Source organism: Clostridium sp. FP1 (assembly GCF_011065975.2).
Taxonomy (GTDB): Bacteria; Bacillota; Clostridia; order Clostridiales; family Clostridiaceae; genus Clostridium_AD; species Clostridium_AD tagluense.
In genome coordinates, this window is sequence record NZ_JAAMNJ020000002.1 from 115,343 (window position 1) to 203,636 (window position 88,294).

Below are 88,294 nucleotides of genomic sequence, written 5' to 3' on the forward strand. Positions count from 1 at the left end.
GCCTTTAATCCATCAGTATATTTTATAGATCCTTTATTAATAATTTCTTCAGAACTGTAGGTCTTACCATTTTTTATGATGCTTTCACATTTTTGCTCTACTTTCCGTTCATAATCTTTGAGGAGATAATCAGAAATTAATAAATTTCTACTGGTTAGCTGCAAATCTCCAACTTTTATAATTAAGGGAGACTCACTATGAACCTGACCTAATTGAATTGATGGAGGATTATAGGATGCTCCATTATCTTTTATAATATTTATTAATGTACTATAAGGATTTTTCTTTGAGCTCACACTATCACTCCTTTATATCCATTTTATTCTGTGCACATATATTTAACTGAGTTGTATACTTTCCACTTCCAATATCCCAGCTATGGCTATCACTTTCTATATACCATATTGTATTATCTAACAGATCTATATATGGAATTTTTATATTAATTCCATATCCGGTTCTTAACTTTAAATCTCCCAGCACCTCTATTGAAATTTGATAATCTACTCCATGAAGCATATTTCTGGCAACACCCTTAGGGTCCTTCCCCTCTTCTTTTGTATATGAGTCTTGTAGAACTCCAAATTTCTTTGTCCAACCTTCATTTTCAGCTTTTCCTATATAGTTACCCTTATCATCATATATTTTAACTGTGGTTACCATACTGTCCATGTTATCACTATAGGAGGTACTTAAAACATTCTTACCAGTTTCTATAGACATATCAGCTATTATTCCACCTTTTTCAATGATGTCTAACTGCTTATTTCTCATTATCGGTATATATTTTTTCCCATTTTGTTTAGAAACTTCAGTATATACCGACATGAGGATATCATATAAAGATTGATCTTGAAATAATCTGCTTATAGGTGTACTTACTTTAGGTATATATCCTTTTTTTAGATTAACCTCTCTGCATACTTGGCTCACGATATCTCCTGCAGTGATATTGTGAAAATTATAACTTGCCTTTGACTTTAATAAATATATTAAAAAATCATAAGCTGCAAATGTTACTTGCTCTGATGATGATAAGTCTCTGCTAAAAACAATACCGCTGAATATTTCCTCATCACCATCTAATACCCATACCAATGTGCCTGGACTTATCTGAGTATGACTGTGATTCTTATCAAAAATAGAATAAGTTAGAGTAACATCTAGCTTTCTGGAACACTGTTGCACATCTCCTGAAATTTGAAGACTATTACAATAGGAAGTAATATCTGTTTTAATTTTATTATCATATAGCGTATATATCCTAATCATAATTTTAAAACCTGGCCTGGATTAATTAAACTTGGATCGCTACCTATAACATTTTTGTTTTTCTTATATATTGATTCCCAAAGGTTTGAATTACCGACACACATTTTAGCTATTAACATAAGCGTGTCTCCTTCTTTTACAGTATAGGTAGAAGGTTTTTTCTTACTACCAATACGATTACCAGCACTGTTTTCATTATAAGTTTCAGTATTAAGTATTTTATATTCTTTTAAATCTATTGTGAAATATACATCACCAGTGCCGTCTTTTTCTCCATAAGTAAAATTTTCTATTGTGCACAACATATTAATATTGGTTTCAGATATCATAAAACCTATAGGTTTTTTGCTTTCAATCCAGGCTTCAATAAGTTCCACACATGCGTATGGATGACGTATATTCTTGGTCTGACAAAAGCTATACTGCTGTGCTGGGAAAAAACTACTTATACTAATAGGTGCTAATTTTTTACCTCCTATTAAAGCTATTTCACCAAAATCTTCTACATTTACAGTACTATTACTTCTTCCTTTTTGTATAGAAAATTCCGGTGGAGGAACAGGAAGCCATAAATAATCATTCTCCTGCATTAACCAAAATTGCATTATTTCTCTCCCTCCTATGCCATATTAAATGCTGCATTTTGAAGCTTATTAACAAGTGCATTAGATATTCTGTCAATATCCGCTTCCTCTCTTACAACTATAGTATCCGCCAGTTTAGCTATAGAAACCCCGCCAAATCCTGATGAGGAATTTGCCTCTTGTTTAGTAAGAACTCTTTCACCTTGATGTAACAGAGCTGGATAATTGTCGTAGGGTACTCTAGCAAGTCCAAAGGCATAAGATTTACCACTACCTCCGCTTTTACCTACCTTACTTGGATTATCGCCACCTCCAAGGAGACCAGCTACTGTATCAGCTACCCATCCTGCAACTTTTGCTATGCCACCTAATGCATCTTTGATTAAGTTCAAAAATGGCTTTATAAATTCCCATACGCCTTGTACCGCTTTACTTATTCCTGGCCATGCGGCTACAAATATATCTACTATAACTTGAGCAAGACTTTTAAAAATTGAAAAAATAGGTTCAATAATACCCCAGGCTATTTCCAATATAGTGGATATAGCAGGCCACATCTCTTTCCAAGCCTTGCCCAAAAATTTAACAACATTTATAACTACATTAAATATAGGAGGCAATTTTTGTATCACGGCTACTATAACTGAAAATACTTTTTCCAGTACTGGCTGCATACCTTGAATTATATTAGGAATTGCCTTAAATACTTTTGTAAATGTTGGCAATAGCTTTTCAACAGTCTTAGAAAGCTGAACAAAGAATTTCCCTATAATAGGCGTTATAACACTCATAACTATTTTTATTTTCCCAGAAATTCCCTGTATAAATTTATCTATTCTAGGTTGGTATTTTTCTAACCAATTTGCTATAGGTTTTAATACTCCAGCAATTACAGGCATAAAAACTTTTCCTAGACTTGCCTTCATACCATCCATACTTTTTTTTACTCTTTCAATCTGTTTTGCTGCATCCACTGCTGAAGGATCTTTATCATTGGCTAAAGCAGGTTTTACAAAATTCTTAGCTATAAAGCTTATTGGAGAACTAAGAAGTTTCATTTTATCTTTTACAGCACTAAAAACATTTTTAGTCTTATCAACTGCCGATATAGCCACTGAGAATTTTTTCTTACAGCTTTCCCCTATTTTTTTCATTGCTTGTGATGTACGTGCTATCATAGACACAACAACTTTTCTTGGCTTACTAACAATACTTTTAATCTTATCTTTAGCCATATCTTTTAATGCTAAAGTAAGGTAATATTTTTGTGAAACAAATTCTTTTAATGAATGGCTCGTAAGTTTAATACCAGCCTCTAGTGAAGCCCTAGCTATTGCCACATCCAATGTTCTTTTTGCTTTCTTGTCTTCCATTTTTTGGTTATTATATCTAATAATAGCCTCCTGAGTTGCTTGTACTTCTTCTCTAAGTTTTACAAAGTGCTTATGTTGATTAGTATTAACAGGAGGAGGGGGTGGAAGCATAGCTTGAAATGCTATTTTTATTTCGTTTATTATCTCTTTTGTTGAATTTAAACTTTCACTTATGGTATCTGTACTTCCCTCAAATGATTCTTTTATCTCATCTATAGTTTGTTGCAGTGTATCTGTAGATATAGCTATATTAACGGAAGTCGAAACATTGTTTTTAATATTTATATTACCCATCATTTTTTGTATATCATTCTTAGGTAAATCTAATACAGCTTTTATACTGATTTTCTTTTCTTTTAAATCTTCTATAAATTTATGAAAATATTTACTTTGATCTCCTATAGATTCTTTAACTCCACTTCCTTTAGCTATTCCTTTAAAAGAAGACTGTACCTCGTTTGACTTAGATTTAACCATTTCCATACTAGTAGCTATTGACTGTGAAAAGGATTGGCTTATTTTTATAGATGATGCTGATTCATGTAATACCTTCAGCTGCTCATTTAATTTGATTGTATTTTTTATTGAGTTATTAACATCAATTTCTATTCCCATACATCTCACCTCCTATGCAAAATAAAAAATATTATTAAAAACTTCCTAACAAGGGGCACATATTACCATTAGTATCTTTCTCTTTAATCTCATGCTCATAAAAAGCTCTTATCACAGTTTTTTCCCCTTGAGGCATATTATAAAAAACCGATGGCCTTACTCCTTTTCTGCTCCAGTAATAGTACATCATTTCTACAAAGCCATCAGTCTTTATTAGTTTTTTATTTCTACCACGGTATCTTTATTAAATCCTGAAAGCTCACTTATTATGTTATAAAGGTTAGAGATTTCTCCTGGAAGTAACAGTTTTTTAATTAATTCTTTAGGAGTTACAGCTCCGAATTTCTCTAATAGATCCTTACTTTTTAAACTTGGTTCTTTAACGCCTTCTAGTATAGTAAAAATCTGCATTTCACCGGTATTTATATTTTCAAACTCACCTTTTTCATTTATGTGAAGCGCATTTTCCTGAATTTCGTTAAATCTTTCAGCATCTAATGCTTCACATTTAAAAATCACTGTATCCCCTAATATTTCAGATAACCTTTTAAGTTCGACTTCTTTTGTTGGTCTTTGAATTTTAGTTAAATCTGATTTTAATAATAAATCTAAAGTACTTTTGCTCATCATAATTTATTCCTCCAATTTTATATTTTTTTAATAACATTTAGATAAACAACTCCAAATTTGAATATTGAAGTTGTTTATCTATAAAAAAAACAGCTCAAGCTGTTAAAATTTTAGTTATTATTTAATCTCTATCATGTCTAAATATTCATAGTCAGAGAAAGTAAATGGAACTTCTATATCTCCATTTTTTCCTGCTTCCCAGTTCATTAGTGTTAAGTCATCAAAGCTTACACCCTTAAGTACAATTTTTTCTGAACCAAATGAGTCTGGATCTGCTAATTTACTTATAATTGTAAAACGTGCATCCTTACCTTGTCTAACATCATCACCTATTTTTTTAGCCATTCTTGAATTCACTTTGTAAAGCTTCATTGAACCTTTACATTTAAATGAAACAGTTTTAGTATCATCACCCATGGACCCACAAATTTTAATGTCCTCTTTCTTAAATTCAACCTTTGCTTGAATACCATGACATTCTGCCACCTTATCCGTATCTAACCAACATTCTCCCCATGTACCACTTATAATTCTTCTAGCTTCCATAATATTTATACCTCCTACATGTTTATATTTAAATTAATATCTTCCATTGCATCTACTATCTTTATTGAACTTATTAAGAATACCTTGTCCCTTGTATTAGCCCATTTTATCTCTTGCTCTTTCATATCTTGAACATTTTGCCCCATAGCTTTTAAAAATCTCTTTTGAGCTTCTATATCTATATCTATAACATTGTGTCCTTTATCTAAAAGTTGTTCATTTTCTAGCTCCTCATAATATCCTTTGATAGATGTAATAAGCAAGCTCTTATTATCATATGTGTTTGGAACTTTACCTATATAGGTATCTTCTGACATATTTTTAATATCATTGTGAATCATGTCCATTGTTTCTACTATCTTTATTTTCTTAAAGTCTTCCCCTTTATCTGCTGTAGTTGTAACAAGTGAGTTTACACCTCTTGCGATTTTTACTTTTTCACCATCATTTATTAATACTAACTTTCCATCATCAACTGCCTTATCAAAATCTGATTTACTTAAATGAGGAACATCAGTTATTTCTCTTAGCACTTGATAAGTAGAACTAATATTTAATGGTAGGCCTGCTAATACCCCTGCTATTCTTGAGCAATAATCCTTTGCTGCAAATTTCTCAGTTCCAACCATAATATCTTCAGTTGCAAAGTTTATAACTCCTTCACTATCAGTTGCGCAATTAGGCAGTATTGCTTTTACCTTAAACCCCTTTGACATTCTCAAGTTTTTAATCCATTGTGCTATATTGTCAGCGGCAACCTTATCTACACCTGGTACTGCTAAATAATCAAATTTTGCAGTCTCTAGATAATTCTTTGCTTCTGAAAAGTCCTCAGCAATACCCTGCACAAACGCAATAACCTTGCTTGGTGGATTAACTGTTCCCATTAGAGCCAGTTGTATTTGATTTTTGTTATATGGCGATAATGTATCTGGTATATCATCCATTGTTTCAATGTTTAATACGGCCTTACAGTTTTCATCCTTTAAAATTAATGCCACTGTTCCTCTGTTTCCACGCTTTATAAAGGTACCAGCTGCCTCTTTAAAAATTATATTAATATTTGGTAATCCCATATTCTTAAACCTCCTGTAATTTAAATTCTATACTCTTTGATGTTTCATTATTGTCACCATAATTAAGCTGTTCTTCTCTACATTCAGGCACATCCAGATAAAGTTTTATAAATATTTCTCTGTATCCTGTTTCTCCAATTAACTCCTTTATGAAATAATCATTGTTGCCACCAGTAATCTTATTTATCTTGATGTTTCTATCCTTTACTGTTATAAATCCCTGAGCAAATAATTTATTTAACTTATCATAAACAGAATACTGCTCCATGGCATCAGGCACATTATTATTCAAAGGTGCAAAGTATATAATCTGAATAATCATATTGTCTCTGTATGTCCATAAATTTAAGGCTTCAATTGTACTTTCTTTATAGCTAACAAGAAAACTAGGTCTCTTAATGTTCTTTTCTGTATTGCCAACATATACTGTGCAATTGGTAAAATTTAATGTAATAGTCTCTACTACATCATTAATGATTTCTTTTAGCATAGGTAATCACCTACCCTTTTATATTTATTAATTAAAGAAGAAGTGATAAATTCATTATCACTTCTTCCGCTTAGCCACTATAGCTAAAACTACACCACCTCCTTAAGGAAAAAATGAAATATACAAATCCTTACACCATATTGAGGCTAACATAAAAGGTCATCCTTACATTATAAAATGTGATGATGACCTTTTGTGAAATAAAAAATACCTATACAAATTGTATAAGTACTGTCTTTTAATTTACACTATTTTATTATATATAATCAAAAATCCTATAGACATCTAATTTATTATTTGCTTCTATCTATTCCGATTATGTATTTATAAAACAAAAGCTCAATTCTATGCTGGGGGAACTTTTTTACAATTTTCCTTATACACATTATATAACAGAAGGTTTCATTAAGTCTATGAAAGCGTCCCCATTTTGTTCCCTAGTTGGTTAGCTTTCTTATAATTGGTGTTATTACTTAATAGTTTTCTATTCCACCGTAGAGATATTTTGTTCTTATTCTTATTTAACATAAGCCATGCTTACCCATCCTATGGAATCACCAAAACTAAGTTTACCCCAGGTTTTATCTGAATTAAAATCTACAATAGTTAATTTGTCATTTAACTTGTAAGTCTTGATTATATCCCCGTTTACGGGATTGACCCTACAATTTAATATACTTGCAGTAACAACACATTCTTTTCTAAATTTAATTTGAGTTTCAGTAGCATTGTTGGAATTTAATACTAATTTTTTAATTTCACGTAATGGATAATTAATACCTGGACAATCGGTTGGATAGGGTACTTCTTTATGGCCTTTAATATCTTTAAATCCATATCTTCTACATATGTCTTTACATAAATTAATTATTGCTTGTTTCTGTATTTCATTCATTTTTTCTGTCATAAAATCCCCTTCAGCACTTATTGATATGCTACATCTATTTACCCCAAGACAATGTGAACCTTGTGCCTTTTCAGGTCTTCCTCTAAATATTTTTCCGTTTTTTTTAACATAATAATGATATCCTATTCCACACCAACCGTTGCTTACATGCCAATCATGAATGTCTGTTACTTCTGCCTGTTTAGCCTCTGCGTGATGAAGCACTATCATTTTCGGGGTATTATTATACGTTAAATTACCATTCCATTTAAAATTCGTTTCTATTATATTCATTAATAAACCTTCTTTCTTTTTTATAGTTTTTATATTTAAAAAGCTCCCTTTATTTAAAAGGGAACTTCTCTATTCTATGTATCCAAGTGCTCTGGCAAAAAATTCAAAAGCTCTGTTTCTTAAATTATAATACTGCTTTTTACTAAGCTGCGTATTCGCTAATATTTCTTCTCTTTTGTAATCTTCAAAATATCTTTGCTCAATAATATCTTTTGTTTTACCTCTTAATCTATTAGCAACCTTTTCTATTGCATATACTTTTCTCTCCACCTCCATTTGAATCTCTACCTGCTTTTCTACTGAACTAGAAAAATTGCTGGTACCCGTTCCTCCAATATAAGCTTTTCCACCTACTCTTCCAAAACCGTCACATTCTAATTTTATTAACCAATCTGGATAAGCTTTTAAATCTTTCTCTACCTTTTTTATAACCTCATTCACTAAACTCAAATTTATTCCCCCTCTAAAGATACATACTATTTTGATGTAATTTAATACTCCTTTTAACTAACCATGTCAGTTTTATTTATAGGTTTGTCCCACTATTTTTATAGCTTGGTTACATGGAATCCCACAAAAGTATAGTTCCAAAATTTTTTCTACCATTTCCTTTAAAATATCTGTTATCATACTCACTCCTTTGAATACTTTATAATTTACAGTTTTGTAATTTTTTCATTTTGAATATCATCAAGGATGCCAATTGAATCAATATTAAGCTTTTTCATAATCTTAATCATGTTACTTTGTCCTGGAAATCTTAAACCTTGTTCAATTGATTCATAAGTTCGTTTGCTTATACCCAATTCACTTGCAAATTCTTTCTGAGTATATCCAAGATTTTTTCTAAGCTCTTTTAATTTTACTCTCATAATATCAACCTCATTTTGGAACATACTTTTTATATTGATAAAGCTACTTTTTATATAATGAATAATTTTACAACTACAAAAAGTATTATTAACTATAGAATAATATACTTTTTGTATATTATCAAGAGCAAATAACTATTTTTTAATTATATTTTTAGTGTTCGTATTTCTGTTCCCTAGAAATTATATTTAATCTATACTACAATATGTAGTATAGATTAAATATAATTTCTATGTGAAAATACTTTCTGGAGGAATGAAAACAACATGCTAATAAAAATAGGTTCCAAACTTGCTGCTCTTAGAAAAAAATCTAATCTCACTCAAAAGGAACTAGCTGATATATTAGGAGTAAAAGCAGCCACCATAGGTCATTGGGAAAAAGCTAGAAATGAACCATCTTATGAAATGCTTCAAAAACTTACATCGATATATGATATAAGTATTTCAGAATTATTTGGTGAAGAAACAGACAACTTATTACTTAATGATAATTTAAAGAATTCTTTAATATATAAAATAATCGATATGTTATTAGAGGAAGGTGATCTAGATAAATCCAATCCTATCACCTTTGATTCATTAGATGAGCCAAGTAAAAAAATGATAAAGGGTGCACTAGATAAAATAATTTCAGAAACATACAAAAATAAAAACTCCCGAAATTAACTACTTTCAGGAGTTTTTATTTTTTTAAATATTCCTTTTAAAATATCATAAACATTTTCAATATCATTTTCTGTCATTTTTATATCCTTCAATTCAGAAATTATATAATCCGTTAAGGGTAAATTATTATTACTATCCATAAGAAACCACCTCATTAATACCATTATATTGCTTATACAATATGTTTTCAACGTAAAAAAATGTCGATAATGTGAATAATAAAAGGATATTTTTTTCACATTATAATCAGTATTACCTTTATAGAGGAACTACTGATTATAATGTTTAAATTAGTCTATATTTTAAATGTGATTATACAAGTGTTTTTATAAGCACATTCTTTTAAAAAAAGATTATTTATATTTTATAATTTTTTTTCTTCGCAATTTTTAACTATACTTAAACACTTTTGAAATATACTTGTAAGAATGCTTTGTTCTTTTATTTGGGTATATACTTTCAAAAAAACATGTACCACTTTGCTGCTTACAATGAATCCTTTACAAGATAGCTCTTCTAAAATATTAGCCAATTTTAATATGCACAAGTAACTATTACTCTCAATATAGTGATTTGACATATAATCAATAACATTTACTTGAATATGTTCCTTGTGACATAGAAAGGATTTTTTTATACATATCTCTAAAAGCTCTTCTGCTTTTTTAATATGGTTCATTTCAGTATATATGTATACTGAATACTCATATATTTTAGCCTCAATATAAGGTTCCTTCATATTTTTAATATTTAAAGCTAAATCAATATATTTTTTTGCTTCTTTTAAATTTTTTAAAATATAATTTATTAAAGCTAAATTCATAAGAGCTGATATTACTACATGTGAACATGGATTATCATCATAGTCATATAATATTTGCAGATATATTGAATTTGCATTGGCGTAATCTTTTACTTTAAAATAATAATCTGCTTCTAATGCCTTTATTTCTATACTTTCATTGTTATCTAACCCATTTTTTTCTTTAAGCATTCTTATAATTGCTAAAGCTTCTTCTATTTTATTACTATGAATATATGCTGATGCCAATTTTAAATATAAGTTTATTATTGTTTCACTTTTGTTTTTGCACACATATTTTAAGTATCTTTTTATATATTTATAAATCTTTATTACGTTATCATATTTTTCAACTTTGAAATATAAATCTGTTAAAAATATAATAAAATCTAGAAGTCTATCATATTCCTTTTCTTCTACTGCGGTTAATATATATTGAACCACATATTCCTGACTTTTTTCATAATTATCCATAAAAAAAAACCGTACAAATTTTATATAATTCATACTTTTTTATGCTACTAACATTATATTTTTCTATGATTTTCTCAGTTTCCTCTAAAACTTTTAGGAAATCATTACTACAATTGCTACATTTATTTATCAAATTTAAATAGTGTATATTTTTACTGACTATATTTTCAGCCTGTTGTAATTCACTTTCCAATAATATGCTTGAATTAATTAACTGATAATCAATACTATTTTTCACGATAAATTTATTTATATTATCTGCAATAAATCCAGCTACTTTTCTGCTGATTTGCCCTTTTACCTTGTCATTTTCTATTTTACTTATATAGCTTCTATCTACATTATGACAGCAAATATCCTTTTGAGTAGCATTGATAGATTTTCTGATTTTTTTTATCTTTTTTCCTAATGTAAGTACCTCTAATTGTCTCATGTTAATCCTCCTAAATTATTATTATAAGATTTTTAATATAGTCACTATAAATATAAAAATTTAAATACAAATTTTTATATATTGTGGCTATATAAGGCATTATCTTCCGTCTCTAATTGTAACCTTACCTCCTTCCAGTTTCTAATGCTGTTCATTATCTTAATTCCTAACAAGTACTTAATGTAAAAACAGGTACTTGCTGTGCTTGCGTGTCTCCTATATGTGTTTGAAGCATGATGATATGCAATCCCAGCATCTTCTCTACAAAGGTCAATCATTGTATCATCACAACATTAATCTTATTGTTACACCCTAATTCTGGTAGATGACATTAATTATACCTTTAATAACCTTATCCCGTCTGTTCGCTGTAATTAGGTCTCTGTTGCAATGAAATAAAAGCGACAATAGTTGAAAAGGCAAAAAATGGAGACAGAAAATCTTTGATGGATATTATTGAAAGGGATAACTTTTTAATAATTAAGTTAGCCTCAAATTAGCATATACCCTCCTATGAATTTGAGGACCTTGTCCATTCTTACTTATATTGTTTGCTAATTCCATATAGAAAGTGATAATTTATGTACTTCCATACAACTGGAGAAATGTGATTCAGCACATCTGACTCTTTACCCTTTTTATTTCATATACTTATTATGTATAATTTGTAATAAATGTTAAATATTTTTAAAGCTAAGGTTAAATCATCACCTGCGGTGCTGCAATATAACGACTTCAGAAGGAGATTTAGAATCCCACTGAAGTTTTCTTTTTGTTGTAGCATGTAATTCCCACTTATAGAAGTAGGAGACTTTCCTTCTGAAATGTAGTTAAACAAATAACAATACATAAAAAATACCTTCTAAAAAATAATTCCAAATAATGAAATTACATATATTACAAATATAATAATCACTTGTAATATGCTGGCAATCTGACACAAGTGGCTTGTGTCAGATGATAAATGGCTCAAACACTAGTGTTGTAAAAAAATGTAAATTACCAATTACCTCTAATATGACATATTGATTGTTTTTCATATATTATGTAATATAAAAACTGGTAATTCTAATCTGCCACAAAGTATGGTATAAATTACCTTGAAATCCTAACATAAACTACTATATTTAACAAATTTATATATCGATTCTATATTAGTAAATTTATAACAAATAATTGGCACCACAGATGATAATTTACGTAATACCATAAAAAGGAAAATGTAATCATAACAAAAAAGAAAACCCCGAAAACAAAAAAGTTTTATATAAGCTCCATAGTAAGTAAATTAATTGAAGGCTACGCGGATAGTTTATATTCAGAGTAATTTGAGATAGATGGTTTGCATTTTTGCAAGACTAAACTTTTGTCATGACAAATAAAATAAATCCTTCATATTTAAAGTGAAGGATTTATTTTTAATAATATCATTTTTTCTTAAAAAGTCCGTTTATATCATGCATATATAGTCTAGATTTCAGCTAACGCAAATAATTATGTTAGTATTATTTACCATGCTTTAATTTATGTGCTAGAGTTGTCAAATTATCTAGTGGACCCATAAATATTCTATTAATTTCATATGGGTTATCTTCGTTTGAAGTAAGTCCTGCGTCTGTAGTTACTCCTAAATTACACCCTGCTGCTTTTGCTGCTTTTATTGCACTAGAATTGTATGCACCATAGGGATAGGCCAAATAAACAACTTTTCTGCCTAATAGTTTTTCTAGTACTTGCTTTGTTTTAGTTATTGTAGCTAATTGATTTGCATAGGATAAAGTTGGTAAATTTTCGTGCTTATTGGTATGATTTTCTACCCTAAATCCGTTAGCATCCATTTCTTTTAACTGTTTTGAAGTCATAGAATCTGGATTTTTATCTATATCCTTTGATATCATAAATACTGTAGCCTTTTGTTTATTTGCCTTTAGTATCGGATATGCTAATGTATAATTATTTGCATATCCATCGTCAAATGTTATTAATACAGGTTTATTAGGTAAGACAGTTCCCTTAGATAAGTTATCATAGAACTGGTCTAATGATATTGTATTATAACCCTGGGTTTTTAAATAGTTCATCTGTGATCTAAATGCTGATTGTAATACTATTAGACCATCTTGTTTAGCACTAATAGTTGTTAATTTATGATACATTAACACTGGTATTTTCTGAACCTTTGTTGCTATTTTAGTATAAGAACTTTCTATATATCCTATTTTTCCGTTGTAATTTATCTTGTAAAAACCATTTGAAGTTCCAAAAGTGTTTACCTTTGAATTCTTTGGTAGTGAACCTATAATGGAAGCGCTGGATGAAGCAGTACTTCTTACATCTAGCGAAGGTGATCTAGTTACTACTGCTATGGCTGCAAATACTATTTGACAGCTTAAAGTTACTAATAATGCTACTATAAACGCTATTTTATTTTTCATGATTTATCTCCTTATAAACCTTTTACTTTTATTATGTCCTCATTTCACGGTATTCATTAAATTGTATCGCATACTTAATCTATAGCTGGTCCACTTTCTCCAAAGCATTAACCTTTACCTTATCTATCTTTTTATGGTATCTCCCCTTAAACACCTTTTTAAGCTCCTCATATATGTCTAATCTTTCATCAGTAAATTTATGCTTTACCAGCAGTCCCCACAACATATGAAACATAAAAATATTTTACCATATTTTGGTATTATTTTCAATATTATTGATAAGATTTATATAGAAACACAGTACTACTTTGCATCTTTAAAATAAACTAATTTTCCTTTTGTGCCTGTAACAATGCTTTTCTTTTAAAGTCCGTATATCTAAAATATTCATAAGACTCAATACAAAACATAGTTCTTAATGCTTTGTGCTATGCCTAAAATCTTTAAAACTTGTTGTATGTAAAACTATTAAAACAACAACAGCCATACTGAAATGAAGTTAAGAAAAAGCATAAAAAAACATTCAGCTCTAAGACAGAAGATTTTTCTGGGTGAAATAGTAGTATCAAACGTCTTATTAAAAATTTTTAGCCTAAAGTATGAAATATAATTTTTCTGCTTTAGGCTTTTGCTATATCTTGTGGAGTAGATTTAGACGAAACAAGGCTATGCGAGTCTATTACTTGTTTGCCTAATATTATTAAAAGACAGTAAAATTGGCTATAATAATGTATAATGAAATTAAAACTGGTAGCAGAGAGAAGGTGCATTAAATGAAAAAAAGTATACAAATAGGAACATCTGACTTTAAGTGTTAAACGTCAAATTATAACTAATTGAAACGTCATTTTATTTCTATTATTAGTAGGTGATTTACGTCAGATTATCCCTATAAAATCACTTTATCAGTAAGAAAAAAGCATTTTATTAATATAATTTCTTTTAGCCGGCAGGCTACTTTTATATAAAAAATGAGTAGCAATAATAGCTACCCAAGTATGTTAGTTTAAATTAATATGTTCGGCCATAGCTTGTAAGGCATGAGCCACTGTTATCGCATCTACTTTGTTCATAATTTCACATAAGCGTTCAGAGTTCCAAAATAAATCGTTTAAGGTAGAAAGATGACAGCCTACATCATAATCAGGGATACAAGCAAAATTTCCATAATTTGTTTTGCCTATAACTACAATAAAGCCACTTCTACTTTCAATCTTAAGCTCATAATGACTTCCAAATTCAGTTAATTTAGTTATCATCCCAGACCAATTTTCTATTTTTTTGCCCGTTTTCATTGTACACTCAAATTTAATTAGCATAGACAATCCTCCTAAAAACTAATCTACGATTACCGAAGCGATAATTCATTGGCGGCAGCCATTATTGTGTCAGTGTCAATCACTGTTTTTTCGTGCTGTGCACCTATTATTAAAGCCTTTGTTAATATCATATTTAGACGTCTTATAGAACCAGTACAGCTTCTGTATGCAGCTAAAATGGCATTATTATCAATAATTTCAGAAGAAGCACTTGCCAATGATAGTCTCGAATGAATGTATTCTACAGCCTCAGTCTCTGAAAACCCTTCAAAATCATAATTTATTATGATCCTTTGCTTTAATGCTTCATGTATCTGTTTTTCTAAGATATTATTAAGTATAGGTTGACCTATTAAAACCAGTGAAAAACAGTCCTTTGAGTCCATAGAAAAATTCATGAGTAATTTTAAATCTTTCAATATATCATTACTTAAATACTGTGCTTCATCCCATACAAGTATGTAATGGACACCCTTATCACTGCTCATGTTTTCCATATAGTCTTTTATATTTTTAAACATGTCTGACTTGCGAGAGCAAGGTTCGAGTCCTAGTGAGATACAAAACTGCCGATAAAACTCAGCAGTAGTTACGGTAGTAAAGCAAAGATAAATAACCTTTGTTAAATTTGGATTAACTTTTTTCGCGAAACATCTTAGAGCAAAAGTTTTTCCTGATCCAGGCGAAGCCGTAAATAATCCAATGCCTCTAGTTTCATTAAGATAATCAAGTCTTGATATCATTTCTTTTAAATCCCTTGAGATATATGCATCTTTTTCTTTAATACCTTTTTCAAAAGGGTTTAAGGTCATACCATAAAACTGCTTAAACATATTTAACACCATCCTTTGAATAATCTATATTAAGTGGGTTTTTACGTTTGGTTTTACCATTTTCAACCTTGTTTGTTTTTCTAATGCTATATTTAATCTTTTCATAATAGATATAAGCACTGTCCATGTCATCAGGTAGATACCGCACTTCAACCTTCTGTTTTATAAATTGCATAGGTACATCATAAGATATTTTATCAATGCTTATAGTTGCATCATTATTTACTTTCCGTTGTACGCGATTCATAAAACAATTATCTAGCCATTCACTGTCAGATGCTACTTTTACATGAGCTAAATCGCTCTTATATCTATCAATAGGACGCTGCTTTGTAGATGAATGAATAGTTATGTTATGCTTATTAATATAAGTGAATAATTCATCATTTAGCTCCGCTAAGGAGGAAATAGATTCTACATCTAAAGTGTTTAGCCATCTGCTTTTTAATGTCCTGAAATTTCTTTCTACCTTTCCTTTAGATGCTCCGTCCCTTACCATTGTATGGAGCTCTACTATTCCAAGAGAGCCGCATATAAGACTTAATTGCTCATTTCTGTACGGAGAGCCATTATCCAAATAAATTTTTTTTGGAATTCCATACCTGGCTACAGCCTCTTTAAGTACCTTTTGAAAGTTATAAGAATTATCATTGTAAAAGAATCTACCGCCTACTATTAATCTAGATTTATCATCTATTAACATAATTACGTACGTCCGCTTGCGCTCACCATTTTCAGTTATAAATGGACCGTAACAGGTGTCGCCTTGAAACATTCCAGTTGCAAATTCTTCTTCAAAAGCTTTTCTATCTTTCATGTTGATACATCTAGCAGATCTAATATCGTTATTTTTTATAAACCGTTGAACAGTTGAAATTGACACATCCTTTTCTTTAATAAAGCCATCTTCGATGAGTTTATAATATATAAGCGTAGCATTAATTTTAGGAAAGTTGTTTTTTAAAGTGTATATCTGCTCTATAGCTACATTACTTAGTTTTCTGGTTTGACCTATATCGCTACGCGTCTTCGGAAGAAGGGAATCAAAACCAAATCTATTATATTCTGATTCCCAATTAGAAAGTGTTCCTGGGCTATACAAAACTGAATTGCCGTTAGGTAATTTTACAGGGTTAATAGAAACACGTCTATAATAAGCAATTTTAGATTGCTCAGTAAAAGTATTATTTATAGCAGGGGCTATTAGTGCTAATCTAATAGATGCTATTTCGATTATTTCTTTGTTATTCATTTATTATCACCTCTAGAAAAATGTTATCATATAGGTATTTCAATGACCATTATCGTATTAAGTGGTCTGCCTAAATTAAAATTAAAAATATATGCTTATAGCTAAACTATGACGTTCCTTGAAAAAACGATGAACCATTTTGCTTGAAAAATTGTATTATGAAGTCCTCAAGTTTATCAAAGGAACTATTTATGATATGCTGCACAAAAGTTAAGTTTGAAATGAGCTTGTCCTCTAAAAGTCCAAGCCACATCTGTTTATGTTCTTTAAACTTCTTTAAAATTCGATAGAATGTAGATATAGCAATGCCATAATGTTCGCACATAGCTTCCACAGAGTGATATTTATGTACAAGATAGTCATGGATGAGGTAAACAGTGAATTTAAAACTAAATGACATATACGGCACAATTACAGAAGGTAGAAGGGCATGAGTACGTTTACATGATGAACAAATATATCTAGAAATGATGATTATATTATCTTGAGCAGTATTATTATTATAAGTCACAAGATGGCGTTTGTAAGACGCAAATGGAGATAGCGCATGTTTAGCGCCACAAAATGGACATACTAAAGTCTCTATATTAACAGAGCTTACATATTTATTAAAGGCAGTTATCTCATTTTCAAAAGAAATTTGCTTAAAACACTTGCATAATTGTAAATTTAATCTTATCATAATAGTAGTTTTATAAGAGTATTAACTCTAATAAAGGGAGAACATTGCTTTGGACGGCTGGGGTTCTCCCTTTTCCTTTCTCTAGTTTTAATAATAAGCATAAATTAAGCTCCTAATGATGTCAAGTCATTAGGAGCTTTGTTATAGGAATAATCTGCTTAGTAAAAAAGCAAATAACCACTAGATAATTATTAGTATTATAGTTATAATTTGACTTAGGAATGCAGTTCCATAAAGCTATATTTTGACGTACTACATTTAAGAAACTAATAGAAGAAAATAATTATTTTGTAGATAAAAGTATGCTCATAAAAGAATTTATGGAGAATGGTGCAGACATAATATTAACGCCTAGACCAAGAAGATTTGGTAAAACATTAAATTTAAGTATGCTTAGATATTTCTTTGACATAAGAACTAAAGCAGATACAAAAGATTTGTTTAAAAGTTTAAAAATAGAAAATGAAAAAGAAATAATGAACCTTCAAGGAGAATATCCTATTGTCTATGTTACTTTCAAGGGAGTCAAATATAATAATTTTGAAAATGCAATAAGTGCAATTGAAATGCTTATGTCAGAAGTGTATAAAGAGTATAGATATTTAATGGAAAGTGAAATTTTTAAAGAAGATGAAAAGAGAGATTTTAATAAAATTATAAATAGAGAAGCTGATTTAATTCTATTAACAATTTCTATAAAAAATCTTACTAATTATTTATATAAATATTACAATAAGAAGGTAATTTTGCTTATCGATGAATATGATGTACCAATTCAAGAAAGTTATATGAGAGACTATTACGATAACATGATTTCATTAATAAGAAATATGCTAAGTGATGCACTTAAAGATAATATATATTTAGAAAAAGCAATGATAACAGGAATCCTTAGAGTTGCAAAGGAAAGTATTTTTTCAGGACTTAATAATTTGCAAGTAAATACTATACTTGGATTAAAGTTTAAAGATAAATTTGGATTTACAGAACAAGAATTAAAAGAATTATTAAATTATTATGATTTGCAAGATAAAAGTGATGATATAAAGAAATGGTATAATGGCTATATTTTTGGCGGGAAAACAATATATAATCCATGGTCAGTTTTAAATTATATTGATAATAATGAAATGGGTTTTATGCCTTATTGGATTAATAGTAGTAGCAATGATTTAATAAAGAATTTGTTACTAAAAGGTGACACAAATATGAAACTAGAACTCGAAGAGCTTATATCTGGAAACTCAATAAGTAAAGCAATTGATGATAGCATTGTAATGTCAGAGGTTGAAGATTCTAATGAAAATATTTGGAGCTTTTTACTTATGTGTGGATATTTAAAGGCTATAAAAACAGAAAATATAGAAGGAATATTGCAGTGTGAACTTAAAATTCCTAATAAAGAAGTGCTTATTTTCTATAATAACTTGATTGAAAAATGGTTTAAAGAATCAACGACAAACCCAAAATATGAATTGATGTTAAAAACTCTAATAACTGGTGATATAGAGATTTTTGCAGGATTATTCAAAGAATTTGTAATAAATAATATAAGTTACTTTGATGTATCAGGAAAAGAACCAGAAAGGGTTTATCATGCATTTGTACTGGGAATGCTTATTTCACTTTCAAAAGGTTATGAGGTTAAGTCAAATAAAGAAAGTGGATATGGGAGATATGATGTTATGATAATTCCTAAAGATGTTTCTAAGATAGGACTTATTATTGAATTTAAGAAAATTGATGATTTTTTATCTTATACAATAGAAGAAGGAACAGCAAAAGCATTAAAGCAAATAGAAGATAAGAAATATGAAACAGAGTTATTAGAAAAAGGAATAAAAGATATAGTAAAACTTGCTATTGTGTTTAAAGGAAAGGAAATTAAGGTTACTCAAGGAAATATAGTGTGATAGTCCCCCTCAGCGAAAAATGGTAAAGATAAAATTTTAAGCTTAAAGTATGAAATATAATATTTCAGCTTTAGGCTTTTGCTATATATTGTGAAGTAGATTTAGATCAAACAAAGCTATGCAAGTCTGTTATTTTCTGTGCCTAATATTATTAAAACACAGTTAAATTGGCTATAATAATGTATAATGAAATTAAAACTGGTAGCAGAGAGAAGGTGCATTAAATGAAAAAAAGTATACAAATAGGAACATCTGACTTTAAGAAATTAATAGAAGAAAATAATTATTTTGTAGATAAAAGTATGCTCATAAAAGAATTTATGGAGAATGGTGCAGACATAATATTAACGCCTAGACCAAGGAGATTTGGTAAAACATTAAATTTAAGTATGCTTAGATATTTCTTTGACATAAGAACTAAAGCAGATACAAAAGATTTGTTTAAAAGTTTAAAAATAGAAAATGAAAAAGAAATAATGAAACTTCAAGGGGAATATCCTGTTATTTTTGTAAGTTTTAAAAATCAAAAGCACTTGTCATATGAAGATTTTAAAGATGGAATTAAATTATTACTATCTAATTTATATAGAGATCATCAATATTTACTTGATAGTGATAAATTATCAGAAATAGATAAAGAAATTTATAGAGATATGTTAAGAGGAAGTGCATCTATTGCATATATCTCAGAAGGAATTAGTATTCTTATGAATTTTATGCATAACTATTACGGGAAAAGGGTAATGTTATTCATAGATGAATATGATGTACCAATTCAAGAAGCCTATATGCGTGGATATTATGATGAAATGATTTCTTTAATAAGAAATATATTAACCTGCGCACTTAAAGATAATATATATTTAGAAAAAGCAATGATAACAGGTATCCTTAGAGTTGCAAAGGAAAGTATTTTTTCAGGACTTAATAATTTGCAAGTAAATACTATACTTGGATTAAAGTTTAAAGATAAATTTGGATTTACAGAACAAGAATTAAAAGAATTATTAACTTATTATGATTTGCAAGATAAAAGTGATGATATAAAGAAATGGTATAATGGCTATGTTTTTGGTGGAAAAACAATATACAATCCATGGTCAGTTTTAAATTATATTGATAATAATGAAATGGGTTTTATGCCTTATTGGATTAATAGTAGTAGCAATGATTTAATAAAGAAATTATTACTTAAAGGTGACACAAATATGAAATTAGAACTCGAAGAGCTTATAGCTGGAAACTCAATAAGTAAAGCAATTGATGATAGCATTGTAATGTCAGAGGTTGAAGATTCTAATGAAAATATTTGGAGCTTTTTACTTATGTGTGGATATTTAAAGGCTATAAAAACAGAAAATATAGAAGGAATATTGCAGTGTGAACTTAAAATTCCTAATAAAGAAGTGCTTATTTTCTATAATAACTTGATTGAAAAATGGTTCAAAGAATCAACGACAAATCAAAAATATGAATTGATGTTAAAAACTCTAATAACTGGTGATATAGAGATTTTCGCAGGATTATTCAAAGAATTTGTAATAAATAATATAAGTTACTTTGATGTATCAGGAAAAGAACCAGAAAGAGTTTATCATGCATTTGTACTGGGAATGCTTATTTCACTTTCAAAAGGTTATGAGGTTAAGTCAAATAAAGAAAGTGGATATGGACGGTACGATGTTATGATAATTCCTAAAGATGTTTCTAAGCTAGGAATTATTATTGAATTTAAGAAAATTGATGATTTTTTATCTTATACAATAGAAGAAGGAACAGCGAAAGCACTAAAGCAAATAGAAGATAAGAAATATGAAACAGAATTATTAGAAAAAGGAATAAAAGATATAGTAAAACTTGCTATTGTGTTTAAAGGAAAAGAAATTAAGGTTACTCAAGGAAATATAGTGTGATAGTCCCCCTCAGCGAGAAATGGCAAAGATAAAATTTTAACGACATTTCAGAAGGAAAGTCTCCTACTTCTATAAGTGGGAGTTACATGCTACAACAAAAATAAAACTTCAGTGGAGGGATAACAATTGAGAATTGTTATCTTCTCCAGAGGTCTACAAGGGGGTAAATCTCCTTCTGAAGTCGTTAATATTGCAGCTTCGAAGAAGATAAACAGCTGCGCAGGTGATGATTTAAGCTTAAAGTATGAAATATAATATTTCTGCTTTAGGCTTTTGTTATCATATCCTTTGCAAAATTTCACATTTAAACTGTCACAAAAGTACCTATTTTATATTTTCTTGATATTCATAAGATAATATAGTAAGATTATAATGCATTTATATTGATAATGAGAATTAATATCAATATTTGCTTTGATATATCATTTAACGAAGGAGGAATATAATTGGAACCTATTAGGTCAATGTTTTATTTTATATTAGCAGGAGTATTTGAAATAGGCGGTGGTTACCTTATATGGCTATGGGTGCGTGAAGGAAAAAGTATATTGTACGGAGTTATTGGCGCAATAGCATTAATTTTATATGGCATTATTCCTACATTACAACCACCAAGTGCTAATTTTGGTAGAGTATATGCAACTTATGGTGGTATCTTTATTGTATTATCTATCTTGTGGGGTTGGAAAATTGATAATATGCTCCCTGATAAATTTGATTTAATTGGTGGGGTAATAGCGCTAGTTGGAGTTATTATAATTATGTATGCTCCTAGAGGATAATCCGTAGCTAAGAGCATGAGTATGATGAAACTAATGGTGGTTCATTCTATACACTATTTTTTGTATTAGATCTATATAAACTTTAAATCTTATTGAAAAAAGCCAGGAGCAATCCTAGCTTATTTTTACATACTGTGAACTTATATAGCCTGTTTTACCATTGTAAGTTATCTTGTAAAAATTATTTATCTTTCCAGTTATACTAATTTTAGTCCCACTTTTCATGCTTCCCAATATAGAATAGTTTGTTCCTGCTCCACTTCTTACACTCAAACTGCTTGCTGTTGTTACACCCTGCTGTGTTTCGGGCACTACCACTGCCGCTTTAGCTACAACAACTGGCTTAGCTGTTATTTTTACATACTGAGCACTTACATACCCCGTTTTACTACCGTAAGTTACCTTGTAAAAATTATTCGTCTTTCCGGTTATACTAATTTGGGTTCCACTTTTCATACTTCCCAATATAGAATAGTTTGTTCCTGCTCCACTTCTTACACTCAAATTACTTCCTGTTGTTACCCCTTGCTGTGTTTCGTATGGCACTACCACGGCTGCTTTAGCTACAACAACTGGCTTAGCTGTTATTTTTACATACTGAGTACTTACATACCCTGTTTTACCACCGTAAGTTATCTTGTAAAAATTATTCGTCTTTCCGGTTATACTAATTTGGGTTCCAATTTTCATACTTCCCAATATAGAATAGTTTGTTCCTGCTCCACTTCTTACACTCAAATTACTTCCTGTTGTTACTCCCTGCTGTGTTTCGTATACACTACCAAAGACCTGTATATATTTATTCACACTATTTGTACTACTATTATAATTTACATTGTTGATACCTCCCACAGATACCAAGGCAATACCCATAATAGTAGTAGCTATAACTACCTTTGTTTTTTGTTTAAATTGTGTTAAAATCTTAATATTTTTCAATCTAATTCCCCCTTAAAGCATAATATCATATACTATTGCTTTATTTCTTATCTAAAGTATAGGGGTACTCAAGGCAAAATAGGTTACAAAGAAGGTACAGTTTTTGAAGATATTCATAGTTACTTTAGTTACATTCATATTAATGCCACTTAACCTTCCTTAAATCATCTTCTTCGAAGCTGTGACATTAATGTAACACATTATATTTACTTGTTATCTTGTATGTATTATAAATATAATACTGAGAGGTATAGAGACAGTGCATCATAAATAGCCCTATTATGCATACTGTACCTACCAAAGGCTTCTGGGGCTTTTCTTGTATCACACTTAATCTCACTCTCTTAAAAAGCCCATGGTGGTCTTTTAAACGGTAGTAAGCTTTTTGGCAAAGAAAAAAATAAACAGCTGCTCCGGTGATGATTTAACACAACTAAAAATCAATGAATATAATTCAATTAAAATTGTGTTACATTAAATAATCACCTAGGTCTCTGTAATTAACCACTTCATAAGGAGATTTACATTCTTGTAAACTTCAGTGGGAGGATAATAATTATCAATTGTTATCCTCCCACTGAAGTTTTTTCTTGTTATATAGGAAACAGCTTGCGGAAGCCGCTGTGGATAACATTCTAGCTAAAAGATATATAGAAAAAATCAGATAAATATGAGATGATTAAATCATGAGAAAAAATAAGATTACCATAAAACAAATATTTGAAGATAATTATTCAAAGTTTTGGAAATTGAATAAAGAAAAGTATCCTGAAAAGATGAGAGAACATATGAATATCGAAGTAATGAAAATGATAGGATGTGGAGATATTTCATTAGGTTTTGTTGCGTACATATGTTTAAAATGTCTGGAAGTATTTAAAATAGGATTTACATGTAAAAGTAGGTTTTGTAGTAAATGTGGTAAAAAATACATAAGCGAATGGGTAGAGAAACAAGTAAGTAAAATCTTGGATGTTCCACATAGGCATTGTGTTTTTACGATACCGACTGAGTACAGAAAATATTTTTTTTGGAATAGAGAGAGTCTGAAAGACCTGCAAGACATGGTATATGAGGTTATAAATGAGTTTGCAAATGGTGTAAACTATAAAAATAGAGAAGAATATAAAAAGAAGAAAAGAAGCAAAAAAGGTGGAGTGCTTTGGCAAAGTGGAATGATTGGCGTAGTGCATACTTTTGGAAGGAATATAGGGTTTAACCCACATGTGCATGCATTGGTTCCAGAAATAAAAACAAGGGATAATGAAGTTAAGGATATGGAATTCTTTGACTATAAATATTTTAGAAAAGTTTGGCAGTACAAATTAATAAATTATATGGTTAGTAAAAACCCAGATAAAAAAGCAGAGTACTTAAAAATGTTCAAAGATTATCCTAACGGATTTTACATAAATGCCAAATCAAGAATGAAAAGTGCAAGAGGTGCAGCAAGATATATCGGTAGATATTTAGCAAGACCTGCGATAGCAGAATATAGAATACTTAGCTATGATGGGAAAAATGTAACGTTTTGGTATAAGAGTCATGAAACTAATGAGAGAGTAGAAGAAACAGTTACGGCACAAGTGTTTATAGGCAGGTTACTAATGCATATATCGCCTAAATATTTTAAAATGGTTAGATTATATGGAGTATATGCTGGAAGTATAAGTATAAAGATTAGAAAATGTTTTGGTTTATTGCAATACATAAAAAGTGGGCTTAAAGCAATTCAGTACACATTAAAAATAAATTGGAAAAAGGAAATAAGAAAAATGAAGTATAGAGAATTAATGATTATTAATTTTTCTAAAGATCCAGGGAAATGTTCAAAATGCGGTCAGCTAATGGAGTTATTCCAAATTTGGCACAGAAAGTATGGGTATATTTATGATATGGGAACGTATTAAAAGGATTTTTAAAATTAAAATGGATGAAAGGGAGATACCATTTCAAACAGAGGGGCCCGATAAGATGATACTTTTTAAATGTAAGAAATGTGGGTATGAAGAAGAGGTACCAGAATTTGTTGCGTTTGAATGTTATACACCTGAGGAATTTGACAAGAAGAGTGGTAGTCCTATTGTTCTATGCCCAGAATGTGATGCAAATATGATAATTAAAGGACGATGAAATTATCATATTTGCTTGGCATAAGGGTTTTTACTCGACCGTAGGGAGATTTTGTTCTTGTAGTATGTAATCACCACTTATAGAAATTGGAGACTTTCCTTCTAAAATATCGTTAGAAAAATATAGCAAATCATTTTATAAAAAAGAAAGGTGAGTAAATGACCGTTAAATCAGCAGCAGTTGTTGTATAGTAACAAGTATAGTAACAGTATAGTATGTATAGTAGGGGTGCCTCAACATAGCTTGTACCAACGGCTGCAGGCGACGAAAGGTGAGTAAATGACTGTAGAAAGGTGAGAGATTGACCGTTCTAGGGTGAGTAAATGACTGTAGAGGGGTGAGAGATTGACCGTTAAAAGGTGAGTAAATGACTGTTAAGGTGAGAAAATGACCGTTGTTTTTAAGGTGAATTAAGTGTTTGCAATTCACCTTCGTATTTGGTAAAATATAGTTAGTTAGCTTGTACAGGGGGAATACCATATGAATAAAAAAGGTGAACTAATAGCAGTAAGGCCTGAGAAGGTTATAGAAGCTAGATTTGCTTTAACATCACGTCAAAATGATATATTAGATATGCTTTTTACCCAAATTCAGGATGATCATAATGTAGAATATAGTATTGATATTAATAAATATAAAAAGCTATATAATATTAAAGATAAAAACAATATTTACGGTGACTTAAAAAAAGCAGTAAAATCCTTTGAGGGTAAAGGGTTTTTAATAGTAGATAAAGGAAAGAATGAAGAAATATATTATCCATGGTTTTCTAAAATACATTACAAAAACAAGGAAGGAAAGATCATACTAAAAATTGATAGTGAACTTAAAACAATGTTTCTTGAAGTTAAAAAGAGAATTTACTATCATATCAAATATACATTAAATTTTAGTTGTATTTACAGTAAAAGATTTTATTATTATTTAAAGAGTTATGAGGATACTGGGTGGAGGATAGATAATCTTGATGCACTTAGGGAAAAACTTCAATGTCCTAAAAGTTATAAAAAATACTCTGATTTTAGACGATTTGCATTAGAGCCAGCATATGTAGAGATAAATAGTAATTCTGATATTAAGTTTAAATATGAGGAAGTTAAGACTGGTAATAAAGTTACTGCTCTTAAATTTTCAATTAAGTCATCAATATGCGCTGAACTAGCTATAAGTGCTGATGAAGATTCAGAGATTATAGCGGTACAAAACATATTTTCAAATGATATTACACCAATAGAGGCAAGAAGAATTTTGGATGTCGCTAGTGGTGACATAAATTTAATAAAAGAAAAATACAAAATTTCAAATAGCCAAGGTAAAATAAATAATATAGTAGGATGGGTAATTAAAGCTATTAAAGATGATTATTCTCCCCAAATAAAACAGTCTGGATTCAATGACTACCCGCAGAGGGCTTATGACTTTGATGATTTAGAAAAAAAACTTTTAGGATGGGAATAAAACTACAGAAAAAATCTGTAGTTTTTTTATTGCAATCAGTTATTTTTGGATAGTCATATGGTATTAAATATTAGTATTAAATATTAATATTATAAATTAGTATTAGTACATAAAATTTATATTAACTGTTATAGTATTGTGAGAACTCTACATTCTTTTTCCGTCGTAGCTTTTTATAAAAAAAACATTATATACATAAATTTCAGTAATTAAGAGACATTATATTTATTCATATTCGAAGAGTGAGAGTATAATTCAGAAACAGCAATATACATTGATTTCTGTTGTAACATTTTTACATCTTTTGCATATGCACTTATTCCACCTATTTTAAACAGTTCATCAATTGAATTTGTTGCTGACGAATACTCTTTTATAAACTTATTATATACAATTGATTTTTCATCATTTACTTTTTCTATAACTTTTTGTACTGGGTTTAATATTCTTTCTTTAATTATAGAAGGGTTTTCTAGCAAAGTTTTTACACTGACATTGCTAGCAAAGTGTTTATCATCATCTGCTTTACTTTTATTATTTAGCTTAACGTCGTCCAATTTACCAAAATCCAGCGTTATATCAATACCCTTAGACAATATAATACTCGTTTCACCGTCAGAACCATTCAGCTTAATTATCTTATCGCCTACAATGTCATTTTTGTTGATTAGGTTTCCTAAATTCTTTACTAACTCTCCTGCTTTTTTTTCAATTTCTAACTTATCATTTTCACTCAAATCAGATTTTTTATATTGTGTAGCTAATTCTTTAAGTTGGTTTCCTACATCATTTATATTGTCTAAACCACTCTCTTTTTTTTGTAAGATTGTCATTCCACTCTGAATTTGTTGTTCTGAATTTTGAATGACTGTTAATTGAGTATTCATAATCATTACTTTCTGCCTTATAAGGTCTTTTGGGGTTTGGTTAGCCCCTTTTTTATTAATATTAGCAATTTTATTGTTGCTATTGAGTACCTTTTGAAGTTGTTTGTAGTTACTATTGTTCATATATGGATTTTTTGCATAAGAATTTACATTTCCAATAATCATTTTCTATTTCCCCTCTCAAATAAGGGTAGTACTCGCAAATCGTAAATTTACAATGCTAAGCCAATTATTTACACTTTGCGGTTACTACCTCAATAAAGTCTCAAAGAATAATACATAATTATTATAGTTATCGAGATTAAAATGTAAAACTTTAGTTATTTATAAAAATTGTATTTTTTAAGATAAAAATACATAAAAAACATTTTTTATAAAATAGTATAGCTATAGCTTATTACTATTATTTCACTTTTAATTAACATAAATCACCACAATAATAATTTAGTTACATTCACTTTGAGGCTATTCCACAAAATTTATAAGAATTGAATGTAAGCTTTAACTTAAAATCATACATTCGTTTTTCAACCTAATTTAAGGTAATAATGGTATAATTAAATAAATCATTTGTGTCGTAAGGGTAGAATTATACAGCTTAATGGTTCAACTTAAATAAGTTATAAATAAGGAGTGGTAATTTTGATTTTATATAAAATCTATTCTTCCAATTTGAAAAATTTAGAAATAGGAGAAGGCTTTTTTAAAGATTGGCCAAACCCTCCTAGTAAAGAAAATCATAGGAAAATATTAGAAGAGTTATATGATTTTTATATGGTTGATTTATGCTGTGATGAAAGCCTACAATCTTTTTATAAGAAATTAGGCATGATAAAATCTCAAGGAATGATATGTAGAAATTATAAATATCAATGTTCAACAAATTTATAGAATATAAATATTAAGACACATTTTTAGACATTGAGTCACAACTGTACTTTGTTATGAAATAATGGTAGAAAAACACAAATTATTTATATAATGAGGTTCAGAATGTTTTTGTAATTTTTGAAAACATCTTAAAATATCAGGGGGGCCGATATGAACAGTTATAATGTAAAAAGTGTATTATGTCAGTTAGATATACCACAAAAAATTAGTGAATATAATGTTATAGACCGTTCAAGAGAAAATGAAGACCGATTTATTTGTATAGTTAAAACAGATGATAACCAATCTTATGTAGTAAAATTTTATAAAAATAACTATGATACTATAGAAAAAGTAAATGGATGGGCAAAACTAGCTATAATATATAAACAGCAGCAAATTAACGTTCCAGAGTTCAAAAAATTTTCAGATGGCAATTATGCTATTTTAAAGGAATTTGAAGGAAAAGAATATTTAATTTGGGTAGAGGATTATTTATCAGGTAAAACATTAGATGATTTAAATCTAGGTGAGCATATAAGTGAAAAGCTATTTGGGCAATTAGGAAAGTACCTTGGCAGAATGCATACAGCAGCTAAAGATAAAAATTTCAAATTTAATTGGAATAGTGCTTGGGTATTATTTGATAAATTCTGTAAAGAAGATGAATTTGATGAAAATTATTTAAATGCATATACCTTATATACGGAATTGAAAAAAATGTCTGTTAATCATGATTTATTAGAAAAAATCTGGAAAAATTACAATGAAATAAGAGAAAGAATTAAGATAGGTTACGATATCTTGCCAAATGGTGCTATTCAAGGTGATTTATCAACAAATAATATTTTGGTGGATACTAATCATTCCTTGTGTGGGATTATTGATTTTAATATTGGTGGGAATGATGTTTTTGTCAATCACATGCTACAAGAAGGTATTTTTCTTGCCTATTGGAGTGATGATTTTTGGAACACCAAAGAAGAATTACTTGAAATGGAAGGTAAATTATCAAAATTTTTGGAAGGCTACTGTGAAAATTATAAGTTGAGTCCTGAAGAAAAGGAAAAAATGAATGATTTATATCAGATTATTAGACCATTTAGAATGGAAAAAGTGTATCCAACAATAAGGATTGCAGGTGAGGGTAGCATCCAGGAGGTTAACAAAAGACTTGATTGGATTTATTCAGAAATGCAAAAGCCATTTACAATTAAATCATCATCTGCGCTGCTGTAATTAACTACTTCAGAAGTAGACATAGACGACTTTCCCCCTTAAATCTTGCGGTAATAATTATACAAGCACCATAATGGGATACATCAAACATTCATGCAAAAACTCTACCTTTGGTGTTGGTTTACATAAAGTAATGGTATAATACTCCTTTTCTAAATAGATAATAAATTATAAATATGTAGTTTATATGAATAATAATTAATAGCTATTTAGTAATAAAGATTATATAATATAAGCTAATTAGGTTAATGAGGAGGAAGTAAACAATGAACACAAGCGATGAAGAATTTTTTGAGGCATTAAAAACAGTATATAGCATTTTACCAACCTTATTCGCATCAGATGTATCTATGTCAATTACAGATAAGGGAAAGTATGTATTTGTTAAGCAAGCAGAAACATTTAAATTAAATATTAACGAGGGTATGCAAGTAGTAGCGGGCGGGGTTTCTGAAATTGCCATAAAAACAGGACATAGGCAATCGATACATTACTCAAAAGAAACTTTTGGTTTTCCAATTACTGCCTATGGGATACCAGTAATTAATCCAAGTACCAAAAATGTAGTTGGCACAATAACCTATGCAATTTCTTTGCAAAAAGAAATTGAACTAAATGAAATGGCCAATGAATTACAGGCATTTTCAGAAGAGTTGGCGGCATCTTCTGAGGAACTAGCTGCTTCTACGCAGGAATTAGCTACAAATAGTCAAAATGTTAGCCATTTAGTAGCTGAAACTCAAAGCAGCATTACAAGTATGGATGGTATAATTTCATATATAAAAAGTATAGCAGACACTACAAATCTATTAGGTCTTAATGCTGCAATTGAAGCAGCAAGAGCTGGTGAGCATGGGATAGGATTTAATGTTGTAGCTGGTGAAATAAGAAAGCTTGCTACTAATAGTAAAAACTCTACAGGTCAGGTTAGTGAAGCACTAGCAAAGATTAAAATAAATACAAATGCCATAATGGATGTCTTAAGCAAATTTTCTGTTACAAGTGAATCACAGGCTGCACAAGCAGAACAAATTGCATCTGGCAGTCAAAGATTAAGCGAAGTATCAGGTAACCTATTGAACCTATCTGAAAATATGAATAAATAAGATTGAGTCTTAGAGATGTTGCGGTAACGTAACATCTCTAAGCGTAGACAGAAAGTTAGCGAGGCATAAAGAATAATATTCTTTATGTGCCCAAAAGGAGTGCATAAGGGAAGAATTGACTGGGTGGTAACCTAGCAGTGAATGGTTGCCGTGCCCAAAATAATGAGGTGACAAAATTATTTTAAAGTAAGTTTTAAAAGTCTATTATATTCTTTAAAGTATTTATTTTTTGTTTTTTCTGAACTAAATATTTGTTCGTAATGACTATATTCATTATAATACTTAAAAGGTTTAACCAGAAAGTCCTTTTCACTAATTACAGCAAAATCCTCGGGTTTATATTTTAATGGAAACTTCCCAAAGAAAGGGGTTGTATACATAAATATGTTTTTTTTACCCTTAGTAAAAATATTATAATATTTTTTATCTAAATCACATAAACAAAAAATATATTCCTTATTATATTTTATAAAATTGTATCCCTCAAACGTAGATAACATCGATACTTTAGCAATAGATATATCTATTGGCTCATAAATATAAATATATTTACTATTTATAGATCCTTGCAATACATTATTAACTTCGATTTCTGTAAGTACTGCACCTTTTAAAATCTCTCTATGTCCTGTTGCTTTGCCTTTTACTATATATTTATAAAGTGTGCTAGTATCTTTCGTTGCGCGTACATCCTTAAAGGAGCCACTAAATTCAATTTCTACATATGGGTAATAAATAATTTTACTTGCTAACCTAGGAATATCAGGATATTCAAATTTTGAAATGGATAACCTAACTACGATAGCCGCAATTAAAGATATTGATATAGAAATAGTTATTATAAAAAGAAATAATTTATTTGTAATTTTCATGTCTACACCTCTTTGACCTTACCAGCATCTATTTTAAAAATTTTATCGCTTAATTCTTCAATATCTGTTTTATTATGACTAGAAAGTAATATAGTTGCGCCTCTTTCTCTTTCTTTTCTTAGAATATCTCTTAAAATAAAAACGCTTTCTTCATCTAGAGAATTTGTTGGTTCGTCTAAAATGATTAAATCCGGTGATTCCATAAGAGCTTGTACTAAAGCTAACTTTTGTTTCATTCCTAATGAATATTTTTTAAAGATTTTTTTGTCTTTTGGGTCCAATCCTAATTTAAGCATCCACTGAGATATTATATCTTTATTAATAATTGATTTTATACTTGCTATATTTTTTAAACACTCTAAGCCTGTTTGATTATCCCAAAATCCTGGTGTCTCTAAAACTGCCCCGCAGGAATCAGGAAAATCTATATCTTTTGAAATAATTTTTCCGTCTATAGTAACATCTCCAGTAGTAGGCCTTATTAGCCCACATATGGCCCTAAACAGCATAGTCTTCCCTGAACCATTCCTACCTATAAATCCATATATTTTCCCATTACTCAAGTTAATATTTATATTGTCTAATACCTTATTTCCCTTTATAGTTTTAGTAAGATTTTTAATTTCTATATAACTCATATTTCCTCCTAATAAAATTCATGTTTTTCTATTATTTTTCTTCCAATTAATATTAAAGTAATTATAATTATAATATCGTAAATTACGGCCTGAGTAAAATTATACCCAGCAATAAAATTAGAGAGATACCTTATATCTCTATTAACTAATATATTTTCTTGAATAGATAAAATATATTGAGTAAAAGGTAAATATTTCACTAATGTTTGTTTTTTAAAGTAAAACAAATGAAAAATTAGTATGTTAATTAAAAATATAAAATTACAGATAATATATCCATAGATATTATTTGTTTTTAATGTCACTAAACTAGCTATTATTATAAGAATATACTGAGTTAATATGGTTAATATAAACAGTTCTATAATAACTACTAGTGATGATTTTAGATCATTTATTCTATACCCTAACGCACTAAAATACATAAATGATATACTAAATTGGATTAATTGAATTTTTATAAGACTAATAAAAATATGTATAAACTTATAAGTAATCCACTTTTTACGTTTTATTGATCTAGTAAATATATAAGTTGCATTTTTCTCTAGCTCAACCGATACCTCATCTGCAAATATAGAAATCACTATTATAATAGGAAATGCCGAAGTGAGTATATTTATTATGGTGATTTTTTCTCCTAAAAATGTATGCGAATAATAGTATATAAAAATATCTTTAATATCAAGAGTAATTCCATGTAAGTCTCCAGATAATATTGTTGCTATGAGCATCATTGTGAATATATTTAATAAAATTAGATTTAGTTTGTTATATCTACTTTTCATATAATTCTATGCCTTTACTTTTTTTGTTTATGAAATACAATAAAAATATAAAATGTATACTTAGCATATTTCTAATCATATTCATTATTTCAATTTGATTAGCTTTTATAGGTAATATAAAATATAAGCATATCTTGTAACTACTCATAGTAGCTATCATATAAATAATAAAAGTTGGAATAAGAGATTTTTTTACGCTGTATGTTTTAAAAAATATAACTAAATAAATAAACCCTAAAATTAAGAATGACAGAAACTGTATTAAGATTGTAAATAAAATGTATTTTAAATCTTTAAAAATTAAAATGTTTTTATAATTCAATTTTACTCCTATGAGCAGAATTATGTTAAAACCTATTACGAATATTAATGTTAAAAATATAATGTTTATTATTACAACTTTCATTAATTCTGAAATATTCAAATATCGTATAATTGTATAATTACTCCTAAAGTAATTCATATAAATGCTTATAAATAGTAAATATTCTATAATTACTATGCCGTAACTAAATAAGCAATCAGAATTAATATAAATAGACAAATTGTTATCGCCTAGATTTTCTTTTATTTTAAATAAAACTAATATTACTACTATCAGTAGAATCCATAGTAGAATAGCTTGTTTACTTAAAATCGTCTTCTTTAAGTAAATGTATTTATTCATAACTATATTCTAGTCTCCTTCCATATACCAATTGTTCCGCTTATGATACATATCACTATCCACCCAATTAATGCAATAATAAAATCGCTAAGCTTGCCTGGAGAAGATTGTATATAATTATATATTTGAAACCTATTTGGTAAAACAAATGACGTTAAGTGAACTCCTAGAAACATATAAATAAGCAAGTTGATTTTTTTCATTTGAAACAGTAGAGATAGATTAAACCCTATAACAGCTACTAATGCTCCAAAAAATGATGTTATTAAAATTAATAGATAATTATATAAATAAGGATGATTATTGTAGATACTTTGTAAAAAAAATTCACTTATATTAGCTTTCAATTGATATACAGTAATGCCATATCCATGATTTATTCCTATATTGGGTATAGCTAAAAACGTTAATAGTTCATTTATACTTAGTGGCAATAATATAGTAAAAAAAACTATAATAAAAATCGAAAATATTTTAGATGTAAAATATTTTCGTTTATTAGTTCTTGTTAAATAATATACACATATGTTATTATCTCTTTCATATATAAATGAATCAGAATAAATACCACATGCAATTAAAGGAATAGCTAATAATATAAAATGAAATACTGAACGTACCTTAGTTCCTAACATTATTCCCATTTTATTTGTAAAATCTAATTGTAATGAGTTGCTCATAAAGGAATCTGTACAAACAGCTAAAAATGAAAATAGACAAATACCTAACAAAGATAAGAAACATATTTTAAATTTTTCGTTTTTTATGCAATTTTTTAAATCTAGTTTAATTAAAGTTATCATATCATTTCCCTCTTTTTCAAACTACTCACCTACTTAAGCAGGCGGATTAAAGGTATAACTACCAAAGACTGAAAGTATTACCTATTCAAATATTAATATTTCTAAAGAATTGTTTGCTTAAATAAAACTGAAATTATTGAAAGTATTTTCTTTCAATATCATTTAATATGTTATTATACGTATCCACGTAGGATTTTTTATTTAAAAAAACTGGTAAATCAGCTATATCATTAAAATGAATTTCATCTTTATCAGGGTCATGTTCTACTAATTTGGCTTGGTGATTTATTTCGTATTTGCCAAATCTAGGAGTTGTAAATATATATCCATTACGCAATTCTGGTTTCTCTACTTTATCAGAGTTTTCAATTTTATTGAGAAAAACAATATATTTTTCATCTTTTTTCATATTAATGTAGCCTTCATTACAAAAATAATTCCAACTATGATAAAAATAACTATTTTCATATAAATAAATTGTATTTTCAGTTAGTTTTCCCTTAAAAGTATTTATTACTTTACACTTTCTTAAAAGAGAGTAAGCAGCAAGTGTTCCATCGTCTACTGGCTCAACTTCTAATATTAAATCAGAGGCAGTTTCAATGTCTGTAAGATCATTGATATCAAGTGTAAAATATGGATATGAACTTCTAAAGGATTCATCGTCGTGCCACGAGTATGCAACAGACGGATTTATTTTCTTCTCCTCTTTAAGTGTAGGACTTGGCAAAAAAGAATTTTTAACTTTAAAAGCTGTAAAGAATGAAGATCCAATTACAATAGTTATACAGATAATCCATAGGAATTTTTTATTCATATTAATACTCCTTATTGGTAATTAACTTCTTCTAATATACCATTAGACAAAATTAATTTTTTATCACAAATTTGCTCAATGTCATCCATAACATGACTTACTATTAAAATAGTAGTTCCACGTGCTTTTTCTTCAAGCATTATTTTTTGAAAAATTTCTACACCATCAACGTCTAAACTGTTTGTAGGTTCATCCAAGAGTAGAATTTTTGGTTTTTCAACTATAGCTTGGGCTATTGCTAAGCGTTGCTTCATGCCTAAGGAGTACTTTCTTATTCTTGCATTTTTTACATCTCTTAACCCAACTTTATTTAAAGCCTCAATGCATTCTTCTTTTTTAACATTTCCCTTTATAGATGTCAGAAATTCAAGGGTCTCTAAACCTGTTTTATCCTTCCAAAATATAGGCGTTTCAATTATTACGCCAAGAGAAGGTAATATAGAAAAATCTTTATTTAAAATTTTACCCTCATATTCAATTGTTCCACTTGTCACTTTTGTAAGACCACAAATGGATTTAAGAAATACGGTTTTCCCAGAACCATTTTTACCTTGAATACAATATATTGTACCTGCTTTAAAAGTATAATTTATGTTTTTAAGTACATCATTATGTTTAAAGCTTTTGCATAGATTATTTATTTTAAGCATTAACTCTCCTCCTTTTTTCTTAAAAGAATGTTATAAAGGATATATACTATAACTATTAAGGCTATATTAATTACAATACTTTTGGATGAAATAAGCATATGATTTTTAGAAGGTTTATTATGGAAAAACAATATACTACTCATTAAGGGATTAGTAATTAAAAAATTATTCAGCTGAAAGTACTCGAAAAACACGCCTATCACAAGTAAACTTATTTCTATTAAATAAGTAAAAGCTATGGAAATAGAAAAGGAGTGATGAATTCTAAAAATAAGAGTGATTAAAACTAAAAAGAGTACAGTTGAATAATTTATTGTAAATGAGAAAAGTATTACGCCTATATTTCCAATAGAATATTTACCCAACAAGTAAAGAAATAGCATAGTAAATATGTAAGTAGATAGAATTAAACAAAATGTTTCAAATATAGCTTTAATACAGAGCTTACTTTTAAAAACCTTTTGTCCACCTAATCTAGTTACTAAAAATATATAATTTTCATAAAAGCTATTGCAGCTAATAGTTATAATTAAAGTCCAAAGAGCGATGGGAATAGCATATATGGAAATACTATAAACATCTATAAGATACCTATAATCAAAGCTATTATAAATAAATATTACAGCAGTACTTATATCACTAGCAGTATCAAGTATATTGTATTTTAATGCTATAAACATAATTGCTAGTAACATATAAAAAATCAGTCTTTTTACCTTAGCTATATTCATAGCTGCCTCCCTTTAACTTATTGTTAATCAGGTAAACGCTATATGAAATTATATTTAATACAAAGAAATAAATAATAGATAAAAAGATATTAGTATTTTTTATTTGTCTCAAATCATAGAGTGTTATTAAGAATCTAAATATTGGAATGTTCGTCATGGACAGTAAAAGAAGAATAACAGCTGTGATAATACTACGTCTATAGCTAAGCTGCAAAATAATAAGCACAACACCCAGTAGAGATAAAAATAAAAAATATTGTAAAAATAAAGCACCAATTAAATTTGTATTAGCAGGTATATTTGAAATAAATACATTATCTATAGACAATATTAAAGCACCAATGATTGAATATTCCCCAATTATTAAAAGTAGCTTTTTTTGCCAGCTAAAAAAAGCTGAAAATCGTGTAATTGAATAATATGAATAGTAATTTCTTAAGTTATCATAAAGAAGCCATAAATAGATTGGAGTAAAAAATACGAATAAACGGTAGCTATCATAAAAACTTTTTGTTAAATACAATATTATAAAAAGCGAAGAAATCATAAAGAGTTCTTTTTTTAATGTCATTTAATTCACCTCTATTTCGTTATTTACTCCTATTAGATACATTACAAATATAATTGCTATTAAAATTATAGTGATTTTAATAAAACCACCAATTCCCGCATTGACAGACAATATGTTAATATAACTAGAAAATTTGTATTTTTCTAAGTGAAGCTTGTCTAAAATAATACCTAAGCCAATATAAAGTCCATAAGATACAAAACAACAAAGGTATTTATTAGCTTTTATTATCATTGATAAACAATAAGTTATGCAGGCAAAAAGAGCAAAAATTATTGAAGGAGTAAGAATGTAAAACATATTATAAGCCAAAGGATGAAGAATCCTTAAATATTCAATATAATTACCTTTAGGTAAATTGATTACAAATGAAGGCGTAAAGGTTCCGTTATCTAAACCTTCTAAAGGATATGTAAACAAACATAATGCAAGATTAATTAATAAAGGAATTAGCATAATGATAAATGATAATATAAAAACTGCTAAAAGGTTATTTCTATGATATTTCTTCTTATTTTCTCTTGTTAATATAAGAGAAACACAATTACTTTCTAAATCATCAAAATATATATCACCAAATGCAAAAGAAATAATCAATGGACCCACTATAGCAATGATAAGCATTATAAACCTAATACCAAGTGCGGTAAACAGAGTATTTTCATAAGCAGAACGCAAAAAAATAGCTGGATGTCCAAAATCAAAGCTAGCTTGTATATAAAAAGCAAATATTGAAATGAAGAAAATAAACAGAAAGACCGAAATAGTTTTGGTTCTATTAAGACCTCTTTTGATTGTAGCAAATAAACTCATAAACTCACTTCCTTAATATATCTAGCGTTAAGAGACATTAAGCCCTTACACCATCTCATTTTTACTTTTAATACACATACTTCTTTCTAAATATATTTTCTTGACCAAGATGCTAGTATATTAACAGGGGGTCGTGTAGTAATGGAACAGAAAACCGGTATAAGCATAGAAAATAATGATATTCATAAATTTAAACTCAAATTAAGTACTATATATTCGTCCTAAGTGATTTCAATATACCTCACAGTATCACTAATACCACAAAATTTGAAATTTTGTGAATCATTTCGATCATCACATCTTTTATCCACTTAACATCTTTTATCCACTGTCAAGCATTTTTGAAAATGTCCTCAAATATTTAAAACATTAGCACCAGTTTTTCTGGTGCTTTTATTAATTTGGGTTACTTAATGAATGTTGCACAAAGTGGCTATAAGATTATTTAATTACTTTGAAATTTTCCTAAAATCTTTTCTAAATATCTTTTAGCCGTAGGCTTATAATTGGGGGTCCATTAAAGCTTAAAGGTCATTTTTGAAAATGTGTATGAATCCTTCTATTTATATTAGCGTAGCTAATGGATGAGAATCCATTTCTTTTTATTAATTTGATTTTATTATTTATGACTTCCATTGGTCAGTTTCTTAATCTATTATCAAAGTATATTTTGGGTTCACTTAATAAACCTTTGAAGATTGTCTTTTTCAAAGATCTAAAATGAACAGATTTTTAGTGTTTCTATGCTACATTATTGTTCCGGTGAGCCTGTTTCTTTAGATACCGCTCAAACGAATCTTGTTTCCAAGGGTGATTCATTGGTGGTATGTAGCGTTTGCTAGGTTGGGTATTGGGAACTGCTAAATCAAAGTTTTTGGAGGAGAGTTCATGTCCAGGTAATAAATCTAGCGCATAAACTTTCTCATCTACACACAAGAAAATCTCGCCATTAAATGATTGAATTACCGTTCCAACTGTTCCTTTGCGATAATGTACAGGATATCCATTGCAATCAACAGGCAAATAATAATTCTTTTTAAATTTGATACAACTTCCGTTATCCACCTTCCTACTGGTCAATACGGCAAGAGTTAAGTTGATTTTTTCAATATCTGGTTGCATTTCAAAGACAGATTTGATATTATCAACAGGTAATGCAAACTGAGCATTGAATTCTTTTATGTAGGAGTTTAAGAATTCGTTTGCTTGCTCAATTGTGTTTATACCACTTATCCGCATTTCCAAGGGGAGGCGTGATTGTAACGTCTGAAACATTCTTTCTACGCGTCCCTTGGCTTGTGGAACACTACTGGTTTTAATTTCAATACCTAATTGTTTGCATGCATAGCTAAATTGTGTAAATGTGTCCTCTTCAACTGAAGGGGAATTTTTTTGTTTATATTCAAAGACCGTACGCCTATCAGTGAATAACATGTAGGGAATACCATAGTTAGTAAGTACTTGGTGTAGTACATGATAGTACCCATTTAAAGTTTCTTGCGGATCGAAATAAGCACCCACAATAGCACCAGTAGCATCATCTACTGCGATATGCAACTGACTTTTATCGTTACCGAACCAAAGATGTACCGAAGCATCCATTTGAAGCATTTCGCCTGCATAAGCACATCTTGGACGTCTAGGATGTGCATCCTCGGCAGCAATTATGGAACTTTGAATTTTAGCAATTTCTTTTATAGAATTAGTTGCTTTTTGCAGTTCTTTTAATTCAGCCTTAATCCTTTTTCTTGTAGCACGCTTCGCCTTAGGGGACAGGATGAAATCTTGCATAAGGATAGAACGAATGGTGCTAGTAGAAACCGTTATATTCTCGTGCTTTTTTAGCAATTCGCAAAAATGGGTAATATTAGCTTCAGGGTATTTGGTGCAATATAAATCTAGGATTAACTGCTTGGTATTAGCATCAAGAGCATGTGCGGGCTTTCGCCCTCGATTACCATGAATAAAGAATTCCTTTCCACTTTCTTTATACCCCTTAATCATTCTGTTAATATGCCTAACCGAACAATTGAGAGCAATAGCTGCTCGCTTTTTATTGGCATCTGTTTCTATTAATTTTTTTATAGTAGAGTACTTATCCATTTCTTCCATAGTTAAATTCACCTTTCTTATTATCAGCACCTCATTTCTAGTCATGAGGTTTATTATACAATGTTTTCATATTTGGGACATAATCAAATGTGGTATAGTAAGACATTATCATAAACGGATCATATTTATCCACTTAACATCTTTTATCCACTTAACATTGTTAGTAAAATATGATAAAATTTTATATTATATGAGATATAACCATAATACTTGTATTTTATTGTCATAGGATTTTTAAAACAGTTATACATCAAGTGTTTTAAAGAATTTAGTAGACTATTTATTACGTTAGATTGCCAAAATATAATTTAGGAGTAGATAATGCCTGTTGAATTTTTAACAAAAGAACAAATAAATAGATATGGAAATTTTATTGATGACCCTACAAATGAGCAATTAGCAGTGTATTTTTTACTTGATGATACCGACAAAAAAGCTGTGCATAGTCATAGGGGCAATTATAATAGAATTGGTTTTGCAATACAGCTTGGGACAGTAAGGTTCCTTGGTACTTTTTTGCCAAATCCACTAAAAATACCTTCTAATATTATTCACTATATTTCTCAACAGCTAGAATTAAGTGAGAATAATCTGGAGAAATATAGTTATAGTGAAAGCAGATGGGATCATACACGAGAAATACGTCAAGCATACGGTTACCATGATTTTACAGAACAACCTTTCCACTTGAGTTTAGTCCGTTGGCTATATAATCACTTTTGGTTAGCACCCGAACGCCCAAGTGTTGTTTTTGACCTTACTGTGGCCAGGCTAATAGAACAAAAAATATTATTGCCTGGTGCTACAGTTTTAGAAAGGCTTATATCTCAAATTCGTGAACGTGCAACCTCAAGGTTATGGCATAAACTAGCTTCTCTTCCGGATGCGAATCAACGAGAAATGCTTGAAAATTTGCTTATAGTAGATGCTAAAAATAAAACCGGTTTAGAAATGCTTAGACAGGCTGTAACACATGAGTCTCCTATTGGATTTTTAAAAGCAATTGAACGATTTAAAACAATTTATTCAATAGGATCTTATCAATGGAACATATCCAGAATACCTATAGGAAGGATATCAGTCTTATCCAGGTATGCTTCAATTGCTAGAGCTCAAACCATTGAAAGGATGCCAGATGAACGTCGCATAGCAACATTAGTTGCGTTCGCTATAACATATACTACCAGTTCCCAAGATGATATCATCGAATATATGGAACGATATTTTTCAACTTTATTCAATGGTGCAAACAGAAAAGGAGAAAAAGAAAGACTACGCTCTTTGAAAGATCTGGACAGCTCAGCACGGGAACTCAGTAGAGCTTGTTTGCTGTTGTTGGATGAAAAGGTACCTGATGAAACAATACGAAAAACCATATTTTCAAGCATACCCAAAGAACAGTTAAAATTGGCCATTGGAATGATAGATACGCTTACGAGACCCCTAGATCAGACTGTTGAATACAAAGAACTCTTTAGGTATTATACTTCCATTCGTAGATTTCTTCCATCACTTTTAGCCACTATTAAATTTAGGGCATCAGCAGCAGGACAACCTGCTCTTGCTGCATGGGATTTTCTTTTGAAAGTTGAGTCAAAGACTGGAAAAAATAAATTTGCGGATGCACCTACTGAGGGAATTTCAGCAAGTTGGAAAAGAGTTGTTTTTAAAGGGGAGATGATAAGTTCTTGTCCTTATACTTTCTGGGCAATAGAAAAAATGCTTGAAGGTATTAAAAATTATGATATCTATCTAGAAAAAAGTGATAGATACAATGATCCAAGAAGCAAACTTTTACAGGGATCAGCTTGGGAAAGTGTTAAAAGTAAGGTATTAAGCACATTAGGTTGGCCTTCGAATGCGGAAGAATCATTGAATCCATTAAAGAAAAACTTGGATATTGCATTCAAGAATACAATTAAAAATTGGGATGATAATCCAGACGTTCGAGTTGATATGGTTAAGGGTAAGGAAAAGATTGTTCTCTCTCACATTAACCGACTTGAAGAGCCAAAGTCTTTAGTATTGTTGAGAAAGCAGGTTGAATCTCTGATTCCTCATACAGATTTACCAGGATTATTAATGGAGATAACTGCATTAACCAGATTTACAGACCAGTTTACCCATATAAGCCAAGGTAATTCTAGAATCAAAGATTTGTCTGTTAGCATATGTGCTATTTTCATAGCCAAGGCATGTAATATCGGACTTAAACCAGTGGTTCAGCCAGACATACCTGCACTGGAATATGACAGATTAACATGGGTTGAACAAAATTATTTTCGCAGCGAGACAATTACACAAGCAAATGCTGTCCTTGCTGATCATATATCTAAGATGACTTTAGCTAAATCATGGGGTGGAGGGGATGTTGCGTCTGCAGATGGAATTAGATTTGTTGTACCACCAAAAACTATTTATGCAGGTCCCAACCCACGATATTTCGGTATTGGACGTGGCATAACAAGTTATGATCTTATCAGTGACCAATTTGTTGGACTAAATAAACTTGTTATTACAGGAACTATCCGTGATTCCTTATATTTACTTGAATTGGTTTTAGGTCAACAGACAACGTCTAAACCTCGTGAAATAATGACAGATACCGCCGGATACAGTGATATTATATTTGGATTATTTGCATTATTGGGTTATCGCTTTAGCCCACGTCTTGCTGATATAGGAGGTACAAGGCTCTGGCGATTTGATCCAAATGCAGACTATGGTGTCTTGAATAGTCTATCTAAAAACAAATTACGTGAAGACCTTATAATTAAGTCCTGGGATGATATGCTTAGGGTTGCTGGTTCACTTAAACTTGGAACCATAAATCCTACAAGTCTTGTAAAAATGTTACAAAGAGGCGGGAAGCCAACTATGCTTGGTCGTGCAATGGGCGAATTCGGACGAATTTTTAAGACCACTTACGAACTGTCATTTTTGGATGACAAGAATTATCGCAGGCGTATTTTGACACAGCTAAATCGTGGAGAAGCGGAAAATGGTCTTAAAAGAATTGTTGTATACGGGAAAAAAGGAGAGATTCATCAACCACACCGTGAAGGTCAGGAAGATCAATTAAATACATTAGGGTTAGTTACAAACGCTATTATACTCTGGAATACAGTCTATATGGAAAAAGCATTAGATGCTATTCGAAATGCAGGATATATCGTGAATCCAGATGACGTAAAACGACTTTCTCCTCTTGGCTATGATCATATAAATATTGTAGGGCATTATTCATTTGACTCAGCAAAAGAAATATTATCTGGAAAGCTGAGACCATTGCAACCAATGGATAAAAAATTATTTGGTAAGAAACGGTAATTCTATTGCCATTTCTGTCCCATTACTACACAAACCACTATATCAACGTTTTATATAGTATCACAAGTTTATAAAATGTTCTATAAATACCATATGAGACAATAAGTTAGATAAATCTAAACCTATAAGGAGCTTATCGGTAGTGGTATAATATTCCTTGATATTAAGACGCATCTGTAATTTATGACGAACTAATTTTTTAGGGGGAATTAACTTGAAAGAAAAAGATTTTATACGGTGGACTAAATATCGTGAAAAAGGGAAATTTAAGTACACCTTATTTTGGTGCATATATTTTATTATATTGATTAATGTTGTAGTATCAGTTAGTGCTATCTTTAGGCATAAATTTATATTTGATATTGAAAATATTTTAATATCAACAATAATATCTGGGGCAAATGGTATTTTTTTTGGTGCAATGTCGTGGAAAAATTATGAAATGAAATACACCAGTTATATCAATAGTAAGAATATAGTTTAATTCGTAATCTTCTTTTATTGCGCAACATCAAGAGCAGAAATTTCTGCTCTTTTTATTTTTAATATTAAATAGTGGCTATAACTCTAATGTATAAGAAAATGTATAGAATCTCAATGTCATAACTTAACAGTATTGACACTGATAAAACACTTACGTATAATCAAGGATTGGGCGGTGTCAAAACTTACAGTCAAAACAATATGCTAAAAAGGGGTTATGAATTGTGATAATAGGTTATGCACGGGTAAGTACAAAAGGACAATTAAAAGAAGGTCATTCCATAGAGGTTCAGACGAGGGCTATACTATATAGATATGATGGTGCCGAAATTAGAGTAGAGCAGTATACAGGAACTTCAATGGATAGACCTATATTCAATAAATTGATAGGGGATTTAAAACAGGGGGATACCTTAGTAGTTACGAAACTAGACAGATTGGCTAGAAATACTGTAGAAGGCATTAGCATAGTTCAAGAGCTATTTGATAAAGGAATATCTGTCCATGTAATTAATATTGGACTGCTAGAGAATACAAGTATGGGTAAATTTTTTTTAACTACACTATTAGCAGTTGCCGAGATGGAGCGTAACACAATTATTGAACGTACCCAAACAGGTAAAGCAATTGCAAAAACTAAAGAAGGTTTTAAAGAGGGTAGACCTAAGATATATACATCAAAACAAATAAATAATGCGATTGAGATGCTGAAAAATAATTCATATACAGAAGTTACAGAGATAACTGGAATAAGTAAGTCAACACTAATTCGAGAAGTTAGGAAAAGAAAAGTTAAATAAGTACATTGTGTAATATTGGAGATTTTAAATTCGAAAAATATGGATATCATTATTTTCTGTTCTTATACCGGTTTTCTGTTCCATTACTACACAACCCCCTAACATAGCACTTTCAAGGTGTCAATTAAAGTAAAAAAATCATATAATATCATTCATATACTTTTATTGGTTATATTGATTAAGGGATCTCTCCAACATTTTTCTGGCTTACATAAGCAGTAGCTAAAATTATTACCTATCATAGTTGTAGTTCTTTATATAATAAAAGTCCTTCATCCGACTATGTAAGGCATAGCTTTTTAGTGTTGCATGAATAATCCGTGTAAAAGGTTATATAAAAAATTAAAAAAATGGCCACTCTCTTAAGGAGAATGGCCACTAACTATCGCATACTTCATTCGTACACTATATAATATAATATGCATAACACATTAGAAAAATTCCATAAAAAGCTATATATTTATTCTAATGATTAATAGCATCATTTCCAACTACAAATTTTCCGAATCTCTTAAATGGATATGTAACAAACTGTGCCTTTCCTTTTATATCACTACTATCTATATAGGGATTTTCCCATTTTCTAGCATCCAAGGACCTAGCTCTATTATCTCCGAAAAACAAATATTTATTTTCGGGAACCTTAAATTGTTTACCTAAATCCTCCTTGTATACTACATATGGTTCTTCAGATTTCTTTCCATTAATAAAAACTTCTCCATTACCTTTTACATCAACTACATCTCCTGGTAGGCCTATCAGTCTTTTTATTAATTTCTCTTTTAATTCATATGAATAAAAGACTACTATGTCGCTTCTTTTTAATTTAGTTTTATCATAAACTTTTGTAACTACAATTCTATCTCCTATCTTAATTGTAGGATACATAGACTCTGATGGAACTCTGACTTGGTAAAATAGAAATCCTCTTATTAAAGCTGCCAAAATTATTGCTGCAAGTATTGGTGGTACCCACCCTTTTATAAAATTTTTTAATAGTTTCACTTAACTCTCCTCCTCGTAAAAATTACCATGCAATAATGGGGGTGAAAATGGTCATATATATACATATTAAAAGCCATAATTGAATTATAAATTTCAAAATTTTTTCTAAAATCAAAGAAACACAAGGTAAATAACAACAACCCAGTTGATTTGAGTCATAAAGAACCTTTTGATATATTCTTTCTTTAGTTCCCTCTGGCGGTTCAATTTCTACATCTATGAATTTAAACATTTCTTTTAAGATTTCATCCTCTTTTATCATATAATTCATCTCCTGATATCTTGATAAATTCTTTTTTGAAACTGTTCTTTGATCTTTGTAATATACCATCAATAGCCTTTGGCGTTTTACATAAACATTTTGCAATGCCCTTTACACTATAATCATCTATATATTTGAGAATAAGGACATACTTATAAATAGGCTTTAAATTATTTAAAGTTTCTAAGATTACCTTTCTAGTTTCTAAATTGATAAGCATAAGTTCAATATCTTGATTATCCTCTAAATAATCCAGTTCTTCTATGCAGGCAAAACCCTCCTTACGAATATTATCTCTATAATAATTTAATATTTTATTTTTTGCTATTCCACAGAGCCAAGTTTTACAGGAACTTGCAGCTTTATAGCTTATAAGTCCTTTCATTGCACTGATAAAAGTCTCCTGAACTATATCTTCGGTGGCTTCTTTGTTTGCTCCTAATCTTAAAAATACAAAAGAATAAACATAGTTAAAATTTGTATCATATATTTCCTTGAAATTTTCTTTGTTCATATTAAAAATATTTTTTATCATCTATCTCCACCTAACCATTTGTAGTCCTAATTTATAATATCTAGAATCATTCTTAATTTACCATATTTTCAAGGCCTTTCATATATTTAGTAACAAATAAGGAAGAAATCCCCCGAAAAAATTTAAAATATAATAAAAAAATATTAAGCTTTCCTATTTTGATATCCTCATTTATAAAAGTACCTAACCAATAGCATGATATATATTACAATACGTATATTAAAACGCAAAAACAACATAAATAGTTTGGAAAAAATGTTGCATTTGCAATAAATTAATTTATACTAATTATAGAATATTAAAACATTTAAAGAAAATAATTGAATTTATTTTTAGGCGGAGAACCTATTAATATTATTAAATAAGTGGCATTGAAAATAATGATATTTGGAGGTAATGGATTATGGAGTTATTGAAAACAGAGTATTTACAAAAAATCTATGGCACAGGTGAGGCATCTGTTAAAGCATTAAAATCCACAGACTTAGTTATTGAAAAAGGTGAATTTACTGCAATAGTAGGGCCAAGTGGTTCAGGAAAAAGTACACTTCTACATTTATTAGCTGGTCTTGATAAGCCATCGTCAGGACATGTGTATATTAATGGAGCCGATATTTATTCTATGAGTGAAAAGGAATTATCTAGATTTAGAAGAAGAAACATAGGATTTATATTTCAATTTTTTAATTTAATTCCCATATTATCCGTTGAAGAAAATATTAAACTTCCAATTTTAATGGATGGAAAAAAAGTGGACAACGATTATATAAATGAACTTATGGAAATTTTAGATATAAAAAATAGAAAAAATCACTTGCCAGGAGAAATATCAGGAGGGCAGCAGCAAAGGGTATCTATAGCAAGAGCACTATCTACTAAACCCTCAATTATATTTGCGGACGAGCCTACTGGGAACTTAGATAGTAAAAATAGTAAGGAGGTTTTGGAGCTCCTTACCATGTCTATAAAAAAATATAATCAAACTCTTGTTATGATTACCCATGACCCTAATGTTGCGGCCTGTGCAGATAGGGTTATAACTATATCCGATGGAGAAATTATCGAGGACACGAGGATGAGGCAGTGAAGAGTTTTTGGGGTCTTATACCAAGGAGTTTGATAAAAAATAAAAAGAGAACCTTATTTATATCCATAAGCATATTACTTTCGGCCATGTTAATTACAAGTCTAAGTTTAACATTATCAAATTATAAGGAGCAAAAAATAGAAAACGGTAAAAAACAAAGTGGAGGTCATTATTATGCTTCTTGCACGGAAGCAGGAAATTTTGAAAGTATAAAAACACTAAAAAGTGAACCCTTAATAGATAAGTTTGGAACTACTATACTAATGGGTTATGCTAAAACTTTTGACACTGATAATAAAATTGAATTAAATGGTTATGACAAGATAGATAGAGAACTTTTGGATTTTAGGTTGGAACAAGGAAGATTTCCAGAGAAAGATTCAGAAGTCGCACTAGAAAAATGGGTGCTTAATAAATTTAAAGATAAACTTAAAATAGGTGACAAGGTAAATCTTAACTATATATTCAATTATATAAAGTTTAAAGGTGATAAGGAGTTACCGGGGGTTAAAATTGGAGAAAAACAATTTATTTTAACTGGTATATTGGAAAACAGATTGGATTCAATGAGAGACAAAAAAGCTAAAGGGTATTTGACTATAGATAGTGTGAAAAATACACTTACACAGGATGAATATAGATATATACATCATTTCACACTTAAGCCATCTGCTGATATAAAAGAAACATTGACAAGCATGGGTAAAATACAAGGAGTTTCTATTAGTGAGAACTATAGCTACATAAGTACTTTAAATTCTGCGCAAAAAGCAAATATGATTTTTTTTTCCTTAGGTATCATAATAATAATTTCGGCTATATCTGTAATTTATAATATATATAGTATTTCAGTAGTAGAAAGAATACACGAATTTGGAATTTTAAGAGCCATTGGTGCAGATACAAAGCAAATTAAAAAATTAATGTTTGGAGAGGGCATCATATTAGGCTGTATATTTATACCACTTGGGATTTTATTAAGCCTCATTTCTATGAATCAAATAAATAAATTATTTAACTTTAGTACTAATTTGAAAAGTAGTTCAGGAGTACCTTTTAGTGGAATTCTGATATCGTTTATAGTATGTTTTATAGCTATATTTATATCTATATATTTTCCAACAAAAAAAGCAGCAAAAGTATCTCCAATGGAAGCAATAAATAATACCTCTATTCAAGGAGAACAATTAGAAAATCCAATGGGTAAGAAAAAAATTAGAGTGTTTGGTAAATTCACAACAGGCATGGCATATACAAACTTAACAAGGAATAAAAAAAGATTTTTAGCAACAGTTATATCCTTAAGTATAAGTATAGTACTTTTTATTACAGTGACAAGCTTTTGTGTATGGGTTGATCCCGTAAAAAACGTAGATGCAGATATAAATTCTGATTATATTTTAACTGCCAGCGATAGTGAAAAAAATGCAGGTTACGATAGGAATGTTGTATGTGAAATATTAGATATACAAGGTATAACCTCTGTTAATAAAAGTTTATATTTTAGAGCATCATTGGACATTCTTGGAGATAAAATTACAGAAGCATACAAAGAAAAATTGAATAAAGTATCTTTACAGAATAATAGGGATGATTCCAATACAAAAAGTAATATTTATAATGTTCCAATAGAATTATATGGATGTAATGATGAAGAATTGAAAAAAATGAGCAAATATTTAGATGATGGAAAGCTAGATATAGAAGATATGAAGAATACTAGTAAAGTAGTTTTAGTTCAAAACTTTTCAAATAACAAAAGTACAAATTTAATAATAAGCGATGAACTTAATATAAAGAGTGCTATGAAAGAGAATGGTACGTGGAACCAATATAATAAAAAAGTTTCAATAGGTGCAGTATTAAACAAGCTACCCTTTCCAACAATGGATCGTGGAATTAATATTGTGGTTATTATTCATGAGGATGTTTTAAAGAATTGGTTAAAAGAAGATAAGTATAAAGTATTAAGAATAAATACAAAAAAGGATTTAGATGAGAATTATGTAAAAAAACGGCTTAATGAGTATGCAAAAGATCAAAAAGAAGGAAAGCTAATATCCTATAAGGATCAACTAGAATTTTATAAGGATGCTCAGAGAAGCATATCTGTAATACTATATAGCTTTGTAATTATCATAGCTATTATAGGAATAATAAATATAATAAATACAATAAGCATGAATATTATACTGCGCAGACAAGAGTTTGGAATGATTCGAGCTATAGGCATGGGAAAAGATGAAATAAGCAGTATGATTTTAAAAGAGGGCTTACTATATGGCGTCTTTAGTTCTATACTGGGAAGTATAATGGGATTCGTTCTCCATGTCATTTTGTATAATGCAATAAAATATGATATGGCTGTACAATGGTTTTTTCCTTGGAAAAGTATTTTAGAGGTATTTTTAGCTTCTATGTTTATGTGTGTACTGGCATCTATTGGACCGCTTAAAAGATTACTTTCCACTAGTATAATTGATTCAATCAGAAATGTAGATTAAGAATTGTATTATTAATTATAATTCGAAGATTCAAAAACATTGTGCAGAATGGTAATTAAGAAGAGGTAAAAATAACTGTAAATTTTCCCCTGGGGATAGTAGCAAAATAATTTTTGTTGACAGTATCCCCTTTAAGATTGATGTAACACTTATAAAATAGTAAATAGCCACATAATGGATATTAATTCCATCATGTGGCTATTTTTACACTTATGTGTCAGCTGTACACAATAAACTGAAACTCCCACACATAAATGAATGGGGTTCTTGAATACTAAATAACTTCTTTTATACTCTCATTTATAATAAAAACTATAAATTACAACATATAAAAACTAATTATTTTCTTCAAGAATTTCACTATCAAGCATCACAATTGACACATTAACGATAGTATATGGCTCGTTTCAAAACCTAAGTATATTATATCGTACTAAAATAACCATGTCTAATGGTATATTTTAGTAGTGCTATCCATCCCACACCTAAAGAGAGTGGGCTTTCCGCACAAATTCTTTGTAAACTGCTCTTTATCTGGACATTATTTTAATAACGTCACTCATCCAATTTCCATCTTCCCTTGAGACTTCAATTTTCTCCATATTTTAATATTTGAAGCTTTTTTAAGTTGCCCTCTTTAAACCACTTTAAACCACACTGTATTCAATTTAAAAATTAATATGTGTTTCTCTATGCAATTCATTACAAACACTCTTAAAATAGCTTGTACACCTGTTAAAATATCATTTCTATATTAGCTTTACTCCCAACCTAGTAATTTTTTCTCCAAGTCATCAAAGTTGTACTCTCTTTGCTCATAGTCATTAAAGGTACTTACCTTTCTTTTGTTTGTAGTTGTCCAATTCTCTTTTAATGCTGTTATCATAGCCCCTACTAAATTATTTACTTTGCCAAGTTGACTTATAATATTATATTTTTCTTTTATTTTTTCAATATCTAAATTGGCAGCATCAAGTATTCTATGAACTTCTAAATCTGTAAGCTCCTGATTTACTACTTGCCTAACTAAATCCATATTTCTGTCATTAAAAAAAACGGGAACAAGTGAGGTTTCTGAAATTTCGCTTTGAGCCTTGTCTTTTTTTCTAATTGAAAATTGAATACTTACAATTTTTCTAACTTCTTTTATCTCATTGTAATCAATAACCAAATCAGTGTTTACATTTATTTCTTTTACCGCTACATTAATTACTTTTTGCTTTAAATTAGCATACTTTGGATACTGATCTTTGTTAATATTTAACGAATCTCTAAGTCCATCTACAGTTAATATTCTATGGCCTATACCCTCGTATTGTTTAAAAAGTTCATATAACCTAAAAGAATATGTGCTCTTAAATTGCATTATATTTCTTAACTGATATTTCGTATAGCAATCCAGGCCTAAATAAAATGGTTTTAAATCTTTATTTATTTTAAGCTTTAATATGCCGTTTACATATTTAGCCGTATCTACCCAATGATATTTTATAAATTCAGAAGTATTTACATTTCTTATTTTAATAATTCTTTGCATAAGTAAATCTGTGATATTATCAATATCCCTATAGAATCTGCTATCACTTGTGTTTAATACCTTAATTAATTCCTTAGTCTTAAACTCATATTCTTTAATATCATCATCATCTTTATGTATCATACTTGCAAGTAACCTTATTAATTTTTGTTCTACCACAGTTAAAGTGTAAGATGATTCAACAAGTCTATTACTTTGGTATACCCAATTGCTATTTACATTTTGTAGTTCATTTGCCATTTTAGCACCCCCACATAAGAATATAACTCTTTTTTTAAAAGTTATCAATAACTTTTAAAAAAAAGAGTTATACTTCACTATCATTTGGTTATCCTTCACTATCTTTAGGTTATCCTTCACTATCATTTGGTTATAGTTAAATGCCATTTCACTATCATTTGGTTACCTTTCACTATCATTTGGTTATAGTTGGGGTGCTTAACCCTAGTTATATCAAGGCCTAGACACCTGCGTAAAAGTATTTAAAACTGTTGTTATTAAATATATATAAAACAACAACAAAATAAGGTTGATGTTTTTTAGATTTTTAATCACTAATTTTAACAAATTAATCGGATTAATTTTCTGTATTTATAAAATACACTATCTTTTTGTTATAGTTCATATTAACAAATGAACCAAGTCACTATCAAAAGGTTATACTTACATAATTTCTATAGAAACACAGGGTTTGACTACATTTTAGGAGTAAAGTCTCCCATTTCTATAAGTGTGGGGATAAAAATTGAGAATTATTATCTCCACAAAGGAATACAAGAGGGACCTATACTAGAAGAAAGAAAAGCTTCACTAGGCAGTCTAAATATCCTTCTGAAGTCGTTAATATTGAAAATTCGAAGAATATGGACATTGGCGTAAGTGACGATTTAACTGCATTTCAGAAGGGTTCTAACATCATAAATTTAAATATAACCTTTTGATAGTATAATCACCATATTCATAATTTATAAAAATAAGTACATCCACAAAGATCCCCCCAGAAGATTACCTACTATTCTTCTAATTTTAAATTATTTATACAATACTCCACCATAACATTTACTAATTCATTTCTGCTATACCCGGATTTCTTACAAGCTTTATCAAGTTCTTTTAACTTATCAGATTCCATATATACATTAAATACTTTCTTGCCTTTTTTATCATCGATCTTCTTTTTTAATACAAACATACTATCTGCACTATCGATAGCAATACTAGTATCTTCTACTACTGGTTTATTATCATTCGTAATATTAATATTTGATTTTAAATTATTTTTAAAATTATTAGACATTCTAAACACTCCTTATATATAAGTATTTAATATTAATATATGTATTAATATATATATTAATATTATATGTTAATACTATATGTTAATACTATGCGCTAATATTATATAATAATATTATAACTTAGTATTTAACATAAATATATTATTTAATACGCTTTAATATTTCATAATATAAATCAGTATAAGCTTTAGCGTGCTTATCACTGTATTCTTGAATAGTTTTATTCATTGCTGTAGCTTCTTTATACTTAACACTATCAAGTATTATTGTATTGAATAAATCGCCCTTTAAAACTTCCTCAGTTACCTCCGTAAATTGTCTAGTAAATACGGTTCTTTTCTCAAATCTATTTCTAAGTATTCCTATCAATTTCAAACTATTTATCAATCTATTTTCTTCGAGTTCATTTACAATTTTATTTACCATGTTAAGTCCTTGTAATGCACTTGGACTATTATCAATTATCTCCATATAGTAATCACTCATACATAAACTATTTTGCACCATAATACCTAAAAATGGAGAATTGTCTATAATAACAAAATCATAATCATGTGTGAAAATACTATACTTAAATTTCAAAATATGTTCCGGGCATTTCTTATTATAAAGTTGTCTTTCCAATACACTACTTTCTATAGTGTTAGGAATAACATGAATATATTCATTATATTTTACTATGCAATCGCTAAAGCCTACCTTATAGTTAGAGTACAAATCATACATATTAAATTTATTTTTAATATTTAGAATCTGAGATAAACTGCTTTGACTATCATTATCTATAAGCAGTACTTTATGTTTTTGATATGCTATCGCTCCAGCTAAGTTTATTGCTGTGGCTGTTTTACCTACACCACCTTTAACATTAATTAATGAAATTACCGCCATATCATCACCCCTTTAATTTGTACTTATAACTAATATTTACATGTAAATGAAATATATGTAATTATCACACTATTATATCACACTATAATAGTGTGATAATACTTAATACTATTATTTAATACCATTTACTAATACTAATTCATGATATTAATACTTAATACTAATATATTCGTTTTTTAAACTTAATTTAAGGTAATGATGGTATAATAAGGAAAACTAAGGGAACTCAACGAAGTTCCCTTAAAAAATGTTATATTATCAACATCAGTCTTTAACGACATTTCAGAAGGAAAGTCTCCAACTTCTATAAGTGGGAGTTACAAGCTATAACAAATAGAAAACTTCAGTGGGGGGATAACAATTGAGAATTGTTATCTGCGCCAGAGGTGTACAAGGGGGTAAATCTCCTTCTGAAGTCGTTAATATTGCAGCTTCGAAGGAGATGAACAGCCGCGCAGATGATGATTTAACATAGCCTAAAATAATAAAAATATGACTTTAGTCATAAAGAAATAGTGACTTTTAGTACTAAAAGTAGAATCACTATTTTTTTATAATATAAATATAGAGAAAGGAGATGTATAAAGAAGTGTATATAAAAATGAAAATAGTAAAATTTCAAGGTTTAGTAAAAAAAATCGGTGATTTAGCTGCTGTCGATAAAATAAATCTTAATCATAAGGATAAGGTTAGAAAGTTTATATAAATTTTAAGGGCGGTAGCTTCATTAATAATTTAAGAAAAAAGGAACGATCCTAAATAGAGTGTTGTTAAGAAACAGTAAATAGACTATCAGAGAACTATAAAGGAAAAATATGGTTTAAAACATGTAAATAGGGAGTGAAAATATGAAAAAAATTATTATACCCCTAATATGTATGCTATTAATTTTTAATGTGGCTGAAGAGGCTTATGCATGCACTAGCTTTGCTGTTTATGCCAATAATAAGTTTTATGGAATGAACTTTGATTGGAGTGATACAGATGTTAACATGTCAATAAAGAAAGTAAATGGTATAAAGATTTTCTATTTTAATGTACTAATGGGGGGGCAAAGTTCACAAATTTGTGCAATGAACAGTGAGGGATTATTTGTATCTATTCAGGCAATGTACCCAGAAGCAAATGTTGAAAATACTTCGGGTAAGAATGAAATAGTTACACCTGAGCTAATAGGAGTAGTGAAAGATAAGGGTAAAGTTAAAGAGGTTAAGGAGTATTTAAATAATGTAAGGTTAACTAACTGGCATTTTAGTTTGCACGATTTTATTGCAGATAAATATGGGGATTCAATAATAGTCGAGCCAGGAAATAAAAAAAATGAAATTATTCCTACCAATAATAAATTTAATGTTATGACAAACTTTCAAAATGCTATGTTTGTTGGAAAAACATATAAGGAAGCATATGGCACAGGAGATGACAGATATAGAAGTGCCTATGAATATCTTTTAGAGAATAAGGATAAATTTAATTTGGAAAATGGGTTTCAGATTCTAGAGAAAACTATGCAAACATCAGGAGAATATAAAACTCAAGCTTCAATGTTATTTGACCCAGAAAAGAGAGAAATATATATCATATTGAAAAGGGACTTTAATAAGGTATGGAAAGTATCCTTAGATGGCGAAACAATAGAAACTTATAAAGGATTTGATAAACACATAAAATATAAGTTGAATGAAAATGGAATGGCGGGATTGAATTTAAAAAATCCAACACAACCTGTAAACAGTACCGTTAGAAATTCAAAAAATACTTCAAATCATCATTCTAACCTTTGGCAGTATGCTATTATAATAACTTTAGCCATAGGGGTTATGTTTGTATTCTTCCGGTGCCTTAACAGAAGAAAAAAGGCTTAACAGAGCGCTATGATAATGTTACTGAATTTGAATTTAATATAGTTAATTCGCTTTATTCATATCCCCTACCTCATAAATAAATGTATGAGGTATAGATTTGAGGTAAGTTCATTCTAAAAAAAGACACCTAGGTGTCTTTTTTTAGAATGATTTTATAAATGTTTATTTAACTTTTTCTTCATATAATTTCTTAATTGCCTCATCCACTATTTCATTAAAGGTTATGTTGATGTTATCATACATAGGTTTTAGTGTTTGAAGTTTTCTTACTGTTGATGGTCTTAGCGAGAAGCTTCTCTTTATGGATAACGTATCTTCTTCATTATTTTCAGAAGAATTTATATTCTTAACTTCTAAAGAACTTTCATTCTTAACTTCTAAAGAATTAATATTCCTAAGCCCACTTAAAATTCCTTTGCTTCCACTGTTGCTTTTTTTACTCATAATTTAAAATCTCCTTACTTAAGCTCATATAATCATCGAAAGCATTACATTTATTATTAAAATAAATTACTGGTTCCTGAGCATCTTGACTGTACTCTATTTTACTATCAACTCTAATTATGCTGTCGAATACCTTAGCTCCAAACACTTCTATAAGACTTTCTTTGATGTTTTTAGCAATGGTTTTTCTACTAGTAAACATAGTTATTAGTACTCCCATAATTTCAATATTCTCGTTTAAATTGTCCTTTACTAAATTAAAAGTATTCATTAAGTGCTTAATACCTTTAACGGAAAAATATGAAGTGTTGACTGGTATAATAAGTTTATCACTGGCCACAAGACTATTTACACTAAGTAGTCCTAAACTTGGTGGGGAATCAATTAAAATATAGTCATAATCATTTTTTATTTTATCAATAATCTTCTTTAAAATAGTTTCACGGCTCATAGCACTAGCAAGTTCTATTTCTGCATTTGACAGTTGTATATCTGAAGGTAAACATTCTAAATTTTCGTAAGTAGTTTTTTTAATAACTTCTTTTATGTTTTCATAGGTGATTTTTTTAGAAATTAAAAGATCATAGATAGTTACCTCTAATTCTTCATCATCAATTCCAACTCCATTAGTGGTATTTGCTTGTGCATCCATGTCAACTACTAGAACTTTCATGCCTTGCGAGGCTAGTGCGGCACCTAAGTTTATAGTTGTAGTAGATTTACCACAGCCACCCTTTTGATTAAATATACTTATTATCATAAAATATCTCCTTAAGGAATCAGATTTGTAGTTACAAATATATATTATATTCTTAAATTCTTAAATTGTAAACTTCTTAAATTTAAAAATTCTTAACTTCTTAGGAATTTATATTCTTTATTAAACTATCTCGTTCATGTCCAAACATTATGACGTTTTGCTTCGGGTGCTATTTTAAATATGTTCAGAGAGCTTTGTAAACTTAGTAAAACTTTACTGACTGCTCATTCCTAATTCGAAACTCCCACGCCTAAAAGCTTGGGTTTCTTAGGTACTAAATAACGCCTTCAATACTATCACTATAAGACTTATATCCACGATTAAAAGACGTAGGCTTTCCGTAGGTTAATCTAATCTTTTGGATAAAATCGTACATTTATTTCTTTAATTCTAATTTGGACAATAATGGTATAATAAATAAATGTTTTATGTAATAATGGTAGATTATAATCTAATAAAAATGAATAAGCCATTTTGGAAAAAACATTTATAATTATTCTTTGCATTGTGTTGATTTAAATTTATACTTATAATTTTATTGTGAGTTAAATTAGATTAGTTAGACAAGACAAAGTAAAGATTATTTATGTTTTGTAAAGGATAAATATAATGAATATATCAATTAGATTTGAAGAAGAAAATGATTTTAGAAATGTAGAATATATGACAAGGGAAGCATTCTGGGATGTATACAAACCAGGATGTATTGAACATCTTCTTGTACATAAAATAAGAAAAGTCCCTGCATTTATAAAAGAATTGAATTTTGTTGCATGTGATAAAGATAAAATTGTCGGCAATGTAATCTATTCAAAATCAAAAATAGTTAATGAGGAGAATAAGGAATTTGAAGTTTTGTGCATGGGGCCACTTGGGGTATTGCCATCTTATCAAAGACAAGGCATTGGTTCTTTGTTAATGAAGCATTCTATTGAAAAAGCAAAACAGTTAGGCTATAAAGCTATAATTATTTTTGGAAAACCAAATTATTATCATCGCTTTGGTTTTTCAAACGCCAAAGAATATGGTATACAAACATCTTGGGGTGATAATTTCGAGGAATTTATGGCATTAGAACTATATGGTGGCAGTCTTAATGGTATTTCAGGAAAATATTATGAAGATTCAGTTTTTGAAATAGAAAAGGAGGAATTGGATATTTTTGAAAAAGAATTTCCTTATAAAGAGAAGCATGTTACGAATACTCAATTAAAATAGATATTAAGAAGATTATTTTTATAACAAAAGTGGTGAAATTAATGCATTAATATGATTTTCATAAATAATTTATGAGAACAGAAAAGGAGAAAAAATATGATTAAACAGTTAGAAAATTTTGAAATGGAAGAAGTTATGGACATATGGTTAAAGACTAATATTACTGCTCACAGTTTCATACCAGAAAAATATTGGATTGATAATTATACCATTGTTAAAAATGAATACATGCCCAATTCTACAACTTTTATTTACAAAGAAGATAATATAATTAAGGCATTTATAAGCATTATGAACAATTCATTTATTGGTGCATTATTTGTTTTACAAGATTATCAAGGTCAAGGTATAGGCCGAAGACTATTGGAATACTGTAAAGTTTTATATTCAAGTTTGGAATTGGGAGTTTATATAGAAAACATAAGTGCAGTTAAGGTTTATAAGCATTGTGGTTTTGTGGTTAAAACAGAGCAACTCAATGAAGATTCTGGACTTTTGGAATATACAATGTTTTGGACAAAACAAGAATAATCTTAAGTCACATCTTTAATGACATTTCAGAAGGAAAGACCCCCACATCTATAAGTGGGGGTCACATACTATAACAAAAATAAAACTTCAGTGGGAATCTAAATCTCCTTCTGAAGTCGTTAATTACAGCTCCGTAGGAGATGATTTAATGACATTTTAGAAGGAAGGTCTCTAACTTATACAAGTGGTGAGGATAATAATTGAGACTTGTTATCTGTCCTAGAGGAATACAAGGGGGCAAGATGTGCAGGTGGATGATGAGAATGTAGCTAGATTTGTGTAAACAAATCTAGCTACATTCTCAAATTTTAGTGAAGCCTTTGGTCTGCATTTTTTCTGCATTAAGAAATAATGCCATTCCTGTTTTCATTTTTCTAAAGTTCAACTTTTCATAAAAGTTTTCTTTGTCTGGTGAAGCATATAATATAAAATTACATTGAGGAATGCATTTTAAAATGCTATTAACAATTGTTGCACCTACCTTTTTACCTTGATATTCAGGTAGAACTGCTATATCATAAATTGCGGCTTGGTAAGTCCCGTCTGAAATTGCACGACCAAAACCAATTAACTTATTATCGTCAAAAGCAAATACAACAGTATGACTATTTTCAAAGGCCTTCTTATGCACCTCTCCTTCAAAATAAGCCATTTCAACTTTTTTCAATATTTCAGATACATTATCCCAATTAATATTTAAACAATTGCATTGAATTTTCAGATTCATCGCTTCTCCTCCTTTAAGTATTAATATAAATTTAATGCCATAAAGTAAGTATAAATGATTACGTTACGTAGGGTGCAAGTGAAATTTGTAAAAATTCATAACTTCCTATAATTCTACAGTTGCACCGCAAAGTAAGAAAAATATTTCTTAAGTAAAACTAAAGATTATATTCATTTTTTGATATGTGCATTTCTAAATTTTCTAAATACTTCACCAGAGACCAAAACAAACACTATTAACATGGTAGTGCCAGCAAAATAGTGCCTAGATTTATATTCATTATCCCCACTACAAGTGAAAGAATAGCAGATATAATAATTGATATTTTACCTTCATCTTCTTTTTTCATAATAAATTTTACTACATTTTTAAAATACTTCATAATATATTAACATCCATAAAATTTTAGATATTTTTCAATATTTGATTGTATATATTCAACACTATGATTACCGGGGGATACATGATTTTGAGAATTTACGCCTTTTTGTTTCAGTATTTTATGTAAAATTGAACAACCTTCATAAAATTTACCTTCATCCCTATCTCCAGCATCAAGATAGACATCAATATCAGAAGAAATATTATTGTTTCTTGAAATATATATTGGATCATATTTTTCCCATACACCCATATTTTTATAATATGGTTTATCTTCTTCTTCAAGCTCCAGTTCCAAAGCAGGCATATGTCCTCCTACTTTTGAAAACATATGCTGATGCCTTAGTGTATTGTGAAGAGCTGCATAACCACCAGATATCCCTCCTATATATCTTCCTTTTCTATCTTTTATAGTGTTGAAAGTTTTATCTGTTAAAGGTACTATCTCTTTCATAAAGTAATCTTCATACATTCCTAAATTTATGATTCTATTATTATCTCCAGGGTCAGGCACCTCGCTGCAGATTAAGGATGAATTCAACCCCCGGCTATATTCTTTATTAAATTACCTCGTGCATGGCCAATATATCATGACCTTCTTCTTCGGATGTTATTTAAAATAAGTTCAGAGGGTATTCTATAAGTGGTATTATTATTTTTGCTTTGGACAAATTTACTTACAAGGGTAGGTCTATTTTACCTCATTCTTAATTTTTACTTAAAAAGCCCCCCAAGTTAATTACATGCTGTTCATAAATTCCAAAGCCTATTTTACATTTTTCATTGAAAGCTTCTACATTATAACGAAGCTTTCTGCCTTCAATTGCAATCAATGTTGCTTTTACGGTAACCATCATGTTAAAAGGTGTTGAATTTATATGTTCAACATTAATTTTGGTTCCAACAACTCTATAATTTTCAGGCATTTTATCAATTACTATATGTGTAGCTGTATCTTCCATAAATCCAATCATACTAGGTGTAGATAGCACAGTGACACCTTTATTTCCAATAAAGTCTGCTGTATCTTCTGGTTTCACTATATATTCATTAACTAAGGTTTCTCCAACCTTAAAAAGAGCATTAAAGTCCATCCATAATCATCCTTCCTCTATATACTTTCTTTTGTGCTATTAAGTTTTTATATCAAAGCTTATGAATTATTATAACATCTCTTTAATGATTATAACAAAAATTATTAAACCTATACAATTTAAAGGAAACTACTTTTCAGTACATGACACAGATGCTGGCACTAAAGCATTTAACATAATATACAGAAAAAACTTAAAAATACATTTGCTTTATGATATAATAAGTCAATAAAAAAATGTAAAGGATGTAGTTATATGAAAATTATAGCTTTTGTTATATTTTATGCGATAATTGGTATTATAATTGCAAAATTAGCAGTATTAGTAAGTTCAAAAGTCAAATTTTCAGATATCTATAAATTTTTTCTAAAACTTTAAAAAAAACAGGAGATAAATAGGGGGTATAAAAATGGAAATTACAAAATTTTATGATGTTAAAATCACAATACTAAAAAAATTAAAAGTTGAGGATATTCATAAAGATTATGCGAAAAGTAACCTCCCTGTAGTTTGTGTAAAGGGACAAGAAGGGGATGAATACATATCAAAAAATTGTAAGATGCCAGAAAAATTCTGTAGTGGTGCTTGGGAAGGCTTAGAAAGTAAAGTTTCTTTTTTAGCGTCAGGTAGCAACAGTCCTTATGTAAAACAAAATGGAATATCAATAAATTCATGTAACGATGGACTTCATCCAGTTATTTTTAAATTGGAAAGAGTAGAAGCTTAGTTTAGAAAATATGATGTACTAAATGACCAGAATTTTTGGTCATTATATAGAAAGGAATTCTTCAGCTAATATTGAATATTGATAAGCATCATGCCACATTGGTTTTCCCAAAGAAGGCTGGTTTTCTAAAATGTCCTTCCCTTCTCATCAAAAGTCGTTCCAATAATCTCCATGAGGGAGTATTTTCAGGGTTACACTTACCAATAACTCGATTTAAGGTTAATAGCCTCGAGATTAAAGCTAATTTCAAAAAGATGTGGAAGATTGAATCTACATAGTATTGTAAACGCGGCATCGTTTTATATCTTGTTTCAGAAATTGAGCAAGTTTAGTGGCTATCACCATTTAAGTATATAATTATGGTGGTAGTTTTTATCGGCTCAACATCTGAATCCAAACCTATTCAAATTGCGTATTATTTTTGCCTTTTAACCACATAAAATATTTTATATGCCTTATCATCAATTGGTGATAAGTTAAAATCTTTATATCTATTCATTATTTCAAATCCAGATTTTAAAAGAAACTTATCCATTTCATCAACGGAATAAGCCTTTTGGATATGAGTTTCTGATTCATTGTTACCAAAATCAAAAATAGTTTTGCCTATTTTATGCTCCTTATCATAGTCTAATATCTGTTTAAATTTTATTTCATCAAATGACCTATCAATTATTCCAAAATGTCTTTCCTCATATAAAGTTGGGGTATTTATATCAAAAATAAAAACACCATTATCATCTAAATGTAATAAAATATTTCTGAGTGTTTTTTCCATCTTTACATCACATGTCAAATAATTAATTGAATCAAATGCACAAGTTATCATTTGAAACCTTTTATCAAAGGTAAAATCTGAAATATCAGCAACTTGAAAATCGATTCCCTTTGTATTTTTTCTTGCTACATTAATCATATCCTCCGAAATATCAATTCCACTAACTTCAAAGTTTCTACTATATAATTCTGAAGCAAGTATTCCTGTCCCACAGGCAACATCTAATATAGAATGGACATTTAAATTATAAGTCTCAATAACATTAGAAATCAAATCTGTATATTTAGAACTGGATTTCCCCCAATCTTTATCATAAAATTTTGATAATCTTTCATATGGTTTCATATTTAAGTTCCCCCTTTTTACTGAACAATATCCTACTAGGTTGACACAAAATAAGAATTTATATTCTTAACTTCTAAAGAACTTTAATTTTTAAATTCTTAAGAATTAATATTCTTAAGCCACTTAAAACTCCGTTGCTTCAACTTTTGTTATTTTTATTCATAATTTAAAATGGCATTACTATTTTGTGGCTGTTATGCCATGAAATATGGATAGTACATCTTATGGTTTATAATCTTCAACCATAAACATCACGAATTTTTCTTAATATAAATCCTTAACGTTTTAATTAACAAATAGATTATATATACTGGGCGCAATAAACATTTCTAACTCCATGTCTTCCAACCTTTTGTCCAAAATTAATAAGCTTAGCATTAATATCTAATAATATTTTTGAAAATTCTTCCCTGTCTTTATAATATATCTTTTCGTCTGTATATCCCGTATTACAATCTTGGGTTTCTTGTATTCTTTTGCTCACATAAGTTATTCCAATTGATAATGGTGGAGAGTTATTTAAGAAAATTGCGTACTACTGTCATATTATTAAATATAACGCATAACTTTAAATCATCATATCATTATAATTCCATAATCCTAGATGTCCCTTTACTTCTAGCGGTTTATTAATTAAGTGTATATTATCTAATATCCAAGCATATCTACCTGGTGTATAGTCACCAAATATTAATTCATTTCCCTCAACCTTCATTCCATTTTCAAGTATAGCATAATCTTCATATAACTCTTTCATTTGTACGCAAGCAATTAAATCACCAATTGCTATAATATTTCCAAAATTAAAATTATATTGTATTTTGTTATTTCCATTTATAAGTATATATTTGTCCTCCAAAACTTTCATAAACTCGTGCTTTAAACAACTTTCTTTTCCTTCTTTATTAATATTCTTTGAAGCATGAATCGCAATTTTACCTCTATAATTTGTTTTCCACGATCTAGTTTCTATTTTTTTCTCTTGAATAGCAATTAATGTTGCAAATGGTTCAATTATTGATAAACATTTCATTTTTTCCTCCTAAAATATATTTAGAATGCAGACAAACCAAAGAAGTAAAAGCATTTTAGAACTACGATATTTCCGAAAATGGAGTCGGGAATACTTTCCTATAGATAATATGTCTCAATAATTTACAAGTGTGGGATAAAATATTTACTTAATTATACCATTATTACCATAAATTTTGTATAGAAGGTTAAAGGTTCTGAATGTGAATTAATTACTATTGTGTTATATTCAGAAATTTAACGACATTTCAGAAGGAAGTCTCCCACTTCTATAAGTGGGGGTCACACACTACAATAAAAAGAAAACTTCAGTGGGGGGATAACAATTGAGAATTGTTATCTGCTCCAGAGGTCTACAAGGGGGTAAATCTCCGTCAGAAGTCGTTAAGTTATCTTCTTCGAAGCTATTACAGCGACCCAGGAGATGATTTAAGTATATATTAATAAAGTAACCCCCATATCTAATGATATGAGGGTTACTTGCGACGAAATATAAGAATATTCCGAAGTAATTAATAAAATTAAGCGGTTCCATTTTGACAAATTAAAAATTATTATACGTCTCTTCTCCAGTTCTTCTAATAGTGATTTATTTTTGAAGTGTTATTATCTAAAGTTAAATTTATTAATCAACAAATTTAAATAATTCTTCAACTGTCGTATTGAATACCTTGGCTATATCCATAGCTAATTTTAAGGATGGATTATATCTCCCATTTTCTAAATGTACTATAGTTTCTCGTCTAACCTTCACTAATTTCGCAAGTTCAAATTGCTTCATTAATGCTTTCTCTCTATATTCTTTAATGTTTGTATTTAGAATTGACACTTATTCACAAATCCCCTTTCTATCATAATATATAAAGGATAATAATCTTATTATAGTAAATATAAATAGGATTAACAGTAACCAGATTCCTATTGCAACCTTTGAAATAACAAAATCCTTATAAATTGGGGATATAAGTAGGACGCCGAATATAGCAATTGAAATCACTAAGAAATTCATACCAATCTTATTTACTTTAGATAATATACTAATTACTAATTCATCAGTTATACCACTTAATCTTTTTCCATTCAAGATAATTATGGCCCACATTATAAACCAAATAACATTTGTAATAGTTATGAAATTGTCAGAATTCATTAGATTTAGTTTACTCAGTAATACAGTAATTAATAGATATAATACTGTTACTAATTCCATAGCAAGCTTTAATTTAATATTCATTTTTGTATTCATAAAAGAAACCTCCCTAAAGTTATATATTTATAACTTGTATGTTATAAATATATAACTTTAGGGAGATTTTGTCAATATAATAGTTTAACATTCCCTCTCAGAAATTTTGCACTTACCAACACTAAATTTGTATTCACATAAGACTTCCGCTTAGTTCAGATTTGATTACAAGTTCGACACAAATACTTAAGTAAACACAGGCGTTACCGCCCATGCTCCTCTACAAAACCGTACGTGCCCTATTAAGGCATACGGCTTTTCACATCATATTTTAGTAACCTCCATGAGGGAGTATTTTCAGGGTTACACTTACCAATAACTCGATGAGCTCCTAATTGTTCAAAACTCTTTTACACTCCTCTGTGGCATAGCCATTTCCATAATATTCAGGATTAAGCACATAACCGATTTCCCATGTTAAGAATTCTTTAGGCTCCTGCTGTTGAAAATAAACATTGCCAATTAACTTATTGTTTTCTTTCGCTCTCATAGTCTTCTTCTCTTATAATTTTAGTGGACTAATTACATCCTTAATAACTACTAACACCATCAATGCCATTAAAAACACAAATCCAATATAATTTACAGTTCCAACTTTATTTTCATCTAATTTTTTACCTGATATTATTTCAAATAACAGCATAAAAATCCATCCTCCATCCAAAGCTGGGAAAGGTATTATGTTGAGTATCCCTAACTGTACACTTATAAATGCAGTAAGGAACATTAAGTTTGTAAATCCAGCTTGTGCTGCCTTTTCTGAAATTCGTATTATGCTTATTGGTCCTCCCACCTCATTTGAAGAAACTTGCCCTTTAAATAGACTTCCGAAAAATGTAAAAATTTGTTTTGCTGAGTTAATAGTTTGATTAAATCCATAACTTACAGTTTCGCCGAAGTTCATTTTCTTTTGTAAACCAGCGATTCCTATCATGAATTTATTTTCTTTTACATTTTTAAGAGGGGTAAGAGAGATTTCTTTCACTTTTGAATCTCTAAGTATTTCAATATCCATACTTTTACCTTTATTATTAGAAAATTCAGTCAAGGCTTGCTCCCATTTATCTATATTAACTTTATTAACCTTAGTAATTTTGTCTCCGACTTTTAGTCCAGCATGCAGGGCTGGACTATTAGGGACTACTCCCCCTATTATTGGTAATATGTATCCTTCTGCAGCACCTACAATAGCAAATAAAACCACTGCTAACATTAAATTCATAATTGCACCAGCAGAAACTATGCTTAGTTTTTGCCATGGAGTTTTATTGTTGAAAGCCCTGGGATCATCACTTACTGAGTCTTCCCCTTCCATCTTAACATAGCCACCAATTGGAAATGCTTTAATCAAATACTCTGTCTCTTTTCCTTTAATTCCAAAAATTTTCGGACCCATTCCTAGTGAAAATTCATATACTTTTACTCCATTTAGCTTACACATGGTAAAATGACCTAATTCATGTATTATAATCAAAAGACTAAATGCTAATAGAGCCATAATAATATATGGTATATTTACTATAATACTTGTGAATATACTACTCATAACAATTCCCCTCCCTATTTCTTATGATAATTATTTTTTACATATTTAATTTGTTTAAGTAAATTTATGGAATATGTTCTAAAGTCTATGGTTTTATTAATCTTTATATTTTTAGATTCATTTATAAGTTTAAACTATATAAGAAATATGAGACCTAATTATATATAAAAATCCTGTTCATAACATTTATCTTAGCGGAGGATATTTTATTTTTAATATTATCTTCACTTATTCCTTGAAGTGATATATACTTTTCAAAAAAATTTTCTGTTAAACATTTTTAAATAGGATAAAAATAAAAATAATCCTTAGTACACACTATTTTGCAATTATTTACTAAATTGTAGTCTGTATATACACTAATAATAACATAAATTTCAAGTATAAGGGATTAAATTATTTAAAAATTGGTTTTATGCCCTTATAAGTAGCAATTCTGTATCTACAAAGTTAGTTGCGCTATGAACTATAATATTTTTGCTTTTTATTATGTCTTTATCATCTTTGAAACATTGTAACCACTTGAACCAATGGAGATAATTTGCCAAAAATTTAGTTGATACTCCATTAAATTTATTCATCCATTTTTTAAACTGGCTGTGCAAACTATTTACATGATTGATATGATAAATACAATTTCAAGAATGATATTGTTATTTCTATCTATGGCTGTAGCTACACATATCTTCTCATTGCTTATACCACGTTTTTTTATTCCTTCACCTATTTTACGATAACTTCTTGGCATTAAAAACCATTTTTTTTATGATTTCCTTTGAGCTATTATGATAGAAAGATTTGCATCTCACTCGGATACAAAATTAAAGGACTTTAAAATCATGGAAGCAATATATACATAGTTATGTTAAATTTTTTGAATAATTATATGGATATGATATATAATTGAATAAGGACAAAATGGTTGTGAATATGACCAAGTAATAGCATATATTTAGGACTTCTCTTAAGAATTGTAATAATATCGATATATTTCTTAAACATAAGCGACTTAGACTTTTTTCAATAATGATTTTGGAATTTTAGGTTTTTCTAAAGCATATCCAATACAAAATTGGGAAGATGTATGCGCAATTTAACTAGTTGTCAATAGAATTGTATTGAATGACATAAAAACGGTATTGAATTACATATATACCTATTAATATAGATAATAATACAATTATTCTGCTCAGGCTGCATTCGCTTTTGGCCTGTTAATCCAGTGGATGAATTGTCCTAATATATTATGATATTAATGGGAGGGATACATATGAGTGAAAAAGACCTTTGGGCATAACATTAATTGAATATTCTTATATTGTTGGACAATTGTAGAAAGATACGACGTAAGAATTGTTTATATTCTGCGAATTAAATCTATTATTTTTAGGAGGTAAGCTATGATAGAAGAAGAAAAAATATTTGCAGGTAGGCTGTTTGATGCACGTACGAAAGACCTTCGAGATATTAAGCATAAGGCGCATATTCTATGTCAGAAATTCAATTTGCTTAATGAGTATGATGAAAGCCGTCTGCCAATCATCAAAGAATTTGTGGGAAAAATCGGAGAAAAATACTATTTTCAAGGCCCTATACAATTTAATTATGGGTGCCATACATTCATAGGTGAGAACTTCTTTGCGAACTTTAATACCACGATTTTAGATGATGGTAAAATTTACATTGGTGATAATGTCATGTTTGGGCCTAACGTTTCCATCATGGCAACCTCACATCCACTCATTTCGGAAGAGAGAATTGCCATGAAATATGAGGATGGCCATGTGTCTATGTCCGAATACGCAAAGGAAATACATATTGGAAATAATGTTTGGATTGCTTGCAATGTTGTGGTTTGTGGCGGTGTTCATATTGGAAATAACGCAGTTATCGGCGCCGGTAGTATTGTTACAAAAGATATACCGGATAACTATCTTGCATGCGGTAATCCCTGCAAACCAATAAGATTAATCACAGAAAAAGACTCAAAGTTAGACTTACTGTAATTATTTATAACATAATTGTTTGCTTACTACTGAAACGGCATCACACTTTGCCGAACGATAGCTATGAATATTAAAAAAAATTTAGACGCAAAAAAGCCCGACTGAAAAAACTCCAGGCGGGCATAGAGGAAAATGATTTTTATATATGTAGAGGAAGAATTACGGACACAATACTCCCGTGGAAAGCAAGAACTTTTTTTGATCGGTCACAAAGCGTCATATTTTGTCGATGTTGTTTTTGCATAGCGGCATCCTCCTTATGCCGCCGTTCAGCTATGCTCTATGTAATTTTAGCATAAGAAATCCTCTGCCAAAACTGCGGTTTTTTTTATTACCGCTTGGAAATTGGTTTTCAAATATTAATGTTAGGTTGAATTTTCAGTCTATATTATTCCTTAACATAGGAATCAGTAATTTTCTTACAAAGCTGTACAAAACAATCTAGCTCTTTTTCGGAAAGAGTATTTTCAATTAAATCCATAATTTCATTTCTGAACTTTTCTGATCTTGCAAGAAAATCCTTGCCATCCGAAGTAATTAGAATATCATAGGCTCTGCGGTCTGATACCCGCCGCTTTTGAATAATGTATTTTTTCTCTAACAATCTTTTGGTCAGTTTAGACATTCCAGCCTGAGTAATCCCCCTGATTTCTGCCAGCTCCTTTGTAGTCTTAGAGCCTTGCTTATCTAAAATATCCAATACATTATATTGTGCTGTTGTCACTCCCTCGATATTAAAGCGATTGATATTGTTGATAATCATACACTGAAAAGGGATATAGCAATTTTCTAATTCTTTTTTAGCCATGAGAATTCTCCCTATTTAATATATTTTTTTAGGTATTGTCCTGTAATGGAAGAGGTACAATTTATTAAATCCTTCGGTGTTCCCTCAAACATGATATTGCCACCATTTTGCCCAGCAAGAGGGCCTAAGTCTATAATCCAATCCGCTTGACTGATCACATCTAAATTATGTTCTATTACAATTACAGTGCTGCCTTGTTCAACCAAGCGATTCAAAACTTTAAGCAACTGTGATATGTCGGACATATGAAGTCCTGTTGTAGGCTCGTCCAGCACATAAATATTTCCTCTGTTTTCCAACTCTGATGCAAGTTTTACTCTTTGCAATTCACCGCCGGACAAAGTATTTAATGGTTGTCCAAGCGTAATATAAGTGATTCCTACATCTGCTAATCTTTTCAAGGTAGATACTATTTCTTTTTCATAGAAGAAATCTAAGGCTTCGTCAACGGTCATATTTAAAACGTCACTGATACTTTTACCGCGCAATTGATAGCTTAATACTTCGTCTGTAAATCGCCTTCCTTGGCAGACCTCGCACACAGTAACGACTGTGTCCATAAACGCCAAGTCTGTATGGGTTACGCCCAAGCCCTTACAGTTGGGGCAAGCTCCTTGTGAATTAAAGCTGAACAAAGCAGGCTTGACATGATTTGCTTTTGAAAATAGTTCTCTAATATCATCAAAAATTCCTGTAAAAGTAGCAATATTAGATCTCTTTGAGGTTTGTATTGGCTTCTGGTCAATAAAAATTGTATCAGGATAAACTTTAGGTAAAACCTGATTGATTAACGTACTTTTACCTGAACCAGCGACACCCGTCACGACTGTCATAACACCTTTCGGAATATCTACACTAATATTTTTAAGATTGTGCAACTGAGCTTTTTCTAAAGACAAATGTCCAGTGGAAGTTCTAATATTCTCTTTTAACCGGGGTTGGCTACACAAAGTTTTGCCTGTCAGCGTATCTGAATGTACAAGACCATCTAATGAACCCTGATAAGTTATTTTACCGCCGCTGATACCGGCTTTCGGCCCCATGTCAATGACATAATCTGCAATTTTAATAACATCCGGATCATGCTCAACAATCAAGACGGTATTTCCTTTGTCTCGTAAAAGTTTTAAAAGCGTATTGATTTTATTTACATCATGTGGGTGTAAACCAATGCTTGGTTCATCAAAGATGTACGTAAGACCAGTTAAGCTGCTGCCTAATTGCCGAACCATTTTTATCCGCTGCGATTCACCCCCGGAAAGCGTGGATGTTTCTCTGTTTAGGCTTAAATAACCGAGACCGATTGAGACTAAATGTTCCAGTCGATTAGTTATAGCCATGACCATAGTTGCAGCTTTAGGGTCTTTAATGGTGCGGATGAAATCCACCAAATCTGTAATTTGCATTGTAACACAGTCCGCAATATTTTTATTGTTTATTTTACATTGCAAAACAGATTGTGATAATCTAGCGCCCCCACAGTCAGGGCACGTTTCTTTACTAACGATCTTAGCTATATCTTTTTTGTATTTGGTAGCTTCGCCATCTTCCTTTTTGAGAAAACTTCGCTCAATTCTAGGAATCAGTCCTTCATAAAGAGACGTCTTAGGCCATTCGGGATCGGAAGTGATTACTTTAATATCTGACTTATATAAAAGTAACTCTAATTCTTCCTCTGTAAAGTCTTTTATTTTTTTCTCATTATCGAAAAAGCCTGAGTGAATATATCGTTTTAACCTCCATCCTCCCGGCTCAAAGGTTGGAAATAAAATTGCACCCTCATTTAATGACTTATTTCTATTTAACAGGCGGTCAATATTTATCATATCGATTTTTCCAAGCCCCTCACACTTAGGGCACATTCCTTGTGGATTATTAAATGAAAAAACATCAGAATAACCCACAAAGGGTTTTCCTATACGAGAAAACAATAATCTCAGTAAAGAATATATATCGGTAATTGTCCCAACCGTTGACCTCGCATTTCCGCCAATACGCTTTTGATTAATGATAATTGCTACAGATAAATTTTCAATGGCATCTACATTGGGCTGCCCATAATGTGGTAAACGATGGCGAATAAAACTTGAATATGTCTCATTTAGCTGCCGTTGTGATTCTGCCGCTATTGTATCAAATACCAAAGATGATTTCCCCGAGCCAGAAACACCAGTAAAGACAGTTATCCTTTTCTTGGGAATTTTTACATCTATATTTTTAAGATTTTTTTCTCTTGCTCCAACCACGTGTATGAATTCTTCTATATTTTCTTTCTCCATAAAATCACCTTTCAAGCATTTAAATAGATTACATTACCGTGTAAATATATAACTGGGTTAATTATATTTTACTACTTTTATTTTTAGATTGCAATAGTTGCTTAAAATTAATAATAGAAGAGTAACGTAACAATCAGAATTCACTCAAGAAAGCATTATGACTTGAATAAAAATACAGAATCATCGGTTAATCCATTCGATTTAAATGATGAAAAGAGTGATCCTCAGGCTGCATTTGCTTTTGGGCCTGTTAATCCAGTGGATGAATTGTCCTATACTGGAGTACCCCTTCAGCAAGAATATTTCTAGGACAATGTAGGTGGTGTGTGGTTATTCTGAAGAATGGATTGATAACAAAGAAGATATAGAGAACCTTCAGAAAAAATTTAAATAGAATAAATTCTTTAACCATTTTCATATATTATGATATTAATGGGAGGGATACATATGAGTGAAAAAAGACCTTTAGGCATAACATTAATTGAATATTCTTATATTGTTGGACAATTGTAGAAAGATACGATGTAAGGATTGTTTATATTCTGCGAATTAAATCTATTATTTCTAGGAGGTAAACTATGATAGAAGAAGAAAAAATATTTGCAGGTAGGCTGTTTGATGCATGTACGAAAGAACTTCGAGATATTAAGCATAAAGCACATATTCTCTGTCAGAAATTCAATTTGCTTAATGAGTATGATGAAAGCCGTCTGCCAATCATCAAAGAATTTGTGGGAAAAATCGGAGAAAAATACTATTTCCAAGGCCCTATACAATTTAATTATGGGTGCCATACGTTCATAGGTGAGAACTTCTTTGCGAACTTTAATACCACGATTTTAGATGATGGTAAAATTTACATTGGTGATAATGTCATGTTTGGGCCTAACGTTTCCATCATGGCAACCTCACATCCACTCATTTCGGAAGAGAGAATTGCCATGAAATATGAGGATGGCCATGTGTCTATGTCCGAATACGCAAAGGAAATACATATTGGAAATAATGTTTGGATTGCTTGCAATGTTGTGGTTTGTGGCGGTGTTCATATTGGAAATAACGCAGTTATCGGCGCCGGTAGTATTGTTACAAAAGATATACCGGATAACTATCTTGCATGCGGTAATCCCTGCAAACCAATAAGATTAATCACAGAAAAAGACTCAAAGTTAGACTTACTGTAATTATTTATAACATAATTGTTTGCTACCAAAAGAGATAGTGTAATTAATTAAATCCATCAAAATATAATTACTTATGAAGAGAAGAAGAAATTTATTTTGATTAGTTTAAGCAATATATGAAAAGCATTCAAGATAATTTTTATATATTGAACGCTATATATATTGCTTAAAAAAGTATACATTTACGGTGGACAATTCGTTTTAATATATCAACATTGATAAATGTAAATATTAAGTTTTTTTAGAATTCAACCTTGTATTACGAGGTATGTAGTGATAAACTTATTTTAAGTAGTATTACGAGGTATGGGGGTGGATTTATGGATAAAGAGATAATGAAAGGTAGCATTGATATTCTTATACTTTCTATAATTAACAAACAAGATAACTATGGGTATGAGATTGCTAAATGTATTAAAGAAAAAAGTGATGGGATATATGCTATGGGTGAAGGAACGTTATATCCTGCATTAAAGAGGCTTGAAAAAAAGGAACTAATCCAATCATACTGGGAGGAGAATAACCTAACAGGTAAACGAAAGTATTATAAGATTACTAGTGATGGAAAAAAAACATTAAATGAAAGAATAAGCCAATGGAATAAAGTAACGAGTTTAATAAATATTTTTAAGGAGGTTTAATATGAATGGATTTGAAGATTATATTAAAGAACTTTTAAGTGAAAGAGGCATAAATGAAGATGATAAAAAAGATTTAGAGTTTGAGATGAAAGATCACCTATTACTTTTAAAAAATGAATATTTGGATAAAGGGTTATCTGAAAAGGATGCAATTAAATTATCAATTAAAGGTTTTGGAGAAAGTAATTTTATAGGTAATAGTATTAAAAATAACTTGCCTTCACATAATAAATTTATTGATTTTTCAAGTAAAGAAAGAATGAATTGCTTGTTAGAAATGTTTTTAATATATTTTGTTTTCAAATTTTTAGGTAATGTAGAGCAAAATGCTTATTCTAATTCTATGATTTCTTATGTTATTATGACTATACCATTGGTATGTGCCTCATTTATTTTTATAAATAAAAAATTGAAAGATGAAAAAAACAAGATTAAAAATCTAGTTTTGTGTAATATATTATTTTTTATTTTAGAAAAGATAATCATGGCTGGGTATGGTATATTCCGGTTCATTATCCTAGATAAAATTAGTGCTACAATTCATATAATAAATTCAACTAAAAGTCTTTATCTCTTTGATTGGAGATATATTACTATCTCATACTTCGCAGGAAAAAAACAGCTATAACACCTTGTAAATCAATGGTAAGATGGCTTAAAACAGTGATAAAATTTGATTTTAAGCTATCTTTTTAGCAGTGAATTTCCTTGAAATATATTTAGGTAGTTTTATAATAAAAGCGGCAATAAAACTATCTATTTGCGCCACAGTTAAAAACAATAATTCTTGCAGCGTTTCTTGTAGAATGTTGAAGATTATTTCTAATACTTCTGAAAATTGAATATCTTTAAGCTCATCAAAAGCTAGAAAAAATATTTCTCCCATTGTACGTGAATCCTTATTATTTCTGTTTTCAACAGCAAGCATCATATATCGAACCATCACAATTGAAGTATGTGCAATCATTGAATCATAAGAAAGACCTTGAAATTCCTTTCCAAGATTCAAATAGGATTTGCATACTTTAAAGAAAACTTCAATGCTCCAACGTTTACCGTAAAGTGTTATAATTTCTTCCTCGGATAAGCTTAAATCAGTAGAAATAATTGCTATCCATTTCTTTTTATTATTACGGTCACGCACAAATACTATTTTTACATCCAATGTATTATTGTTAGCATCATATATTTGTGCCATTACTGATAAAAGATATTTTGATTTCCCTGGACGTTTTCTTTTTTCTTTGTATATCTGAGCTAAAGTTTTTCTTTCACCTTCAAAAATGTACTTTATTTTTGTAGTGTTTTTAAGCCTACCTACAGTATGTAGCTTAAGCTTAAATATTCTAATTATGGTAACAGGATAAGAAAACCAACTATCAAATAATACATGTTTTGCTGGAATGCCAGCCTTTACAGTAGCTTCTAGCATTTCAATCATAACATCTGTAGACTTTGATATTGCTTGTTTTCTACGTTTATATGCAATTGTGTTCTTGTTTAAACCTTCTTTCATTTCGCAGTATCTATTTTTTTGCTTTTCTGAACTTTGTAAGTTAAATAAAATAGGTAAAAATGTATTACCATCAGTCCATCCAAGAGTAAGCATTCTAAATCCTTTTTTATATTTTTGACCTTTGCTTGCATGGTCATTTACATTAGAAAGTAATTCAACATTTTTGCTTCTAAGTCTACCATAAAAAGAATCATCAACAACTATTGCGTTGATACGTTTTTCAGAAGTAAGGTTTACTAAACTCTCATTTATAATAGTTCCTGATAATTTTAACAAGAATGATTGCCAGTTTATGTACATTGAATTTAAGAATCTGTATACTACATCTTTACCAAATTTAGGAGCATTACTTTCAGTTTGATAACTCATATACATGCTTTTGCCTGTATAAACAATCTGAAGTAAATAGCAAAAAATATCACGAACACATATACCTTTTTCTTTATAACAATTTGCTTTTTTTAAAGCACTAATAACCTTAAATTGTTTAATAAAATTCATTATAGACTTCATAAAATCATTTTCATTTTGACTGTTTTGTGGTATATTGTTCATATGAATGAATCCTCCTAAATATGATATTTTTGTATTTGTCACTACTTACATTATATCATTTTTGAGAGGATTTTTCTATATTAAAACACTGTGGATCCTTGATTTTTCAATGGTCTAAGTCATGTTTTTATGTGCGAAGTTTGAGTTACTATGTTTTTGTTAGGAACGTTGTTTTCAATTATATTAACTAAACTTTTAGGAAATAAATTATTAAAGGGTATTAAAAACACATATAATTATTCTGTAAAATCAACGGTAATATTTATAATGTCAGTATTATTAATATTACTATATTTACTAACCCTAAATATGGTACCATACAGCTTGGCATTAATAACAGATGGAATACAGAATATTACGGGGTTTCACATTATGAGCATTAATGGAAACCTATTGTTTACAATAATCAATGATAAATTTATTATTCCAAATATAGGCTTATTGATCTTAATAATGCTGTTCATTAGGTTAATAATACGTGTAAGAAAAAAAGGATTGAAAAGCATACTATGAATTTAATAATATATACCTTATATTAAAAAGGTATTTGCCTAGTTAAATTTAACTGAATGCTTAACAACACATATAAATCAATGATTTAATAGGGCTATACATTGAAAAAATCAAGGTCTTGCTCAAAAATTCAAAGTAATGGTAAAAATGTTAGTAGATTATTCGCCTATTTCCAAATAGAATCACTAGGAATGATTTTCATAAGACATATATCGTCACCCATTTTTATACTTTTTAATAATTCTACAACGACTTCACAGCCAAAGGCTTTTTCAAAAAGGACTTTACTATACCCTGCAGTGCATTGACACCATGTATCCGTATTTAATTTATCCACATTGGCAAGCATCGGACAAGGGCAAAACGGAAATTGTAGATAGAGTTCTCCATTTGTGCAAGATAGTCCAGCTGCCTTTGCTTTATCTTGGTTTGAAAATTCTTCTAAATTAGAGGATGATGCAACTAGTTCTTGCACTAACGCTAATTTTTCATCCATACCATATCCACATTGACAATTCATTCTAATCTGTTTAACGGTAGACCTATCAAAGTTGCGTTCTAATCTGTTCATGGTGGATTTCACCCATGTCGCATTATCTTCTGATGAAGATAGCTGGTGTTCTCCATATACAATTTTTGTTGCCATTTTATCGTCACTGGCATTTTTTACGGCACCAAAAATTACTTGCTCTTGGATTTTTCTAATATCAAACATAATAAAACCTCATTTTCTTAATTTTTTGTGAGCTGTGGTTACGGTGCTCTGTTCTTTTACCACACTTCTTACAATATTTAATTGTAAGTGGTGGTGATAGATACTGTATATCCCAGGTTAACTTTTGCATGAAAATTTCTCATTTATATTAGGCATTAATAGGAAGATAACAGGTGGATTGTCACAAAACTTTTTCATCATAAGTCCTCCTAATCTAGTATTTTTCTACTTAAATTGTACCATCTGAGCATACAAAGCTAAACCTTAAAGACAGTTAATAAAAAAAAATGAGCCAATACAGTAACAAAACTGCATTGGCTCATTTCGAAAGTTAAGCACTATTTTTTTTGTTCCCTTATTATCCTTTGTATACTTTTCAAGGATAAAAAATATTTTCCAGATAAATATTGTGAACTATGACCCGCCAAATAGTCTTCATAAATCTGTGTATTTCGTTTATATAATTCTTGACGGATAGAGGTCCTGGCTCCCCATTCCTTTTTATTACTTGATTTTCTTGGAATATAGATAAACTCCCCATCTATATATTCCTGAACCTTTTCAATCAAATCATTAGGGAGTATACAAATTACTTTGTTATAGCTCATCTTTGCCCTCCTAAAGGTTTTGTTTCTATTAGGAATAGCAAAGGCTATGTGTTTTAACTGCTCGTTGCAATAGCCTTTGCTATGCAACAATAACGATTGGATTAATCATACACTTTCAAACCTCCTTTTTCATGATCTTGTAAATTATAATATCATACTTATATTACCACAACTGCCATTACAATCTTCTTTTATGTCATCGCAAGTAATCCCATATCTAATGATATGGGGGTTTAATATATTAAGTGTATATTGATATTCTGAAAGTAACATAATGGCCACCTCCCATAAACGGTCACTAGAATAAAAGAGATAGATTTGTATATTATCTTATACAAATTACACACTCAAAATGGGCTCCTAATCTAAGTAAATTAATAAGATAAAACAATATAAAATTTATATTTATATTGGCATACTTTATTAACTCTAAACCCTTATACCATCAATGTACTGTCGGTATTACATTTTTAATTTATTTTTGATTTTATTGTATAAAACCTATTTTAATTTTTATATAGAATTAATGGTAATTATGGTATAATTAAGGGAAAATCTTATGTCGTACTAGTATTTAAGTGCGTTGCGAAGATTGCTCATATAATATGAATAGTGATATTGTAGAAAAAAGTACCAACATAGAGGTGATATTGGTGTTTCGTATAGGAGATTTCTCAAAGCTTGCAAAAACAACTACAAAAACTCTAAGATTTTATGATGAAGTGGGGTTGCTGAAACCGTCTTTTGTAGATGACAATAACGGATACCGTTATTACGAGCCAAAACAATTTTTTGATTTAAATAGAATTATAGCCCTACGACAAATCGGAATTCCTATTGACGAAATCAAAAAAGTTATTATTAGTAATAACAAAATAGAGATAGCTGAAATCTATCAAGCTAATAAGATAAATACCGAAAATGAAATTAAATTGCTTCAAGACAGGCTTTCTCGTATTAACTACTTACTAGATGATGTTAACAATACAAAACAAACTGATTATCAAGTTACATTAAAAAATATGCCTCAGCACAAAGTTTACTATGAACAAGGGATTGTACCAGGATTTGAAGGAATTTCAAAATTTATTTTAGACACTATAAATAAACTTAAACAAAGTGAACTCAATATAAAATTCTTAAGTCCTCCCTACGCTTATATTGCTTATCTTGACAGCGAATACAAAGAAAGTGATATAAGGATAGAATATGCACAAGCAGTAGAACTGCCTACTGCGGTTGCTGATGATAAAAAACAAAAGTTCAAAATATACGACTCTACGTTGTTTGCTTGCGCTTTTCATAAAGGCTCTTATGAGAGACTTCCAAAAGCATATGGATATATCATGGACTGGATAGAGAAAAATGGTTATTCTATGATAGAGAACCCAAGGGAATGCCATATTAAAGGCTCGTTTGACACTTCATATGAAGATGAATGGGTTACGGAAATTCAAATACCAATAGTAAAGAAATAAATTCAACATAATGCTTGACCTTCCTGTTAGGTGAAACTATATAATCAGTTTTAGAAACATATTAGCAGGAGGACTTATTATGAAAATTTTAAAATTGCCCCATAGAACAGCAGATTATTTGTGCCCAGTAAATGGCCTGTGTGACATCTATGAGTGGAAAACACAAAGCCGTATTCCCGATGAGCTCATTTTTTACTGTCAGATGGGTTTTCAAGTGATAACAAATAAAAACTTAATTCCACCTAAAATGATATTTTTAAGCTCTGGAACACTTAAAAGTCAATATGAATTTTGGCAGGATATTATGGGTTATAAAATTTATCAATCGGAGGGTAAGGCATTCACCTCAGTCATGACTAAAATCAAAAAACTAATCGACAATGATGTACCTGTCATTTTATTTGGTCTGGATATGTATCACCTGGCTTATCAAGAAAAGTTTTATCAAAATATACATATTCCAGGACATATTGTGTTATTAGTAGGATATGATGACAACGAAGTCTATGTCCAAGATAACTCAAAAACTGGTATTCAAACTATTTTAAATAATGATTTAAGGTTAGCTTGGGCAGAGGATTATGAAGGTTTCAGTAGAAAAAACACCTATTTTGGAATTGAGTTTGAGGGCACTATCCTTAATGACAAAACGGTGATTGAAGCAGGGCTAAAAGGTATGTCAAAGCGATTTCTAGAGCCAACCGTAGGCTTTATGGGTACAAAAGGAATAACAAGTTTAATAAAAGAACTTTCTTTATGGTCAAACACATACAATAGTGGCATGATAACAGCCATCTACAAGCACTTTATCACATTTACGGGCAGTGTTCTCCCAGAGCTTCCAAAAGAGCTCGATGAAATGAATTCAGGTATTAATAATCCCCACAGAGGGTCACGGGATTTAATGGCAAAGGCACTTAGAACATATGCCAGTCAATATGGAAATGACAATTGGAAAAGGGCCTCAGTACTGTTTGAAAAGAGCGGTAATATTATAAATCAGATATCAAATCACATGGTAAAAGATATTCTTAACAGTTATTTTACTGATACAGCTAAATATGTGGAACTGTTTGGCATAATGCAAAATTACGAAACTGAAGCATTCCACAATTTTTTGTTATAAAATTCTTTAGTAGTAGATGATAAGTGTTGTGGTTAAGTCACATCATTCTTTTATGTAGTCACAAGTAACCCCATATAATTAGATAGGGGGTTACTTTATTAAGAGCGTATTGATATTTTGAAAGTAACACAATACCAATTGAGTTACTTTCATATTGTTGCTATTGCCCATTCTTCAAAAATGTAACTATACTCAAATTATGGTATGATTAAATATATATTTTATAACTAGTTTGTAATTTGTAGATAATCAAACAACTTACTGTGGAGCAGATATCAACATAGTAAAATCTGTCCCAGGTGGACTATTTAAAGTAGATCTACGAAATGGAGAGCATCAGATTAAAGAGATTAAGGTTCTATAAGTCAAACAGTTCGCTAAATAGCATAATTTAGCGAACTGTAAGTGTACATTTTTCTTATTTCACCTTTTCGGGGGGGGGTGGTGGCAAAAATACCCTAAAAATATAAAGAGGATGATGTAACTTATGTTTATGATTTTCGTAGAATATATTTAGTGAAATCTTTTACTATATTATCATCAATTTGGTTTAAAACTTTGTTTTTTAAGGGGTAGTTTAAGATTACTGATAAGATTAGTAGTCCAATAAAAAAATTAAAAATATTAATATATACATCTTTTAAGTCAAAGGTAAAAAAGCCATTTACTAATATGTAATCTAAACTACCGTTCCAAAAAATCTTGTCAATTAATGAACACATAGCACCAGAAAATACAAAAGCGTACATAATATTAATAAATTTGTTAGTGCCAAATTGCTTATTTAGATATTTATAAAACAGATATATTAATATACTCATAATTGCTACTATTGAAATATGTATCCATTTACCGATACCTAATTGCAACATAGAATTAAACCATGAATAGTCCCTATTGAACATAGGATCAAAGTATAGCAAAGGAGGCAATATAGGAAATTTTTTGTGAAGAAAATTGTTGTTAATTACTATTTTAATAACCTGCTCTATTGTTACTAAAATAAGCACTGCTATACATGTCTTTTTGTTTTGAATTTTCATATTTATTCTGCACCACCTAATATAAATAATCTTCGCATAATGCTAATTAACTTATAAGTAAATAATACCATTATGTACGATATATTACTATTATAACCTCTTTACACATAAACACATCTTAATATATTAAAACCCCACATCTAATGATATGGGGTTACTTGTGACTATATATAAGGAAGTTATGAACTAAATACTTAATGTATAAACTGCAAGAATAGTGACAATGTCAAAATAAAAGGAATAAAAGTTGCTGGAAATCCCTTATACCCTTCCTTATTATATATAAAACAAACTATAATCCAATTTATTGCACATCCTAAAAATATTAAACATACACCATAAAATACAAAGTTAGAATTGTTACTTACTTTATATATACCTGAAACTGAAACTCCCACACATAAATGAATGGGGTTCTTGAATACTAAATAACTTCTTTTATACTCTCATTTATAATAAAAACTATAAATTACAACATATAAAAACTAATTATTTTCTTCAAGAATTTCACTATCAAGCATCACAATTGACACATTAACGATAGTATATGGCTCGTTTCAAAACCTAAGTATATTATATCGTACTAAAATAACCATGTCTAATGGTATATTTTAGTAGTGCTATCCATCCCACACCTAAAGAGAGTGGGCTTTCCGCACAAATTCTTTGTAATATTGTATAAAACAAAAAATCCCCTAACCATTTTGTTGGTATGGCTTTGTCACTTTTAAATGATTTGCCATATACTATTAATTACTTTTCCGTCTCGAGATAAAAAGTTAAATCAGCTTTTAGTTGATGTAACCCGTATAATAGTTAAAAATCACTTTTTCTTAAATTCGTTATTATCTAAAATAATAACCCCTGATGGGTCTTCCTTTGCTGCCTTCTTTGTGTGATTTACAAGTTTTATAACGTCCGTGTATGATTGTTTTGCTCCCTTTACAAGCAATGGCACTCCTATAAAATCAATTTTTAGCCACCTAGAAAAAAATCCACCAAAGGTCATTGGTAATGGAACAGTTGGCGACGTATTGGAAAATACAATTTTCTCATTTAATAGATTTTGTTTATGAAGCATAGAAGCTAGATTATATAATCCTGGAATCAAAACCTTTGAACGTCCCCTACCTACAGCATAAACTTTGTTTCCAGCTTCATCACTTCCATAATAAAAAAGTTCTCCACAATTTCCATATACTAACTTATTAAAGTTAGGTAATTCCAATATTTCATCCTTAGTTGGTTCTCGGGTTTCATCCAGCATTTTCAAGTGATAAGCAATTGCTAAAATAGATGAATGAGTTCCTCCATAACAATTATATATGTATATCATTTAAATCACCTGATTTCTTATTTTTTAGCTTTGGTTAATAATTGTAGTATATGCATTAAACATTGATATTAAACATTTACCATTATCAAACTTAATGTCTTAATAATTTCATTGATTTATGTGCATTTCCATAAGCATTAACAATATCATCATCTGTAAGGCCTGCCTCAACTGCAATTTTATAAGCTTTACCAAAATACCCTATATCCTCTGATTTGTGTGCATCACTTCCTAATGAAAATTTGACACCCAAATTCTTTAACTTTCTTATTGTTTGAATATCCATATTCCTATGACTTCTGTTAATTTCCAAAGCAGTATTTCTTAGAGCAGCAACCTTTCCAATTTCGATAATATCTGGATTAACATGCTCTAAAGGATGATTTAATATGGTAATTTCATATTTTTTAATAGCGTTAATTGCAGCTTCTGTATAATTCCTCAATAAAAATGGATTTTGTACTGCTCCAGGATGATAACCCACACAAATTATGTCAAGGTAATCAATTACTTCATCTTTAATATCTATATCCCCTTTTTTAGTGAGAATATTACATTCTACGCCAAGAAGAATCTTAAAGTCATTCTCCTTCAATAATGAACTCTTATTAAGATCATCAATTAATTTACGTGATTCTTCATATTGATTTAGTTTCATCCCGAAGGTAATATGTTTATAACCATGGTCTGTTATGGCAATTTCTTTTAATCCTCTTTTTATTCCAGCTTTAACATTTGATTCAATACTTCCACTTGCATGTTCTCCCAAAATAGTACTAAATAGGGGAATATGTCCCTTTGCAATATTAGTATGAGTATGATAGTCTGCAATAATCTTAAAGCTCATTTTATCCCCTCCATGGTTTAATATCTTTTAATTAGCGCTTCATTATCAGATTGAAAAGCTTCTTGTATCCACATTCTGATACTCCCACGCCTAAAGGCATGGGGTTCTTAAATACATTATCTTCTCCTATACTCTCATTTATATAAAAACTATAAACTACAACATATAAGAACTAAATGACTTCTCTAAGACTTTTACTACCAATTATCCCAATGGATAAATTAACGATAGTTTAAAGGCTCATATCAAAACCTTATTTTTTTTATATTCCCATACTTGGTATTTTCTTATTGTCACTACTTAATAATCTATTTATTTCTTTATCATGAAGCATTTTAAAATTACCGTATTCGCTGAAACACTTTTCTCTATCTATTTCTTCTAAATTTTCTTTTACATTCATTATTAAAAAACTAGAATATAAATCTCTTTGAATTTTAATTTCTTCATTATCTATATTAAATATGTTGAAACGTTCACTTAATTCTTTTTTATTATACTTATCATCAAAATGGTTATACTGTGATGCTTTTATTTTATAAGTATTAACTTTATATAATTCAGTATTATTCCACTTTAATTTATTGTCTAATATAGTTAAAAGCATACTTGGTGCTTTATTCGCTAAAGACTTTCCAAATCTTTTTTTCTTATTAAATTTTCCTGTTTTTTCATTTACGGTAGTATTTTGGGAACGTTTTTGCAATCCTTTATAGTTCATTGTTTCCACTAATATCCTATCACCTAAACCCACTATTTTATTAGCTAAAATATTATGACTTTGCTTTCTTATATCAGCTTGTTTCCTTTGAATATCTCTTAATTCATTTTGCATTTTAATATACTTATTGGATTTAACCCATATTAATTTTACACCATGTTTTATTGTACCATTTTCATTAAAATTATTAGGATTGTTAATTCTTCTTTGTCTATCTAGTTTTCTTAATAATCTTCTTTTAATTGTTTCAATATTATTAATTTCGGGTGCTAATTCTAATAATTTAACATCATATTTTGAAGCAATTCCTATAGTTTGAGTTCCAATATCTATTCCAACATTGCCCTTGCCTATACTATTTTTAACTTCCCCAGTTTTTTTATTATATTTAACAGGAGGAATACCATCTAAAACTAATTGAATATAATATTTATATTTTCCACGAATAAATTTTCTAACTATTCTACAATATTTAACTTTGTTTAATAGCGAAATTTCTGCATATTCATCATTTTTATTTATAATCACATCTGTTTCTAATCCATTCCAAAATAGCTTACCGTCTTTAAATCTAATTCCTGTTTTATTGGATTTTCCTTCTACACTGTTCATTTCTCCATATTTCTTAAAACAAACCCTATTTGCAGTATGAAACATTAATCCTTGAAATGCACTAAAGCACCGTGAAGCTATTTTTTGAGCGGTGAAGCTATCTATATTGCCTTTAAAATGTTTTTGAATAGGTTTTACAAAATCATGAAGTGAATACTCTGTCAAACCATATTTTTTATTTAATTCATTGAATTGTTTGTTACGGTCTTTTCCTATAGTCATTTTAACAACTTTCCTATATTCTTTAGACTTTCTCATGCTATTATATCTTTTATATAATTCTCCTAAACAGCTATTATATATATTCCTACTTATTTCTAATCTTTTATTTAAAATCTTTTCTTGATATTTTTCCGTATCTAGCTTTACTGTTAAAATATAATTTGGCACAGTATTCACCTCGCTTTTTAATATCTTGTTTTTTGACTTTCCACATATTTTTTTACCGTTTCACTACTTACATTTCCGGCAGTTGATATAAAATAACTTCTAGTCCATAAACTAGGCATTTTCTTCAATTCGTTAAACTCGTCTCTCAAAACCCTACTTGTTACACCTTTTATTTTTTGCATAATATCCGCAGGACTTAATGTTGGAATACAATTTAAAACCATATGAGTATGGTCTTTATCACATTCTATTGCGATAATTTTAATATCTATCTCCTCACATACACATTTGACCATATTCTTAAATCTTTCTTCCAAATTAGGTATTAAGAATATTTTTCTTCTATACCTTGGGCAAAATATAAAATGATAATTAATTAAACTTACTGTAGTTTTAGTTGTTCTATATTTATTTTCCATAATTAAAGTATATCGCAAAATGTGTATGTTGGAAATGATTTCATACCCGAAAACAAAACTAGTTTCTTATGCTATCCATCCCACACCTGAAGGAGTGGGCTTTCCACACAAATATTGTAAATTCCCTATGGCGTGTTTATCATTTAGTTTTATTTTGCCCATATTACTGGATAATACTAAAGTATTTGGGGCCAAAAAAAATCTTAAAACTATAAGAAGTTTGTTGTTTATGGTACAATATTCCTAAATGTTAAGATGTAGTATTATTAAATTGTGTTGCAGTGGTAAGAAAAGATGATGTAAAAGTTGTTTTTATAGCATGATAATAAGAGGTGTTAAGGGTGATAATTAAAGGTATTGCTCCTTGGGCGTTGTTACAAAAGAAAATGACATGGGAACAGCTAAAATTCATCCATAATAAAAGAGTTTTGGATTTTGGAAGTGGAAATGGCATAACAGCTGACCATTTTGCTATAGACAATGAGGTTATAGCAATTGAGCCAGATGAAAAGATGCTTCAGAATAGATTTACAGAAAACAATTATATACAAATAAAAGGAGATATGAGGGAACTTAAGAATTTTCAAGATGAATCATTTGATGCGATATTGTGCCATAATGTTTTTGAATATGCAGATGAAAGAGAAGAAATTATTAAAGAATTTTCAAGGATATTAAAGACCAAGGGCTATCTTTCTGTTTTAAAACATAATAAGGCCGGAAGAGTTATGCAGATGGTAGTGTTATTGAATAATTTTGAACATTCCAATGAGTTATTAAAAGGCGAGAATGGACATGCACAACAGTTTGGTACTGTTAATTACTATGAAGATACAGAGATATTAGAATGGTCAGATAAATTTAAAATAGAAAGAATTTTGGGGGCTAGAACATTTTGGAGTTTGCAGCAGAATCAGGAGATTCAAAAGGATAAGACATGGCAAGAGCAGATGTTGGAAATGGAATTGAAGGTAAGTGAATTGGAAGAGTATAAAGCCATAGCATCCTTTCATCATGTTATTTTACGAAAAAAGTAATGAAGGTTAGGAGCATAATTTTTAGACGTTTTCATATGTTAGAGCACAGTGGTTTAATAGTGCGAGACTTAATGATTTGATCTACACTTAATAAGGAGACAGAATAAATATGGCTAAAACAATAAAAAAAAAATTGAAATTCCTTGTTATAATTATCGTTGGAATAATTGGCTGGCTTGGAATAGGGCATTATAATAAAGAGCTAAAAATTGAGAGTTATAATGAAGAATTTTATGCTTTAAAATCAACATGTTCTGTATTTAAGAGTGAAAGTAACAACGAAATATCAAAAAAATTATCTTTAAAAGATAATAATGAAAGTGTTCCTATTTTAATGTATCACTCTATTGGAACAGTAAAATTAAATCCATATGTGGTTAGCACTGATAAATTTAATATGGACATGAAGTATCTTAAGGATAATGGCTTTACAACAGTAAGTACTGATGAGTTATATAATTTTATGGTTAAAAATAAGCCCATCCCTAAAAAATCTGTTCTTATTACCTTCGATGATGGCTATGAGGATAACTATACTAATGCATTTCCAATTTTAAAAAAATATAATTTTAAAGCAACCATTTTTGTAATAACAGATTCTGTAGATAAATGTAAGAAGTCTTTATCCTCAGAGCAGCTAAAAGAAATGCAAAACAACGGAATAGATATAGAGAGTCATACTAATTTACATGACAAATTAGGGACACTCACTTATGCTACCCAGCTAAAAACTCTAAAAGCATCTAAGGAGTATATTGAAAAGACTTTAAATAAGACGGTTAGATATATATCCTATCCTTTTGGAAACTATAATTTAGATACATTAAAAGCAGTAAATGCTGCAGGTTATGAAATGGCATTTACTACTAATGGAAGATGGGCAAATAAGTCTAATGGAATTTTAAATCTTAATCGAGTATTTATTAGCGGGTTTCATCACAGTAATTCTTTTCAAACAAGAGTAAATCATAGCTGGTATTTATTTAAGTATTTTTATTTATAAAATCATATGATATTGCAGCGCCCCAGGATATGATTTAACTACATTTCACAAGGAAAGTATTATCTCTCTTAAATCTTGTATTCCAAGTGGGTCCAGGCCATTTGTAGGTTCTTCCAAAATCAGCATTTGGGGTTGTTTAGTAGTGCAATTGCAAATTCAAGCCTTTGCTTCATCCCCATAGAAAACTGTCCTGAAAATAACTAAGCGCAAAGATTATATAAGGAGGTTTAAAACATATGACCGAAAAAGAAATGTGGGATTTATATACCCAAAACAATCATGTAAAAAATAAGACTTATGATGCTTGGTGTTTTGGTGGAGACACTTTAATAGCGAATGAACTTGCAAAACTTGTAGTAGAGGGTATCAAGACAGCAACTGCATCGGCTTATAAATTATATGAACTTGATAACAGCCCGTTGCCACCAATAGGTGGTTTGAATATTATTTTAGACTCTGATAGCAATGCTGTTTGTATAACTGAAACAACTAAAGTTTATACTTGCCCATTTTGGAAAGTGTCAGAAAGGCATGCTTTTAAGGAGGGCGAAGGAGATCGCTTTTGATATCCTCGGAGTTTGTTATAAGCAAACATTAGCGCAGTCTAAAATTGCAGCATAAACCAATTTAATAAAATTACAATATTCCCACTATATAGTGTTTTTTTTGGCGTGAGATGAAATTATTTGAATACTAATATGCACTTAAAATACACCATTCAAATTCACAAAAGAAAAATTAATGGTAAAATATTGTAGCTGGTGATAGTCCAATATTATTTAATGTGGCTTA

Annotated in this window: 94 protein-coding genes and 3 pseudogenes (1 of these 97 only partly in view); 31 read left to right on the plus strand and 66 right to left on the minus strand. The window is 29.5% G+C overall.

Annotation, left to right across the window (positions count from 1 at the left end):
• The 11 genes from G9F70_RS25240 to G9F70_RS25290 form a co-directional block, all read right to left on the minus strand.
• Window positions 1-296: the 5' portion of a DUF2577 domain-containing protein gene (locus tag G9F70_RS25240; protein WP_164946838.1), read on the minus strand. 76 nt of this gene lie to the left of the window's left edge; 296 of the gene's 372 nt are visible here — the first part of the coding sequence; it begins with the start codon at window positions 294-296; its stop codon lies beyond the left edge, outside the window.
• 4 nt (window positions 297-300) lie between these two features.
• Window positions 301-1,272 (minus strand): terminase, encoded by a 972-nt coding sequence (locus G9F70_RS25245; protein WP_164946839.1) that lies wholly within the window; start codon window positions 1,270-1,272, stop codon window positions 301-303.
• Window positions 1,269-1,877: a LysM peptidoglycan-binding domain-containing protein gene (locus G9F70_RS25250; RefSeq protein WP_164946840.1), complete on the minus strand. Its 609-nt coding sequence runs from the start codon at window positions 1,875-1,877 to the stop codon at window positions 1,269-1,271. The genes G9F70_RS25245 and G9F70_RS25250 overlap by 4 nt, the downstream gene beginning before the upstream one ends.
• A gap of 14 nt (window positions 1,878-1,891) precedes the next feature.
• Window positions 1,892-3,844 carry a hypothetical protein gene (locus tag G9F70_RS25255; protein WP_164946841.1) on the minus strand — a complete coding sequence of 651 codons (1,953 nt, stop codon included), beginning with the start codon at window positions 3,842-3,844 and terminating at the stop codon, window positions 1,892-1,894.
• 213 nt (window positions 3,845-4,057) lie between these two features.
• A complete protein-coding gene (locus tag G9F70_RS25260; protein ID WP_164946842.1) occupies window positions 4,058-4,474 on the minus strand; it encodes a phage tail assembly chaperone in 417 nt (138 codons plus the stop codon).
• A gap of 117 nt (window positions 4,475-4,591) precedes the next feature.
• On the minus strand, window positions 4,592-5,020 hold the full coding sequence (locus G9F70_RS25265; RefSeq protein WP_164946843.1) for a phage tail tube protein: 429 nt from the start codon (window positions 5,018-5,020) through the stop codon (window positions 4,592-4,594).
• Window positions 5,021-5,034: 14 nt separating this feature from the next.
• Complete coding sequence (locus G9F70_RS25270; protein WP_164946844.1) at window positions 5,035-6,096, minus strand: phage tail sheath C-terminal domain-containing protein; 1,062 nt, start codon at window positions 6,094-6,096, stop codon at window positions 5,035-5,037.
• A 4-nt stretch (window positions 6,097-6,100) separates the two neighbouring features.
• Window positions 6,101-6,586, minus strand: coding sequence for a DUF6838 family protein (locus G9F70_RS25275; protein WP_164946845.1), 486 nt, complete (start codon window positions 6,584-6,586; stop codon window positions 6,101-6,103).
• A 517-nt stretch (window positions 6,587-7,103) separates the two neighbouring features.
• Window positions 7,104-7,766 carry an N-acetylmuramoyl-L-alanine amidase gene (locus G9F70_RS25280; protein WP_164946846.1) on the minus strand — a complete coding sequence of 221 codons (663 nt, stop codon included), beginning with the start codon at window positions 7,764-7,766 and terminating at the stop codon, window positions 7,104-7,106.
• Between the two features lie 69 nt (window positions 7,767-7,835).
• Window positions 7,836-8,207: an ArpU family phage packaging/lysis transcriptional regulator gene (locus G9F70_RS25285; protein ID WP_224617943.1), complete on the minus strand. Its 372-nt coding sequence runs from the start codon at window positions 8,205-8,207 to the stop codon at window positions 7,836-7,838.
• Window positions 8,208-8,422: 215 nt separating this feature from the next.
• Entirely contained in the window at window positions 8,423-8,638 is a 216-nt protein-coding gene (locus G9F70_RS25290) for a helix-turn-helix transcriptional regulator (protein WP_164946848.1), read from the minus strand.
• A 267-nt stretch (window positions 8,639-8,905) separates the two neighbouring features.
• On the opposite strand from G9F70_RS25290, the gene G9F70_RS25295 reads away from it, so the two are divergent.
• A complete protein-coding gene (locus tag G9F70_RS25295; protein WP_164946849.1) occupies window positions 8,906-9,307 on the plus strand; it encodes a helix-turn-helix domain-containing protein in 402 nt (133 codons plus the stop codon).
• On the opposite strand, the gene G9F70_RS25300 is transcribed toward G9F70_RS25295, so the two are convergent.
• The 9 genes from G9F70_RS25300 to G9F70_RS25340 all read right to left on the minus strand — a co-directional run bounded on the left by G9F70_RS25300 (window position 9,304) and on the right by G9F70_RS25340 (window position 17,537).
• Window positions 9,304-9,447, minus strand: a complete 144-nt coding sequence (locus G9F70_RS25300; RefSeq protein ID WP_164946850.1) for a hypothetical protein — start codon at window positions 9,445-9,447, stop codon at window positions 9,304-9,306. The two genes, G9F70_RS25295 and G9F70_RS25300, sit on opposite strands and share 4 nt — an antisense overlap.
• Window positions 9,448-9,671: 224 nt before the next feature.
• Complete coding sequence (locus G9F70_RS25305) at window positions 9,672-10,583, minus strand: tetratricopeptide repeat protein (protein ID WP_164946851.1); 912 nt, start codon at window positions 10,581-10,583, stop codon at window positions 9,672-9,674.
• Window positions 10,576-11,016: a hypothetical protein gene (locus G9F70_RS25310; RefSeq protein WP_164946852.1), complete on the minus strand. Its 441-nt coding sequence runs from the start codon at window positions 11,014-11,016 to the stop codon at window positions 10,576-10,578. Before G9F70_RS25310 ends, G9F70_RS25305 begins: the two co-directional genes overlap by 8 nt.
• 1,505 nt (window positions 11,017-12,521) lie before the next feature.
• Complete coding sequence (locus G9F70_RS25315) at window positions 12,522-13,451, minus strand: polysaccharide deacetylase family protein (RefSeq protein WP_164946853.1); 930 nt, start codon at window positions 13,449-13,451, stop codon at window positions 12,522-12,524.
• A gap of 79 nt (window positions 13,452-13,530) precedes the next feature.
• A complete protein-coding gene (locus G9F70_RS25320; RefSeq protein WP_224617935.1) occupies window positions 13,531-13,686 on the minus strand; it encodes a hypothetical protein in 156 nt (51 codons plus the stop codon).
• Between the two features lie 766 nt (window positions 13,687-14,452).
• The gene (locus tag G9F70_RS25325) at window positions 14,453-14,770 is read right to left on the minus strand and encodes a DUF6618 family protein (protein ID WP_164948065.1); all 318 of its coding nucleotides are present in this window, start codon (window positions 14,768-14,770) and stop codon (window positions 14,453-14,455) included.
• Between the two features lie 29 nt (window positions 14,771-14,799).
• Complete coding sequence (locus tag G9F70_RS25330) at window positions 14,800-15,603, minus strand: ExeA family protein (RefSeq protein WP_164948066.1); 804 nt, start codon at window positions 15,601-15,603, stop codon at window positions 14,800-14,802.
• Complete coding sequence (locus tag G9F70_RS25335; protein WP_125006703.1) at window positions 15,596-16,855, minus strand: DDE-type integrase/transposase/recombinase; 1,260 nt, start codon at window positions 16,853-16,855, stop codon at window positions 15,596-15,598. Before G9F70_RS25335 ends, G9F70_RS25330 begins: the two co-directional genes overlap by 8 nt.
• Window positions 16,856-16,961: 106 nt before the next feature.
• Window positions 16,962-17,537: a DUF6431 domain-containing protein gene (locus G9F70_RS25340; protein WP_164948068.1), complete on the minus strand. Its 576-nt coding sequence runs from the start codon at window positions 17,535-17,537 to the stop codon at window positions 16,962-16,964.
• 302 nt (window positions 17,538-17,839) lie between these two features.
• Between G9F70_RS25340 and G9F70_RS25345 the strand changes: the two genes are divergently transcribed.
• From G9F70_RS25345 to G9F70_RS25355, 4 genes are all read left to right on the plus strand, one after another.
• A complete protein-coding gene (locus G9F70_RS25345) occupies window positions 17,840-19,450 on the plus strand; it encodes an AAA family ATPase (protein ID WP_411956030.1) in 1,611 nt (536 codons plus the stop codon).
• 224 nt (window positions 19,451-19,674) lie between these two features.
• Window positions 19,675-21,363, plus strand: a complete 1,689-nt coding sequence (locus G9F70_RS25350) for an AAA family ATPase (protein ID WP_164947988.1) — start codon at window positions 19,675-19,677, stop codon at window positions 21,361-21,363.
• 126 nt (window positions 21,364-21,489) lie between these two features.
• Window positions 21,490-21,618 carry a hypothetical protein gene (locus G9F70_RS27180; protein WP_263577383.1) on the plus strand — a complete coding sequence of 43 codons (129 nt, stop codon included), beginning with the start codon at window positions 21,490-21,492 and terminating at the stop codon, window positions 21,616-21,618.
• A gap of 191 nt (window positions 21,619-21,809) precedes the next feature.
• The gene (locus tag G9F70_RS25355; protein WP_164947989.1) at window positions 21,810-22,145 is read left to right on the plus strand and encodes a YnfA family protein; all 336 of its coding nucleotides are present in this window, start codon (window positions 21,810-21,812) and stop codon (window positions 22,143-22,145) included.
• A gap of 114 nt (window positions 22,146-22,259) precedes the next feature.
• On the opposite strand, the gene G9F70_RS25360 is transcribed toward G9F70_RS25355, so the two are convergent.
• Entirely contained in the window at window positions 22,260-23,084 is an 825-nt protein-coding gene (locus G9F70_RS25360) for an SH3 domain-containing protein (protein ID WP_164947990.1), read from the minus strand.
• Window positions 23,085-23,770: 686 nt separating this feature from the next.
• Here G9F70_RS25360 and G9F70_RS25365 point away from each other — a divergent pair.
• The 3 genes from G9F70_RS25365 to G9F70_RS25375 all read left to right on the plus strand — a co-directional run bounded on the left by G9F70_RS25365 (window position 23,771) and on the right by G9F70_RS25375 (window position 26,675).
• Entirely contained in the window at window positions 23,771-24,994 is a 1,224-nt protein-coding gene (locus tag G9F70_RS25365) for a transposase (protein ID WP_224617359.1), read from the plus strand.
• Window positions 24,963-25,217, plus strand: a complete 255-nt coding sequence (locus G9F70_RS25370; RefSeq protein WP_224617360.1) for a hypothetical protein — start codon at window positions 24,963-24,965, stop codon at window positions 25,215-25,217. The genes G9F70_RS25365 and G9F70_RS25370 overlap by 32 nt, the downstream gene beginning before the upstream one ends.
• Window positions 25,218-25,697: 480 nt before the next feature.
• Window positions 25,698-26,675, plus strand: a complete 978-nt coding sequence (locus tag G9F70_RS25375) for a replication initiation protein (RefSeq protein ID WP_164947876.1) — start codon at window positions 25,698-25,700, stop codon at window positions 26,673-26,675.
• Between the two features lie 209 nt (window positions 26,676-26,884).
• On the opposite strand, the gene G9F70_RS25380 is transcribed toward G9F70_RS25375, so the two are convergent.
• Entirely contained in the window at window positions 26,885-27,727 is an 843-nt protein-coding gene (locus tag G9F70_RS25380; RefSeq protein ID WP_164947875.1) for a hypothetical protein, read from the minus strand.
• Window positions 27,728-28,204: 477 nt separating this feature from the next.
• Here G9F70_RS25380 and G9F70_RS25385 point away from each other — a divergent pair, with 477 nt between their 5' ends.
• The 3 genes from G9F70_RS25385 to G9F70_RS25395 all read left to right on the plus strand — a co-directional run bounded on the left by G9F70_RS25385 (window position 28,205) and on the right by G9F70_RS25395 (window position 30,777).
• On the plus strand, window positions 28,205-28,453 hold the full coding sequence (locus G9F70_RS25385) for a hypothetical protein (protein WP_164947874.1): 249 nt from the start codon (window positions 28,205-28,207) through the stop codon (window positions 28,451-28,453).
• Window positions 28,454-28,603: 150 nt separating this feature from the next.
• Window positions 28,604-29,671 (plus strand): phosphotransferase enzyme family protein, encoded by a 1,068-nt coding sequence (locus G9F70_RS25390; protein WP_164947873.1) that lies wholly within the window; start codon window positions 28,604-28,606, stop codon window positions 29,669-29,671.
• 266 nt (window positions 29,672-29,937) lie between these two features.
• Window positions 29,938-30,777, plus strand: coding sequence for a methyl-accepting chemotaxis protein (locus G9F70_RS25395; protein ID WP_164947872.1), 840 nt, complete (start codon window positions 29,938-29,940; stop codon window positions 30,775-30,777).
• Window positions 30,778-30,953: 176 nt separating this feature from the next.
• On the opposite strand, the gene G9F70_RS25400 is transcribed toward G9F70_RS25395, so the two are convergent.
• The 11 genes from G9F70_RS25400 to G9F70_RS25450 all read right to left on the minus strand — a co-directional run bounded on the left by G9F70_RS25400 (window position 30,954) and on the right by G9F70_RS25450 (window position 40,239).
• A complete protein-coding gene (locus G9F70_RS25400; RefSeq protein WP_164947871.1) occupies window positions 30,954-31,649 on the minus strand; it encodes a hypothetical protein in 696 nt (231 codons plus the stop codon).
• A gap of 2 nt (window positions 31,650-31,651) precedes the next feature.
• Window positions 31,652-32,287, minus strand: coding sequence for an ABC transporter ATP-binding protein (locus tag G9F70_RS25405; protein WP_164947870.1), 636 nt, complete (start codon window positions 32,285-32,287; stop codon window positions 31,652-31,654).
• 8 nt (window positions 32,288-32,295) lie between these two features.
• Complete coding sequence (locus tag G9F70_RS25410) at window positions 32,296-33,075, minus strand: DUF2705 family protein (protein WP_164947869.1); 780 nt, start codon at window positions 33,073-33,075, stop codon at window positions 32,296-32,298.
• Window positions 33,065-33,742 (minus strand): hypothetical protein, encoded by a 678-nt coding sequence (locus tag G9F70_RS25415; RefSeq protein ID WP_164947868.1) that lies wholly within the window; start codon window positions 33,740-33,742, stop codon window positions 33,065-33,067. Before G9F70_RS25415 ends, G9F70_RS25410 begins: the two co-directional genes overlap by 11 nt.
• 2 nt (window positions 33,743-33,744) lie before the next feature.
• Window positions 33,745-34,545 carry a hypothetical protein gene (locus G9F70_RS25420; RefSeq protein WP_164947867.1) on the minus strand — a complete coding sequence of 267 codons (801 nt, stop codon included), beginning with the start codon at window positions 34,543-34,545 and terminating at the stop codon, window positions 33,745-33,747.
• Between the two features lie 133 nt (window positions 34,546-34,678).
• A complete protein-coding gene (locus G9F70_RS25425; RefSeq protein WP_164947866.1) occupies window positions 34,679-35,362 on the minus strand; it encodes a hypothetical protein in 684 nt (227 codons plus the stop codon).
• Between the two features lie 11 nt (window positions 35,363-35,373).
• On the minus strand, window positions 35,374-36,012 hold the full coding sequence (locus G9F70_RS25430) for an ABC transporter ATP-binding protein (protein ID WP_164947865.1): 639 nt from the start codon (window positions 36,010-36,012) through the stop codon (window positions 35,374-35,376).
• A complete protein-coding gene (locus G9F70_RS25435) occupies window positions 36,012-36,743 on the minus strand; it encodes a hypothetical protein (protein ID WP_164947864.1) in 732 nt (243 codons plus the stop codon). Before G9F70_RS25435 ends, G9F70_RS25430 begins: the two co-directional genes overlap by 1 nt.
• The gene (locus tag G9F70_RS25440; RefSeq protein WP_164947863.1) at window positions 36,730-37,314 is read right to left on the minus strand and encodes a hypothetical protein; all 585 of its coding nucleotides are present in this window, start codon (window positions 37,312-37,314) and stop codon (window positions 36,730-36,732) included. Before G9F70_RS25440 ends, G9F70_RS25435 begins: the two co-directional genes overlap by 14 nt.
• Window positions 37,315-38,127, minus strand: coding sequence for a hypothetical protein (locus G9F70_RS25445; RefSeq protein ID WP_164947862.1), 813 nt, complete (start codon window positions 38,125-38,127; stop codon window positions 37,315-37,317).
• A 741-nt stretch (window positions 38,128-38,868) separates the two neighbouring features.
• Window positions 38,869-40,239, minus strand: a complete 1,371-nt coding sequence (locus tag G9F70_RS25450) for an ISNCY family transposase (protein WP_164948111.1) — start codon at window positions 40,237-40,239, stop codon at window positions 38,869-38,871.
• Between the two features lie 321 nt (window positions 40,240-40,560).
• Here G9F70_RS25450 and G9F70_RS25455 point away from each other — a divergent pair, with 321 nt between their 5' ends.
• The 3 genes from G9F70_RS25455 (at window position 40,561) to G9F70_RS25465 (ending at window position 44,852) form a co-directional block, all read left to right on the plus strand.
• Entirely contained in the window at window positions 40,561-43,569 is a 3,009-nt protein-coding gene (locus tag G9F70_RS25455) for a Tn3 family transposase (protein WP_164948053.1), read from the plus strand.
• 214 nt (window positions 43,570-43,783) lie between these two features.
• Window positions 43,784-44,053, plus strand: coding sequence for a hypothetical protein (locus G9F70_RS25460; protein ID WP_164948052.1), 270 nt, complete (start codon window positions 43,784-43,786; stop codon window positions 44,051-44,053).
• Window positions 44,054-44,276: 223 nt separating this feature from the next.
• On the plus strand, window positions 44,277-44,852 hold the full coding sequence (locus G9F70_RS25465; protein ID WP_164948051.1) for a recombinase family protein: 576 nt from the start codon (window positions 44,277-44,279) through the stop codon (window positions 44,850-44,852).
• A 465-nt stretch (window positions 44,853-45,317) separates the two neighbouring features.
• Here the strand turns inward: G9F70_RS25465 and lepB are convergent, their stop codons facing one another.
• From lepB to G9F70_RS25480, 3 genes are read right to left on the minus strand one after another with little or no spacing between them, the layout of a single operon-like run.
• The gene (gene lepB / locus G9F70_RS25470; RefSeq protein WP_164951710.1) at window positions 45,318-45,857 is read right to left on the minus strand and encodes a signal peptidase I; all 540 of its coding nucleotides are present in this window, start codon (window positions 45,855-45,857) and stop codon (window positions 45,318-45,320) included.
• Window positions 45,858-45,879: 22 nt separating this feature from the next.
• The gene (locus tag G9F70_RS25475; RefSeq protein WP_164947689.1) at window positions 45,880-46,119 is read right to left on the minus strand and encodes a hypothetical protein; all 240 of its coding nucleotides are present in this window, start codon (window positions 46,117-46,119) and stop codon (window positions 45,880-45,882) included.
• Window positions 46,103-46,654: an RNA polymerase sigma factor gene (locus G9F70_RS25480; RefSeq protein WP_164947690.1), complete on the minus strand. Its 552-nt coding sequence runs from the start codon at window positions 46,652-46,654 to the stop codon at window positions 46,103-46,105. The genes G9F70_RS25475 and G9F70_RS25480 overlap by 17 nt, the downstream gene beginning before the upstream one ends.
• A gap of 403 nt (window positions 46,655-47,057) precedes the next feature.
• Between G9F70_RS25480 and G9F70_RS25485 the strand changes: the two genes are divergently transcribed.
• Window positions 47,058-47,741 carry an ABC transporter ATP-binding protein gene (locus G9F70_RS25485; RefSeq protein ID WP_164947691.1) on the plus strand — a complete coding sequence of 228 codons (684 nt, stop codon included), beginning with the start codon at window positions 47,058-47,060 and terminating at the stop codon, window positions 47,739-47,741.
• Window positions 47,738-50,245, plus strand: coding sequence for an ABC transporter permease (locus G9F70_RS25490; protein ID WP_164947692.1), 2,508 nt, complete (start codon window positions 47,738-47,740; stop codon window positions 50,243-50,245). The genes G9F70_RS25485 and G9F70_RS25490 overlap by 4 nt, the downstream gene beginning before the upstream one ends.
• A 760-nt stretch (window positions 50,246-51,005) precedes the next feature.
• Here the strand turns inward: G9F70_RS25490 and G9F70_RS25495 are convergent.
• The 3 genes from G9F70_RS25495 to G9F70_RS25505 form a co-directional block, all read right to left on the minus strand.
• Entirely contained in the window at window positions 51,006-52,022 is a 1,017-nt protein-coding gene (locus G9F70_RS25495) for a replication initiation protein (protein WP_164947693.1), read from the minus strand.
• A gap of 772 nt (window positions 52,023-52,794) precedes the next feature.
• Complete coding sequence (locus G9F70_RS25500; protein ID WP_164947694.1) at window positions 52,795-53,079, minus strand: hypothetical protein; 285 nt, start codon at window positions 53,077-53,079, stop codon at window positions 52,795-52,797.
• 142 nt (window positions 53,080-53,221) lie between these two features.
• Window positions 53,222-53,971, minus strand: coding sequence for a ParA family protein (locus G9F70_RS25505; RefSeq protein ID WP_164947695.1), 750 nt, complete (start codon window positions 53,969-53,971; stop codon window positions 53,222-53,224).
• Window positions 53,972-54,819: 848 nt separating this feature from the next.
• Here G9F70_RS25505 and G9F70_RS25510 point away from each other — a divergent pair.
• Window positions 54,820-55,836 (plus strand): linear amide C-N hydrolase, encoded by a 1,017-nt coding sequence (locus G9F70_RS25510; RefSeq protein ID WP_164947696.1) that lies wholly within the window; start codon window positions 54,820-54,822, stop codon window positions 55,834-55,836.
• A 162-nt stretch (window positions 55,837-55,998) separates the two neighbouring features.
• Here G9F70_RS25510 and G9F70_RS25515 read toward each other — a convergent pair whose 3' ends face one another.
• Both G9F70_RS25515 and G9F70_RS25520 read right to left on the minus strand, forming a co-directional pair.
• A complete protein-coding gene (locus G9F70_RS25515; protein WP_164947697.1) occupies window positions 55,999-56,280 on the minus strand; it encodes a hypothetical protein in 282 nt (93 codons plus the stop codon).
• Complete coding sequence (locus G9F70_RS25520; protein WP_164947698.1) at window positions 56,273-57,040, minus strand: ParA family protein; 768 nt, start codon at window positions 57,038-57,040, stop codon at window positions 56,273-56,275. Before G9F70_RS25520 ends, G9F70_RS25515 begins: the two co-directional genes overlap by 8 nt.
• 609 nt (window positions 57,041-57,649) lie before the next feature.
• Between G9F70_RS25520 and G9F70_RS25525 the strand changes: the two genes are divergently transcribed.
• Window positions 57,650-58,258 carry a GNAT family N-acetyltransferase gene (locus G9F70_RS25525; protein ID WP_164947699.1) on the plus strand — a complete coding sequence of 203 codons (609 nt, stop codon included), beginning with the start codon at window positions 57,650-57,652 and terminating at the stop codon, window positions 58,256-58,258.
• Window positions 58,259-58,354: 96 nt separating this feature from the next.
• Window positions 58,355-58,789, plus strand: coding sequence for an N-acetyltransferase (locus G9F70_RS25530; protein ID WP_164947700.1), 435 nt, complete (start codon window positions 58,355-58,357; stop codon window positions 58,787-58,789).
• Between the two features lie 301 nt (window positions 58,790-59,090).
• Here the strand turns inward: G9F70_RS25530 and G9F70_RS25535 are convergent, their stop codons facing one another.
• The 4 genes and pseudogenes from G9F70_RS25535 to G9F70_RS25550 all read right to left on the minus strand — a co-directional run bounded on the left by G9F70_RS25535 (window position 59,091) and on the right by G9F70_RS25550 (window position 60,991).
• Window positions 59,091-59,516, minus strand: coding sequence for a GNAT family N-acetyltransferase (locus tag G9F70_RS25535; RefSeq protein WP_164947701.1), 426 nt, complete (start codon window positions 59,514-59,516; stop codon window positions 59,091-59,093).
• 235 nt (window positions 59,517-59,751) lie between these two features.
• Window positions 59,752-59,898: a hypothetical protein gene (locus G9F70_RS25540; protein ID WP_164947702.1), complete on the minus strand. Its 147-nt coding sequence runs from the start codon at window positions 59,896-59,898 to the stop codon at window positions 59,752-59,754.
• A 6-nt stretch (window positions 59,899-59,904) separates the two neighbouring features.
• Window positions 59,905-60,453: pseudogene (locus tag G9F70_RS25545) on the minus strand (alpha/beta hydrolase); the annotation flags it as partial.
• Between the two features lie 151 nt (window positions 60,454-60,604).
• The gene (locus G9F70_RS25550) at window positions 60,605-60,991 is read right to left on the minus strand and encodes a thioesterase family protein (RefSeq protein ID WP_164947703.1); all 387 of its coding nucleotides are present in this window, start codon (window positions 60,989-60,991) and stop codon (window positions 60,605-60,607) included.
• Between the two features lie 255 nt (window positions 60,992-61,246).
• Here G9F70_RS25550 and G9F70_RS27185 point away from each other — a divergent pair, with 255 nt between their 5' ends.
• A complete protein-coding gene (locus G9F70_RS27185) occupies window positions 61,247-61,369 on the plus strand; it encodes a hypothetical protein (RefSeq protein ID WP_263577384.1) in 123 nt (40 codons plus the stop codon).
• Between the two features lie 31 nt (window positions 61,370-61,400).
• A complete protein-coding gene (locus tag G9F70_RS25555; protein ID WP_164947704.1) occupies window positions 61,401-61,718 on the plus strand; it encodes a TIGR04076 family protein in 318 nt (105 codons plus the stop codon).
• Window positions 61,719-62,133: 415 nt separating this feature from the next.
• Here the strand turns inward: G9F70_RS25555 and G9F70_RS25560 are convergent, their stop codons facing one another.
• From G9F70_RS25560 to G9F70_RS27565, 9 genes and pseudogenes are all read right to left on the minus strand, one after another.
• Complete coding sequence (locus G9F70_RS25560) at window positions 62,134-62,841, minus strand: class I SAM-dependent DNA methyltransferase (protein WP_164947705.1); 708 nt, start codon at window positions 62,839-62,841, stop codon at window positions 62,134-62,136.
• A 301-nt stretch (window positions 62,842-63,142) separates the two neighbouring features.
• Window positions 63,143-63,325 carry a hypothetical protein gene (locus tag G9F70_RS25565; protein ID WP_164947706.1) on the minus strand — a complete coding sequence of 61 codons (183 nt, stop codon included), beginning with the start codon at window positions 63,323-63,325 and terminating at the stop codon, window positions 63,143-63,145.
• Between the two features lie 84 nt (window positions 63,326-63,409).
• Window positions 63,410-63,874, minus strand: a complete 465-nt coding sequence (locus G9F70_RS25570; protein WP_164947707.1) for an ASCH domain-containing protein — start codon at window positions 63,872-63,874, stop codon at window positions 63,410-63,412.
• A 624-nt stretch (window positions 63,875-64,498) separates the two neighbouring features.
• Window positions 64,499-64,702 (minus strand): helix-turn-helix transcriptional regulator, encoded by a 204-nt coding sequence (locus tag G9F70_RS25575; RefSeq protein ID WP_164947708.1) that lies wholly within the window; start codon window positions 64,700-64,702, stop codon window positions 64,499-64,501.
• The gene (locus G9F70_RS25580; RefSeq protein WP_164947709.1) at window positions 64,703-65,119 is read right to left on the minus strand and encodes a hypothetical protein; all 417 of its coding nucleotides are present in this window, start codon (window positions 65,117-65,119) and stop codon (window positions 64,703-64,705) included.
• A gap of 331 nt (window positions 65,120-65,450) precedes the next feature.
• A complete protein-coding gene (locus G9F70_RS25585; RefSeq protein ID WP_224617936.1) occupies window positions 65,451-65,609 on the minus strand; it encodes a GNAT family N-acetyltransferase in 159 nt (52 codons plus the stop codon).
• A gap of 12 nt (window positions 65,610-65,621) precedes the next feature.
• Window positions 65,622-66,665: an RIP metalloprotease RseP gene (gene rseP, locus G9F70_RS25590; RefSeq protein ID WP_164947710.1), complete on the minus strand. Its 1,044-nt coding sequence runs from the start codon at window positions 66,663-66,665 to the stop codon at window positions 65,622-65,624.
• Window positions 66,666-67,078: 413 nt separating this feature from the next.
• Window positions 67,079-67,297 (minus strand): annotated as a pseudogene (locus G9F70_RS25595) (IS1595 family transposase); the annotation flags it as partial.
• The gene (locus G9F70_RS27565) at window positions 67,276-67,413 is read right to left on the minus strand and encodes a hypothetical protein (protein ID WP_164947711.1); all 138 of its coding nucleotides are present in this window, start codon (window positions 67,411-67,413) and stop codon (window positions 67,276-67,278) included. The pseudogene G9F70_RS25595 and the gene G9F70_RS27565, both read right to left, overlap by 22 nt.
• 652 nt (window positions 67,414-68,065) lie before the next feature.
• Here G9F70_RS27565 and G9F70_RS25600 point away from each other — a divergent pair.
• A complete protein-coding gene (locus G9F70_RS25600; RefSeq protein ID WP_164951728.1) occupies window positions 68,066-68,671 on the plus strand; it encodes a sugar O-acetyltransferase in 606 nt (201 codons plus the stop codon).
• A 388-nt stretch (window positions 68,672-69,059) separates the two neighbouring features.
• Here the strand turns inward: G9F70_RS25600 and G9F70_RS25605 are convergent, their stop codons facing one another.
• Complete coding sequence (locus tag G9F70_RS25605; protein ID WP_164948047.1) at window positions 69,060-69,479, minus strand: MarR family winged helix-turn-helix transcriptional regulator; 420 nt, start codon at window positions 69,477-69,479, stop codon at window positions 69,060-69,062.
• A gap of 11 nt (window positions 69,480-69,490) precedes the next feature.
• Window positions 69,491-71,758 (minus strand): ATP-binding cassette domain-containing protein, encoded by a 2,268-nt coding sequence (locus G9F70_RS25610; protein WP_164948046.1) that lies wholly within the window; start codon window positions 71,756-71,758, stop codon window positions 69,491-69,493.
• Between the two features lie 162 nt (window positions 71,759-71,920).
• Here G9F70_RS25610 and G9F70_RS25615 point away from each other — a divergent pair, with 162 nt between their 5' ends.
• The 4 genes from G9F70_RS25615 (at window position 71,921) to G9F70_RS25630 (ending at window position 74,211) form a co-directional block, all read left to right on the plus strand.
• On the plus strand, window positions 71,921-72,067 hold the full coding sequence (locus G9F70_RS25615; RefSeq protein ID WP_164948045.1) for a hypothetical protein: 147 nt from the start codon (window positions 71,921-71,923) through the stop codon (window positions 72,065-72,067).
• 269 nt (window positions 72,068-72,336) lie between these two features.
• On the plus strand, window positions 72,337-72,942 hold the full coding sequence (locus G9F70_RS25620; protein ID WP_224617937.1) for a sugar O-acetyltransferase: 606 nt from the start codon (window positions 72,337-72,339) through the stop codon (window positions 72,940-72,942).
• 320 nt (window positions 72,943-73,262) lie between these two features.
• Window positions 73,263-73,583 (plus strand): PadR family transcriptional regulator, encoded by a 321-nt coding sequence (locus G9F70_RS25625; RefSeq protein ID WP_164948115.1) that lies wholly within the window; start codon window positions 73,263-73,265, stop codon window positions 73,581-73,583.
• Between the two features lies 1 nt (window position 73,584).
• Window positions 73,585-74,211: a hypothetical protein gene (locus G9F70_RS25630; protein ID WP_164948114.1), complete on the plus strand. Its 627-nt coding sequence runs from the start codon at window positions 73,585-73,587 to the stop codon at window positions 74,209-74,211.
• Window positions 74,212-74,262: 51 nt separating this feature from the next.
• Here G9F70_RS25630 and G9F70_RS25635 read toward each other — a convergent pair whose 3' ends face one another.
• The 4 genes from G9F70_RS25635 to G9F70_RS27190 form a co-directional block, all read right to left on the minus strand.
• Window positions 74,263-75,654 (minus strand): transposase, encoded by a 1,392-nt coding sequence (locus tag G9F70_RS25635; protein ID WP_164948120.1) that lies wholly within the window; start codon window positions 75,652-75,654, stop codon window positions 74,263-74,265.
• A gap of 679 nt (window positions 75,655-76,333) precedes the next feature.
• The gene (locus G9F70_RS25640) at window positions 76,334-76,882 is read right to left on the minus strand and encodes a DUF6144 family protein (protein ID WP_164947685.1); all 549 of its coding nucleotides are present in this window, start codon (window positions 76,880-76,882) and stop codon (window positions 76,334-76,336) included.
• Between the two features lie 338 nt (window positions 76,883-77,220).
• On the minus strand, window positions 77,221-77,490 hold the full coding sequence (locus tag G9F70_RS25645) for a CD3324 family protein (protein ID WP_164947684.1): 270 nt from the start codon (window positions 77,488-77,490) through the stop codon (window positions 77,221-77,223).
• A 144-nt stretch (window positions 77,491-77,634) separates the two neighbouring features.
• Complete coding sequence (locus G9F70_RS27190; protein WP_263488331.1) at window positions 77,635-77,763, minus strand: hypothetical protein; 129 nt, start codon at window positions 77,761-77,763, stop codon at window positions 77,635-77,637.
• Window positions 77,764-78,068: 305 nt separating this feature from the next.
• Here G9F70_RS27190 and G9F70_RS25650 point away from each other — a divergent pair, with 305 nt between their 5' ends.
• Together G9F70_RS25650 and G9F70_RS25655 are read left to right on the plus strand one after the other, a co-directional pair.
• Complete coding sequence (locus G9F70_RS25650; RefSeq protein WP_224617938.1) at window positions 78,069-78,968, plus strand: MerR family transcriptional regulator; 900 nt, start codon at window positions 78,069-78,071, stop codon at window positions 78,966-78,968.
• 79 nt (window positions 78,969-79,047) lie between these two features.
• Entirely contained in the window at window positions 79,048-80,094 is a 1,047-nt protein-coding gene (locus tag G9F70_RS25655; protein WP_164947682.1) for a BtrH N-terminal domain-containing protein, read from the plus strand.
• A gap of 491 nt (window positions 80,095-80,585) precedes the next feature.
• On the opposite strand, the gene G9F70_RS25660 is transcribed toward G9F70_RS25655, so the two are convergent.
• From G9F70_RS25660 to tnpA, 5 genes are all read right to left on the minus strand, one after another.
• On the minus strand, window positions 80,586-81,137 hold the full coding sequence (locus G9F70_RS25660) for a signal peptidase II (protein ID WP_164947681.1): 552 nt from the start codon (window positions 81,135-81,137) through the stop codon (window positions 80,586-80,588).
• A gap of 823 nt (window positions 81,138-81,960) precedes the next feature.
• On the minus strand, window positions 81,961-82,473 hold the full coding sequence (locus G9F70_RS25665) for a DUF3189 family protein (RefSeq protein WP_164947680.1): 513 nt from the start codon (window positions 82,471-82,473) through the stop codon (window positions 81,961-81,963).
• Between the two features lie 91 nt (window positions 82,474-82,564).
• Window positions 82,565-83,320 (minus strand): PHP domain-containing protein, encoded by a 756-nt coding sequence (locus tag G9F70_RS25670; RefSeq protein ID WP_164947679.1) that lies wholly within the window; start codon window positions 83,318-83,320, stop codon window positions 82,565-82,567.
• A 262-nt stretch (window positions 83,321-83,582) separates the two neighbouring features.
• On the minus strand, window positions 83,583-85,043 hold the full coding sequence (locus tag G9F70_RS25675; protein ID WP_224617939.1) for a transposase: 1,461 nt from the start codon (window positions 85,041-85,043) through the stop codon (window positions 83,583-83,585).
• Between the two features lie 17 nt (window positions 85,044-85,060).
• Complete coding sequence (gene tnpA / locus G9F70_RS25680; protein WP_164947224.1) at window positions 85,061-85,462, minus strand: IS200/IS605 family transposase; 402 nt, start codon at window positions 85,460-85,462, stop codon at window positions 85,061-85,063.
• A gap of 341 nt (window positions 85,463-85,803) precedes the next feature.
• Between tnpA and G9F70_RS25685 the strand changes: the two genes are divergently transcribed.
• Together G9F70_RS25685 and G9F70_RS25690 are read left to right on the plus strand one after the other, a co-directional pair.
• Window positions 85,804-86,499 carry a class I SAM-dependent methyltransferase gene (locus G9F70_RS25685; RefSeq protein ID WP_164947223.1) on the plus strand — a complete coding sequence of 232 codons (696 nt, stop codon included), beginning with the start codon at window positions 85,804-85,806 and terminating at the stop codon, window positions 86,497-86,499.
• A gap of 109 nt (window positions 86,500-86,608) precedes the next feature.
• Window positions 86,609-87,502: a polysaccharide deacetylase family protein gene (locus G9F70_RS25690; RefSeq protein ID WP_164947222.1), complete on the plus strand. Its 894-nt coding sequence runs from the start codon at window positions 86,609-86,611 to the stop codon at window positions 87,500-87,502.
• Window positions 87,503-87,553: 51 nt separating this feature from the next.
• Here G9F70_RS25690 and G9F70_RS25695 read toward each other — a convergent pair.
• A pseudogene (locus tag G9F70_RS25695) lies at window positions 87,554-87,696 on the minus strand (ATP-binding cassette domain-containing protein); the annotation flags it as partial.
• A gap of 42 nt (window positions 87,697-87,738) precedes the next feature.
• Here G9F70_RS25695 and G9F70_RS25700 point away from each other — a divergent pair.
• On the plus strand, window positions 87,739-88,068 hold the full coding sequence (locus G9F70_RS25700; protein WP_164947221.1) for an ASCH domain-containing protein: 330 nt from the start codon (window positions 87,739-87,741) through the stop codon (window positions 88,066-88,068).
• Window positions 88,069-88,294: the final 226 nt, after the last annotated feature.

Excerpts from the sequence above, each read along its gene's own strand:
- G9F70_RS25245 (WP_164946839.1), bottom strand. The coding sequence starts at position 1,272 with ATGATTAGGATATATACGCTATATGATAATAAAATTAAAACAGATATT.
- G9F70_RS25250 (WP_164946840.1), bottom strand. The coding sequence starts at position 1,877 with ATGCAATTTTGGTTAATGCAGGAGAATGATTATTTATGGCTTCCTGTT.
- G9F70_RS25255 (WP_164946841.1), bottom strand. The coding sequence starts at position 3,844 with ATGGGAATAGAAATTGATGTTAATAACTCAATAAAAAATACAATCAAA.
- G9F70_RS25260 (WP_164946842.1), bottom strand. The coding sequence starts at position 4,474 with ATGATGAGCAAAAGTACTTTAGATTTATTATTAAAATCAGATTTAACT.
- G9F70_RS25265 (WP_164946843.1), bottom strand. The coding sequence starts at position 5,020 with ATGGAAGCTAGAAGAATTATAAGTGGTACATGGGGAGAATGTTGGTTA.
- G9F70_RS25270 (WP_164946844.1), bottom strand. The coding sequence starts at position 6,096 with ATGGGATTACCAAATATTAATATAATTTTTAAAGAGGCAGCTGGTACC.
- G9F70_RS25275 (WP_164946845.1), bottom strand. The coding sequence starts at position 6,586 with ATGCTAAAAGAAATCATTAATGATGTAGTAGAGACTATTACATTAAAT.
- G9F70_RS25280 (WP_164946846.1), bottom strand. The coding sequence starts at position 7,766 with ATGAATATAATAGAAACGAATTTTAAATGGAATGGTAATTTAACGTAT.
- G9F70_RS25290 (WP_164946848.1), bottom strand. The coding sequence starts at position 8,638 with ATGAGAGTAAAATTAAAAGAGCTTAGAAAAAATCTTGGATATACTCAG.
- G9F70_RS25295 (WP_164946849.1), top strand. The coding sequence starts at position 8,906 with ATGCTAATAAAAATAGGTTCCAAACTTGCTGCTCTTAGAAAAAAATCT.
- G9F70_RS25300 (WP_164946850.1), bottom strand. The coding sequence starts at position 9,447 with ATGGATAGTAATAATAATTTACCCTTAACGGATTATATAATTTCTGAA.
- G9F70_RS25305 (WP_164946851.1), bottom strand. The coding sequence starts at position 10,583 with ATGGATAATTATGAAAAAAGTCAGGAATATGTGGTTCAATATATATTA.
- G9F70_RS25310 (WP_164946852.1), bottom strand. The coding sequence starts at position 11,016 with ATGAGACAATTAGAGGTACTTACATTAGGAAAAAAGATAAAAAAAATC.
- G9F70_RS25315 (WP_164946853.1), bottom strand. The coding sequence starts at position 13,451 with ATGAAAAATAAAATAGCGTTTATAGTAGCATTATTAGTAACTTTAAGC.
- G9F70_RS25320 (WP_224617935.1), bottom strand. The coding sequence starts at position 13,686 with ATGTTTCATATGTTGTGGGGACTGCTGGTAAAGCATAAATTTACTGAT.
- G9F70_RS25325 (WP_164948065.1), bottom strand. The coding sequence starts at position 14,770 with ATGCTAATTAAATTTGAGTGTACAATGAAAACGGGCAAAAAAATAGAA.
- G9F70_RS25330 (WP_164948066.1), bottom strand. The coding sequence starts at position 15,603 with ATGTTTAAGCAGTTTTATGGTATGACCTTAAACCCTTTTGAAAAAGGT.
- G9F70_RS25335 (WP_125006703.1), bottom strand. The coding sequence starts at position 16,855 with ATGAATAACAAAGAAATAATCGAAATAGCATCTATTAGATTAGCACTA.
- G9F70_RS25340 (WP_164948068.1), bottom strand. The coding sequence starts at position 17,537 with ATGATAAGATTAAATTTACAATTATGCAAGTGTTTTAAGCAAATTTCT.
- G9F70_RS25345 (WP_411956030.1), top strand. The coding sequence starts at position 17,840 with ATGCTCATAAAAGAATTTATGGAGAATGGTGCAGACATAATATTAACG.
- G9F70_RS25350 (WP_164947988.1), top strand. The coding sequence starts at position 19,675 with ATGAAAAAAAGTATACAAATAGGAACATCTGACTTTAAGAAATTAATA.
- G9F70_RS25365 (WP_224617359.1), top strand. The coding sequence starts at position 23,771 with ATGAGAAAAAATAAGATTACCATAAAACAAATATTTGAAGATAATTAT.
- G9F70_RS25370 (WP_224617360.1), top strand. The coding sequence starts at position 24,963 with ATGGGTATATTTATGATATGGGAACGTATTAAAAGGATTTTTAAAATT.
- G9F70_RS25375 (WP_164947876.1), top strand. The coding sequence starts at position 25,698 with ATGAATAAAAAAGGTGAACTAATAGCAGTAAGGCCTGAGAAGGTTATA.
- G9F70_RS25380 (WP_164947875.1), bottom strand. The coding sequence starts at position 27,727 with ATGATTATTGGAAATGTAAATTCTTATGCAAAAAATCCATATATGAAC.
- G9F70_RS25390 (WP_164947873.1), top strand. The coding sequence starts at position 28,604 with ATGAACAGTTATAATGTAAAAAGTGTATTATGTCAGTTAGATATACCA.
- G9F70_RS25395 (WP_164947872.1), top strand. The coding sequence starts at position 29,938 with ATGAACACAAGCGATGAAGAATTTTTTGAGGCATTAAAAACAGTATAT.
- G9F70_RS25400 (WP_164947871.1), bottom strand. The coding sequence starts at position 31,649 with ATGAAAATTACAAATAAATTATTTCTTTTTATAATAACTATTTCTATA.
- G9F70_RS25405 (WP_164947870.1), bottom strand. The coding sequence starts at position 32,287 with ATGAGTTATATAGAAATTAAAAATCTTACTAAAACTATAAAGGGAAAT.
- G9F70_RS25410 (WP_164947869.1), bottom strand. The coding sequence starts at position 33,075 with ATGAAAAGTAGATATAACAAACTAAATCTAATTTTATTAAATATATTC.
- G9F70_RS25415 (WP_164947868.1), bottom strand. The coding sequence starts at position 33,742 with ATGAATAAATACATTTACTTAAAGAAGACGATTTTAAGTAAACAAGCT.
- G9F70_RS25420 (WP_164947867.1), bottom strand. The coding sequence starts at position 34,545 with ATGATAACTTTAATTAAACTAGATTTAAAAAATTGCATAAAAAACGAA.
- G9F70_RS25425 (WP_164947866.1), bottom strand. The coding sequence starts at position 35,362 with ATGAATAAAAAATTCCTATGGATTATCTGTATAACTATTGTAATTGGA.
- G9F70_RS25430 (WP_164947865.1), bottom strand. The coding sequence starts at position 36,012 with ATGCTTAAAATAAATAATCTATGCAAAAGCTTTAAACATAATGATGTA.
- G9F70_RS25435 (WP_164947864.1), bottom strand. The coding sequence starts at position 36,743 with ATGAATATAGCTAAGGTAAAAAGACTGATTTTTTATATGTTACTAGCA.
- G9F70_RS25440 (WP_164947863.1), bottom strand. The coding sequence starts at position 37,314 with ATGACATTAAAAAAAGAACTCTTTATGATTTCTTCGCTTTTTATAATA.
- G9F70_RS25445 (WP_164947862.1), bottom strand. The coding sequence starts at position 38,127 with ATGAGTTTATTTGCTACAATCAAAAGAGGTCTTAATAGAACCAAAACT.
- G9F70_RS25450 (WP_164948111.1), bottom strand. The coding sequence starts at position 40,239 with ATGGAAGAAATGGATAAGTACTCTACTATAAAAAAATTAATAGAAACA.
- G9F70_RS25455 (WP_164948053.1), top strand. The coding sequence starts at position 40,561 with ATGCCTGTTGAATTTTTAACAAAAGAACAAATAAATAGATATGGAAAT.
- G9F70_RS25475 (WP_164947689.1), bottom strand. The coding sequence starts at position 46,119 with ATGATAAAAGAGGATGAAATCTTAAAAGAAATGTTTAAATTCATAGAT.
- G9F70_RS25480 (WP_164947690.1), bottom strand. The coding sequence starts at position 46,654 with ATGATAAAAAATATTTTTAATATGAACAAAGAAAATTTCAAGGAAATA.
- G9F70_RS25485 (WP_164947691.1), top strand. The coding sequence starts at position 47,058 with ATGGAGTTATTGAAAACAGAGTATTTACAAAAAATCTATGGCACAGGT.
- G9F70_RS25495 (WP_164947693.1), bottom strand. The coding sequence starts at position 52,022 with ATGGCAAATGAACTACAAAATGTAAATAGCAATTGGGTATACCAAAGT.
- G9F70_RS25500 (WP_164947694.1), bottom strand. The coding sequence starts at position 53,079 with ATGTCTAATAATTTTAAAAATAATTTAAAATCAAATATTAATATTACG.
- G9F70_RS25505 (WP_164947695.1), bottom strand. The coding sequence starts at position 53,971 with ATGGCGGTAATTTCATTAATTAATGTTAAAGGTGGTGTAGGTAAAACA.
- G9F70_RS25510 (WP_164947696.1), top strand. The coding sequence starts at position 54,820 with ATGAAAAAAATTATTATACCCCTAATATGTATGCTATTAATTTTTAAT.
- G9F70_RS25515 (WP_164947697.1), bottom strand. The coding sequence starts at position 56,280 with ATGAGTAAAAAAAGCAACAGTGGAAGCAAAGGAATTTTAAGTGGGCTT.
- G9F70_RS25520 (WP_164947698.1), bottom strand. The coding sequence starts at position 57,040 with ATGATAATAAGTATATTTAATCAAAAGGGTGGCTGTGGTAAATCTACT.
- G9F70_RS25525 (WP_164947699.1), top strand. The coding sequence starts at position 57,650 with ATGAATATATCAATTAGATTTGAAGAAGAAAATGATTTTAGAAATGTA.
- G9F70_RS25530 (WP_164947700.1), top strand. The coding sequence starts at position 58,355 with ATGATTAAACAGTTAGAAAATTTTGAAATGGAAGAAGTTATGGACATA.
- G9F70_RS25535 (WP_164947701.1), bottom strand. The coding sequence starts at position 59,516 with ATGAATCTGAAAATTCAATGCAATTGTTTAAATATTAATTGGGATAAT.
- G9F70_RS25540 (WP_164947702.1), bottom strand. The coding sequence starts at position 59,898 with ATGAAGTATTTTAAAAATGTAGTAAAATTTATTATGAAAAAAGAAGAT.
- G9F70_RS25550 (WP_164947703.1), bottom strand. The coding sequence starts at position 60,991 with ATGGACTTTAATGCTCTTTTTAAGGTTGGAGAAACCTTAGTTAATGAA.
- G9F70_RS27185 (WP_263577384.1), top strand. The coding sequence starts at position 61,247 with ATGAAAATTATAGCTTTTGTTATATTTTATGCGATAATTGGTATTATA.
- G9F70_RS25555 (WP_164947704.1), top strand. The coding sequence starts at position 61,401 with ATGGAAATTACAAAATTTTATGATGTTAAAATCACAATACTAAAAAAA.
- G9F70_RS25560 (WP_164947705.1), bottom strand. The coding sequence starts at position 62,841 with ATGAAACCATATGAAAGATTATCAAAATTTTATGATAAAGATTGGGGG.
- G9F70_RS25570 (WP_164947707.1), bottom strand. The coding sequence starts at position 63,874 with ATGAAATGTTTATCAATAATTGAACCATTTGCAACATTAATTGCTATT.
- G9F70_RS25580 (WP_164947709.1), bottom strand. The coding sequence starts at position 65,119 with ATGAATACAAAAATGAATATTAAATTAAAGCTTGCTATGGAATTAGTA.
- G9F70_RS25585 (WP_224617936.1), bottom strand. The coding sequence starts at position 65,609 with ATGAGAGCGAAAGAAAACAATAAGTTAATTGGCAATGTTTATTTTCAA.
- rseP (WP_164947710.1), bottom strand. The coding sequence starts at position 66,665 with ATGAGTAGTATATTCACAAGTATTATAGTAAATATACCATATATTATT.
- G9F70_RS27565 (WP_164947711.1), bottom strand. The coding sequence starts at position 67,413 with ATGCCAAGAAGTTATCGTAAAATAGGTGAAGGAATAAAAAAACGTGGT.
- G9F70_RS25600 (WP_164951728.1), top strand. The coding sequence starts at position 68,066 with ATGATAGAAGAAGAAAAAATATTTGCAGGTAGGCTGTTTGATGCACGT.
- G9F70_RS25605 (WP_164948047.1), bottom strand. The coding sequence starts at position 69,479 with ATGGCTAAAAAAGAATTAGAAAATTGCTATATCCCTTTTCAGTGTATG.
- G9F70_RS25610 (WP_164948046.1), bottom strand. The coding sequence starts at position 71,758 with ATGGAGAAAGAAAATATAGAAGAATTCATACACGTGGTTGGAGCAAGA.
- G9F70_RS25620 (WP_224617937.1), top strand. The coding sequence starts at position 72,337 with ATGATAGAAGAAGAAAAAATATTTGCAGGTAGGCTGTTTGATGCATGT.
- G9F70_RS25625 (WP_164948115.1), top strand. The coding sequence starts at position 73,263 with ATGGATAAAGAGATAATGAAAGGTAGCATTGATATTCTTATACTTTCT.
- G9F70_RS25630 (WP_164948114.1), top strand. The coding sequence starts at position 73,585 with ATGAATGGATTTGAAGATTATATTAAAGAACTTTTAAGTGAAAGAGGC.
- G9F70_RS25635 (WP_164948120.1), bottom strand. The coding sequence starts at position 75,654 with ATGAACAATATACCACAAAACAGTCAAAATGAAAATGATTTTATGAAG.
- G9F70_RS25640 (WP_164947685.1), bottom strand. The coding sequence starts at position 76,882 with ATGTTTGATATTAGAAAAATCCAAGAGCAAGTAATTTTTGGTGCCGTA.
- G9F70_RS25645 (WP_164947684.1), bottom strand. The coding sequence starts at position 77,490 with ATGAGCTATAACAAAGTAATTTGTATACTCCCTAATGATTTGATTGAA.
- G9F70_RS27190 (WP_263488331.1), bottom strand. The coding sequence starts at position 77,763 with ATGTTACTTTCAGAATATCAATATACACTTAATATATTAAACCCCCAT.
- G9F70_RS25655 (WP_164947682.1), top strand. The coding sequence starts at position 79,048 with ATGAAAATTTTAAAATTGCCCCATAGAACAGCAGATTATTTGTGCCCA.
- G9F70_RS25660 (WP_164947681.1), bottom strand. The coding sequence starts at position 81,137 with ATGAAAATTCAAAACAAAAAGACATGTATAGCAGTGCTTATTTTAGTA.
- G9F70_RS25665 (WP_164947680.1), bottom strand. The coding sequence starts at position 82,473 with ATGATATACATATATAATTGTTATGGAGGAACTCATTCATCTATTTTA.
- G9F70_RS25670 (WP_164947679.1), bottom strand. The coding sequence starts at position 83,320 with ATGAGCTTTAAGATTATTGCAGACTATCATACTCATACTAATATTGCA.
- tnpA (WP_164947224.1), bottom strand. The coding sequence starts at position 85,462 with ATGGAAAATAAATATAGAACAACTAAAACTACAGTAAGTTTAATTAAT.
- G9F70_RS25690 (WP_164947222.1), top strand. The coding sequence starts at position 86,609 with ATGGCTAAAACAATAAAAAAAAAATTGAAATTCCTTGTTATAATTATC.
- G9F70_RS25700 (WP_164947221.1), top strand. The coding sequence starts at position 87,739 with ATGACCGAAAAAGAAATGTGGGATTTATATACCCAAAACAATCATGTA.